Here is a 108,889-nt window from a genome sequence, read left to right as displayed (position 1 = left end):
ACTTGCCCACCGAGTCGGAACCGGAGACCTGCAGCGAGACCGTCGTACCGGCTGTCGTGGTCTGGTTGCCCGGGTTGGTGACCGTGACGGTCTCGGTGTCGCCGGGGCCGATCGTCCAGGTGAACGACGCCGAGCCCGACGCTCCGGTGCTGTCCGTGGCGGTGACGGTCACGTTCGAGGTCCCCGCCGTGGTCGGGGTGCCGGAGATCAGACCGGACGAGGAGACCGACAGACCCGCCGGAAGGCCCGTGGCGGAGTAGGTCAGGGCCGCGCCGCCCGAGTCCGTTGCGCTGATCTGCAGCGACGCCGCGAAGCCGACGGTGCCGTTCTGGTTTCCCGGGTTGGTGACCGTGACGGTGTTGCCACCCGTGGACGTGCCGACGGGAAGCCCGCCGGTGGGGGCGTACATCGCCATGTGGAAGGTGCTCCCGCTGGGAGCCTGGGCCACGGGGATGACCGTGACGGCGTTGCCTCCGGCGAGGACGGAGGTGGAGATGTAGTCGCCGAACATGCGGCCCTGGCTGGTGTTGGGCAGCCAGGCCAGCGTCATCGGACCGGCCAGCTGGACCTGCGGGGTCCAGGTGGTGCCGCCGTCGGTGGAGGAGACGTAGCCCGCGTCGAGCTGGCAGGTGGTGTCCGTGCAGTTCGCGTTCGGGTAGTAGTAGTACGTCAGCCCGATGCGCGCGGTGGCGCCCGAGCTGTTCGGGTCCACCCCGATGCCCGGTGTGAAGTGGTCCACGGTGCTGGTGGCCGCGTCGATCGGCACCCGCACCGGCGTGCTCCACGAAGTGCCGTTGGTGGACGTCGACATGATGATGTCGTTGCTCGGACAGCCGCTGCGGAAGCGGCAGTCGGACCAGACCGCGTAGACCTTGCCGGACGCGTCGATCTCGGCCGACGGCAGCGGGCTCTCGCGCAGCGTGTCGCGCGGGCTCGCCTGCTTGGTGATGTCGGTCGCGGCGTCGTCATCGTCCAGTCCGGCCACCGTGTGGTGGGAGACGGTGGCGATCTGCACGCTGGAGCCCCAACTGGTGCCGCCGTTGGTGGAGACGAAGGAGCGCTCGGCGTTGGAGCTGGCCGAGGAGAACGGCACGACGACGGTGCCGTTCGGCTGCACCACCGGCTGTCCTCCGAGGCCGCTCGGGCTGTCGGACGGACCCAGTTGGGAGCCCCACGTCTGTCCGCCGTCGGTCGAGGTGCGCATGTGCTCGATGTCGCCGGCGCCCGCGTCGTCGTACTCGGTGTAGCAGTGGCCGTAGTACGGGCTGGCCGCGTGGTCGTCGCAGACCGTCCAGTTCTTGTCGTAGGAAGCCCCAGTGGCTACCGCAACAGGGTTGCCCCAGGTGTGGCCGCCGTCGGTGGAGCGGCTCAGCTCCACGTCGACGTCGTTCCCGGAGGTGATGCCCAGCCAGGAGACCATCCAGACGCCGTCCTTGGCGTCGTAGGCCACCGAGGCGTCGCTGACCTGGCCGTACGGGCCGCCGGTGTTGGCCGTGGTGGCGGGCATGAACCCGTGCGTCCAGGTCTGGCCGCCGTCGGTCGAGGTGGCCCAGCCGACGTTGGACGCGCCGCCCCCGGTGACCCGGCCGACCTGGAAGGCGGAGACGATGGTGCTGCCGAAGCTGAACGTGTCCGGCTCGACCTCGGTGGCGTGCTGAGCCTGAGAGTCGGAGTACGGGTCGCTGCTCACCTGGGTGAGAGCCGGGGCGGTGGCCGGGGTCGTGCCGTGGCCGTGGGACGCAGCCGGGGCGAGGGCAGACGCGGGTGTGGCCAGCGCGGGTGCGGCCAGCGCCATCGCGGCGACCAGCGTGCCGGCGAGGGCTAAGGGTCCTTTTCGAGCCAGTCCGGACATGTCTCTCCTGACATGCAGAGCGGTACCGGTGGACGTCGGCCTGCCGCCGACGCGGGACAGGCGCATGCTCGTGCCACCACTGGCGGTGGGGGAAGTTGGCCGTACTGGCGGGAACATGCCAAGTCACATTCACGCCAGGGCCGACGCGTGAGCGGGCGCGACTGAGCCGCGCCCGCTCGGATACCCGTCGGTTCACGAACCCGACGTCGGCACCTCCGGCGCGAGGGAGTTGCCCGCGGCGATGCGGCCGCAGTCGGACGGGGCGGCGTGACCCGCGAAGCGGTCGTTCAGGTAGCCGATGGCGGCCACGGCCCAGGGCACGGCCGTGCCGATGTGGCTGAGCACGTCGAACTGCTGGTAGTCGATCGCGCTGTCGCCGGTGGCGCAGTACTGCCGCGCGAGCGCGCGCACGTCGCCGGCGACCATCACGCCGTCGCCGGTCCCGATGCCGGGGACGTTGCTGAACGTCCCCTCGAAGACGCCTCCGTCGCCCTGGCCGATGTAGCCGGGGATGGTCGGGGTGGCGGCCGAGCCGAGGTTGATCTTGTTCACCGCGTTGACGAAGGCCGGCACCGAGTCGGGGTTCGCATACTGCGGCTTCGCCATCTTCTTCCAGGTCAGCCCGGGGTACTCGCCGATCGCGTTCACGATCGAGCCCTGCTGCAGGCCGTTGTAGACCTTGAGGCCGTAGCTGCTCAGGTACGGCGTGAGGTCCAGGCCGTAGGAGCGGGCCACGCCGATCAGCGCCATGGGGATGACGCCGGACCAGGCCAGCGAGCCGTCCACGTACTTGAGGTTGTGCGCGGGGTCCACCAGCAGGCCGCCCTCGGCGAAGCCGACCAGCTTCCGGTTCACCTCCGGCGCGTACGCCGGGGCCAGGGCGGCCGCCCAGTTCGTGGCGATCGCGCCGCCGGAGTAGCCGATCAGGCCGAAGGCGGTGTCGCCGTCCAGCCCCGTGTCCGCGGCCCTGGTGGCAGCCCGGATCGAGTCCAGCGTGGCGGCCCCGTACTCCGGACCGGCCGCGAAGTCGGCGGACTGCCCCTCGGTGTCCGGGATGACCAGGTTGTAGCCCTGCGCCAGCAGCGGCGCCAGCAGGATGGACTCGGCGTTCGGGATCACGCCGCCCAGGCTGAGGTCGCCCGCGATGGCGCGGGAGGGGCCGTCCTCGGGGTTCAGCGAATCGTAGAACGACTGGTAGGACACGGCCTTGGCGCCGTCACCGCTCAGGCTGCGCACCACCGAGGTCACGTTGGCGACGGCGCGTCCCTGCGCGTCGACCGTGCGGTAGAGCAGCTGAACCACCTTCACCGGCGTCGGCACGCCGAGGATGTGGTACTGCAGCGTCCGCTCCTTCAGCACGTCTCCGGGCGCGAAGGAGTCGAGGGGCCGACTGCCGTCATAGCTGTAGAACGCGTCGCTCGCCGCGGCCGTTGTCGCGGCTCCGGCCTGTGCGGCGGTGGCGGCCTGCGCGGCGACGGCCGGGGTGACGGCGACGGTCGTCGCCGCGACGACGGCGGTGGCCAGGAGACGGGCGGCTCTTCTGGGCATAAGTCCCCCAGGGATCGTGAAACGGATCACACATGGACCTGACGCCCGAGTAAGTTACCGTGCGGTAAACGCAATGCCCAGAGGTACGACAGGAATTTCCCCTCACCGGGTGATAGGGATGGATCCCACGGGCGCGGCACGGCACCGAGCAGCGGGAGCACCGAGATGGCTACGCCGGATCCGAAGGATGCGGAGCGACCCTGGTGGGAGCAGGGCGAGGAGCCGGACTACCGCGCCACCCTCGCCAACGAGCGGACCTTCCTGGCCTGGACCCGCACCTCGCTCGCCCTGCTCGCGGGCTCGCTGGCCATCCTCCCCCTGGGCGGCGTCGCACCCTTCCGGCTCCGGCTCGCCCTCTCCGCCTACCTCATCACCCTCGCCATGGCCACCGCCGTCACCGGCTACGTCCAGTGGCGCCGCCGCCAACACCGCATGCGGCTCCGCCGCCCCCTCGGCCACTCCGTCTGGCAGGCCGCCCTCCTCCTCGCCTTCCTCCTCCTCGGCGCCCTCGTCTGCGCCGTCGTCGCCACCGGCTCAGGCTGAACACCGTCCCGCCACCCCCATGCCTACGCCATAGTGCTCACATGATCGGACGTCTGTTCTCTCTCGTCATCGACTGCCCCGATCCCTCCGAGCTCGCCTGCTTCTACGAGAGCCTGCTGTCGCTCTCACGAGTGGAGGACACGGCCGTTACGTCGTACTCCAGCCCATCGGCGATCGGGTGTACGCCGACCCGGTCGGGCACCCCTTCTGCCTCGTGACACGCGAAGGCGTGGTTCCCGGCGAGTGACATCGCACCCTGCGGGAAAGGCAGGATGGTCAGGAACGACTCGCTGAAGACGGCTCTCGCGGGAGGTACGGCACGGTGGCGGAGGAGACTCGGCAGGACGGGACCGGGATGCGCGCCGCGGTGCGGGAGGTGTACGGGCCCACGGATCTGAGTGCGCAGCCGATGTTCGCCGGAGGGTTCATCAACTTCGGCTACTGGCGGGGGGTCGACCTCGGGCTCCCGCTCGGTGAGGCGGAGCGGGTGCGGAGTCAGGAGGATCTCTACCGGCGGGTGCTGGACTCCGCCGGGCTGCCGCAGGAGCCGGTGGTGCTGGAGGTGGGCTGCGGTCTCGGGATGGGGTGCGCGGTGACGCTGCGGGAGTACGGACCCACGGCGGTGACGGGGCTGGACATCCATCCGGAGCAGCTGCGGCGGGCGCGCGAGACGCACGCCGAGCTGTTGCGTGCGGAGCGCGGCCGGCTGCGGTTCGTCCAGGGCGCGGCAGAGCGGATGCCGTTCGGGGACGGCGAGTTCGACGCCGTGCTGAGCGTCGAGGCCGCCCAGCACTTCCCCGACCTCGCCGCCTTCGCGGCGGAGACGGCGCGCGTGCTGCGGCCCGACGGCCGCGCGGCGGTCACCAGCTTCTTCACCGTGGACGACGTGCCCGGCCGGCCCGAGGAGCTGGCGACGCTGCTGCCCACCTTCGCCGACGGTCTCGACATCGCGCGGCCGGTTGCCGCTCTCGCGGACGCGTTCACCGCGGCCGGGCTCGCGGACGTGCGCGTCGAGTCGATCGGCGCGGACGTCTGGCCCGGCTGGGATCTCTGGCTCAGCCGCTGGTGGGCGGCGGACACCTGGCCGCGCAACTTCCGACGGGCCTACGAGGGGCGGGTCCTGGACTACTTCGTCGTCACCGCGCACCGACCGTAGACTCGTCCGATGACCGACCCGCTGCACGAGCCCGAGCACCCCGAGCGCCCTGAGGACGCCGAGGACGCGGCGCTCGCCGCGCTGGGAGCCCTCGGCGATCCGGTGCGGCGCAGGCTCTACCGGTTCGTCGCGGCCGCGCCCGACGCGGTCGGGCGGGACGCCGCGGCCGAGGCCGCCGGAATCTCGCGCTCGCTCGCCGCCTTCCACCTGGACCGGCTCGTCGAGACGGGGCTGCTGGAGACGGTCTTCCGGCGGCTCTCGGGCCGGTCCGGCCCGGGCGCCGGGCGTCCCGCCAAGCTGTACCGGCGGGCCGGGCGCGAGCACACACTGTCGCTGCCCCCTCGCGCCTACGACGCCGCCGGCCGCCTGCTGGCGGAGGCGGTGGAGCGCGCCGGGCTGGACCGCGAGCTGCAGGCGGTCGCCCGCGAGCGCGGGGCGGAGCAGGCGACGGGCGACGCCGTCGAGACGCTCCGGGCGCACGGCTACGAGCCGTTCCGGGAGGCGGGCGACGAGGACGTGGTGCGGCTGCGCAACTGTCCGTTCCACTCTCTCGCCGAGGAGTTCCCGGCGCTGGTCTGCGGGATGAACCTGGCACTGGTCGAGGGGCTGGTCGCCGGGCCGGACGGGGCGGCGGACCGGTGGTCGGCGGAGATGTCACCGGGTCCAGGACACTGCTGCGTCGCCCTTCGAAGGGTCTGACGAGTTTCTAAAAACAAATCTCATTGACGATAGAGCAAGGGTGCCGTCATCCTTGCTCCATGACTGGCTTTCATCTCGCGCAGGTCAACATCGGACGCATCGTCGGCCCGATCGACGGACCCGAGCTCGCGGGCTTCGTGGCGGAACTGCCCGCGATCAACAAACTCGCCGAGGAGTCGCCGGGCTTCGTCTGGCGCATGGTCGACGACGACGGCGCGGACGCCACCGCGCTGCGGCCGGACGGCGCCGACGACCTGCTGCTGGTCAACTGTTCGGTCTGGGAGTCGGTCGAGGCGCTGCGCGACTACGTCTACCGCAGCGACCACCTGCGGGTGCTCAGCCGGCGCCGCGAGTGGTTCACCCGGATGACCGAGGCGCACCAGGCCATGTGGTGGGTCCCGGCCGGCCACCGGCCGACCGTCGCCGAGGCCATGGAACGCATCGCCGTGCTGCGCGAACACGGCTCGGGGCCGGATGCGTTCACCTTCCGTGACCCGCATCCGGCCCCGACCGCCTGAGACAGGCTCGGCTCGGCCGCGTCAGAGCACGGCGAGCTGGTCCGTCAGGTCGTCCAGACCGAGGGAGCCCTGGCGGATGGCGGCCATGTGCCAGGCCTTGAGGTCGAAGGCGCTCCCCTGGCGGGTGCGGGCCGCCTCGCGGCCGGCGAGCCAGGCGCGTTCACCGAGCTTGTAGCCGATGGCCTGGCCGGGGCGGCCGAGGTAGCGGAGGATCTCGCTGTCCCGGGCCGCCGGCGGCATGCCGACGTAGTCGTCCATGAAGTCCGTGGCCAGCTCCGGGGTCCAGCGCTCACCAGGGCGGAACGGGGAGTGGGCCGGGATCGCCAGCTCCAGGTGCATGCCGATGTCGACGATCACCCGGACGATGCGCATCATCTGCTTGCCCAGGTAGCCGAGTCGGCGCGCCGGGTCGGTGAGGAAGCCCAACTCGTCCATCAGGCGCTCCGCGTACAGGGCCCAGCCCTCGACATTGGCGCTGATCTTGCCGAGCGTGACCTGGTAGCGCGAGAGCCGCTCCGCCTCCGCCGCCCAGGAGGCGATCTGCAGGTGATGGCCCGGGACCCCCTCGTGGTACCAGGTGCTGACCAGCCGCCAGGTGTGGAACCGCTCCTGCGCGTCGCCGTTGGCCAAGGGCAGGTAGGTGCGGCCCGGGCGGCTGAAGTCCAGGCTCGGGCCGCTGTAGTAGGGCGCGGCCGCGCTGCCGGCCGGTGCGATCCGGGTCTCCACGCGGCGCAGCGGTCCGGCGATGTCGAAGTGGGTCCCGTCGAGGGCCGCGATCGCGTCCTCCATGATCTGCTGGAGCCACGCCCGCATGGCTTCGGCCCCCTGCACGATGTGGCCGTGCCGGTTCAGGTGCTCCCGCGCCTCCCGCACCGTCGCGCCGGGCAGCACGCGCTCCGCCTCCGCGCGCAGCTCGGCCCAAACGCGGTGGAACTCCTCCCAGCCCCAGGCGTAGGTCTCGGCCGGATCGATGTCGGAACCGGTGAACTGACGGGCCCACACCAGGTAGCGCTCCCGGCCCACGGCGTCCGGGGTGCCCTGCGCGGCGGCCGCGTAGTCCGTGCGCAGCCAGTCCCGGAACCCGGCGACCGCCTCCGTGGCGGCACGGGCCGCGGCGTCGAGCTCCGGGCGGAGCGGCGCAGGGGCGGGCTCGACGAACTCGGCGAACCAGCCGGCGGTGCCGCTCTCCTCGCCGGTCCACTCGGTCAGCTGGGCGGCGAGCACCTCGGCCTGCCGGGGTGCGGCCAGCAGGCCGCGCTTGACGCCTTCGACCAGGGTGGCCCGGTGGCCCTCCAGTGCGGCGGGGAGCTTGCGCAGCCGCCCGAGCACGGGAATCCAGTCCTCCTCGGTGACGGTGGGCATCTGGGTGAGGATGCCGCGCAGCTGGTGCGCGGGGGCGTGGAGGTTGCGCACCGCGCGGAAGTGCTCGCCCGCGTCGTGCACCTGCAGCTCGGAGGTGAGCCGCTCGCGCAGCAGCCGGGTGCAGACCTGCTCGGCCGGGTCCGCGGCCGCGTCGCCGGGGAGTGCGTCCAGTCGCCGCAGCGCGTCACGGGCCAGGTCCGCGAGCGCGTCGCATCCCTGCGGCGAGAGGTCCGGCATCCGGTCGTCGGTCGGGTCCAGCCCCAACCAGGTGGTCACGCCGGGGTCCAGGGCGGCGACGCGGGCGACGTGGTCGTCGGCGACGCGGCGCGCAGTGGTCGCCGCCGCGTTCGTCGGTGTGCTGCTCATGGGCGTGGTCCCCCCGAGGTGCTGACATGTCCGGTGTCGATCATCCTGCTCGATGCGCGGCGGTTCGGGAATACCGCCCCCGGCTGGTGTAGACCCGACAGCGTCAGCGTTCCCGCACCGCGACCAGCTCCGGAGGTGGATCCCGATGGCCATCGCGACGTCCCGGCAGAAGATCACCACGTTCCTCATGTTCGAGGGCCGCGCCGAGGAGGCGATGGGCTTCTACACCTCGCTGTTCGACGACGGCGAGGTGGTGTCCGTGGACCGCTACGGCCCGGACCAGGACGGCCTGGAGGGGACCGTGCGGCATGCCCTCTTCTCCCTGGCCGGGCAGTCGTTCATGTGCATCGACAGTCCGGCCCGGCACGCCTTCGGCTTCACGCCCTCGGTCTCCCTGTACGTCCGGTGCGACAGCGGGGAGGAGATCGACCGGCTGTTCGGACAGCTTGCCGAGGGCGGGCAGGAGCTGATGCCGCTCGGCTCCTACGGGTTCAGCACCCGGTTCGGCTGGGTGAACGACCGGTTCGGCGTCTCCTGGCAGCTCAACCTCGGCTGAAAGCGGGCCGACGCTCAGCTCAGCCCGAAACCCAGTGCCGCCGCCCGACGCTGATCAGGCGCAGCTGGCGGCGGGCCGTCGCGGTGATCTGCCGTTCCGTCTCGGCGTCGGCCTGCTGCAGGGCCGCCGCCGTCAGCACCATGTGGTCCACGTACAGTTCGGCGACCATCCGGACGTCCGCCGCGCCCCAGCCGGCCGAGACCGGCTGGGCGGCCAGCGCCTGCGCCACCTCCTCGGTGAAGCGCTCCAGCTCGGCCGCGATCGCCTCGCGGACCGGGGCCACTCCGCCGAACCGCTCGCGCGCGACGAAGCGGACGTGCGCACGGTGCTCGCGGACGTGATCGGCGATCACCCTGACCGCGTGGTCTATCAGCTCCTCCGGCTCGCCCTGCTCCTTGAAGGCGGCGCGGACCATCTCGTGCAGGCTGGCGAGCGCCTCCTCGACGAGGGCGACCCCGAGATCGGCGAGGTCGCGGAAGTGCCGGTAGAAGCCCGCCGGTGACATCCCGGCCTCGCGGGTGACCTCGCGCATGCCGAGGCTGGAGAAGCTCTGGTGCTCCAGCAGGTGCAGGGCCGCGTCCATCAACGCGCGGCGCGACTGCTGCTTCTGGGCCTGCCGGACCCCTGTCGTGTGACTCACGCCATTGAGTAAACAACTGTTTGCTGAAATTCGCCACCCGGCGTAGACTGGCGAAGTCAGCGAACAGTTGTCATCACAAGTGTTCGCTGAAAGTTCACGCCGTCTGCACACTCCGCCAGAGACCAGAGAAGAGCCTCGCCGTGAGTCTCCTTTTCGCCCTCGCCGCCCTCAGCCTGCTGCCGGGCGCGGCCTTCCACACCGACACGTCCGTGCTCGCGACCGGAGCGGCCGCGATCGCCGCCTGGCTGCTCGCCTTCGGCGCCCGCGAGCGCCTCGCCCGCCGCAAGCAGCACTGACCAGCGACCCGGAGCAACCCGTGGACACCCTCACCCAACGTCAACGCACCTTCGACGCCGACCAGATGGCCGTCGCGTCGTTCATCCTCGGCCTGCTCGGCCTGCTCGTCTTCAACCTGGTGCTCGGCCCGTGCGCGATCGTGCTGGCCACGATCGCGCTGGTCCGCCGCACCGGCCGGCCGGTCCGCGCCGGCCTCGGCATCGCGCTGGGCCTGGCCGACCTCGCCGTGCTGGCCGCGTCGGTCGCGACCACCCCCGGCATGATCTGGCACGTCGCCTGACCCGAGCAGTCCGCTGACCCGAGCAGCCCCGTCGGGGCCCGGTGATCCTCCGATCACCGGGCCCCGACCGCGTTTCGGGCGGCTCCCCCGAACGGCCCCGTCCGGTCGCTCCGCGCCGGTCCCTCACGGAGGCTGACCCGAGACGACCTCGGGCGAGCTGCGAGGAGGCAGGCAGATGACCACACCGACTCCGACCCAGGGAAAGGGCGCGCACGAAGGCCGGCTGGCCGCCGGCGCCGTCGTGTTCGCGGCGGTGCTGCTGCTGGTCGGCGGGGTCCTGGGGGTGCTGGAGGGCGCCTCCGCGGTCTCCAAGGACAAGGTGTACGTCGCCACTCCGCACTACGTGTACCAGTTCAACCTGACCGGCTGGGGCTGGGTTCACATCGTGCTCGGCATCCTGGCGATCCTCGCCGGCGTCGGCCTGCTCGCGGACCGGACCTGGGCGCGCTGGGCGGGCATCGGCATCGCCGGGCTGAGCCTGATCGCCCAGTTCCTGTGGCTGCCGTACTACCCGTTCTGGTCGATCGTGATGATCGCGGTCGACGTCTTCGTCATCTGGGGCCTCACCAGCCACCGCCGGGTCAGCGACTTCTGACGCGGAGGCTTTGAGCCCCGGCCGAGCACGACGGCCGGGGCGGCCCCCGCCCACTGAGGCGCGGGCGGGCGTTCCGGGCCCCATCCTCGCCAAGCCGGTCGGTGGTCGGGTACCACCGGCCGGAGGGCCGCATCTCCGCCGATCGTCGGTTCCGAGGACGCCCGCGGCCCGGGCATGCTGGGCCGATCCGGCGGGTGGCCCGCCGATTGCTTCGCGGAATCTTCACGAGGGCCACCGGCCCCGGCAGACTCCGGACGGCTCCTCAGTTCGTCCGTATCTTCTTCGCGTTGGGTACACGTGTGCCCTTATCGGACACACCGCGCCCTCCGGGACATCACAGAACGAACGCAACAGCGCCACCTTGTTCGCATTCGTTCACGGCAGCCCCATCATTCCGCCGAATTCGCAAACGGGTCCGCCCACGAACCGACTCGAACGTTCACAATAAAACCCGGCCACCCCGAGTGGACATATACGAGCGCTGGCTGGTTGGATCATGCCAAGAAAGGGGCGGGCATATACCCGTTCCCGCTACTGGAAATGCTCAGAGCATTGAGAGGAAAAACACTCATGCGCAGCGACTTCACGCCGCAGGTCGAGACCCGTGAGATCGACGACACCGACCTGGACGGCGTGGCCGGTGGCCTCGGCCTCAGCGCCGGTGCCGGCGTGCACGGTGTCGGCGGCCTCGGCGTTCACGTGTCCGGCATCTCGGACGCGCTGAACGGCGTCGGCTCCGTCCTCCCGGTCGGCGGCCTGGTCTCCGAGGTCACCGGCCTGGCCGGCATGACCGGCACCGTCAGCAACCTGACCAACGTGGTCACGGGTATCTGATTTCTGGATATCCACGCCGAGCTGAACGGTTCGGGATCAGGCCCTGGGACTACGCGTTCCGGGGCCTGTATCGCGCCCTTTTTCATTCCGGCGCAATTCGGCGCCGCGGATTCAAGAGACTGAGCAGTCCGAGGAAAGAAACACCCTGTGCAGTTCCGGCAGCAGGCGCTGGCCAAACAGCAGACGCCCGACGAACTCGACGTGCCGGCACAGCTGGCCCGACCGCAGGGCCGTCTCGTGCTCCTGGTCACGGCGGTGGTGGTGGCGGCCGCCGCCGTCTGGGCGGTGACCGGAACGGTCTCCACGAAGGTGAGCGCGCCCGGCATCCTCTTCCACGCCGAGGGCAGCTACACCCTGCAGAGCCCCGTGGCCGGCCAGGTGGTCGCGGTCTACGCCAACGCGGGCGACACCCTCGCCGCCGGGGTCCCCCTGTTCGGCGTCCGCACGGGCACGAGCCAGAAGGTCCAGACCGTCAGAACGGTGTCGGCGGGCCGGATCACCGCGCTGGCCGCCCCGCTCGGCTCGGTCGTCGCGACCGGCTCCGAGCTCGCCACCGTCGAACGCGTCACCAGCCCCGACGAGCCGCTCGTCGCCGTCCTCTACGCCTCCGCGACCACCGCCGCGTCGATCCCCGTCGGCGCGGACGTGGACCTGACAGTCCAGTCGGTGCCCGTGCAGCAGTACGGGCTGCTGCGCGGGAGGGTCCTGTCGGTCGGCCGCAGCCCCGAGTCGCAGCAGCAGATCGCCGGCTTCCTCGGCAGCGCCCAGCTCGCGCAGGCGTTCACCGCGCAGGGCGAACCGGTGGCGGTGGTGGTCCAGTTGGAGCGGTTCGGCAGCAGCAGGTCCGGCTACGCCTGGTCCACCACCCAGGGCCCGCCGTACCAGCTTCAGTCCACCGAGCTGGTCAGCGCCGCCGTGCACCTGGCCGGACAGCACCCGATCGATTGGATCCTGCCGTGAGCGGACGACGCGCCGCCGCCCCCAACCCGCGTGCCGCGGACCGCCGCGCGGTGAACCCGCGTGCCGCGGGCCGCCCCACCGCGAACGGCCCGGCAACGAACCGCCGAGCGGCGAAGGGCCGGGGCCGAGCGCGCCCCGCGGCGGGCCCCGCCAAGCGGCAGAGGACCGTGCGCACCCCCACCGTGCTGCAGATGGAGGCGGTGGAGTGCGGCGCCGCCGCGCTCTCGATGGTGCTCGGGCACTACGGACGGCACGTGCCGCTCGAGGAGCTGCGGATCGCCTGCGGCGTCTCCCGGGACGGCTCCCGCGCCAGCAACGTGCTGAAGGCCGCGCGCGGTTACGGCCTGACGGCCAAGGGCATGCAGATGGAGCCCGCGGCCCTGGCCGCCGAGGTGCGCACGCCCGCCATCCTGTTCTGGGAGTTCAACCACTTCGTCGTCTACGAGGGCGCCGGCCGACGCCTGGGCAGGCGCGGCGTGCAGCTCAACGACCCCGCGCGCGGCCGCCGGTTCGTCGACGAGGAGGACTTCGACTCCAGCTTCACCGGTGTGGTGTTGACCTTCGAGCCGGGCCCGCAGTTCCGGCCGGGCGGCAAGCGGCCGGGCGTGCTGAGCGCCCTGCCCGCGCGGCTGCGCGGAACCAAGGGCACCACGCCCGCCGTCCTCGCGGCCAGCCTGCTGCTGGTCGCCGTCGGCGTGGCGATGCCCGCGCTGAGCCGCACCTACATCGACTCCTTCCTGATCGGCGGCCAGACCGCGCTGCTGCCGGTGCTGTTCGCGGCCATGGCGACGCTGGTGGTGCTGACCGGCGTGCTGACCGCCGTCCAACAGGCCAACCTGCTGCGCGGCCGGATGATCGCGTCCACGCTCAGCAGCGCCCGCTTCCTGCGTCACCTGCTCCGACTGCCGGTGGCCTTCTTCACCCAGCGCAACCCCGCGGACCTCGTCCAGCGCCTCCAGTCCAACGACTCCGTGGCCGAGACGCTGGCCAGGGACCTCTCCGCGGTCGGCGTGGACGCCGTCGTGGTCGTCCTGTACGCCGTACTGCTGTGGACGTACGACCCGCAGCTGACCGTGCTCGGCATCGGCATCGCGCTGCTCAACGTGGTGGCGCTGCGGGTGGTGGTCCGCATCCGCGGCACCGGCGTGCAGAAGCTGCGCGCCGACGGCGCGCGGCTGACGAACACCTCCTACAGCGGGCTCCAGCTGATCGAGACGATGAAGGCCACCGGCGGCGAGACCGGGTACTTCCGACGCTGGGCCGGCCTGCACGCGATCACGCTCGTCGGCGAGCAGCGTCTCGGCGTGCCGAGCGCCGCGCTGAGCATCGTCGCGCCCACCCTCTCCGCGCTCAACGCCGCGCTGATCCTGCTGATCGGCGGGCTGCGGGCGGTCGAGGGCCAGATCTCGATCGGCCTGCTGGTCGCCTTCCAGGCGCTCGTGGCCAGCTTCACGGCCCCGGTCACCCGGCTCAACGGGGTCGCCGGACGCGTCCAGGACTTCACCGCCGACATGGCCCGGCTCAAGGACGTCGAGAGCTTCCCCGCCGACGCGCGGCTGACGAGCTCGCGCTCGGTCGCAGGCGCGCGCCGGCTCAGCGGCCATGTGCGGCTGGAGGACGTCACCTTCGGCTACAGCGCGCTGGACCAGCCGCTGCTGAAGGGCCTGACCCTCGACGTCGGCCCCGGCCGTCAGGTCGCCCTGGTGGGCGGCTCGGGCAGCGGCAAGTCCACGGTGTCCCGGCTGATCTCCGGTCTCTACCAGCCGTGGGAGGGCGAGATCACCATTGACGGACGGCGGCTCACCGACATCCCGCGCAGCTCCCTGGCCGCCTCGGTCTCCTTCGTCGACCAGGACGTCTTCCTCTTCGAGGGCACGGTCCGCGACAACGTGGCGCTCTGGGACCCCTCCCTGTCCGACGAGGCCGTCACCGCCGCGCTGCGGGACGCGGCGGTCCTCGACGCCGTCTCCCGGCGTCCCGGCGGCATCCACAGCCGGGTCGAGCAGGACGGCCGCAACTTCTCCGGCGGCCAGCGCCAGCGGCTGGAGATCGCCCGCGCCCTGGTGCGCCAGCCCAGCGTGCTGGTCCTCGACGAGGTGACCAGCGCCCTGGACGCGGAGACCGAACAGACCGTCATGGACAATCTGCGCCGTCGCGGCTGCGCCTGCGTGGTGATCGCGCACCGGCTCAGCACGGTGCGGGACAGCGACGAGATCATCGTGCTGGACCGCGGCGTCGTCGTCGAGCGCGGGCGTCACGAGGAACTGGTGGCGGCCGCAGGGCCCTACGCCCAGCTGGTCAGGGAGCACTGACGTGTCGTTCGGCGAATCCCCGCAGTTTCCGCAGGAACCGCAGGATCCCCAGGCCGGGTGGTCCACCGGGCAGATCGCGCACGTCGCGCAGGAAGCGCACGGAGCGCAGGCGTACCCGCAGGGCTACGTCCAGGAGTCCGCACGGCCGCGGCCCGGCGACGACGGGGTGCTCGCCGCGCTCGGCGGCCTCGGCACGCCCGTCGACTGCACCGGCGTGCGGAGGCTGCCGCTGGAGGGCCCGCACGTGGTGTGGCTGGTCATCGCCGGAGCGATGGATCTGTTCGCCGTGGACGCGCTGTTCGAGGGCCGCTGGCACTTCCTCGGCCGCCTCGGCGCGGGCGCGCTGCTGCCCGGACCCGTCGACGGGCCGCGTCACACCGTGGTCGGCCGACCCCAGGCGGGCTGCGTGCTGCGCCGGATCCAGCTGCGGGAGCTGATGTTCGCGCCCCAGTACGCGCCGGACTGGGCGCACTACGGCGCACAGGGGATGCTCTCCCCGCTGGAGGACGCCTTCGCCCGCGGCATCGGACGCAGCCTGCGGCTGTTCTTCGAGGCCCGCGCGGGCGGCGGCTCGGCCGGTCCCGACGTGGTGATGGACGACCTGGGCGAGGACATGCAGTGGCTCTCGCTGCACCCGGGCAGTCTGGTGCACGGCGGCGTCTACAGTCAGGAGACGGCCGGGGACCTCTTCGTCGACCCGGCCGCCTGGCAGCAGCTGGTGGACCAGCAGAGCCGTCTGCTGTTCGCCCTGGACCGGTGGATCGACCAGCTGGAACGGGCCTTCGAGGACCGGGCCGAAGCCGGGGTGAAGGCCGGCGACGCGGCGCGCGCCCGCGCCGACCAGGCCCTGCTCACCTCCCTCCAGCGCGCAGGCCGGGACGGCTCGACACCGGCCGCCGCGGGCGGCGGCCCCGGTCTCGACGACGTGACCCTCGCCGCCTGCCGGATCGTGGGCGCGGCCGCCGGGATCACGATCACCACGCCCACAGGCGGCGGAACCGCGTCCGACCGGCTCTCGCCGATCGAGCGGATCGCGGTCGCCTCCCGCTTCCGCACCCGGCAGGTGCGGCTCCAGGGCCGCTGGTGGCGCCAGGACGCCGGGCCGCTGCTCGGCTTCCGGTCGGCGTCCGGCACGCCCGTCGCGCTGCTGTGGCGTCGCGGCGGATACGAGTCGGTGGACCCGCTGGGCGAGCGGCGCACCCGGATCCGCGAGGAGAACGCGGACCAGTTCGAGCCGTACGCCGTGCTGTGCTACCGGCCGCTGCCCGAAAAGCCGCTCTCCGCCTGGCGGTTGCTGCGCTTCAGCGTCCGCGGCACCCGCCCGGACCTGCATCGGCTGGTCGTCAGCGGGCTGGTCGCGGTGGTACTCGGCACCCTGGTGCCGATCGCGACGGGGCAGGTGCTCGGCGACTACGTGCCGAACGCCGAGACCGACCTGATCGTGCAGACCTCGCTGGCGATCGTCGCCACCACCGTGGTGTCGGCCGCGTTCATGCTGATGGAGAACCTCTCCATCCTGCGCCTGGAGGGCCGCGTCGAGGCCACCCTGCAACCGGCGATCTGGGACCGGCTGCTGCGGCTGCCCACCCGGTTCTTCGCCGGACGCTCGACGGGCGAGCTGGCCTCGGCCGCGATGGGGATCAGCGCCATCCGTCGCCTGCTGTCCGGGGTCAGCACGGTGGTCGTCCAGGCGGGCACGGTCGGTCTGGTCAACCTCGTGCTGCTGCTCTGCTACAGCGTCCCGCTCGCCCTGGCCGCCGTCGGGATGCTGGTCGTGATCGCGGCGGTCTTCCTGGCCCTCGGCCTGTGGCAGGTGCGCTGGCAGCGGCGGCTGACCGTGCTCAGCAACAAGCTCAACAACCAGGCCTTCCAGACCCTGCGCGGGCTGCCCAAGCTGCGCGTCGCCGCCGCCGGGGACTTCGCCTACGCGGCGTGGGCGGGCGAGTTCGCCCGCAGCCGCGAGATGCAGCGGCGGGTGGGCCGGATCAAGAACCTGATCACCGTCTGCAACGCCGTCTACCTGCCCGTCTGCATGCTCACGATGTTCATGCTGCTGGCCGGCCCGGCCCGGGGCAGCATCTCGGCGAGCAGCTTCCTCACCTTCAGCACCTCGGTGACGATGGTGCTGACCGCGGTCACCCAGCTCACCGGCTCGCTGCTGTCGGTGGTCTCCGCGCTGCCGCTGTTCGAACAGATCAAGCCGGTCCTGGAGGAGGTGCCCGAGGTGCGCGGCGGCAGCGCCGTGCCGGGCCCGCTGTCGGGCGGGATCGAGGCCCGCGACCTGTCCTTCCGCTACACCGAGAACGGGCCGCTGGTGCTTGACGACGTGTCCTTCCGGATCGAGCCCGGCGAGTTCGTCGCCGTGGTCGGGGCGAGCGGCAGCGGCAAGTCGACGCTGCTGCGGCTGCTGATCGGCTTCGATCGCCCTGGGTCGGGCGCGGTCCTCTTCGACGGCCAGGACCTCGCCTCGCTCGACCAGGCGGCGGTGCGCCGCCAGTGCGGTGTGGTGCTGCAGCACGCCCAGCCCTTCAACGGCTCGATCCTGGACTGCATCCGCGGCACCGAGCCGCACAGCATGGAGGAGGTCTGGGAGGCGGCGGCGATGGCCGGTCTCGCCGACGACATCAAGGCCATGCCGATGGGCTTGCACACGGTCCTCTCCGACGGCGGCGGCACCGTCTCCGGCGGCCAGCGGCAGCGCCTGATGATCGCTCAGGCGCTGGTCCGCCGCCCCCGCATCCTGCTCTTCGACGAGGCCACCAGCGCGCTGGACAACGAGACCCAGCGGATCGTGATCGAGAGCACCCGGCGGCTGCACGCCACCCGTGTCGTGATCGCCCACCGGCTGTCGACCGTGCTCGACGCCGACCGGGTCCTGGTCATGGCCGGCGGCCGCATCGTCCAGCAGGGACCGCCCGCAGCCCTCCTCGCCGACACCTCCGGCCCCTTCCACCAGCTGGCCCGCCGACAGATGCAATAGGGCCCGGATGCAGTAACCGCGGTGGTTCCGGTGACTGCCAAGGCGCTCTCATGAGACCGGGCGCTTCATGAGAAAGGCCTTCAAATCGACTCCTCCCACGCGTGACGTTCCCGCCCACCGGGCACGGATCTGTCAGGCAATGGAGGCGCGCCGAGCACGGAGGTGGCGCCATGAGGTGGAACGCAGCAGGAATGGCGGCCTGCGGGATAGCCGTGTCCCTGGGCGTCGCCGGATGCACGCTCGGGGCTTCCTCGACGGCGACGTCGCCCACGCGGTCGTCCTCACCGTGGACGGTTCCCTCGACGTCCCCGTCGTCGGGGTCGGGGTCGCTGGGGGCGGCGGGTTCGGGCACGACGACCCGGACGCTGGCGCAGGTCGCGGCGGGCAGCGTCGACCTGGTGAGCGAGCAGGGACTGCAGGGCACCGAGGCCGCGGGCACCGGCATCGTGCTGACCTCGGACGGCATGGTCCTCACCAACAACCACGTGATCAACGGCGCCACCTCGCTGACCGCTGTGGACATCGGCAACGGCCACAGCTACGGCGCGTCCGTGATCGGCTACGACCGCAGTCACGACCTGGCACTGGTCCAGCTGCACGGCGCCTCCGGCCTGCAGACCCTCAGCCTGGCCTCCGGCACCCAGGTCTCCGTCGGCGACGCGGTCACCGCTCTCGGCAACGCCGGCGGGCGCGGCGGGCAGCCCAGCCAGGCGGCCGGTTCGGTCACCGCGCTCGACCAGCGGATCACCGCCACGGACGAGGGCTCCGGCAGCTCCGAACAGCTCAGCGGCCTGATCCAGGTCGACGCGCAGATCGAGGCCGGGGACTCCGGCGGTCCACTGGTGAACGCCCAGGGCCAGGTGATCGGCATCGACACCGCCGCCTCGGTCGGCTACCAGTTCCAGAGCGCCCCGACCGAGGGCTTCGCCATACCGGCCACCCAGGCGGAGAGCACCGCCGAGGCGATCGCCGCGGGCCACGCCTCCTCGACCGTGCACATCGGCGCAACGGCCTGGCTGGGCGTCGGGGTCGGCACCGCGAACCAGTACTCGTCGACGAACGGCGCCGCCGTCGTCCAGGTCGTGCCCAACTCTCCCGCGGACCGCCTGGGACTGCTCGCGGGCGACGTGATCACCTCGGTCGACGGCGCCTCGGTCCCCGACCCGAACACCTTGACCGCGCTCCTGGGCCAGCACCACCCGGGCGACACCGTCACGCTCGGCTGGACCGACTCCGGGGGCCAGGCCCAGTCGGCCCGGGTCGTCCTCGGCAACGGCCCGGCCGGATGAGACGGCGGGGACGAACGGGGCCTTTGAGGACATAGGGGCTGCCGAAACGGTTGTGACTCGTGAGGCAGCAGAGACTGCCGGGACAACTGTGGTGAAGCCCCACCGATCGGGACATCCCGACCCCTCCGATGGTCAGTGCACGGCCGGTCCTTCGGGAGACCCGGCAAGGAGGCCGCCCCCGCCGTTCGGCGGGGGCGGCCTCCGGCCTTCCGAGGGGTCAACAACCCCACCAGTAACGCTGAGACGCAGGTCACGGGCCTGTTGTGGCGCGCCCCACTTACTAGCGGTAACCCTTGCTCCGTTTGTGAAGCCCGTGTGAGTGTTCACGAGGCAGGCGGTCAGAGAGCCTGCCGGGAGCGCGGCGACCGGTGCACAGAGCGCCGACCTGTCAAACGCCGAGCCGCTCCCCTGCTCGGTCGGGCGAAGCCCGATGTCGCCGTGTGCGGGACCCCACTCGTAGCGACGCCGTTCTCGGCGCTCGCCGGGGATTCGTGCGCCCTCGGCCTCGGGCAGTTCCGACGACATTGGAGTGACATGCGACCCCGCATCCGCCTGAACCTCGTGCAGCTCAACAAGCGTCTCGCCGCGACCCGCCTGAACCGGCGCGTCACCGCCGGCATCGGCGCCGCCCTGCTGGTCACCGGCGCCGCTACCGGCACCGCTGTGGCCCTCACGGGCAACGACTCCGGCTCCACCCACACCGCCGCCGCGGCCAGCACCGTCGCCGCCGCGCGTCCCACCACGGACAGCGCGAACCGCTCCGAGCAGCGCGCCCCGCTGGCCAGCCAGTCCGCGGACGCGGCCAAGGCCGCCGCCGCGGCGAAGGCCAAGGCGGACGCCGAGGCCAAGGCCAAGGCTCAGGCTGCCGCCCAGGCCGCCGCCAAGGCGAAGGCCGACCAGCAGGCCAAGGCCGCCGCCGCCGCGAAGGCGAAGGCCCAGCAGGAGGCCCAGGCCAAGGCTGCCGCCCAGGCGAAGGCCGCCGCGCAGGCGAAGGCCGCTGCCGCCGCCAAGGCCGCCGCCGCCGCTGCCGCCGCCAAGGCCGCGCAGCCGGTCTACGCGAACAACCTGAGCGGCTGGATCGCCGAGGCGCAGGCCATCCTGGCCGCCCACGGGGACCACGTCCCGCCGGCCGCCGCCATCCAGGCGCGTGCCATGACCGAGTCCTCCGGCAACCCCCTCGCCGTCAACAACTGGGACTCCAACGCCGCCGCGGGCACCCCGTCCGAGGGTCTGATGCAGACCATCGTGCCGACGTTCGACGCGTACGCGCTGCCGGGTCACACCGACATCTGGAACCCGGTCGACAACATCGTCGCCGCGGTCCGCTACGCGAACGCCACCTACGGCGCCTTCGAGAACATCGCCTACGGCACCCAGGGCTACTGATCCCGTAGCACTACCCCAGCGGCGGCTTTCATCCCTGTCCGCGCCGCTGGACCAAGGCCGCTCCCGCCTCGTGCGGGGGCGGCCTTCTCGCGTCCACGCGACCCTGGGATCCTTGAAACATACCCCCCAGGGGTATAGAACGGTGGTCGGCTCGCACCCACACCGTTCCGCGGAGATGATCACACCATGTCGGTCGTTCACGCCGTGCTCCACGCCCTGTCCATCGCTGGCTCGATGACCTGGGCGATCACCTGGGCCCTGATCCTCGGCTTCCTGCTGTCGGCGATCGTCCAGGCCGTGGTGCACAAGGAGACGGTGGCCCGGCTGATGGGCGACGACCGACCGCGGACGCTGGCCGTCTCCTCGCTGCTGGGCATGGCGTCCTCCTCCTGCTCCTACGCGGCCGTGGCGCTGGCCCGCTCGCTCTTCCGCAAAGGAGCGAACTTCACCGCGGCGATGGCCTTCGAGATCGCCTCGACCAACCTGGTGATCGAACTCGGGGTGATCCTCGCGCTGCTGATGGGCTGGCAGTTCACCCTCGCCGAGTTCACCGGCGGGCCGGTCATGATCGTGGTGCTGGCCCTGCTCTTCCGGCTCACCCTGCGCAGCCGCCTGCTGCGCGACGCCCGCGCGCAGGCCGACCGCGGGCTCGCCGGCTCGATGGAGGGTCACGCGGCGATGGACATGTCCGTGAGCGGCGAGGGCTCCTTCTGGAGGCGGCTCCGCTCGCCCCGCGGCGTGACCTCCGTCTCCCACGTCTTCGTGATGGAGTGGGCGGCGATCCTGCGCGACCTGGTACTGGGCCTGCTGATCGCCGGGGCCATCGCGGCCTGGGTGCCCGACTCCTTCTGGCAGCACTTCTTCTTCGCCGGGCACCCGCTGCTGTCCAAGATCTGGGGTCCGCTGGTCGGCCCGGTCGTGGCGCTGGCGTCCTTCGTCTGCTCGATCGGCAACGTGCCACTGGCGGTCGTGCTGTGGAAGGGCGGCATCAGCTTCGGCGGCGTGGTCGCCTTCATCTTCGCCGACCTGCTGATCCTGCCGATCCTCAACATCTACCGGAAGTACTACGGCCGACGGATGGCGCTGTACCTCGCGGCGACCTTCTACGCGGCCATGGTGGTCGCCGGCTACACCGTGGAGCTCATCTTCGGCGGACTGGGGCTGGTCCCGGACCAGGCCGAGGCGAAGATCCCGACGGACGGCGTGAGCTGGAACTACACCACGTACCTCAACATCGCCTTCCTGCTGGTCGCCGCCGCCCTGGTGATCCGCTTCCTGCGCACCGGCGGCCGCGCGATGCTCGGCATGATGGGCGGCTCGCCCGACGCCATGGACCACTCGGGGCTGCACGCGGGCCAGCACCGATCGGGCCAGCACCATTCGGGGCAGCACCATTCGGGGGACGCCGGACCCTACGACGGCCACGGGGCGTGAACCGGCAGCGGCAGACCCGGCGGAACGTCCTCCGCCGCCCGCGGATAGGCGTCCATCACCGCGATCATCTCCGCGAACCAGTCGGTGAGGGCCTGCCGGAGCCCGGGGGCGTCCGGCAGGTCCGCGTCGTCGAGCGCAGCGGTGAAGCACGCGAGCGCCCGGCCGTCGAGATCCTCGTGCTCGCCGCAGCCCGCGTGCAGACGCTGCACGTGGCTGTGGTCCGCGATGCGTTCGCTGTAGTCGCGCGGCCCGCCCAGCGCCTCGGTCCAGTACGCCGCCAGCCGCTCGACGTGCCGGGGGTGGATCGGGCGGGAGAACGGGTGACTCGCCACAGGGTCGGCCAGGCAGCGCCGGTGCCACGCGTCCGCGAGGCGGAGCACCGCCGCCCGTCCGCCGAGCGCGGCGTAGAGGCTGCTCTGCGTCATGCCTCCATCGTCCGCCCCCTCGCCCGGTCGCGCTCCCGGTTGACGGATCCGGGCGACCGATCCGCCGGCCGATCGCCGACGATGCGTCAGCAGACCCGTGCGGACGGTGATCGACGGCCCCCGTGAGGGCCGCACGAGGGGCCGCGTTCGTGTCGGCGGGGACGCGGCCGACGCTCCGCAGGCCGTTACCCCTATCGTGGGTGCCCACCGCCCACGTCACCGACTCAGCCAGGGACCTCCGCTTATGACCCTCGCTTCCGTCCACAGCACCAGCACCCTCCCGTCACCGCTCTTGTCGCCCGAAGCCCGGGAAGACCTGAACCGCTACGCGGAGGCCGGCGGGTTCACCCTCCGGGCCGAGACCCACCCCTGGTACGCCGCCTTCGCCTCCGTATCCCGTCTGGACGAGGCGCGTGCCGCGTCCACCGTCCTCGCCGAGCTGCGCGGCCACAACGTCCCCGACCTCCAGCAGGCCGCGGAACGTCTCGCCACGCTGCCCGACCTCGCCACGCCCACCACGGTCCGCGAGACGGCCACCGCCGTCGCCCTGCTGCTGCGGGTCCGCAGCACGCTGGAGGTCCTGCGCCCCGAGGCGTACGCGGCCGAGGCCGACACGCTCGACGCGCTGCTCGCCGCCACGGCCACCTCCGGGTGGCGCGCGGAGCGCGGGGTCAGCCAGTCCTGGTGGCAGCGCACCCGCCTCGCCCGTCGCGCCCGCTCCCTCACCGCGGCGCGCGGCGCCCGCCGCGGTGAGCTCCACGACGCGCTCGCGGAGACCGCGGCGACCCGCACCGAGTGGGCGGCCCTGACCGGCACCGACGCCCACCCCGCGCTCCCGGGCGACGCCACCTTCCTCGACGCCGCGGGCCCCGCGGCGGAGGCAGCCCTCACCGGCCTGGACCAGCTCACGGCGCTGGTGCGCGCCGAGTCCGAGACCGTCCTGGCGGATCTCCCCTTTGCCGAGCTGGTCTCCCTGCTCGACCAGCTCGCCAGCGACGAGGGCACCCTCTACCGCCTCCCCCGCCTCCGCGAGCTCCACGACTCGCTGACGGCCCAGGGCCTGGGCGAGCTCCTGTCCCAACTCACGGACCAGCAGGCCGATGTGACGGCCACCGCCGCCATCATCGCCCAGCGCACCGCCCTGGACCCGGACGCGGAAGCCGCCCTCGCGGCTCCCCCGGCGGCCACCCCGGAGGAGGACGCGGAGGTCTCGGCAGAGGCCGAGGCGGAACCGACCGTCGACGTCGAGCCGGAGCTCGCGGCGGACGCGGACGCCGACGCGGTCGAGCTGGACGCCGAGGCCATCACGGAGCCGGTGGTGGACACCGGGGTTGAGACCGAGTCGGCCACCGACATCGAGCCGGAGCTCGAGACCGAGCCCGTCGCGGACACCGCCGTGGAGCCGGAGGCGGAGGTCGAGGCAGAGCTGATCGCCGACACCGAGCCGGTGTCCGAGGCTGAGCCCGTCGCGGACGCCGATGCCGAGGCCGTCGCAGACGCCCCGGCAGGCACGGAGCCCGCGCCCAGCGTCGAGGTGGTCACGCCGACGGAGACGGAGCCGCAGGCTCTCATCGACGCCCAGCCCGATGCCGAGCCGGTCGCCGACGCCACCGTCGAGGTCGAGGCCACCGCCCAGGCGGAGCCGATCGCCGAGGCCGTCGTGAGCGCCGAGGCAGACGCGGAGCCGGCGCCCAGCGTCGAGGTGGTCACCCTGGCCGAGACGGAGCCGCAGGCTCTCGTCGACGCCCGGCCCGACGCCGACGCGGAAGCCGACACGACCGCCCAGCCCGACGCCGAGCCGATCGCCGAGGGCGGGGTCAACGTCGAGGCCACCGCCCAGGCGGAGCCGATCGCCGAGACGGAGCCGCAGGCTCTCGTCGACGCCCAGCCCGCCACCGACGCGGAAGCCGACACGACCGCCCTGCCCGACGCGGAGCCGATCGCCGAGGTCGAGGTCGAGGTCGCGGACCAGGCGGAGGTTGTCGCTGAGGCCGTGCCTCGGGTCGTTGTCGGGAAGCCGGACTTCACGCCCGGGAAGCCGGTGACGGCGTACTCCGCCGAGCAGCTGGAAGCTGTCGTGCGGTGGATCGACGGGGACGGCGTCGACCGCACCGACGACGAGCTGCTGCGGGCGGCGATGAAGGAGCTCGGGTTCTCGCGGCTCGGGCCGAGGATCAAGGAGGCCCTCGGCGTGGCCGTCGCCGCCGCGCGGGGCTGAGCAGGAGCAGGTCCGTCAGTGGGCGGCGGCGTAGCCGCCGTCCACGTGGACGGAGACGACGTGCTGGATGCAGCGCGTGCCGCAGTGGTCCTGCGGGACCACCAGCTGGGGGCCGTCCAGGTCCATCGCCACGCCGTCCACCGTCACCGCGAGCAGGACCGGGAACGCGGAGAACTCGGGGTCGATCTCGGCCCAGGAGAGCAGCGCGCGGTGGCCGTCCGCGCCGCGGACGCAGACGAGGAAGCGGGCCCGCTCCTTCCGCGCGGTCGGCCCGAAGCGGGGCTCGGCGTCGCGCAGGACGTCGTACAGCAGCGGGCCGGCGAAGGTGTGCCGCTGTGTGCCGTTGGTCGCACAGGCGAAGTCCGCGCTGGTGGTGTGCTCGGTCCACACACGCAGATCGGCGGCGGTCAGCTGTCTCGGACGTCCCAGGTCCCCGGTCATCGTGATCCGGCCGGGGACGATCGCCTGGGTGGGCAGCGAAGAGTGCAACGGTGGTCACCTCCAGTCGGCGGCCGCCCCGGCCGCCGACCGAACGTTGCCCCGGCGGGCCCCCACCGACACCAGGCCCTTGCACCTGCCAGGGCAACAGCCAGGAGCAGCCCGCATCTGCCAGCTGAAACCCGCTCTCGTCTTCCCATGTGAGATGGGATGGGTACGGCGTCAGCCGTCCAGCCGGGTCGCGCGTGCCACCGCCTCCATCGCGGCCGCCTCACGCGGCGTGCGCGGACGCGCGCCGAGACCGAAGAACCCGCCCTCGTTGTTGGACTCGGCGACCACCGCAGCGATCTCGTCGAGGAACGCGCGGAAGCCCGCCAGCTCGGCGGGGGCGACGCGGGCGACGATGCTCGTCGCCGTGTGGATGGCGTGCAGCGCGGGCTTCTCGTAGTCGGCGTACCGGGTGTCCGCCCGCAGACCGGTGTCGAAGGTGCAGGCGGCAGCCAACTCGCGGATGAGGCGCTGAGGGTGACTGACGCTCGCCTCCCGCAGCAGCTGGACCATGGCGACGATCTCGTCCGCGTCGACGTCGCCCTCCGCGAGGGCGGTCAGCACACCGGAGGCCGTCAAGGCCTGCTGCAGCGCCGCCCAGTCCGCCGGGAGGAAGTCCAACTCCCCTGCCCCGTCCGGCCCGACGCCGGTGCGCAGCACCTGGAAGCCGACGTCGGCCAGTACCGTCGGCAGGTAGCGGACGGCGTCGACGGCCTGTTCCCTGGCGCGGTCGGAGAGTCGGTCCCACGACGGGAGGCCGTCGAGCTGCCGGGCGTCCTGCTGTTCGCGCAGCCGGTGCTCGTGTTCCAGCCGGGCCAGCACCTGCGCCTCGTGCTCCTCGAAGGCGAGCAGCCCGGCGCCGTTCCCCTCGTCCAACGCCTGGGGTGCGGCCGTTTCCGGGGTGGGGAACATCAGGCAGCCGATCGCGGCCAGGCTCTCGCCGACCCTGCGCGCGTGGCGGCGGCCGGCCTCCCGGGACTCCTCCGGCAGTTCGTGCCAGGGGCGCAGCGACGGCCGGACCACCAGTTCCAGCGTCGCGTCGGCCCGCGCCTGCATCCGGCTCTGGTGCAGCGCCTGCGCGAGGTGCTCGGCGACCTGGGCGGAGGTGTAGTCGGACAGGCTGTCGATGACGCGGTCCTGAGCGACCAGCCGCGCCTTCATGCGGCGGCACTCGTGCAGGATGGCCTCCGCGTCGAGGAACGTCTGCTCCGAACGCCGGTCCCCAGCCAGGCTCAGCACCTTCTGCCCGACCATGATCACGATCATGAAGACCAGCTGGGCGAAGGTGGACAGGAAGCTCATGAACGCGAACGGGTAGGGATCGAAGTGCTGCAGGCCGAACTCGGCCAGGCCGATCCACACCACCTGGGTGCCGGCGGCGACGTAGAACGCCGCCATGCTGCCCAGTCGCTGGGTGAGCCAGGCCGCGATCCGCCCGTTGACGCCGACGACCTGGTCGATCGCCTGCGGCGGGGGCTGCACGCGGTGCCGGCGGATCCACGGGTGCGGGCTCGACTCCAGCAGGCTGGCGCCGCGGCCCAGCGCCCGGTCGTGCCGGTCGAGATGGGCCTGCAGGTCGGCGACCTGCGCGAAGATCGTCTCCGCGTGCTCGTAGGTCTGCACGGCACGGCGGTCGGCCGCCATGCCCAGCACCCGCTGGCCGACCAGGATCACCGCGCACAGCACGAGCTGCAGGACGTTGTTGACGAACAGCAGGAAGCCGAACGGGTAGGGGTCCACCCGGTGCAGCGGCCCCCAGGTCGCCAGGATCATCCAGCCGGAACAGAAGATCAGCGTGAGGTAGAGGGCGGGCATCGAGCCCACCCCCTGGGTCAGCGCGGCCGCGATGGCGCCGTTGACGCCCACCCGCTCGTCGGAGATCGTGACCGGCTGCCTGGACAGGCCGGTCTCCCTGCCGACTTCACTCACGCGCGCTCCCGAGGTAGTCCGAGGATCCGTCGCCTGCAATCTATCCGCAGGCAGCACGGCCCCGGCGGCCGCACCTCGGTGACGTATCGTCAGAACGAGTCGGCAGGTGGCGCGAAGCGGGTCAGGTCAGCCGCAGCCGGGTCTCGAACTCGTGCTCCCCGGACACCCAGCCGAGATCCTCGACGGTGAAGACGCCCGCCAACAGCGTCCGCGCCTGCTCCACGGCGTCCGCCGGTCCGAGGATGTCGACGTCGACCGGCTGGTTCAGGTGCGCGGGCACGCTGCGCAGCACGGCGGCGGCCTCGGGCATGGTCAGGAAGGAGCGGGCCCGGCACATGGTGCCCGAACCGGTCGACGGGCTCATGGACGGGCTCGTCGGCGTCGTGGTCATGGGCATCGGGGTCGGGGACATCTCGGCCGTGGCCTGGAACGCCTCCGCGAGGACGGCGAGAACCGCGTCTCCGTCGTGCGGGTCGTGCTCGACGACCTCGACGGTGATCTCAGCTGTGCTGGTCATCGGTACCTCCTGGGGCCTGCTGAGCCGCTCACCCCCAGTGAAACTCCGTTTCCGCCCCGGCGCACCTCCCGCGGGCAGGGAAGGGCCCCGGCCGGGAAGATCGGCCGGGGCTCTCCCGCGGGCGGTGCTCAGCGGCTCGTCAGGCGGGCTCAGGAGACGTTGAGCGCCGTGTCGTCGACCACGAAGGAGGTCTGGTACTCGGAGTCCTCCGCGCCGGTGAACTTGAGCGTGACCGTCTGGCCGATGTAGCTCGCCAGGCTGAAGGTGTGCTGCTGGTAGCCGCTCGCCGCGTTGAGGTTCGAGTAGGTCGCGAGCGTGCCGAGGACCGTGCCGGAGCTGTTCAGGACCTGGACCTTGAGCGTGTCGTAGGCGGTGGTCTTGCTGGTCTCCGCGGTGTCGACGTGCAGCCAGAACGAGAAGTTCGCGTTCGCGCAGCCCGCCGGGACGGAGACCGACTGGGCGAGGGTGTCGGTGGTCGTGGTGCCGTAGCCGTCGAGCCAGGCGTCGTAGCTGCCGGAGTGCGCCGGCTCGGAGGAGCTGTTGCTGATCACGCCGGAGCTCGCGGTCCACGGCGTGGCGGAACCGGTCTCGAAGCCGGGGTTGCCGAGCAGCTGCTGCGAGGTGCAGCCGCCGCTGCCTGCGCCGACCGTCCAGGTGAAGGACGCCGAACCGGTCGGGCCGGTGGAGTCGGTGGCGGTCACGGTCACGTTGGAGGTCCCGGCCGCGGTGGGCGTGCCGGAGATCAGGCCGGTCGAGGAGTTGATCGACAGGCCGGCCGGAAGGCCGGTGGCCGAGTAGCTCAGCGTGCCGGTCGCGGTGTCGCTCGCGCTGATCTGCAGGCTCGCAGCGGTGCCGACGGTGCCCGTCTGGTTGCCCGGGCTGGTCACGGTGACACTGCCGGTGGACGACGAGCCGCCCATGTCGCTGTCGAAAGCCTGCTCAAGGCCGCTCACCACGCCGGAGTCGCTGACGATCAGGCCCAGCTCGCGGTTGCTGTTCAGCGAGTTGGAGGAGAAGTTCTCCGAGCCGGCGAACGCCTTGGCGGTGGACGTGCCGTAGTCGGCGATGATGGCCTTGGCGTGGATGTAGTAGCCGGTCGAGCTGGTGTAGGTGGTGACCTGGCCGCCGGCCGCGGTGATCTGGTTCAGCTCGGTGGTGTAGCTGTTGCTCTCGTTCTCGGCGACGACGCGCACCTTCACGCCACGCTGCTCGTCGGCGACGATCGCGTTGACCAGCGTGGTGTCGCCGAACTCCTCCTCCTCGACGTCCAGGCTGTGCTGGGCCCCGTTGATCAGGCCGAGGATCTGGGTCTGCGAGTCGGTGGGCGACCACACGAGGTCGGCGCCGTCGGACGGCGTGATCGAGGTCTTCGCGTAGTCGGCGTTGAAGACCGCCTCGATCGCGCCGACGTCCGACGCGGTGCTGTCGAAGACGCCGTAGTCGCGCGAGGTCGAGTAGTAGGTGGTGTCGAAGTTGCCGGTGGAGATGTAGGACTTGGTCCCGTCGACGGTGATCGTCTTCTGGTGCGTGTAGACGAACGCCGTCGAGGACCAGGTCACGCCGACACCACCACTCGTGAGGGTGGTGTACGCGCCGTTGTTGACCGAGGTCTGCTTGCCGTCGAGGATCACCCGGACGGTGACGCCGGCCTTCTCCTTGGCGACCAGGTCGTTCTCGAGCGTGGTGTCGCGCAGCTCGTAGATCGTGATGTCGATCGACTTCGTGGCCGAGTTGACGAAGTTGTAGATCGCGCTCTCGCCCTGGTCGGGCAGTACCACCAGCGAGTAGTTACTCGCGGCGTGAGCGGTCGCGGCGCCCGGCAGGATCGCTGCCGTGGCGACCGCGGCGCAGGCCGCGAACGACTGGAGGGCACGACGGCGTACGGCTCTCAATTCTGGCTCCTGATGCAGAGAGGGGGTGTGGCACGGGAGCGGAACAAGGGTGTGCAACGCGCGTAGCACACTCACCGTAAGTGACTCGCGAGTACATGTCAGGGGGCGGTTCGTGAAGATGTGTTGAACGGGCGGCGGACGCCGTGCTCGCCTTCGAAGCGGCAGATCCCTAGCGCGGGACCCGCAGTTGATCCGCCAGCACCGCCGGGGCTTCACCCAATGACGGCCCGTACCAGGTGAGGTGACGACCACTCACCAAGGCTGCGGGTATCCCGGGGAAGGCCTCCGGGCCGTCCTCCGAGGTGAACGCGTAGGGCTCGTCCGGCAGCACCACGAGGTCGGCGCCGCAGCCGCGCAACTCGTCCAGCGGCACGGCCGGGTAGCGCTCGGCGTGCTCCGCGTAGAGCTGGTCCACACCGAGACGGCGCAACAGGTCCCCGGCGAAGGTCTCGCGGCCGAGGACCATCCAGGGGCGCCGCCAGATCGGCACGACCGCCCGCCGTCGCCCACCGAGCTCGTCCGCGGCCTCGTCCACGGCGGGCACCGCGGCCCACGCCTGCCGGGCCCGGTCCAGCCACGGCGGCCGGTGCAGGGCGCAGGCGACGGTGAGCAGCCGCTCCAGGGAGCGGAAGGCCTGGTCGAGGGTCCGCACCTCGGTGACCCAGACGGCGAGGCCCGCCTGCCGCAGCGCGTCCAGGTCGACGGCCCGGTTCTCCTCCTCGTTGGCGACCACCAGATCCGGCCGCAGCGCGGCGATCCGGGCCGTGTCGGGGTTCTTGGTCCCCCGGATCCGGACCACGTCCAGCCCGGCAGGGTGGGTGCACCAGTCCGTCGCCCCGACCAGCAGGCCGGGCGCGGTCACCGCGATTGCCTCGGTGAGCGACGGCACGAGGGACACCACCCGGTTGACGTCGCCGAGAACCAGCGCGGTGCCCTGGTCGTCGACGACGGTGCGGTGGCCTGGTCCTCGCGTCGGCGCCGTGGTCATGGCGCCACCGTACCCGTCGGCCGCGCGGCGGCCCGGCGGATGGGCGGCCCGGCGACGCTCAGTGTGCCGCGGCGGGCCGGCCCAGCTGGTCGAGCAGGGCCGCGACGCGGTCGTCGGCGAGGCGGTAGCGGACGATCCGGCCGTCCTTGTCGGCGGCGACCGTGCGGGACGCGCGCAGCAGGCGCAGAATCCGGGAGACCGTGGTGTCGTCGAGCCCGGTCGCGGTGGCCAGGTCGGTGACCGCGATCGGCCCGGCGTGGTGGACTGCGAGCAGCACGGACAGCCGGTGGGGCTCGCCGAGCAGCGCGAAGCGGTCGGCCCACTCGGCGAGGCGGTCGGCGTCGCCGATGCCCGCGATGGCGGCGCAGACGGTGTGGTCGTCGATGACCCTGCGGTGGGCGCGCTCGGCGGGAACGAGATGCATGTCGGCCATTGTGACCCGCCGTGCCAGGTGATCGGCAACGCCCTGGGACACGGTAAGGCCCCGCACGCGCCCCCTCCGCGGGAACCGAGCACCTGCGGGGCCTCTTCACGTCGGCCGTCACCGAGCCGCGCGGCCCCGACGGGCGTTGCCGGACGGCGGGTGCTACCAGCGCAGCGCGAGGCGTGCGGTGGACTGCCAGTAGGTCGTGCGGACGGAGTCGTCCACCCGGACGCCCGCCTTGGGCAGGGCCACGTGCGCGCCCGCGCCGACCGAACCGCGGTCGGCGGCGTTGGCGAAGAACACCTCCAGGGTGTGCACGCCGTGGTTGTGGTGCGCTCCGCTGCTCGAGGTGTGGACCAGCGCGTAGGCCGACTGGTGCGGGGCGAGGGTGACCACCGCCTGCGGGACGCTGGCGGCGATGTAGCCCGGCGCGGCCTGGGCGTCGCCGAAGCGAAGGTACGGGTAGCCGTAGGCGAAGCAGTTGCGCTTGCCGGCGTTGGTGGCCGTCAGCAGCAGGCGCTGCCCCGGCTCGGTCTTGGCGGTGACCTTCACGTCACTGCCGGTGCAGCTCGTGATCGCCGCGGCGGCCGCGGGCTTGGCCGTGCGGGCGGCGGTGGCGGCGGCGTCGGACGGGGCGGCCAGGGCGACCGTGGCGCCGAGGGACGCCACGAGGGCGGCGGTCGCGGCAGCGCCGCGGACGACGCCGCGAAGCGGCCGGCGGGTCAGGCGGGACAGGTGCATGGGTGGCTCTCCAGAAAGGGCAGAAGATCGGTGTCCGCGGCCCGGGCTCGGTCGGCTCGAACACGGTCGGCTCGGACCCGGTCGCCTCGGGGCTGCGGTGGCACCACCTTGCCGCCGATTTCGTCACCGGAGCCGCGTTTGCCACGCTTGGTGGAACGGCGGAACGTTCCAGGTCGTCCCACCTGGGGAGACGCGGGCACCGTGGAACGCGCTCGCGGAACGGGGGGACACCTGATGACGGGTGAGGTGGAGGAGTTCGCGGCGCTGCTGCGCATGCTGAAGGAGCGTTCGGGCAAGAGCTACGGCCAGCTGGCAACCCGGCTGCGGGTCAGCAACTCGACGCTGCACCGGTACTGCCACGGCACGACCGTGCCGCCCGCCTTCGCGCCCGCCGAGCGCCTCGCCCGGCTCTGCGGCGCGACCCCGGCCGAGCTGGTCGACCTGCACCGTCGCTGGCTGATCGCCGACGCCGCCCGGGACCAGCGCGTGCCGTCCCCCGCACCGGCGCGTCCGCAGCCCGAACCGGCGCCGGACCTGACCGCCCGTGACGTTCTCGTCCCGGCCGCCGCCTCCGGGCCGACCGTGCCCGACATCGCCACGACCGCCGACGACACGGCGGAGGAGGCAACGGCAGAAGACGCGGCCGCCGAGCGTACGGCCCGGTCGGCGGGCGGGCGCACCTCGTGGTGGCGCCGGCCCTGGTTCGTGATCGCCGCGGCGGTCGCGGTCGTCACCACGACCGCCGCCGTCGCCGTGCCCACGCTCCTGTCGGGCTCCCGCACCGCCGCCGACCCGGCCACCGGACGGCACTCGGCCGCGCCGCAGGGCCAGGGCGCGCGCCCGGGCACGCCCGCCGCGAGCCCGCTGCAGGTCAGCGTGCTGGACGACAACTGGGAAGACCCGTGCGGTCGCTGGTACCTGTCCGACCGGAAGCCCGGCTCGATGCCCGCGCCGCCGGATCAGGGCGGCACGGCCGCCTGGGCGGCGCGCCTCGGCGCGGTGCCTGCGGGGCACCGGCGTCTTGAGCTCACCCTGCAGACGACCGGCGACGAGCCGGTCGTGCTGCACGCCCTCTACGTCCACGCCCACAACGCAGGCGCCGCTCCGCACGGGTCCGCATTCAACCTGGGCTCGGGCTGCGGCGGCGGGATCACCCCCGGTTCCTTCGCGTTCGACCTGGACGCCGCGGCCCCGACCGTGAAGCCGATACCGGGCAGCCAGGGCGATGCCACGGTCCCGGCGCCCGTCTTCCCGCTCCAGGTGTCCCGCACCCAGCCGCAGGTCCTCGACATCGACGCGTCCACGACGGACCACGACGTCAGCTGGACCCTGGAGCTGCTGTGGAGCGTGGGGAGCGCCCAGGGCTCGCTCTTCGTCGACGACCACGGCAGCCCGTTCCGCACGGTGGGGGGCGACGGCGCGCCGCGCTACGTCTACCAGCCCGGCGACCCGACCGTCTGGCTCCCCGACACCGATCCCCACGACCTCCCGTCGCGCTTCTAGGCCCGGGCCCGGAGGTCGTCGGCGAAAGAGCTCACGCGGGGGAGAGCTCACTCGGCGGGAGAGGTGCGTGGTCGCCGGGCTCGGGCCAGGGCGGCCGGGAGAGCCGCGCGCTGGGCGTGGTCGAGCTGGCCGACACTGGTGGTCTCGTCGGCCCGGAGGTGGACCAGGATCTCGTGGGCGGTGATCGGGCCCATCCCCGGCAGCGCCCGAAGGAGGGCGCCGAGGGTCATCCCGGCCGCAACGGCGTCGCCGCCGTCCCAGGCGTCCAGACAGATGTGCGCGAGCCGTGCCGTGCCGCCCTCCGCCACCGCGGCCAGCAGCATCTCCTGCGCGCGGCGCAGGGCCGGACTGATCCGGTCCTCCGGCGCGGGCCGGGTCGAGGAACCACGGGATGTACGACCGAGCATGATCGCCGCCTTTCACTCCATGGCTTGCTGTTACCAACACTACCTCGCAGCAAGTCTTGACGCATGCAATACTTCTGCCATGGCGATTCCAGCGAGTCGAACTCCGCAGGCGACCCCGAGCGCGGACGAGATCCAGGCCTTCCAGCGCGCGACCCGCGACCTGATCGGCGTCGCACTCCACAGCCTGGAGGCGGCGGGCGGAGGCATATCCCTGCCCCAGATGCGGATGCTGCTCGCGCTCGACGACCTCGGGCGCTGCCCCTCCTCCAGCGTGGCCCGGACTCTCGGACTCGGCGCGTCGTCGGTCACCCGGCTGGCGGACCGGCTGGTCGCCTCGGGCCACGTGCTGCGCGGGTCGGACCCGCACCACCGCAGCGTCGTGACGCTGGAGCTCGCGCCGCTCGGGCAGACCCTGGTCGAGCAGGTGCTGCAGTGGCGGGAGCAGGAACTCGCGCGGATCCTCTCGCGGATCCACCCCGTGCTCCGCGCCACCACCGCCGACGGCCTGGACGCCTTCCACCAGGTGGTCGGCGAGGACTACGCGGCCGACCTGCACGGCCCCGTCCCGCTGTGACGCGTCGGGCCGACGACGCCCCGCGCCGGTCCACACCGCGCCTCCCGAACCGAACAGAACAGAACCGGAGCAACATGCGTACCGCGCACGCCTCCAGACACGTCCACCTCGGCGACTTCACCGTCCGGCCCCGGATGCTGGCCATCACCGGCCTCGCGCTGGTCGTCGGCGGCGCCGGCGCGCTCGCCGCGCTCGCGCTGCTGCGGCTGATCGGGCTGGTCACCAACCTCGTCTTCTACCAACGCGTCGACACCTCGCTGATCGCGCCCGGCGCGGTGCACCACCCCTGGTGGCTGGTGCTCGGCGCACCCGTCGTCGGCGGCCTGGTGATCGGCGTGATGGCCCGCTACGGTTCCGAGAAGATACGCGGCCACGGTATGCCGGAGGCCATCGAGGCGATACTCACCGGCGGCAGCCGGGTCCAGCCCAAGGTCGCGGTGCTCAAGCCGGTCTCCGCCGCGATCAGCATCGGCACCGGCGGCCCGTTCGGCGCCGAGGGCCCGATCATCATGACGGGCGGCGCGATCGGCTCGATCCTCGCCCAACTGCTGCACCTGACCGCGAACGAGCGCAAGACGCTGCTCGTCTCCGGCGCCGCCGCCGGCATGGCGGCGACCTTCAACTCGCCGCTGGCCGCCGTCCTGCTCGCGGTCGAGCTGCTGCTCTTCGAGTGGCGCCCGCGCAGCTTCGTGCCCGTCGTCGCGGCGGTGGCCGTGGCCACGGTCTGCCGCGGCTACCTGCTCGGCACCGCGCCCGTCTTCCCGGTCGACGCCACCGGGCTGCACCTGACCCCGACCCTCGACGGGCTCGCCGTCGTCGTCGGCCTGACCGGCGGGGCGCTTGCGGTGGCCGCGACCTGGCTGGTCTATCGCGCCGAGGACGCCTTCGGGCGGCTGCCGTTCCACTGGATGTGGTGGCCCGCGATCGGCGGCCTGGTCATCGGCCTGGGCGGCCTGATCGAGCCGCGTGCACTCGGCGTCGGCTACGACGTGATCGACCAGCTGCTGACCGGCCGCGCCACGCTCGGCCTGATCGTCGGCATCCTCACCGTCAAGACGCTGATCTGGTCGCTGTCGCTCGGCTCCGGCACCTCCGGCGGCGTGCTCGCGCCCGTCTTCATGATCGGCGGCGCCCTGGGCGCGTGGGAGGGCATGCTCTTCCCGCACGCGATTCCCGGCTTCTGGGGCATCCTCGGCCTCGCGGCCGTCGTCCGCGGCGTGATGCGCTCGCCGTTGACCGGCGTCGTGTTCACCCTCGAACTCACCCACGCCTGGGGCATGCTGCTCCCGCTGGTGGTCGCCGCCACGGCGGCCTACGCGCTCTCCGCGCTGGTGCTCAAGCGGTCCGTGCTCACCGAGAAGATCGCGCGGCGCGGCCTGCATCTGACCCGCGAGTACTCCACGGACCCGCTGGAGACCTTCTTCGCCCGCGAGGTCATGCTGCCGCTCACCCAGGACGAACCCCTGACCGAGCACGACGACGTCACACCCGAGCGACTGCGGGCCCTGTCCGGCCCGGACGACGCACTGCTGCCGGTCGTCGACACCCTCGACGGCACCCTCGTCGGCGTCACCACACTGCGCCGCCTCACCGGCGTCGTCTCCCCGCACACGGCGCCGAGCACCGTGCGGGAGGCCACCGTCCCGTGCGAGCTGGTCGTGCACCAGGACCAGACGCTGCGTCAGGTCGCCTACGGCTTCGCGGAGACGGGCCTCACCAGTGCGCCGGTGATCGATCCGGCCACGCACCGGCCCATCGGCGTCATCACGCTGCGGCACCTGCTCCACGCCCGCCTGCACGACCTCACCGAGGAACACCACCGCGAACGCGTCCTCCCCCGCCAGGCAGACGCCGAACGCACGCCGGCCGCGACCCCCACCGGGGCCGAGGCCGCCTGAGACCGGCGTCCGGCGGCGGCCCGAATCCGCCGCCGGACGCCACCCGCACGCCCCCAGCCCGAGGAGCTTCCCGTGAGGACCTACCCCGCCACGATCGCCGCCCGGCTCCGCACCGCCCTCCACGACGGCGACACGGCCGCGCTCGCGGCGCTCCTCCACCCCGACGTGCGCTTCGAGCCCCTCGACCCGGCGACCCCCACCGCGCACGGCTCCGCCGAAGCCCTCGCCTGGTACCGCGAACGCCGCGACCGCGGCGTCCGCACTCTCGTCGAGGAACAGTTCGCCTACCCGGGCAGCGTCGTCCTCGGGCTCCGGCTCTCCCACCCGCAGCCGAGCTCGGGCGCCCCCGCCGTGCTCTACCGCGTCTTCCGCCTCCAGGACGACCGCGTCGTCCACATCCGCGACTTCGCCGACCGCACCCACGCCCTGACCACGGCGGCGGCGCCCTGCCCGTGGACGGCCTGAGGCCCCTCGCGAAAAGCGATTGGGGAAATCGCGCCACCCTCTGTTAACCTGGTTTCACCGACGCGGGGTGGAGCAGCTCGGTAGCTCGCTGGGCTCATAACCCAGAGGTCGCAGGTTCAAATCCTGTCCCCGCTACCAGACCCGAAGGCCGGTTCCCCACCAGGAACCGGCCTTCGGCATTCTCTGTCAGTGGTCGCGGACGACCCAGGTGAAGGTGGTGCGGGCGCTCGCGCCGGTCTCGTCCTTGGCGAGGACGGTGACGCGGTAGGTGCCCAGGTGGGTGGGGCGGCCCGTGATCGTGCCCGTACGGGCGTCGATCCGCAGGCCCGCCGGGAGGCCGCTCGCCCCGTAGGTCAGGTGGGAGGTCGACGCGCTGTCGTGCGCCGACACCGCCAGGCGCACGCTACGCCCCACCACGCCGACCTGGTTCGCGATGTGACCGATCGTCACCTTGTGCGGGGCGGTGTTCCTGACGATCGGGTGCGACGCCTGGCAGCCGCCCGCGCCGTGGTTGGCGTCGTTGGACCAGGTCGTCTGGACCGGGAAGGAACCCGTCGCCAGGCTGAGGTCGAAACCCGCGCCGGGGCCGCTGTGGACCCACGCGCACTTGTCGCCGTCCTCACCGCCCGTGCTGTCGTTGTCGGTGATCCAGCCACCGCTGGTCAGCACCGGGGAGCTGGGGTTCGCGGAGTACGGGAACTGGTCGGTGACCGTCTCGGCGTACTCGTGGCTGCCGACGATGGTGACGCCGTCCAGCGCGCCCGCCGCACCGCTGTTGACCGCGCCCGCGCCGCAACTGCGGCCCGCGTCGGGGAGGTAGGGCATGTTCGTGAACGCGACCGGCCCGACCGGAGAGGTCACCGCACCGCCGCCGTCGAGCGAAGGGTCGCCGGTGAAGTCGTGCCAGGCGCAGAAGTCGCCGCCGGGCGTGTTGAACCCGTCCGGGGTCGTGCCGGTCGGCGAGGTGATGACGTACTGGACGTTGCGGTTGGCGGCGGCCGTCCCGTTGCCGAAGTGCTGCGCGGCCTTGACGGCCTCCTGCGCGAGCTGGTTGCCGCTCGCCGACGCGGGGGCCGCCGTCGAGCCGTCGTACCAGACGCCCGCGAGCGCGCCGCCGGTCGGGTAACCGATGTGGGCGCTGCCGGCCGGGCAGCTGGTGGCACCGCTCCTGACGCCCTGGCAGTACTGGGTCATCACGCCGGACCAGGTCTCGCCCTTGGTCCCGAGACCCTTGAAGAAGGCCTGCTGGCGCGGCGCCATGCCGGCGGTGTCGTGGGAGAGGGTGGTGTAGCCGTGGGCGTCCTTGGCGGCGCTGCCCCACTGGGAGCCCCAGTAGATGACGTAGACCTTCGGCGCCCCGGTGGTCACCCCGACGCCGCCGGTGCCGCCGTGGTAGGTCAGCGGCTTGGTCTCGTTGGCCGGCTTGCCCTGCCCGGTCTGGCCGTTCAGCCCGCCCCCGCCGTCCTGGTCGCCCGCGACGGCGCCCGCCGAGAGGTGCGGCTGCGCGCCCGCCCGGGGGTAGACGCCGTGGCGGTAGGCGTGGGCGGCGGAGCCGGCCACCGGGGCGGAGGCCGTCGACGCCGAGGCGAGCGCAGGCAGGGCCACCGCGGTGGCCGCGGCTATCGCGGCGGCGGCGGAGCCGGCGATCAGGGTCTTCCTACGGGAGAAGGCCATGCAGAGGTTCCTCTCACTTCGAGCGGTTCGCTTGAGCCGCGCGTCAGTGGAACACCCTCTCGAATTCCGCGGATCGCCCGCGCCCCCGCAGCGGCGGACCTTTGCCCCCCCTGACCGGCTGCGTCCCTCCCCCTGACAGGGGGTTCCCCGGGGTTCCCCGCACACGGAGCGGCTCAGGCCTCAGGGCAGCGGGTCTTCGTCGTGCTCGGTCACCGCGTCCAGATCCGCCCGCAGGCCGGCCACGAGGTCGCGCTGGGCCGCGTCGTAGCGCTCGGACCACGTGAGCGCCAACAGCGGGTAGGCCCAGTCGGGCTGGTCGGCCGCACGGGCGAGGTCGGCCGCCGCGCGGGCGCGGAGCCGTTCGGCCTCCGCCCGGTGGGTTTCGAGGGCGTCCCGCAGCCGGCCGGGTTCGGTGAGATGGCCGAGCCAGAAGGGCAGCAGCGGCGGGTGCTCGAACATCGGCCGGTCGACGGGCGCGTCCCGCGCCCAGCTGCTGACGCGCTCACCCACTGGATCGGCCGCATCGGCTGACCATGCGCCAGGTCCCGCGCCGTCACGGTGGGCCCGGCGCGGGACAGACGCTCAACGTACGGCGTCTCCGGCGAGGAGGCGGGTGCGGAAGTGGGCCAGGACCTGGTCCAGGGCGTCGCGGGTGGGTTGGCCCGGTTCGTCGACGAGGTGCTCGGTGAGCACCGAGTGCGGTGGCATCAGGCCGTCCGGGTTGGCCGCGGAGTCGTCGAGTTCGACGCCGACGAACGCCTCGCCCAGCTTCTCGCGCAGCAGCGCGAACCGTTCGGGCGGGGAGAGGCGGTCGCCGCGGAAGCGCACGCCGAGGACGGTCAGGCCGCCGTCCGCGCAACGCTGCTGGACGGTGCGCAGGTCGCCGGGCGAGATGTCGATCGAGCGGCGGTGCCGCGCGGTGACCGCGATCGGCAGCGACGGCTGCGCCAGCACCGGCGCGAGCAGGCGGTCGTCGGTGGCCATGGCCAGCGCGTAGCCGCCCGTGAAGCACATGCCGACCGCGCCGACGCCGGGGCCGCCGCAGCGCTCGTGCTCGCGGACCGCCAGCGCGCGCAGCCAGGTGACGACGGGTGAGGTGCGGCCGGCCGCGAACACGGTGAACTCGCGGCTGACGCAGACCTGCGCGAAGACGCGCAGGCCCGCCACGGCGGCGCCCGCCCGGCCGCGGCCCTGCGGCGCGGGATCGCGTCCGGCGACGCCGAACAGGTCGGGCAGGACGACGGTGCAGCCGAGGTCGCGGACCCGGCGCGCGAACGCGGCGACCTTCGGGGTGATACCCGGGAGCTCCGCCATGACGATCACCGCCGGTCCGTTGCCGGAGCGCAGCACCGGATGCGAACGGCCCTCGTGGGTGAACTGCTCGCGGGTGAAGTCGGTCAGCGCGTCGTCAGCCATGCCCGGGAGACTACTGCCCGGTAGCCGCACCCGACAGGAGGCTTCGCCGCGCGCCTGCTTGGGGGCCGGAGCGCGGCGGCCTTGAATCGGCGGATGGAGTGCTTGTTCTGCGCGGTGGCGGCCGGCGAGGTCGAGGTGCCCACGGTCTTCGCGGACGACGAGGCGGTCGCCTTCCTCGACCACCGGCCGCTCTTCCCCGGCCACGTCCTGGTGGTCCCGCGCCGGCACGTCCCCACCCTGACCGACCTGCGGCCGGAGGAGGTGGGGCCGTACTTCGAGCGGGTGCGGCGCCTGACGGCGGCGGTCGAGCGGGGCATGGCGGCCAAGGGAAGCTTCGTGGCGACCAACAGCCGGGTCAGCCAGTCGGTGCCGCATCTGCACGTCCACGTCGTGCCGCGCAATCCGAAGGACGGCCTGCGCGGGTTCTTCTGGCCGCGCACCCGGTACGCGAGCCCGGAGGAGGCGGCCGCGACGGCGGCGCGGATCCGCGAGGCGCTCGAACAGGACTGAGCCGCACCATTGACACACGGTCGGAAGGAGCCCAGACTACGCGACAAACATGAGTTAGTCTCACGTTAGTAGGAAAGCGGTGCGCATGACGACCCGGCCCAGCGATCCGACCACTCCGCTCCCCCTCTCCCGGTTCCCCGCCGACTTCGTCTGGGGCGCCTCGACCGCGGCCTACCAGATCGAGGGCGCGGCGGAGGAGGACGGCAAGGGCCCGTCGGTCTGGGACACCTTCGTGCGGCGGCCCGGCGCGGTCCGCGACGGCCACACCGGCGCGGTGGCCTGCGACCACTACCACCGCTTCGACGAGGACGTCGCGCTGATGCGGCGGCTCGGGCTGGACGCCTACCGCTTCTCGATCTCCTGGCCGCGCATCCTGCCGAGCGGCTCGGGCCGCGTCGAGCCGCGCGGCCTCGACTTCTACGACCGGCTGGTCGACGCCCTGCTGGCCGCGGGGATCGAGCCGACGCCGACGCTGTTCCACTGGGACCTGCCGCAGGCCCTGGAGGACGAGGGCGGCTGGCTCGCCCGGGACACCGCGTACCGGTTCGGCGAGTACGCGGCCGTCGTCGCCGAGCGGCTCGGCGACCGGGTCCGGCGCTGGATCACGCTCAACGAGCCGTTCGTGCACATGTCCTTCGGCTACGGATACGGCGTGCACGCCCCGGGCCGTGCGCTGCTGCTGGACGCGGTGCCCGTCGCGCACCACCAACTGCTGGGCCATGGGCTCGCGGTGGCCGCCATCCGGGCTGCCGCCGGAGCCGGCGCCGAGGTGCTGATCGCCAACAACTGCTCGCCGGTGCGGCTCCGGTCCGACGCCGACTCCGTGGCCGACCGCCTGGCGGCCGACGCCTACGACACGCTGCACAACCGGCTCTTCAACGACCCGCTGCTGACCGGCCGTTACCCGGACCTCTCGGCCTACGGCCTGACCGACCCCGGCTGGGGCGGGATCGTGCGCGACGAGGACCTGAAGGTGATCTCCGCCCCGCTCGACGGGCTGGGGATCAACTACTACAACCCGTCCTGGATCGCCACCTCCGCGGATCCGTCCTCGGGTCTTCCCTTCGACCTCGTCGAGCCCCAACAGGCCTACCGGCGCACCGCCTTCGACTGGCCGGTGGTCCCGGACGGGCTCACCGAACTGCTGTTGGGCCTCAGGGCCCGCTACGGGGAGGCGCTGCCGCCTATCTGGATCACCGAGAACGGCTGCAGCGAACCGGCCGGCCTGGACGACGCGGCCCGCGTCGACTACCTCGCCGGGCACATCCGGGCGGTGGCCGAAGCCCGGGCCCAAGGAGTCGACGTGCGCGGCTACTTCACCTGGTCGCTGCTCGACAACTTCGAATGGGCGGAGGGCTACCACCAGCGCTTCGGCCTGGTCGAGGTCGACTTCGCCACCCAGGCCCGCACCCCGCGGGCGAGCTTCGAGTGGTACCGCGCCCTGATCGCCTCCCAGAAGTCCCCGAAGCGGCAGTCGTAGTCGCCGGATCTTCGGCGCTCCCCCACCAGGCACCACCAGGCCCCCAGGTACGAAGGAGCCTTCATGCGCCAGGCCGTCCAGGACGACCAGGAGGACGCCAGAGACGGCGAAGCCGTCCTCACCGAACCCACCGTGCCGGTCCGGTCCGGCTGGACGGCGGACCTCTCGCTGGCCACGCTCGCCGTGTTCATGGCGTTCATGACACCGATTCAGATTCTCCTGCCGGTGCAACTGGAGCACATCGACCCGCACCACAAGAGCGCCGCGCTGTCGCTGGTCACCGGGCTCGGCGCGCTGGTCGCCGTGCTGGCCAACCCGCTTGCGGGTGCGCTGTCGGACCGGACCACGAGCCGTTTCGGCCGTCGCCGCCCCTGGATTCTCGGCGGTGCGCTGGCAGGGGCGGCGGGACTGGCACTCACCGCCGCCCAGCACACCGTGGCAGGGGTGGCCGTCGGCTGGTGCGTGGGGCAGGCCGGGCTCAACGCGATGCTGGCCGGGGTCACCACCCCGATCGCCGACCGGGTGCCGCTCGCCCAGCGCGCCCAGGTCTCCGGCTGGACCGGCATCATGCAGTCCTTCGGCCTGGTCCTCGGCGCCCTGATCACCACCCTGCTGGTCACCGGCGTCTGGTCCGGCTACGGCACCCTGGCCGTGGTCACCGTCGTGCTCGCGCTCCCGTTCGTGCTGCGCCGCAGCGAGCCCGCGCTGCCGCGCGCCCTGCGACCCGCCTTCGACGCGCGCGCCTTCGCCCGCTCGTTCTGGGTCAGCCCCCGGCAACACCCCGACTTCGGCTGGGCCTGGCTCACCCGGTTCCTGATCAACCTCGGCAATGCGCTCGGCACGCTCTACCTCTTCTACTTCCTCTCCGACGCCGTCCACTACGGCGATCCGGGCACCGGCGTGCTGATCCTCACCGTGGTCTACACGATCTTCGCCGCGCTCACCGCGATCCCCGTCGGCGCACTGTCCGACCGGGTCGGACGGCGCAAGGGCTTCGTCGTGCTGTGCTCACTGATCATGGCCGCCGCCGCGCTGCTGCTGGCGCTGCTGCACGCCTGGCCCGCCGCGCTCGCGGCCGCCGCCGTCCTCGGCGCCGGCTACGGCGTCTACCTCGCCGTCGACCAGGCCCTGGTCACCCAGGTGCTCCCGGAGGCGCGCGACCGCGCCAAGGACCTGGGCGTCATCAACATCGCCAACTCCGGCCCCCAGGTCCTCGCCCCGGCCGTCGCCGCGCCCGTCATCGCCCACCTCGGCGGCTACACCGGGCTCTACCTCGCGACCGCCGTGGTGACCGTCCTCGGCGGCGTCCTGGTCCGGCGGGTGCGCGGCGTGGCCTAGTGCGACCCCTGTGGTGTGATCCCTACAGTGGCCGGGATGTGGAACGACATGTTCATCGCGGGCATCTCCTACGGCGAGAAGGCCGCGCGCACGATCATCGTCTACCTGGCCCTGCTGATCATGCTCCGCATCGTCGGCAAGCGCGGGCTCGCGCAGCTCAACACCTTCGACCTGGTGGTGATGCTGCTGCTGTCCAACGTCGTCCAGAACGCCGTCATCGGCAACGACAACTCCGTCAGCGGCGGCCTGTTCGGCGCGGCGGTGCTGCTGCTGACGGACGCGGTGCTGGTGCGACAGGGCGCGCGCTGGCCGTGGTTCGCCCGGCTGCTGGAAGGTTCCCCCACGGTGCTGGCCGAGGACGGCGTGCTGAACCTGCCGGCGATGCGCCGACAGGGGATCTCGCGCGGCGACGTGGCACTGGCCGTGCACACCCAGGGCGGGGACGGCATCGAGGAGACGGAGCTCGTGCAGCTGGAGCCGAGCGGCTCGGTCCTGGTCCGGCTGCGCCTGGGCGACCAGTTCGCCGACAAGGACGACGTGGCCGCACTGCGCGTCGTACTGGAACGCATCGAGGCGAGTCTCGCCAAGTAACCAGTTGTTGACTTGTGCCCGGTCCGGCGTACTGTTGTAACTATCCAGTTAGATACAAGCGCGCACCCCAGGACGTGAGAACCATGACGACCACCCTCATCACCGGAGCCAACAAGGGCCTGGGCCGGGAGACGGCACGCCGCCTCCTCGCCGAGGGCCACACCGTCTACGTCGGCGCCCGCGACGCCGAGCGCGGACGACGGGCGGCCGAGGAACTCGGCGCCCGGTTCGTGCAACTGGACGTCACCGACGCACAGTCCGTGACGGCTGCCGCCAAAACGATCGAGGCCGCGGGCGGCCTCGATGTACTGGTCAACAACGCCGGCGTGGAGGGACGCCTGCCCGACGGCGGCATCGTCGGCGCGGCGGACGTGACCGCGGAGTCGATGCGGGCGCTGTTCGAGACCAACGTCTTCGGCCTGGTCCAGGTCACCCACGCGTTCCTGCCGCTGCTCCGGCGCTCGGCCGCGCCGGTCATGGTGAACATCAGCAGCGGCCTGTCGCGCACCTCCGCGCTCGCGGACCCGACGCACCCCACCGCCTTCTACCCCGGCGTCGCCTACCCGGCCTCCAAGGCGGCGGTCAACATGGTCACCGTGCAGTTCGCCAAGGCCTTCCCCGACATCCGGATCAACGCCGTCGAGCCCGGCTACACGCGCACCGACCTCAACCACAACACCGGCACCCAGACCGTCGAGGAAGGCGCGGAGATCATCGTCCGGATGGCCCTGATCGGCCCGGACGGGCCGACCGGCACCTTCCGCGACAGCAACGGCCCGCTGTCCTGGTGAGCCACCGGGCCCCGAACGCCTTGGGTAGGGTGCAGGCCATGTCCGACTCCCCCACGCCGCCCGCCGCGCCCGCGCCGTCGCGCAGCCCCCGTCCGCGCGACGCGGAGGCGACGAAGGCGCTGCTGCTGCGCGCCGCCACGGAGGAGTTCGCCGAACACGGCTTCGCCGGCGCCCGCATCGACCGGATCGCGGAGCGGGCGGGTGCGAACAAGCGCCTGCTGTACGTCTACTTCGGCGACAAGCAGGCGCTGTTCGACGCGGTCGTGGCCGACCAGGCGCAGGCGGTGTTCCGCGCCGCGCCGATGGACGACGGGGACCTGGTCGCCTTCGCCGCCGCGCGCTTCGACTACGTGCTGGCCAACCCGCAGGCCGGCCGGATCGCCGCCTGGCGCGCGGTCGAGCAGCTCGAGGCCACGGACGCGGAGATCGCGAACTTCCGCTCCCGCGTCGACGCCGTCGACGCCGCACAGCGCGCGGGCCGCGTCCGCGCGGACCTCCCCGCGCTCGACCTGTTCGCCATCGTCCTCCGGATGACCGACAGTTGGCCCTCCGCCCCACCCGCCCTGCGCGCGGTGAGCGCGGTTCCTCCCCTCTCACCGGACCGGCTGCGCGAACACCGCACGGCTCTGCTGGCCGCCGTGCACGGCGTCGTCCACGACTGACGCACACCGGAGAAGGGTCGCTTCGCGGATGCCCTCGAGGTCCGTGTGGGCCTGCTGCCGACCGCCATCGCCGTCACCGCGGCGCCGCCACGCCGGCGCCCGTCCACCGTCGCAGAGGCGGAGCAGGCGGCGGCCGGACATCGGCCGCCCTCCGGTGACGACGGGTCACCGCGCCTGGGCGAAGCTCCTGCGGTAGTCGGCCGGGGCGACGCCGACCGCGCGGCGGAAGTGGTGGCGCAGCATCGCCGCGGTGGCGAAGCCACTGGCCCGGGCGATCTCCTCGATGCCCATCGGGGTCTGCTCCAGCAACCGACGGGCGTGCAGGATGCGCTGGGCGGAGAGCCAGCGGTGCGGGGTGGTGCCGGTCTCGGCGACGAAGCGGCGGGCGAAGGTGCGCTCGGACATGTGGGCCTGGCGGGCCAGGTCGGCGACGCTGTGCTCGCGGTCCAGCCGCTCGGAGAGCCAGGCGAGCAGCGGGTCCAGGCTGTCCGCGCAGAACTCGGGCACCGGCTGGACGATGAACTGTCGCTGGCCGCCGTCGCGTTGGGGCGGCACGACCATGCGGCGGGCGATCGCGGTGGCGGCCTCGGAGCCGAGCTCCCGGCGGACCAGGTGCAACGCGGCGTCGATGCCGGCCGCGGTGCCGGCACTGGTGATGATGTCGCCGTCGTCGACGTAGAGCACGTCCGGGTCCAGGCGGGCCAGCGGAAAGCGGGCGGCGAACTCCTCGGCGTGACGCCAGTGCGTGGTGCAGGGGCGGCCGTCCAGCAGGCCCGCCGCGCCGAGCGCGAACGCGCCGCTGCAGACGGTCAGCAGCTGCGCGCCCCGCTCGTGGGCGGCGCGCAGCGCCTCCACCAGCTCGACCGGGTAGACGCCCCGGATCTGGTAGGCCGGGACGCCGACGAGGTCCGCTTCGAGCAGCGCGTCGAAGCCGTACTCGGTGGTCATGCCGGTGCCGACCGTGGTGCGGACGGCGGTGCCGGGTCGGGGCGAGCAGACCCGGAAGTCGAAGGGCGGCACCCCGTCCTCGGTGCGGTCGATGCCGAAGACCTCGGCCAGCACGCCGAACTCGAAGGGGGCGAAATCGTCGATCAGGGCGACGGCCACGGTGCGCAGCATGCGGCCATGGTACGTCGCCCATGGCAGGATATCGATGGGCAGGGGCATCCCTGCCACTGGTGGCAGGATCTGGACGAGCGAAGAATTCATGCCATGGGACTTCTGACTCTCGCGCTCGTCATCGCCCTTCTCGTCCTCGGCCTGGAGCGCAACGCGCGCCGCGCACGCCGCCGACCCCCCGTCACCCCCGGCGGGACGCAGCCGCACGAGAGGCGGGATCGCGACGCCGAACGCCTGCTCGACGAGCTGCGCTCGCGTGGGTAGCCAGGCGCTGATCACGGCGCAAACTCACCCATCCGGGGAAAAAGGCGTGGACTCCGTAGGCGGGCACACGGAAGACTGCTCTACCCGACTCCCTCCTCCGTACGCGCACGGACGCTCCGTCACCATCCCCTGGCCCGACGCAGCGTGGCTTCGCCGTGTGCGCGCCCAGTACCGACGAAACCACCCTTCGAGGACATGGGATGCCCACACCCCAGACATCCGAGGAACGACCGCAGCGCGGCGCGGTCCTCCTCGCCCTTCGTTACTACGGCCGGGAGATGATCCGGCTCAAACGCATCACACTGCCCGCCATGCTCGCGCCCGCCCTGGGCAATATCGGGATCTCCTACATCGCTCCGCTGATCGTCGCCAAACTCGTCGCCCGGATCGCCGACAACCCCGGCAAGGGGCTGAACACCGCGGCGCTCCTGCCGTACGTGCTCGGCTTCGCCGGAGTGCTGCTGGTCTCCGAGGCGTTCTGGCGGCTCGGCATCCACTGCCTCAACCGGGTGGACGGCCTCGGCATCGAACAGCTCTACGTCATCGGGATGGACGAGCTGTTCGCCAAGGACGCGGCGTTCTTCCACGACAACTTCGCCGGCTCGCTGACCAAACGGGTGCTGAGCTTCGCCTCCCGCTTCGAGGACTTCGTCGACACGCTCACCTTCAACGTGGTCGGCAGCCTGGTGCCGCTGGTCTTCGGCTCGGTGGTGCTGTGGACGTACCAGCCGTGGCTGGTCGTGGTGCTGGTGAGCATGATCGCGGTGACGGCGCTGATCGTGGCGCCGCTGATCCGGCGTCGCCAGGAGCTGGTGAACGCGCGCGAGGCGGCGATCGCCAGGGTGTCCGGCCACGTTGCCGACAGCCTGATGAACATGGACACCGTCCGCGCCTTCGCCGCCGAGGACCGCGAGGCGGCCGAGCACCGCTCCCGGGTCGCGGAGTCCAGGCGGCGCTCGGTGCGCTCCTGGGACTACGGCAACCTCCGCATCGACACCCTCGTCGCGCCGATGTCGGTGGTCACCAACGCGGCAGGCCTGCTGCTCGCGGTGCTGCTGGCCGGGCAGGGCAACGGGGTGGAGGCGGTCGTGGTCACCTTCACCTACTACTCCAACGCCACCCGGATCATGTTCGAGTTCAACCAGATCTACCGGCGTCTGGAGAGCTCGATGACGGAGGCCGCGCAGTTCACCGAGCTGCTGATGTCCCCGCCGACGGTGCTCGACGCGCCGGAGCCGGAGCCGCTGCGTCCGCGCGACGCGGGCGTCCGCTTCGACCGGGTGGTCTTCACCCACGGCGGCTCGGACGCCCCGCTCTTCGACGGCCTGGATCTGGGCGTGGCCAGCGGCGAGAAGATCGGCCTGGTCGGCCGGTCGGGCGGCGGCAAGACGACGCTCACCCGGTTGCTGCTTCGGATGACGGACATCGAGGGCGGCCGGATCCTCGTCGGCGGCCAGGACATCAGCCGGCTGCGCCAGGCCGACCTGCGCAGCCTGATCTCCTACGTGCCGCAGGACCCGGCGATGTTCCACCGCACCCTGCGGGACAACATCGCCTTCGCCCGGCCCGGGGCCACCGACGCGGAGATCCGCCGCGCGGCCGAGGCCGCGCACGTCACCGAGTTCGCGGACGGCCTGCCGGACGGCTTCGAAACCATGGTGGGCGAGCGCGGCGTCAAGCTCTCCGGCGGCCAGCGCCAGCGGGTCGCGCTCGCCCGCGCGATCCTGCGCGACGCGCCGATCCTGCTGCTCGACGAGGCGACCAGCGCGCTGGACTCGGAGAGCGAGGTGCTGGTCCAGGAGGCGCTGTGGCGCCTGATGGAGGGCCGCACGGCCCTGGTGGTCGCGCACCGCCTGAGCACCGTGGCCGGGATGGACCGCCTGGTCGTCCTGGACCGCGGCCGCATCCTGGAGCAGGGCAGCCACCAGCAGCTGCTGGCGGCGGAGGGCGCCTACGCCAAGCTGTGGCAGCACCAGTCCGGGGGCTTCCTGGACGAGCACAGCCTGGACGAGCAGGGCGTGGACGACGTCGAGGAGAGCCCGCAGCTCGCGTGAGACGGGACCGGCCCCGCACCCTCGGGGAGGGAGCGGGGCCGGTTCGCTGCGACGATCAGACCGCGGGGGCCGGGAAGGTCGGGTACTCGACACCGGAGATCGTCTGGACGACCCGGACGACCTGGCAGGAGTAGCCGAACTCGTTGTCGTACCACAGGTAGAGGATGGCGTTGTCGCCCTCGACCTTGGTGGCGCCGGCGTCGACGATCGACGCGTGGCGGGAGCCGACGAAGTCCATGGAGACCGCGTCGGGCGCCGTCGTGAAGTCGATCTGGCGGCGCAGCGGCGACGTCAGCGACACCTCGCGCAGGTAGTCCAGGACCTCCTCGCGGGTGGTCTCCTGGGCCAGCTGCAGGTTGAGGATGGCGATCGAGACGTCCGGCACGGGGACGCGGATCGAGCTGCCGGTGATCTTCGCCTTGAGGTCCGGCAGGGCCTTCGCCACGGCGGAGGCGGCGCCGGTCTCGGTGATCACCATGTTGAGCGGGGCGGAACGACCGCGACGCTCGGCCTTGTGGAAGTTGTCCAGCAGGTTCTGGTCGTTGGTGAACGAGTGGACGGTCTCCACGTGGCCGCGGAGCACGCCGAACTTGTCCTCCATCGCCTTCAGCGGCGGGACGATCGCGTTCGTGGTGCAGGAGGCGCAGGAGATGATCTGCTCGTCCGGCTTGATGGTGTCGTGGTTGACGCCGTGGACGATGTTCGGGACGTCGCCCTTGCCCGGCGCGGTCAGCACGACCTTGGCGATGCCCGGCTGCAGGTGCTTCGACAGGCCCTCGCGGTCACGCCAGCGACCGGTGTTGTCGATCAGGATGGCGTCGTTGATGCCGTACTGCGTGTAGTCGACCGAGGCCGGGTCGTCCGAGTAGATGACCTTGATCTCGTTGCCGTTGGCGATGATGGTGCTGTTCGCCTCGTCGACCGTGATCGAGCCGTTGAACTGGCCGTGGATCGAGTCGCGACGCAGCAGGGAGGCGCGCTTGACGAGGTCGTCGGCCGCACCCTTGCGGACCACGATCGCCCGCAGGCGCAGACCGTTGCCGGAGCCGGCCTTCTCCACCAGGAGACGGGCCAGCAGGCGGCCGATGCGGCCGAAGCCGTACAGCACGACGTCGCGGGCCTCGCGACGCTCCAGCTTGTTGGCGCCGGTGGCACCCTCGACGGCCTCGGCGGTGAACGCCTCGACCGTGAGGCCGCGGTCGTCGGCCTTGTACTGCTCAGCCAGGATGCCGAGGTCGATCTGGGACGGGCCGAGGTCGAGCGTGGTGAGCGCCTGGAGGAAGGGCATCGTCTCGGTGACCGAGAGCTCCTCGCCGGCGATCTGGCGCGCGAAGCGGTGGGTCTTGAGGATGCTGACCACCGACTTGTTCACCAGGGAGCGGCTGTGCAGCAGGACGTTGACGTCCTTCTCCCGGTGCAGTCGGCCGATGATCGGAATCATCGACTCCGCGATCTCCTCGCGGTTCATCCAGTCCGTGAACACGTCGTCGTTGACAGTCACAAATTCATCTTTCGCGGTATTCGAGCCGGGCGACGCCCCTCATGCTATCTTCCGCCCGCACAGCTCAGCCCCTCGGCCCGACGTGAGCTATGCCGCAGTGCTGCAGCGGCAAGGGGCGCGAGGAACTGCGCGACAAGCCACCCACGGTGGTGTGTCCCCGAACGAGCAGGGCCATCCGCACACCGTGGTTGCCCGCGCAGTTCCTCGCGCCCCTGGGGGGGTGCAACTGACTCAGCGGTGCGACACGTACTGAACGACCTGCTGGTAGGTGGGTCGGTTCTGCCAGTTGCTGTTGGGGTCGGTGATCCCGCCCAGTGCGCGCTGGACGATGGAGTCCGCGCACCACTGGTCGCCCGCCGAGCAGGTGTCGTCGGCCGGGTAGACCTGGGCGGCGGTCTCCGCCGCGGCCTGCTGGAGGGTGGTGAGCAGGATCTGCCGGCAGGCGGAGAGGCTGCCGCCGCCGCAGTAGGACTGGGCCAGGGCGTCGGTCGGGTGCTGGCCGAGCACCGCCCGCAGGTCCAGGTTCACGTAGGACCACCAGCCGAACTGGAACGAGGACCCCTTGTGCGGGATGGACTCGTTCGCGTCGACCGGGCCGGTGCTCGGACCGGTCTGGCCGCCGGAGGGGGACTCGTTGATCTGCAGCGCGCCGACCATCGCGTTGAAAAGGTCCGAACCCATGCCGGGCTGGAACTCGCCCTGGACGAGCAGCGGCCACCAGGCGTCGAAGGTCTGGATCGCGGACGCGTCGGCGTAGGTGTGGCTGCCGGCCGAGGTCTCCCTGCGCTGGGTGCCGTCGGAGAGCCAGCCCTGGAGCTGCTTGACCAGGGCCGCCTGGGTCGGGTCGGTCACCGGGGAGCTGTTGATCACGGCGAGCAGCTGCGGCAGCACGTCCTCACCGCGCAGGTCGGTGAGGCCGGCCGACTCCATCGCCTGCACCAGCGTCGCCCGCGTCACCTTCGGCCCGGTCGAGGCGGCAGCCGTGACCAGCGCCTTGACCCGGCTGTCGAGCATGTTGGCGCGGTGCACGGGGCCGTCGCCGAAGTTGGCCGAGGCGAAGCCGGGGGCCTGCTTGTTGTTCCAGGAGACGTAGTAGTCCTGGTCGACGCCCTGCGGGTGCTGGGCCGGCGGGGTGTAGTCGGCGGTCCAGGTGGTCGGGTTCCAGTTCTGCCAGGCGTACGCCGGGTCGGCCCACTCGGGCAGGTCGGCCGCGACGTCGGCCGGGCGCACCGGGTTGCGGCCGGAGTTGTAGTACGCGGTGTGCGCGTCGTCGACGTAGAACCAGTTGAAGGTCAGGTCGATGTGCTGCGCGGCCTGCTGGAAGGTCTGCGGCGAGTTCACCGCGGTCGGGTCGTTCAGCATCTGGAAGCCGATGATCGAGTCGGCCTCGTGCATGTACGTCGAGCGCAGCGAGGTGTAGGCGACGGGCAGGCCGCCGACCGTGGCCCGCGCGGTCACCAGTCCGTACGCGGTGCGGTACATGATCAGCTTGTAGGAGCCGGCGGGTGTGCTGTCGGCCGTCGTCGGGCTCCAGGAGTCGTCGCGCTCCAGCGCCGTCATCGGCGTGCAGACGCCGTCCAGCAGGTACGCCATGGAGTCCTTGGTCGCCGTGCTGCCGTCGGTGTTGCACAGCTTGACAGCGTAGACGTCGTCGATGTCCTGGCCGGCGCTGGTGGCGCTCCAGGAGTAGTCCGGGCCGCGACCGAGCTCGACGTAGAAGCTCAGGCCCGCGAAGGCCGCGCCCCGCGCGCTGATGCCCGGCCCCTGGATCTCCTCCAGCATCAGCAGCTGCGGGGCGAAGTAGCCGGTCTGCGGGCCGAAGACGGCGACGGGGTGGCCGTCGTCGGTGTACTTGCCGGAGACGACCAGGGCGTTGGACATGCCGTGCTTGGCGGTCAGCAGGTTGCCCGGCAGCACGCCTTTGTCGAACACGCCGACCAGCGGCCGGAGTTTGGCCGGGGCCTTCTTGGCCACGGCCGCGTCGGTGGTGCGGGTCGCCGTCTTCGCCGTGCGGGCGGCGGCCGTCGTGGCGGACGCCGCCGAGCCGGTCGGGTCGAAGATCAGCTGCTGCTGGGTGAGCGAGCCCGGGTCGGGCATGGCGAGGCCCTGCGGCGAGGCCGGGTCCTGCCCGTAGGAGAAGCTCTGGCCGTCGTGCACGGTGGTCACCGCGCTCTGGGCCTCGCTCTCGCGGAACGAGTTCCACACCTGGTCGCCCAGCGTGGTCCCGTACTTGGCGTCGGCGGCTTCCTTGACGAGCGCCGACTGCACCTGGTTGCCGCCGCCGCTGCCGAACAGCGCGCCGATGACGGAGGACAGCGCGACGAGGTCGGTCAGCTTGAACGGCTGGATCGAGCCGGCGTTGGTGATCGCGTTGATCTGCCCCGTCAGGTCGTACTCCCCGGGGAACGTACGGGAGTTGTACGCCGAGGTGATGTAGGCGTTGATGCCGTCGATGTACGCCTGGGCGTCGGCGAGCGCCTGCTGCCCGCGCGGGCCCTCGTTGGCCACGGAGTCGATCTGCTGCTGCAGTTCCGCCTCGGTGTAGGGGGCGGCCTGCCAGAAGCTCTGCTCCAGCTGGCGGTTGGCGGCGGCGCCGCCCGCGAAGCTGCTCAGCTCGCCGCGCCCGACGTGCCGGAACAGGTCCATCACCCAGAGCCGGTCCTGCGCGGCGGCGTATCCGGCGCCGAACTCGGTGCCGTAGCGGGTCGTCCCGGTGATGTGCGGGGTACCGGTCGCCTTGTCGCGCACGATGGTGACGTCGCTGCGCGGGCTGATGCTGCTCTCCACTTGACCGGCGGGGACTCCGAACGAGGAGTTGTCGAAGTAGCCGGCGAGCGAGGAGTCGGTCAGCCCGGTGTAGCCGTCCACGAGCGAGCTGTACGGCCCGAGTTGGTCGGCGGTGTGAGCCGGTCGGGTGCCGAAGACCTTGTTTCCGAGGATGTCGGCGAGGGTGGCGTTGCCGTTCTCCCCCGGCGGCAGGATGTCGTTGCACTGGCCACCGCAGTAGTCCTGTACCGCCGCGGCGGCGCGTGGCGGAGCGGCGGCGGCCGGCAGCGCGAGGCTGGTCACTGTGACGAGAGCGGCGGCGCCCGCCACCGCTCTCAGCCACGGAGTGAGTCGACGCATGGTGGTACGCCTTCCTGGCAGAGGGATCGTCAGCTGACGATAAGTTAGTTACCCTCGCGTTAGGAAGATGTACGCGCCATGCCATCTCAGGTGACGGCGCTGTTCGTTCACAGCCCCACGTCGCGGCTCCGGACGTCCGCCAGCGACTCACGACGGACCAGCAGCCTCGCCGTTCCGCCCGTCACGGCCACCACCGGCGGACGGCCGACGAGGTTGTAGCCCGACGCCATCGACACGTGGTACGCGCCCGACGCCGGGACGGCGAGCAGGTCGCCGGGGCGGATGTCGGCGGGGAGTTCGACACCGGAGGCGAGTACGTCCCCGGCCTCGCAGTGGCGGCCGACGACGTCGACCGGGCGCAGCTCCGCGCTCGCGGCTCGACCGACCAGGCGCGGGGCGTAGCGCACGCCGTAGAGGGCTGGGCGCGGATTGTCGCTCATGCCGCCGTCGAAGGCGACGAAGGTGTGCCGGCCGCTGTGCTTGACCGTCAGGACCCGGTAGACCGCGACCCCGGCCGGGCCCGCGATCGCCCGGCCGGGCTCGATCAGCAGCCTGGGCTCCGGCAGGTCCACCGTCGCGCAGGCGGACCGCAGTTCGGCGCGGACGCGGGTGGCGAGCGCGCGCACGTCCAGGCCGTCCTCGCCGGGCCGGTAGGCGATGGCGTGGCCGCCGCCGAGGTCCAGCTCGGGCAGGACCACGCCGTGGGTCTGCCGGGTCACGTGCATCAGCGCGACCATGCGCCGCACGGCCTGCAGGTACGGCTTGGCGCTGTCGATCTGCGAGCCGAGGTGGCAGTGCAGACCGGCCAGCTCCAGCCGGGGCTGCTCCAGCACCCGGGCGATCGCCAGCTGCGCGGTGCCGTCGGTGCTGGAGAGGCCGAACTTCTGGTCCGCGGTGCCGGTGCGCACCGCCGGATGCGCGCCGGCGGCGATGCCGGGCGCGATCCGCAGCAGCACCCGCTGCCGCGCCCCGTGCGGCACCAGCGCCGCGATCCGGGCGATCTCCGTAGTGGAGTCGATCACGATGCGCCCGACGCCGAGCCGCAGCGCGGCCTCCAGTTCGTCCGGGCTCTTGGCGTTGCCGTGCAGCACCATGTGCTCGGCGGGGAACCCGGTGGTGACCGCGAGCTCCAGTTCGCCGCGCGAGCAGACGTCGAGCCCCAGGCCCTCCTCCTCGACCCAGTGCGCCATGGCCCGGCACAGGAACGCCTTCGCGGCGTAGTGGATCTCCGCCTCCGGGAAGGCCTCCCGGTAGAGCCGGCAGCGCGCTCGCACCTCGTCCTCGTCGACGAGGTAGACGGGGGTGCCGAAACGCTCGGCGGCCTCGGCGAGGGAGACTCCGCCCACGGTCAGGCCGCCGTCCGGAGCGGGCCGCGTGGAAGCGGGCCAGACCGGGAGCCAGGGCGCGCCCGCCTCGGGGAGACGCGGGCGAAGCAGCGTGGTCGTCATCGCGCTCTCCTCCTCAGCGTCCCGTACCGGCCGCGACGGGCCCGGCGGCCGGCGCGCCGTGCGCCCGCCACGGGTGCCAGCTGTCGGGGCCGTGCAGCGCCGCTGCGGGAGTGGCGGCCAGCTGCGGGTCCACGGTGAGCGAGGTGACGCCGAGGGCGTCGGCCATCGCACGGAGCGCGGCCTCCGCGAGCTCCACGGCGGCCTGCTCGGGACCGAGCACGCCGACGAGCAGCCGCCTGCTGGTGAAGCCGACCGCCGTGCGCGCGCCCAGCGGCGTGCGGAACAGGCGCAGCACCTCCCCCGCGGGGCCCGACCGGACCGGGACCAGCAACAGTCCGGCCGGAACGCGCTCTGCGGGCTCCGGGTCGTCCCCGTCCAGGTGGCGAGTCATCTGCGGCATCCTTCCGACGCGCGTGAGCGTGACCAGTCGTCAACCACCGGTCCGCTGCGGCGGATGCCGCGGAACCGGTGCGCCTTCGACGCTAATCCGGTCGTTCCCGCTGCTCACAGGCCGAGAGCCGGTCCTGACGCGTTCCTGACGCCGGGGGGTCCGATGTTGACGCGACGGAGGCGTCAGCGGGTCTGCAGCGCCGCGATGTGCGCGGGCAGGGCGATGCCCTCGGCCAGGTCGGGGGCCGGAACGGGGGCGCCGAAGACCGGGCGGACCGGCACGTTGCCCGCCCACAGGCCCAGCTCGGCGTCCGGGCTGTCGCCGTCCTCCGGCGGCCCTGCGGCGATCTTGACGGACGCCTCGGCGAGGTCGAGCGCGAGCAGCGCGGTGGCGGCCAGCTCCTTGCGGTTCGGCTGCCGCGCGTACTCCCACTGGCCGGGCGCGCACTGCTCGGTCAGCACACGCAGGCCCTCCAGCTTCTCGTCGTCCCCGACCAGCCGCGGCGCGCCGTAGATCATCACGCAGCGGTAGTTGATCCCGTGCTCGAACACCGAGCGGGCCAGGCTCAGACCGTCGACGTGGGTGACCGTGACGCAGACCTCCGCGCCGGGGTCCTGCCGCAGGCTGCGGCTGGCGACGGAACCGTGGAAGTACAGCGTGTCCTCGGTGGCGCCGTAACAGGTGGGCACGACCATCGGGGCGCCGTCGACGACCACGCCCAGGTGGCAGACGAAGCCGGCCGCCAGCACAGCGTCCAGATCCTCCTTACGGGTGCTGCCGTTCTCCCGCATGCGCCGATGGCGCGTCCGGTCCGTGACTGCGATTTCTGACATGCCCAGGCCTCTCAGGCAACCGTTTTCGTCCCGATCTGGCATCTGCGAAACTGAATCCGCACTACCTCATGGCAACCGTAGACGAATGCCGAAGCTCGGGGCAACGGTCCGGGGCCGCTTCTTCGCAGGTCGCGCACGCGCCCCGGGCCATGCCCTACGGCCGGTCGGCGGCCAGCAGGCCGTAGAGCAGGTCGTCGGTCCACTCGCCCTTCATCCAGGTGGCCTGGCGGCGCATGCCCTCGCGGGTGAAGCCGACACGTTCCAGGAGCGCGGCCGAACGCAGGTTGCGGGCGTCGCACTCCGCCGCGACGCGGTGGAGGCCGCGGGTCTCGAAGAGGTCGGCCAGGACGGCGCGCACCGCCTCCGTGGCGTAGCCGTGGCCCTGCCAGGCCGTGGCCAGGGTGTAGCCGATGTCGGCCTGGCGGAGGTTGTCGTGCAGGCGGACGCCTACGTCCCCGATCAGGCGGCCCTCCGCCGTCAGTTCCACCGCGTACTGGAACCAGCCCGGTTCCGTCGGCGAGCCGGCGGCGAAGGCGTGCACCCAGGCCAGCGCGGCCTCGGCCGTGACCGGCGCGGTCCAGCCCTGGTAGTGGGCGACGTCCGGATCGGAGCGGTAGGCCGCGAGCTCGGGCGCGTCCGCCTCGCGGAACCGGCGCAGGGTGAGCCTGGATGTGGCCAGCAGCATCGGGCGCCTCCTCGGGAGTCTCAAGGCTTCCTTGACGATCTCCTGGACACGCTAGGCGATGCTCCGGGCCGCCGTCTCAGGCTTTGTAGCCGAGACGACGGGCGGCCAGCCCCGTCAGGATCTCGTCGGCGCCGCCACCGATCGCCAGGATGCGCACGTCGCGGTAGTGCCGCTCGATCTCCGACTCGCGCATGTAGCCCATGCCGCCGTGGAGTTGCAGGGACTCGTGGACGACCCACTCGGCGGTCTCCACCGCGGTGTTCTTGGCGAAGCAGGCCTCGGTGACGACGTCCTCGCCCGCGATGTGCCGGGCGGCGACGTGATGGGTGTAGACGCGGGCGAGGTCGATCCGGCGGGCCATCTCCGTCAGCGTGTGCTGGACCAGCTGACGCGAGATCAGCGGGCGTCCGAAGGTGTGGCGCTGCCGCGCCCAGTCGACGGCCAGGTCGAGCGCCCGCTGCGCGGTCGCGTGCGCCTGCGCGGCGAGCGCCAGCCGCTCGGTGACGAACTGGGTGGCGATCTGGAGGAATCCGCTGTTCTCCGGTCCGACCAGGTTCGCCGCCGGTACGCGCGCGTCGGTGAACGACAGTTCGGCGGTGTCGGAGCAGTGCCAGCCCAGTTTCTCCAGCCGCCGGGTGACGGTGAAGCCCGGTGTGCCGCGTTCGACGACCAGCAGCGAGATGCCGTGGGCCCCCGCGCCGCCGGTGCGCACGGCCGTGGTGACGAAGTCGGCGCGCCAGCCGGAGGTGATGAAGGTCTTGGCGCCGTTGACGACGTAGTGGTCGCCGTCCCGGCGGGCGGTGGTGCGGATCGCGGCCACGTCCGAGCCCGCGTCGGGTTCGGTGATGCCGAGCGCGCCGATCGACTCGCCCGCGACGACGGGGCGCACGAAGCGGTCCAGCTGCCCCGGATCGCCCGCGGCGACGAGATGCGGGAGGGCGATGCCGCCCGTCAGCAGCGAGGCGACCAGGCCGCCGGAGCCGCCCGCGTGCAGGATCTCCTCGGTGACGGCGAGCGCGTCCATCAGGTCGCCTCCCCCGCCGCCGACCGCGACCGGCAGGGCGACGCCGAGCAGACCCAACGCGGCCGCGGCGCGGTGCAGTTCGCGCGGAAGCTCACCCGCCCGCTCCCAGCCGTCGAGCCGGGGCAGCACCTCCGACTTCACGAAGCGCCGGACGGTGTCCCGCAGTTGCGCGCGCTCGGGCGGCTCGTTCACGCCGTCTTCCCGGGCGTCGTGGTCGCGTCGTCCCCGCGCCCCCTGCCGGGAGGTCCGGCGAAGGCCTGGGCGATGCGCAGCCAGGCGTCGGCGTCCGGGCCGACGGCGAGCAGGGAGGTGTCGCCGCGGTCGCGGCGCTGGGTGACGACGAGGCAGAACTCGAGGGCGTCCCCGCTCACCCGCTGCTCGGCATCCTCGGGGCCGAAGGCCCAGAGCTCGCCGGCGGGCCCGCGCAGCTCGACGCGGAACTCGGCGGCGGGCGGCGTCAGTCCGTGCACGCCGAAGGCGAAGTCCCGGGTGCGGACCCCGAGCCGGGCGATGTGGCGCAGCCGCTCGCTGGGCTCGGGGGCCAGTCCGAACGCTTCGCGGACGTCGAGCCCGTGCGCCCAGGTCTCCATCAGCCGGGCGGTGGCCATCGACGCGACGCTCATCGGCGGTCCGTACCACGGGAACTTGGCGCGCGGCTCGGCCTTCGCCAGGGCGTCGGCGAGCGCCGCGCGTCCCGTACGCCACTCGGCCAGCAGCTGCGCGGCGGGCTTGCGGGCCTGCTCGCACGCGGCGGCGTCGACGTAGTCCGCGCCGCCCGCGAGGGCGTGCCGCAGTTCCTCGCCGAACTCCTGCGGCGCCCGGACGGAGACCAGCGCCTTTCCGTCCGTCCAGGCCAGATGGCCGATCTGGTGCGCCACCGTCCAACCGGCGGCGGGGGTCGGGGCGGCCCAGTCGAGCCCGTCCCGGCCCACCAGGTCGTCGAGCGCTTGCGATTCGGCGTGCAGGTCCGCGAGGACCTGCACGGCGGCGTCCACCACCTCGTCGCCTCCCTTCGGCGTCGAAGCGACGATGGCACCGCCGCGAGAAAAAATCAATGGTGCTTGATTCTTTCGGGCGACCCCACACCGTGCGTCACGCCCCGGCGAAGCGCTCGCGCAGCACCCGCTTGAGGATCTTGCCGGTCGGGTTGCGCGGCAGCTCGTCCAGGAAGAGCACGATGCGCGGCTTCTTGTACGAGGCGATCCGCTCCCGGGCGAAGGCGATCAGCTCCGCCGGGCTCACCGCCTCCGCGCCCGGACGCAGCACCACCGCGGCGGTGACCGCCTCGCCCCAGCGCTCGTCGGGCGTGCCGAACACGGCCACGTCCAGGACCGCCGGGTGCTCGGCGAGGGCGGCCTCCACCTCGACCGGGTAGACGTTCTCGCCGCCCGTGATCACCATGTCCTTGATCCGGTCGGTGATGAAGAGATAGCCCTCCTCGTCGAGGTAGCCCGCGTCGCCGGTGCGGAGCCAGCCGTCCTCGGTGAACAGACGGGCGTTCTCCTCCGGGCGGCGCCAGTAGCCGGGGGTGACGTAGTGGGAGCGGGTGCAGATCTCGCCCACCGCGCCGGTCGGCAGCGGCTCGCCGGTCGCCGGGTCGGCGACGCGGACCTCGACGTCGGGGCGGGTGTTCCCGGCCGAGCGCAGCAGACGGGCCCTGGGGCCGTCGGGGTCGTGGTCCTCGGGCAGCAGCCGGGTGGCGCTGCCTGCCGTCTCCGTCTGGCCGTAGATCTGCAGGAAGCCGCAGCCGAACACCTGGATCGAGCGCCGCAGCAGCACGGGCGTGATCGGCGAGGCGCCGTAGGCGATCAGGCGCAGCGCGGAGAAGTCGCGCGCGGCGATGTCCGGCAGCGAGGTGAGCATGTGCAACACGGCCGGGACGAAGAAGGTGTGACTGATTCGCCGCTGCTCGATCAGCTCGACGACGCGCTGCGGGACCAGGTCCGGCACGGCGACCGTGTGCGCGCCCGCGACCAGGGCCTGGACCAGCCATCCGGCCCCGGCGATATGGAAGAACGGCATCGCGTTCATGCTCACCGAGTGCTGGTCCCAGCCCAGTTCACGCACGAGGTGGTCACCGGCGTCGAGGTTGCCGAGCGTGAGCCGGACGCCCTTGGGCTGCCCGGTCGTGCCGGAGGTGTAGAGCTGGAGGCAGACGGTCTCCCCCTCTCCGTCGCCGCCACCGCCCGGGTCCGTGTCGGACGCGGCGGCCAGCAGGGTCTCGTAGTCGAGTTCGTCCGGGCCCGGCGTGCCGTCCACGACGAGGGGCGCCTTGGGCAGCACGGCCCGTATCGCCCGTGCACCGGGCAGGAACTCCTCCTGCGTGAGCACGGCCGCGAACTCGGCGTCCCGCGCGACCGCCGCCAACTCGGGCTCCGCCAGCCGCCAGTTGAGCGGCACCGCCACCAGGCCGGCCTTCGCGCAGGCGAGCAGGAGCTCGGCCGTGAGCACCCCGGGCCGTGCCAGGCAGCCGACACGCGCACCCGCCTGCAGGCCGCCCTCGCGGAGCAGCGCCTGCGCGAGGCGGTTGGCGCGCGCGTCCAACTCGCGGTAGCTGACGGTTCGTTCGTCCTCGGTCACGGCAGGCGCGCCGGGGCGTCGGGCGGCGTGTTGGCGTACGGCGTCGGGCAGGTACGGGCCCATGCGGGTCCCCCCTCGTCGTCGGCGGTGCACAGTGGGGCTGGATCGCTGCGGAGCGCTGGGGCGGAGCGGAGCTAGGAGCGTCGCACGCGCGGCGCCACGCGTGGAACCCACCGGACGGATCAATCCGTGCCGCGGGTGGCACAGGGCGCGGGACGGCATCGGCGATGATGGACAGGCACCCGTCCAGCCTGCGAAGGAAGCCGTCCGTGGCCCAGATCGTCCTCTTCCACTCCACCTACGGCCTGCGCCCGGCCGTCCACGCCGCGGCTGAACGGCTGAGCGCCGCCGGACACGTCGTGCACACCCCGGACCTCTTCGACGGCCGGACCTTCGACGACGTCGAGTCGGGCCTGGCCTACGCGGACGAGATCACCCGCGACGAACTGCTGCGCCGCGCGGTCACGGCGGTCGCCCCGCTGCTGGCCTCGGACGGTCCGGGCCTGGTCTACGCCGGCTTCTCGCTCGGCGGGGCGATCGCCCAGAACCTCGCCCTCGCCGACGAGCGCGCCCGGGGCCTGCTGCTCCTCCACGGCACCTCCGACATCCCGGAGGACGCGGCCACCTCGATCCCGGTGCAGCTCCACGTCGCCGAGCCCGACGTCTACGAGACGGAGGACTGGCTGAACGCCTGGTACCTGCTGATGACCCGCGCGGGCGCGGACACCGAGATCCACCGCTACCGCGGCGCGGGCCACCTCTACACCGACCCCGATCTCCCGGACTACGACGCGGACGCCGCGGAGCGGACCTGGGCGATCGCCCTCGACCTCCTCGCGGAGCTGGACGAGCAGGACTGAGCTCCCCGCACGGAGGGGCACGTCCTCGGGTGGGTGATCGTTGTGCCTACGATGCCTGGCGGCGGTGCGGTCCGTGCCCGCCTCGGAGCCGAAGGGACCTGCTCGTGCCGCTGAGAGCCCCCATGCCGCGGCGGTGGGCCGCCGCGGTCGTGGCCGCGCTGATCGTCGTGGGCGGCGGGACGGCCGTCGCCGCCGGTGACGGCGGCGCGCCTGCCGTCCGGGAGCAGGACCGGGTGTTCTCGATGCCCGAGACGCCCGGGAGCGGCAGCACCGTACGGATCGACACCGCGTACTTCACCACCGGCGACGCCACCCCGCGGCCCGCGGTGCTGCTCGCCCACGGGTTCGGTGGCAGCAAGGACGACATGGCCGGGGAGGCGCGGTACCTCGCGCAGCACGGCTACCGGGTGATGACGTGGTCCGCCCGCGGCTTCGGGAAGTCGACCGGGGCCATCGGCCTGGACGCGCCCGACCGCGAGGTCGCGGACGTGCAGCGGCTGGTCGACTGGCTCGGGCACCGCCCGGACGTGCTGCAGGACGGACCCGACGACCCGCGCGTGGGGATCGCGGGCGGCTCATACGGCGGGGCGATCGCGTTGCTGACCGCCGGTCACGACAAGCGGGTCGACGCCATCGCGCCGCAGATCACCTGGTGGGACCTCGGGCAGGCGCTCTTCCCGAACGGCGTCTTCAAGAAGCTCTGGTCCGGCGTCTTCTTCACCAGCGGCGGCGGCAGCGACTGCCGGTTCACCGCGCAGCTGTGCCAGTTCTACCAGCGCGCCGCGCTGTCCGGGACGGCCGATCCCGCCGGGCTGGCGCTGCTGAAGCAGTCCAGCCCCGACTCCGTCGCCGGCAGCATCCGGGTGCCCACGCTGATCACGCAGGGTCAGAACGACTCGCTCTTCCCGCTCAGCCAGGGCGACGCGATGGCGCGGGCCATCGCCGCGAACGGCGCGCCCGTCGCCGTGGACTGGTTCTCCGGTGGTCACGACGGCGGCGACCAGGAGAGCGCCCGGACCCAGGCGCGCACGCTGGCCTGGTTCGACCGCTACCTGAAGCACGACAAGGCGGTGGACACCGGCCCCGCGTTCCGGGTCACCCGGACCGGCGGCGTCTCGGTCTCGGCCGGGCAGGTGGTCCAGTTCGGGGCGAGCGCGAACAGCTACCCGACCCTGGCGGGCACCTCACGCCGCAGCGTGATCCTTGACGGGCGTCCGCAGGCGGTCGCCAACCCGGCGGGCGGGATGCCGCCGGCCGTCTCGTCCGTGCCCGGGCTCGGGGGCGCGCTGTCGCAGCTCAGCGGGCTGGTCGGGGGGAGTCTGCCGATCAGCTCGGACCTGCCGGGCCAGTACGCCGCGTTCGAGTCCGCGCCGCTGGACAGCGCGTTGCAGCTGACCGGCGCGCCCAGCGTCAAGGTCACCGTCGACACCGGCGGCACCGCCCCGGCGGTCCTCTTCGCCAAGCTCTACGACGTCTCGCCGGACGGCAGCAGCGTGCTGCCGCACCAGCTGGTCACCCCGCTGCGGGTCACCTCCTCCGGCACGGTGGACGTGCAGCTCCCGGCCGTGGACCACGACTTCGCCGCCGGTCACCGGCTGCGTCTCGTCCTGGCCTCGACCGACCTCGGCTACTCCTCGCCCGCCGCGCCGGCGACGTACCAGGTCTCGCTGCCCGCCGCCGACCCGCTCACGCTGCCCATGGACACCGCGCTGCGCAACGACCGGACGCCGCTGCCCGCCTGGGTGTGGCTGCTGCCGCTCAGCGCGGCCGCGGTCGCGGCCGCGCTGGTGCTGACGGGCGTGGGCGCGCGCCGTCGCCGCCGGGCCGGGCAGGCCACGGACCCGGAGCTCGCGGCGTCGCCGCTGGTCGTGGCCGGGCTGTCCAAGCGCTACCACGGCTCGGCCGACCGCTACGCCGTCAAGGACCTGTCGTTCCGGGTCGAACGCGGCCAGGTGCTGGGTCTGCTCGGCCCGAACGGCGCGGGCAAGACCACGACGATGCGGATGCTGATGGGCCTGATCCGCCCGGACGCGGGCAGTGTCCACCTCTTCGGGCAGTCGGTCGCGGCGGGCGCGCCGGTGCTGTCACGGGTGGGCGCGTTCGTCGAGGGCGCGGGCTTCCTGCCGCACCTGAGCGGCCGGGCCAACCTGGACCTGTACTGGCAGGCCACCGGCCGCCCCGCCGAGGACGCGCACGTCGCGCGGGCGCTGGAGATCGCCGACCTCGGCGAGGCGCTGGAACGCCCGGTGCGGACGTACTCGCAGGGCATGCGGCAGCGCCTGGCCATCGCCCAGGCCATGCTCGGCCTGCCGGACCTGCTGATCCTGGACGAGCCGACCAACGGTCTGGACCCGCAGCAGATCCGCGAGATGCGCGCGGTGATCACCCGCTACGCGTCCGGCGGCCGCACGGTGATCGTCTCCAGCCACCTGCTCTCCGAGGTCGAGCAGACCTGCACCCACCTGGTCGTGATGACCCAGGGCCGGCTGCTCGCGGCCGGCCCGGTCGCCGAGATCACCGGGAACGACGACGAACTGCTGGTCGGCACGGGCGAGATGAGCGCCGGGGCGCGGGACGGTGTGATCGCCAAGCTGACGTCGCTCGACGGCGTCGCCTCCGTCACCGCCGCGACCGACGAGCCGGGCCTGCTGGTCCGCCTGGACGGCCTCGCCGTCCCCGAGCTCCTCGCCGAACTGCTGCGCCTCGATGTGCCGGTGGAGCGGGTCGGCCCGCACCGCCGGCTCGAGGACGCCTTCCTGACCCTCACCGGAGAGCGCGCATGAGCACCGAGACCGACACCGGGACCGTTCACGCCGAGGCCGACGCGCGGGCCGCTTCCGGCTCGTCCGGCGCCGCCGCGGGCTACCGGCCCTCGCGCACGCTGCCGCTGCGCGTCGAGGCGCGCCGCCAGCTGTCGCGCCGCCGCACCTCGATCGTGTTCGGCGTGATGGTCGCACTGCCGGTGATCGTCTGGGCCGCGCTCGCCGTCGGCGGCACGCCCTCCGGCCGGGACGGCAGCCCCTCGCTGATCCAGGCGGCCACCTCCTCGGGCGTCAACTTCGCCTTCGCGGTGCTCTTCATGGCCAGCGGCTTCCTGCTGAGCGTGCCGGTGGCGCTGTTCTTCGGCGACACGATCGCCTCCGAGGCGAGCTGGTCCTCGCTGCGCTACCTGCTGGCCGCCCCCGTGCCGCGGGCGCGGCTGCTGCTCGCCAAGCTCGCGGTGGCCCTGGGCTTCAGCGCCGTCGCGGTGCTGGTGCTGCCGCTGGTCGCGCTCGGCGTCGGCACGGCCGCGTACGGCTGGGGCGACCTGCACCTGAGCCTGGCCGGCTCGTTGCCGGCGGGCACGGCGACGGGGCGGCTGGCCCTGGTCGCCGTCTACCTGTTCGTCTGCGAGCTCTCCATCGCCGGCTTCGCGCTGTGGATGTCGACGCTGACGGACGCCCCGCTGGGCGCCGTCGGCGGCGCGGTGGGCCTGGCCATCCTGTCCGGGATCCTGGACAACATCACCGCGCTCGGCTCCCTGCGCAGCTTCCTGCCCACGCACGGCATGTACGCCTGGGTCGACGTCCTCCAGCCGAACCCGGACTGGACCGGCATGATCGAGGGCGTCTCGATCGCGCTCTCGCTGGCCCTGGTCTTCGGCGCGCTGGCGTTCCGCCACCTCCGGGCGAAGGACATCGTGTCCTGACGGGAGCAGGAGCGGAGCGAAGAGGCAGGCACATCGGGGCCGGGACTCCGCCCCTCCGCCCCCGCCTGTCGACCCTGCCGGGCGCCACCACCAGGTGGCGCCGGTCCCACGCGCTACGGCCCGAACCGCCGCAGTCGGGGCGGCGCGAGGAGCCGGGCCTGGGCCGGGCTTCGGCCCTCCGCCTCGCCCCCACCGCGTGGCATCAACCAGGTGGCGTCCACCAGACCGAACCGCCGCCGATCGGGAGCAGCGCGAGGAGCCGAGCCTGGGGGCCGGACTTCCGCCGCTCCGCGCCGCGGGCCGGGCCTCAGGCGTGGAGTCCGCAGCGTGGTGCCGCCAGGCGAGCGCCGCGATCGGAGGGCGCGGCCGCCGGTCCGGTTACTCCGCCGACTTGCGGGGCTGCGCGCGGACGTGGATGCGTTCGCCCTGGGGGCCGAAGAGGCTGAGCACCTCGACGGGCGCGACGCCCGTGCTGCCGAACCAGTGCGGGAGGCGGGTGTCGAACTCCGCGGCCTCGCCCGCCTTCATCACCAGGTCGTGGTCGGCCAGGACCAGCCGCAGTTCGCCCGCGAGGACGTAGAGCCACTCGTAGCCCTCGTGGGTGCGCAGGTCGGGCTCGCAGCGCTCGGGCGGGACGATCATCTTGAAGGCCTGGACGCCGCCCGGGTTGTGCGTCAACGCCATGATCGTCGCGCCGTGCCGCTGCACCGGCTTCAGCCGCACACGCGGGTCGCCGACCTCGGGCGCACCCACGAGCTCGTCCAGCGGCACCTGGTGCGCCCGGGCCAGCGGCAGCAGCAGCTCCAGCGTCGGCTTGCGCTCGCCGGACTCCAGCCGGGACAACGTGCTGACGGAGATGCCGGTGGCGTCCGCGAGCCGCGCGAGCGTCGTGCCGCGCTTGCGGCGCAGCTCCCGCAGCCGCGGGCCGACCAGGGCCAGCACCTCGGCGTCGTCGTTTGCCATATCGGCAAGTTTACTTTGCCGATCGGCACGGCCCGGCGCACGGTGGACGCCACAACCGCAGGGGCGAGAGGAGATCCCGGTGAACGAGGCGTACGACGTGGTCGTGGTGGGCGGCGGCGCGGCCGGACTGAGCGGGGCGGTGACACTCGCGCGGGCGCGCCGCTCGGTGCTGGTGGTCGACGCCCGGCGGCCGCGCAACGCGCCCGCCGGGCACGTCCACGGCTACCTGGGCCGCGAGGGCACGCCGCCCGGCGAGCTGCTGGCCACGGCCCGCGCCGAACTGGCGGGCTACGGAGGTGAGTTCGCCGTCGGCACGGTCACCTCCGCGGCGAAGGACGGCGAGGGGTTCGTCGTCGTCGTCGAGACGGCGGACGGCGGCGCGCGCGAGCTGCGGACGCGGCGCCTGCTGGTGACGACGGGCCTGGTCGACGAGCTGCCCGAGGTGCCGGGACTGGCCGAACGCTTCGGCAAGGACGTGCTGCACTGCCCCTACTGCCACGGCTGGGAGGTCCGCGGCCGACGCGTCGGCGTCCTCGCGACCGGCCCGGTCGCCTGGCACCACGCGGAGCTGTGGCGGCAGTGGAGCGACCACGTGATCGTGCTGCGGCACGGCGTCGAGGTCCCTGACGCGGTGCAGGCCGAGCGGCTCGCCGCGCGCGGCATCCACGTCACGGACGGCCCCGTCGCGTCGGTCGAGGCGGACGCGGATCACCTGACCGGAGTCCGGCTGGCCTCAGGCGAGTTCGTCCCGCTCGACGCGCTCGTCGTGGCGACGCGCATGACGGCACGGGCAGGGCTGTTGGACTCCCTCGACCTGCGGCCGGTCCCGGTCGAGTTCGGCGGCGAGGTCGTCGGAAGCCGGGTCCCGGCCGACCCGACCGGCGCCACCGAGGTGCCGGGCGTCTGGGTGGCAGGCAACGTCGCCGACGTCAGCGCCCAGGTCGTCGTCTCCGCGGCGGCGGGACTGCGGGCCGGTGCAATGATCAACGCGGACCTGGTCGCGGCGGACACCCGTGACGCGGTCGAGGCCTACCGGGAGCTGCAGCGCACCCACTTCGAGCAGGACGCCTGGGAGGACCGCTACCGCTCCCGCCCCACCCTGTGGAGCGGCAACCCCAACCCGCAACTCGTCGCCGAGGCGGCTTCCCTGGCACCGGGCCGCGCGCTCGACGTCGGCAGCGGCGAGGGCGCGGACGCGATCTGGCTCGCTGCACGCGGCTGGCAGGTCACGGGCACGGACATCTCCACGGTCGCCCTCGCCCGGGCCGCCGAGCACGCGCGGGCGGCAGGCGGGCAGATCGCGGACCGCATCACCTGGTCCCACGCCGACCTGCGCGACGCCCCGCCGGCGAACGGCGGGTACGAGCTGGTCACGGCGCAGTTCATGCACCTGCCGACCGGGCCGCGTCGCGCCGTCTTCGCCGCGCTCGCAGACGCCGTGGCTCCCGGCGGCACCCTGCTGATCGTCGGTCACCACCCCAAGGACAAGCGCGACGGCGGCGGCCCGGGGGTCTACCTCGACATGATGTACACCCCGGAGCAGGTGGCGGCCGACCTGGACCCGGCCCGCTGGGAGATCCGCGCCGAGACCCGCGCCCGGCAGGCGGTGGACCCGGACGGCAAGGAGATCACCGTGCACGACGCGGTCGTGGCGGCCCGGCGACGGTGAAGCCGCATCGTGCCGGGCCGGAAAACAGACGGACGGTCCGGGGGCGGTCCTCGTAGCATCCACCGCATGCGTACCGTCCTGTCTCCGCTGCCCAAGCTCTCGCCCGGCGACGCCGTCGCCGTCGTCTCGCCCTCTGCCGGACTGCCCGGGCTCTTCCCCGCGCCGTACGAGCTGGGTCTGCGGAGGCTGGCGGAGGACTTCGGGCTGGCGCCGGTCGAGTACGAGGCGACGCGGAGGATGGGCGCGACGCCGCAGGAGCGGGCCGCGGACCTGCACGCCGCCTTCGCGGACCCGCGGATCAAGGCGGTCTTCGCCAGCATCGGCGGGGACGACCAGATCCGGGTGCTGCCGCACCTCGACAAGGAGTTGCTGCGCGCGAACCCCAAGCCGTTCTTCGGCTACAGCGACAACACCAACCTGCTCGCGCTGCTGTGGAACCTCGGCGTGCCCGGCTACCACGGCGGTTCGGTGATGACGCAGTTGGGCCGCCCGTCCGCGATGCACCCGCAGACCGCCGACACGCTGCGGGCCGCGCTCTTCGAGCCCGGCCCGCGCGTGCTGACCCCGCCCGAGCGGGTCGACACCGTCCTCGGGGACTGGGCCGACCCCGGCACCTTCGAGCGGGAGGCTTCGAGCGAGCCGGCCGGACCGTGGCTCTGGCACCGCGCCGACCGGCGCGTCCAGGGCCGGACCTGGGGCGGCAACCTGGAGATCCTCTCCTGGCTGCTGATGGCGGACCGCGAGATCCTGCCGCCGGACGCCTACGAGGGCTGTGTACTGCTGCTGGAGACCTCCGAGGAGATGCCGGCCGCCGCCGAGGTCTACCGGGTCCTGCGCAGCATGGGCGAGCGCGGGCTGCTGCGCCGCTTCCCCGCGCTGCTGATGGGCCGGGCGAAGGCGTGGAACTTCGACCGGCGGCTCGACGCCGGGCAGCGCGCGGCCTACCGCAGGGAGCAGCGCGAGGCGGTGCTGCGCGCGCTCGCGGAGTACGCCCCCGACACGATGGCCGTCCTCGACGTCGACTTCGGGCACACCGACCCGCAGCTGGTGCTCCCCTACGGCGGTCTGCTCACCGTGGACGGCCCGGCTCGGGAGATCACCGCCCACTACTGAACCCCGGACGGTGTCTCGAAATCCGTTCGAGGCGAGGGAAATCGACGTGACGCGGGCCGCGGGCCCGTGTCACCCTCCGCCGGTGAAACGAGAACTGCTCTCCCTCATCGCCCACACCGACCATCCGATCGCGGCGCCGCTGACGGACGAGTCCGTCTCCGCGCTGCTGGACCGCGCCGTCCCCCGCGAGGACGCCCGCGTCCTCGACCTCGGCTGCGGCAGCGGCGAGTGGCTGCTGCGCGCGCTGGCCCGCTTCCCGCGGCTGCGCGCCGTCGGGGTGGACCTCTCGGCGGCCGCCCTCGCCGAGGCCCGCGAGCGGGCCGGGAAGCTCGGCGTCGCCGACCGGCTCACCCTGCACGAGCAGGACGCCAACGACTTCACCGACCCGGACGGCTTCGACCTGGTCCTGTGCGTCGGTACGGCCCACGCCTTCGACGGCCTCCCCGGCACACTCGCCGCCACGGCGCGCCACCTCACCCCCGGCGGCCGCCTCCTCGTCGGCGACGGCTACTTCGAGCGAGAGCCCACCGCGGAGGCCAAGGAGATGCTCGGCGACTCCGGCGACCTCAAGACGGTCATGCGGCAGGTCACCGCCGCCGGCCTGGTCCCCGTCCACGCCCACCTCAGCACGCGCCACGAACTCGACGCCTACGAGTGGGCCTGGACCGGCTCCCTGGCCGCCTGGGCGTTGGACCACCCGGACGACCCGGACCGCGCCCGGGCGCTGGAGGTGTCGGCCGTCCACCGCGACGAATGGCTCACCGTCTACCGCGACACCTGGGGGTTCGTCACCCTGGTGCTGCGGCCACTCGGCTGAGCCGACGCGGGGCGTACGTTCCCTCGACCGCGCGCGGCTGACGCACCGACAACTCGCGTGCCGCACACGGGTCGAGAGAACGCTCTCGGGCCTTGACATGGACTGCGCGGCTCCTCACACTGCTCGTGCGAGAGAGCGCTCTCTCAGACGCCCCCCTCACTCTCGCTGCGCGTTCCACCCACCCCGCACGCGCGCCTGAGGAGCCGCCGCATGTCCGGATCGTCTTCGCCAACCCTCGCCCGCGGGAGAGCGCTTCGCGCGCTTCTCGCCGTCTCCGCCCTGCTCGCCGGCCTGTTGCTGGCACTCAGCCAGGCGCCGCCCGCCCACGCCGCGGCGACGCTGCTCTCGCAGGGCAAGGCCGCCACCGCCTCGTCCACCGAGAACGCCGGGACACCGGCCACGGCGGCCTTCGACGGCAACGCCGGCACCCGCTGGTCCAGCCAGTTCAGCGACCCCCAGTGGCTCCAGGTCGACCTCGGCGCGAGCGCGAGCATCAGCCAGGTCGTCCTCCAGTGGGAGACCGCCTACGCGACCGCCTTCCAGATCCAGGTGTCCGACGACGCCGCGAACTGGACCACGGTCTACTCCACCACCACCGGCACCGGCGGCACGCAGACCCTGAACGTCACCGGCACCGGCCGCTACGTCCGGATGTACGGCACCGCCCGGGCCACCCAGTACGGCTACTCCCTGTGGGAGTTCCAGGTCTACGGCGCACCGTCCGCCACCGGCGGCTGCGGCACCACGAACGCGGCGCTGAACCGGCCCGCCACCGCCTCGTCCACCGAGAACGCCGGGACGCCTGCCTCGGCGGCCGTCGACGGCAACGCAGGCACCCGCTGGTCCAGCCAGTTCAGCGATCCGCAGTGGCTCCAGGTCGACCTCGGCACCAGCCAGACCGTGTGCCAGGTGGTGCTCCAGTGGGAGACCGCCGCCGGAAAGGCGTACCAGGTCCAGGTCTCCGACGACGCGACGAACTGGACCACGATCTACTCCACCACCACCGGCGCGGGCGGCACCGAGAGCCTGAGCGTGAACGGCACCGGCCGCTACGTCCGCGTGTACGGCACCGCCCGCACCACCCAGTACGGCTACTCCCTGTGGGAGTTCCAGGTCTTCACCACCGGCTCCAGCGGCTCCGGTGGCGGGACGGGCGATCCGTTCTGGGGCGACACCAGCACGATCCCGCCCGCGCAGAACGTGCTGATGGTCAAGGTGCTGAACCGCACCGACGGCGCCTACCCGGACAGCCAGGTGTACTGGAGCTTCGACGGGCAGACGCACTCCGTCGCCGAGCAGCCGTACCTCGACATGCCCGCCAACTCCTCGGGCCGGATGTACTTCTACCTCGGCTCGCCGAACAGCAAGTACTTCGACTTCATCGAGTTCACCGTCGGCGCCGGGGTGTTCAACGGCAACACCACCCGGGTCGACGCCTGGGGCCTGCCGATCGCGATGCGGCTGCACGCCTCCGACGGCTACGACGTCCAGGTCGGCGACACGCAGCAGGTCTTCGACGAGAGCCGCACCCAGGTGTTCTCGGACTTCCAGAGCGCCGTGCCGCAGGAGTTCAAGGTGCTGGCGCAGACGCAGGCGCCCTACCGGATCATCGCGCCCGGCAGCGACCCGAGTTTCCAGACGGGCGGCGTGAACGCGAACTACTTCACCGCGTACGCCAATTCGGTCGGCGTCAACGAGACCACCTCGAACATCTTCGGCTGCGCCGGAACGCTGGCGAGCAACGCCGCCGAGTGCGCGGCGCTCAACCGCCATGTGGCGACGCTGCCGCAGGCCCAGTGGTCCGACCCGAGCCAGTACTACCAGGGGGCTCCGGCCAACTACTACGCCAAGTTCTGGCACGACCACGCGATCAACGGGCTGGCCTACGGCTTCCCGTACGACGACTACGCGGGGCAGTCCTCGTACATCTCGCACGCGAACCCGCAGTGGCTCGAAGTGGCCGTCGGCTACTGAGCACCCCGACAGAGCGAGGAATGCCATGAACGCACGCTCCCCGGGGTTCACCCCGGTCACCAAAGGCGCCGTCAGATCGATGTGGACGGCGACCCTCACCGTCCTGGCCCTGCTCACCGCCCTGTTCACCGCCGCAGCGCCGGCCGCGCACGCGGCCGGGGCGCTGCTGTCGCAGGGCAGGACCGCCACCGCCTCGTCGGTCAACGCCGGCAACGCCGCCGCCAACGCGGTGGACGGCAACACCGGCACGCGCTGGGAAAGCGCCTGGAGCGACCCGCAGTGGCTCCAGGTGGACCTCGGCGCCAGCTCCACCATCAGCCAGGTCGTGCTCCAGTGGGAGACGGCGTCGGCCAAGGCCTACCAGATCCAGGTCTCGGACGACGGGTCGAACTGGACGTCCATCTACTCCACCACCACCGGCACCGGCGGCACCGAGACGCTGAACGTCACCGGCACCGGTCGCTACGTGCGCATGTACGGCACCGCACGCACCACCCAGTACGGCTACTCCCTCTGGGAGTTCCAGGTGTACGGCACGTCGGGCACGGGCGGCGGTTCTTCCTGCGGGACCCAGAACGCCGCTCTGGACCAGCCCGCCACCGCCTCGTCCACCGAGAACGCCGGCACCCCGGCCTCGGCTGCCGTCGACGGCGACGCCGGGACCCGCTGGTCGAGCGCGTTCAGCGACCCGCAGTGGCTGGAGGTCGATCTGGGCACGACCCTGACGATCTGCCAGGTCGTGCTGAACTGGGAGACCGCCTACGCGAGCGCCTTCCAGATCCAGACCTCGACCGACAACACCAACTGGACCAGCATCTACTCCACCACCACCGGCACCGGCGGCACCCAGACCCTGAACGTCACCGGCACCGGCCGCTACCTCCGCATGTACGGCACCGCCCGTGCCACCGGTTACGGCTACTCCCTGTGGGAGATGCAGGCCTTCACCGGCGGGAGCGGCAACTCGGGTGGCGGCGCGGGCAACTGCGGAACCACCAACGCCGCCCTGGGGCACCCCGCCACCGCCTCCTCGATCCAGGACGGCAATCCGGCGTACGACCCCTTCTACGCCACCGACGGCAGCACCCTGACCCGCTGGTCGAGCGCGTCCTCGGACCCGCAGTGGATCGAGGTCGACCTCGGCGGGAGTCTGCCGATCTGCCAGGTGGTGCTCCAGTGGGAGAACGCCTACGCCTCGGGGTTCCAGCTCCAGACCTCGACCGACAACACCAACTGGACCAGCATCTACTCCACCACCACCGGCACCGGCGGCACCCAGACCCTGAACGTCACCGGCACCGGCCGCTACGTCCGCATGTACGGGACGGCACGCGGCACGGGCTACGGCGACTCGCTCTGGGAGTTCTCCGTCTACACGGTCGGGAACCAGACCGTCACCATCCCGCCACCCCCGCCGCAGCCGGCACCGGGCACCTGCCCGTGGATCAACGAACCGAACGTCGCCGTCCCGACCCGCGTCGCCCAGCTCATGGGCGCGATGACGCAGGACCAGAAGGACGCGATGCTCTACGGCGACGGCTCGAACGTCTACATCGGGCAGATCGCCGCCCAGCCCTCGCTGTGCATCCCGAGCGTCAACCTCGAGGACGGGCCCAGCGGCGTGGGCGACGGCCTCGGCGGGGTCACCCAGTTCCCCGACGGTGAGGTGTCCGCGGCCACCTTCGACACCGACTACGAGCACAGCTTCGGCGTGGCGGCCGGCCAGGAGTTCGCGGGCAAGGGTGTGAACGTCTCCCTCGGGCCGACGATCAACATGGTGCGGGACCCGCGCTGGGGCCGCGCGTACGAGACCTTCGGCGAGGACCCGTACCTCACCGGCGAGATCGTGAGCGCCGACGTCCAGGGCATGCAGAGCCAGGACGTGATGGCCGAGGTCAAGCACGCGGCCGCGTACAACATCGAGCAGCCGTCCGCGCCCGGCAACGAGATCATCGACCAGCGCACGCTCCAGGAGATCTACCTGCCGGGCTTCCAGACCGCCATCGAGAAGGGCGGCGCGGCGGCGCTCATGTGCGGGTACAGCATGGTGAACGGCAACTACTCCTGCCAGAACCCGGCCGTCGAGAACGTCCCGATGTACCAGCAGGCGGGCTTCCAGGGTTTCATCACCTCGGACTGGGGCGGCATCCACTCCACCGTGCCGTCGGCCAACGCCGGCGAGACCGTCGAGATGCCCTTCGGCGGCTTCTTCGCCTCGTCGCTGGAGCAGGCCGTCGCGGCGGGCCAGGTCACCCAGGCCACCTTCGACTCGATGGTGTCCCGGGTGCTGACCCAGATGTTCCGCTTCGGCATGTTCGACAAGGCGCCGAGCGGCTCGACCACCGCGATCGTCGCCACGCCCGCCCACCGCGCGGTGGCGCTGCGCGGGGACGAGGAAGGGACGGTGCTGCTGAAGAACAACGGCGTCCTGCCGCTCAACCCCGGCGGCAGCGAGTCCATCGCGGTCATCGGCACCGACGCGAGCTCGGGGGCGATCACCGGCGGCGCCGGCAGCGGCAGCGCCACCAGCACCGGCACCTACGACCCGCTGTACAGCATCCAGCAGCGCACCGCCGGGACGAACATCAAGGTTGGCTACGACGACGGCTCGAACCAGGCCTCCGCGGTCGCGCTCGCGCAGTCCTCGAACGTGGCGATCGTCTTCGCGGCGGACAACTACGGACACGAGGAGTCCGACAACACCTCGCTCAACCTGCCGAACAACCAGGACGCGCTGATCTCCGCGGTCGCCGCGGCCAACCCGAACACGATCGTCGTGCTCAACGACAACTCGGCGATCCTGATGCCGTGGCTGAACCAGGTCGCGGGGGTCTTCGAGGGCTTCTACCAGGGCCAGGAGTTCGGCCAGGCCATCGCGGCGCTGCTCTTCGGCGACGTGAACCCCTCGGGGCACCTGCCGATCACCTTCCCGACCTCGCTGTCGCAGGTGCCGGCGAACACGGCCGCGCAGTGGCCGGGCGTCAACGGCACGGTGCAGTACTCCGAGGGGCTCGACATCGGGTACCGGTGGTACGACGCGAACAACGTGACGCCGCTGTTCCCGTTCGGCTTCGGCCTGTCGTACACCAGCTTCGCGTTCAGCAACCTGCAGGTGGGGGCGGTGACCAACGGCCAGGCGACGGTGACGGCCACGGTCACGAACACCGGGAGCAGGGCCGGGACGGAGGTGGCGCAGCTGTACGTCGGCGATCCGGCCCCGGCCGGTGAACCGCCGCACCAGCTCAAGGGGTTCTCGCGGATCACGCTGAACCCCGGCGCGTCCGGCACGGTCACGTTCACGGTGACGGCCCACGATCTGGCCTCGTGGGACACCGGGAGCGGGCACTGGGTCGCCGGGGCGGGGAACTACCAGATCCTCGTCGGTGACTCGTCACGCAACCTGCCGCTGTCGGGCGGCCTGACGCTCGGCTCGGCGATCACGGCCGACGCGATGGACTAGCGGAGTCGGAGCCGTCCCTGCCGAGTCGGAGAAATCCCTTGGCGGGGGCGGCGCTTCGCCTGCCGGCTTCCTCTTGATCGTGACAGCGACCGTGGAGGCGGGACCCGTGAACGCGGTTTCCGTGTGGGTGGTCCCTCCGTCGGTCACGGTCGGGCGAGCGAGGCCGACAGCGCGGTCCGGTTCTTCCCCCGCCACCTCGGGACGTTGATCCGTCCGGCTTGAGGGCCTCAACGGCCCGGTCCGGCCGGCTCTGGTCAGGCGCTCTCGCGCCGGACGAGGGTCGGCTGGAAGACCCGGGACTGCAGGGTCCGCTCCGGCGCGGCGATCTGCTCCAGCAGCAGCTCCGCCATCTGCGCCGCCATCGACTCGACCGGCTGCCGGACGGTCGTCAGCGGCGGGTCGCAGTTGACGGCCGCGCTGCTGTCGTCGAAGCCGACGAGCGCCATCCGTTCGGGGATCGCGATCCCCGCGCGGTGCAGCACCGCGACCGCGCCGAGCGCCATCAGGTCGGAGGCGACGAAGACCGCGTCCGCGTCGGGCGCGCAGGCCAGCAGTTCGCGCATCGCGGTCGCGCCGCCCGCCTGGGTGAAGTCGCCCTCGACGCAGCCCTCCTCGGTGAGGCCGTGGTGGGCGAGGCGCTCGCGGAACGCGTCGAGGCGCTCCCGGCCGGCCGGGGTGTCCAGCGGGCCGGACGCCGTCGCGATCCGGCGGCGCCCGAGCCCGACGAGGTGGTCGACGGCCAGGAAGACGCCGGCGCGCTGGTCGAGCTCCACGAAGCTGATCGGCAGCGGCTCGCTGGGCCGGGCGAACAGGACCGCCGGGACCTTGGCGTCGGCCAGCGCCGCCGGGAGCGGGTCGTCGGTGTGGGTGGAGACGAGCACGACGCCGTCGACGTGGCCCTGCCGCAGGAAGTTGATCAGCTGCCGCCGGGAGGGTTCGTCGTCGACGATCGCCAGCACCAGCTGCACGCCGCGCGGCCGGACCGCCTGGGTGACGCCGCTGACCACCCGCCCGAAGAAGGGGTCCGCGAAGATCTGTCCGGCGCTCATGTCGGAGACGGCGAGCGCGATGGACCCGGTGGTGCGGGTCACCAGGGAGCGGGCTGCGAGGTTGGGGGTGTAGCCGGTCGCGGCGACGGCCTTCTCGACCGCCGTGCGCAGCGCCGGCGCGACGGAGGCGTTGCCGTTGACCACCCGCGAGACCGTCGCGCGCGACACACCGGCGACCTTCGCGACGTCGACGAGTGTGACCACGTCCGTGGCGGGCTTCTTCGGCATGCATGAGTTATACACGCCGCCCCTGGGGGGCGGCGTGCCCAACGCGGCACGAGCTGCGCGCAGCGGCGCCGCCGGGACGCTCCGTCCGGCGGCGCCGCTGCGCGTGCGCGGTCGGCCTCAGCCGGCCGTCCGCCACCGCAGGGCGGAGCCGGTGTCCTGCCGCCCGGCGGCCGCCGCGGTGAAGGTGAGCGTCTGCGCGGAGACGGGACGGGTGTCCCCGGCCGTCCCGCTGTTGTTCCAGCCGCGCTGCGGGGCCGTCGCCACGGCGGCGCTGCCGCCGGTCAGGCTGAGGGCGAGGCCGCTGTAGCGGTTGACCAGTCGGTAGCCGCCGGTGGGCGTCGAGGCCCCGCTCGTGGCCGGGGACTGCATCACCGTCTGGATCGACCACTGCTGACCGACCGTCGGTCCCTCGGCTCCCGGCCTGCCGAGCTTCGCGGCCGTGTCCCAGGCGCGGCCCGCGTTCTTCGTCGGGTCCACGCCGAGCAGTTGGCCGCTGGAGGCGTTGGCGACGGTGAAGAAGCCGTCACCGGTGGGCGTGAACGTCCACTGCGCGGAGGAGCCCGACGGGGCGGTGGTCGTGGTGAGGCTGTTGCCGCTCTGCGTCAGGTACCGGCCGTCGCCCGCGCCGACCCGGTACGAGCCGCCTGCGCCGACCGGTGAGGACGGCAGCCCGGCAAGGGACGTCGGAGCGACGGTGAACTGGGTGTACTCGGAGTCGTCCGGGGTGCAGGAGTACTCGCAGTACGAGCGGAAGCTGCGGCCGACGATCGCGCCGGAGGTCAGGTTGGCCGGATCCAGGAACCAGCGGTACCAGGAGCTCTGGGCGGGACCCGCGGAGCCGATGTCGGTCCACTTCTCGGTGGCCAGGTCGTCGGTCACGTAGAAGTGCTGCGGCTGGTCGCTGCCGGCCTCGTTCTCGGGGGTGCCGATGTACTTGCCGAGGTAGGCGTCCCAGGCGATGTTCAGCACCGACAGCTGCGAGGTGACGGGTGTGGTCCCGGCCGCGATCTGGCTGGCGACGCTGCCGGCCGTGCTGGGCGAGTAGCCCCGCGCGGACGGGATCCAGCCGGAGCCGACGCCGTCGGAGGGGATGACGTCGCTCTCCGCGCCTCCGACACCGGGTTGCGACCACGAACCGTCGTACCACTTGCTCCACGAACTGGAGCTCATCTTCTTCGAGATGGGCGCGCGGGCCACGTGCTCCTGGAAGCCGCCCCAGCCGCCGGTCTTGTCGACCAGGCGGGACATGTAGAAGACGTAGAAGTAGCCCGAGCGCTGGTCGACGAACAGCCGCGGGTCGCCGTCGCCGTAGTAGTACGTGGAGTTGGGGAACGCCGCGGTGTCCCCGCGCTTGGTGGAGTACGGCGAGGTGACGGCGTGGCCCTGGATGGTCCAGGTGGCGCCCCGGTCGGTCGAGGAGGCGTAGTCGATCGCGTCGTAGTGCAGCCCGTCGCCGAAGGGCTGCGGGGTGAACTCGTTGTGCACCAGCCCGTACCAGGTGCCGGTGTCCGGGTCGACCCAGACGCCCACCAGGTCGCAGTAGTTGCGCTGGGCGTATCCGGAACCGGAGGGCGCGTCGGTGGCGTTCACGCCGGTCGGGCTGTTGTCGCAGAACGCGGTGGTGTCCTTGTTGGTACCGGACTTGCTGATCGACGCCGTCGACGCGGTGTCGAAGTCCTTACCGGTGTAGAAGTCCCAGGACCGGCTGTCGGTCGCGCCGTAGAGCGAGTGCGCGGACTGGTAGTAGAACTGCCCGTTCTTGTCCAGATACGGGAACGCGGGGGTGTCGTCCCCGTTCCCGCCGGAGACGGACGTACCGGCGGAGAGGGTGTAGCCGGACGCGGGCGCGGTCGCGGCGGTGAAGTCCTGCAGGGCCTGCGAGGGGTTGCACGGCTCCAGCCCGACGGCTGCGCCGGGAGCCGCCGAACTCCCCTGCACCTGGAGGCACTTGCCTGACGCGGCGCTGAGCACGGTGGCGTCCGGCTGGAACGCGAAGTGCTCTTCCGGCGCGGCGCCGGAGCAGGCGGCCAGCTGCAGGGCCGCGCCGTCGGCCTCGGAACCGCCCGCGACGGCGAGGCACGTGCCGAGGACGCCGACGGTGCCGTCGGCGTTCCAGGCGAAGCTCTGCGCGGGGGTTCCGTCGCAGGCGGCGAGCTGGATCGGACTGCCGTCGGCGGTGGCGGCGTTCACGTCGTCCAGGCACTGGCCGCCGACGGTGATCGTGCCGCCGGACGCCGCATGCGCGGCCGCGGCGGGGAACAGCGGCAGCCCTGCGGCGACGACCGCGAACGCGGTCGCGGCCACCAGGCGCGGTCGGAGGGAACTGCTCATCGGGGTCCTTCCACGGGGGTGGGAGAGGAGCGAGAGAAATAGTTCCGCTAGGATCCGAACTAATCAGCCCCGCGTCAAGACCGCGGCCCGCCCGGAGGGCGTCAGCGGCGGGTGGCGAGGCGGGCGTGCGGGCGCGGTGGGGCGCCGACGCGCGCACGCACGGGGCGCTGCTCCAACGCCAGCAGGCCCGCGCCGACACAGCCCGCGTCGCGGCCCAGCCCCGCAGGGAGGATCTCCGGCGTGGTCTGGAAGGCGAGGCGCTTCTCCAGCGCCGTGCGGAGCGGGTCGAAGCAGGAGCGTCCGACCTGTGCCGGACCGCCGCCCACCACGATGCGGCGCGGGTCGAACAGCGCGACCGCCGCGGCCAGCCCGTCGGCCAGGGCGGGCACCGTGCGGTCCCACAGCCACTCGGCGACGTCGTCGCCGGCCTGGGCGCGGCGCCACAGCTCCTCCGCGCCGACCTGCTCGCCGGTCGCCCTGCTGTACGCGCCGGCCAGCGCCGCGTCGGAGGCCACCGTTTCCAGGCAGCCGCGCTTGCCGCAGGCGCAGAGCCGTCCGCGCGGGCGGACGGTCAGGTGGCCGATCTCCCCGGCCGACCCGTGACCGCCGACCAGGATGCGCCCGTCCAGCACCAGCGCCGCCGCGACGCCGGCCCCCATCTGCACGAACAGGAAGGACCGGCAGCCGCGCCCCGCGCCGAGCCGCGCCTCGGCCAGGGCGGCCGCCCGCACGTCGTGGCCCAGTACGACGGGGATGCCGAGCTCCTCGGCCGCCCACTGCCTGATCGGCACGTCGCGCCAGCCGAGGTTGGCCGCGAAGGTGCAGATCCCGGCCGCCTGGTCGATGATGCCGGGCACGGCGATGCCCGCCGCGACCGGACGGTGCTCGGCAGCCAGCTCCCCGGCGAGGTCGAGCAGAGTCTCCACCACGGCGTCGGGGCCGCGCTCGACACCCGTCTCCGCGCTCGCGCGGTGCAGCACGGTGGCGTCGGGCGCGAGCACGGCGCCCCTGATCCGGCTGCCGCCGGCGTCGAGAGCCAGGACGACCCCGTCCGCCGCCGCTGCGGTTCGTGTCACGGCCGTTCCTCCCCCGGTGGTGCAGCGCTCGAAGTTGTGTCCTTTATATGGAGAGTGCTCAGGACTGTGCAACGGGCGGCACCACCGGAGGTCGGCCGGACCGACGCGCGGGCTACTGCGGCAGCGACCAGGTCTGGTTGAACTGGTTCTGCCCGCAGGGCCAGACGTCGAGCCTGGTGCCGTTGGCGGAGCCGCCCCCGTAGACGTCCAGGCAGTCGCCGGAGTTCGGGTTCACCAGGTTGCCCGCCTGGTCGTAGCTCCACTGCTGCCCCGCGGAGCCGTTGCAGCCGCGCAGGTCGACGTAGGTTCCGGCGGTGGTCGCCGCTCCCGGCACGTCCAGGCACTTGCCCAGGGTGCGCACGGTGCCGTCCCCGGGGAGCGTCCACTGCTGGTTGGGGTTGCCGGTGCAGCCGTAGACGATGACCGGGTTCCCGTCGGCGGTGCCGGAACCGGAGTCGTCCAGGCACTGGCCGGCGATGCCGGTCACCTGGCCGCTCTGGACGGTCCCGCCGCAGCCCGCGCCCGGGGTGATCCGCAGCATCGCGGTCCCGTGCGCCGGCACGGAGGCGCTGATCGCGCCGCTCGTGGTCGAGGTCGTGCCGGACCACAGGTCCTTGACCGCGAACGTGCAGCCACTGCCCCCGGTGAACCCGGCCGCCGCGGTGGTGGTGTTCGCGGTGACCGTTGCGGCGGAGCGGTTGAGGATCGCGACGGCGCGGTCGCCGTTCGCCAGCGGGCGGGTCAGCACGTCGAGCGTCCCGTTCTGGGAGACGACGTAGCCGGGGTGGCCGAGGGAGTCCTGGTCGACGGCGATGACGCCGCTGTTGCCGAGGTCGGCGACGGAGGCCGCGCTGAGCTGCGTCACGTCGTCGCTGAGGATCATCGGCGCACCCATCTCCGCCCAGAGCGAGAGCTGGCTGCGCGACTCGGCGGCGGTCATGCCCCCGTCGCCGGCGATGACGAAGTCCGGGTCGTTCCAGTTGCCGGGACTCTCGTAGCGGTGGATCGGATTGTTGTAGCCGTAGTTGCCCAGCACACTGCTCCACCGGCTGGTGTTCGGCTTGCTCGCGTCGTACGTCGCGATGTCGTAGCCCTCGCGCCAGAGTTGGCCGTACTGGCCGACCCAGCCCAGCACGGTGTTCCAGTCGGTGGTGCCCTGGAAGTAGGCGGGGGCCGACTCGGAGAAGACGATCGGACGCCCGGTCGCCTTCAGCGCCTGGCTCATCTGCTGGTAGGCGCTCTGGTAGGCCTGCTCGGAGCTCTGCCCGGCCACGGAGGGCACGTTGCAGCCGTCGAGCTTGAGGTAGTCCACTCCCCAGGAGGCGAAGAGGTTCGCGTCCTGCTGCCAGTGGCCCCAACTTCCTGCGTAACCACCGCAGGTGGACGTGCCGGCGTCCTCGTAGATGCCGAACTTGAGGCCCAGGGCGTGCAGCTGCTGTCCGACGTAGGCCATGCCGTCGGGGAAGCGGCTCGGGTCGGCCTGCAGGTTTCCGCCTGCGTCGCGGCCGGCCTGCATCCAGCAGTCGTCGGTGGTGACGGTGTCGTAGCCCTTGGCGGCGAGCCCGGTGGAAACCAGCGCGCGGGCGTTGGCCAGGATCGTCGACTCGGTGTAGCCGCACTGGAAGTGGGCCCAGTCGTTCCAGCCCATGGGCGGTGTCGGCGCGAGCGGGGTGCCGGAGGTCGCGGTCGGCGAGGCGGTCGCCTGCGGGGCTGCGGCCAGACTCAGCGTTAACGCGGCGCCGACGGCGGCCAGCGTGGCGACGAGGCCGCGCATGGTCTTCGTTCCGGAGCGGGGCACGGTTGTCCCTTCGGGAGAAGTGGATGACGCCGCGTCACGCGCGTGGGGGCGCGCATGAGGGGAGGCGCACTCGCAGGGGTGCGACGTCGGCTCAGATGCTAGGGAAGGACTGCGCGAATGGATAGACATCTGTGCGCACTTCTGCACGCTGATTCCGCAATTGATCAGAACTGCGCAACACTCTCGCCAGTGGGCACCCCGGCGTCGATTCGTACCTTTCGGCACTGGACACTCTTCCTGACGGATGTGGAATATCGGCTGCACGGGGACGGTCCCCGGTGGCTGGAGAGGCGAACTGCGGAGGGCTTGGGCTCGTGAACGACGCGATCTTGATGCGTGCCGACGGGGTGGCGCTGGATCTCGCCCACGAGGTGAGGCGGCGGGTCGGCGATCTGGTCAGCGGGACGGACTCGCTGGTCGAGGCGCTGCGGGTGCGGCTGAGCCGCACCCACGACGAGGAGACGGAACAGACGCTGTGTCAGGTGGACGCGGAGGTCGACGGACGCCGCGTGCGCGTTCAGCGCCTGGCCGCGGACGCCCGCCTGGCCGGCGACCGCCTGGTCGAGGGCCTGCGGCAGCGGATCGCCGAGGTCTCCCTCGAATGGCGCCCCCGCCCGTGGACCGAGCGCGCCGACGCCCCCGAGGAGCTCCCGGCCGCGACCAGGGAGGACCCCCGACCGGCCGCCGCGGGCTGGGCGGAGCGCGCGGGCCGCGCGATGATGCCGGCCATCGCCCGCATCAAGGAGCCGCTGCTCGTATGGTGCGCCCCCGAGGTCGCGGTCCGGACGCTGGACGCGATGGACTACCAGGCCCACCTGTTCACCGACCCGTCCACCGAGCAGGACTCCGTCGTCTACCGCGCGGGCCCCACCGGCTACCGCCTCGCCTCCACCGCGCCGGAGAGCGCTCCGCGCTACAACCCGTCCCTGCTGACCCTCTGCCCCCGCCCCGCGCCGCGCCTGACGGACCACGAGGCGGTCGAGCGCTGCGAGCAGTCCGAGCTCTCCGCGCTGTTCTACGCCGACCCGGACTCCGGCCGCGGCCGCCTCCTCTACCGCCGCTTCGACGGCCGCTTCGGCCTCGTCCGCGGCGAGTAGCCGCTCCGCGCGGGCGCGACCATCCCCCCGCCTCCGGCGTGGGTACCCCCGCTTCGGCCGGGAGGTATCCCCAACCCAGCCTGGGCCCGGAGGTACCCCCACCCCAGCCACCTACGGCCGGGAGGTTTCCCCGCCCAGCCGCCTACGGCCGGGAGGTACCCCAATCCAGCCTGGGCCCGGAGATACCCCCACCCCACGCGGGTAGAGCTCGGCAAGCGCACGGTCGGCCTCGCACGGCCTTCGGCCGTGGGTGTCCCCACGTCGGTGGTTGCTCGCGCCCCGCGGCGGAGCCGCACATCGGCAGAGCCCAGCGCCCCGGCGCTGCGACGGCCCCTTCGGGCCCGGCCTACCGACGCAGTGTCACGGTGAAGCACGCTCCGGATTCCGGGCCGTGGCCGGTTGCGGTGATCGTGCCGGCGAGACGGGTGGTGAGGCGGTGGGCGATGGCGAGGCCGAGGCCGGTGCCGACCGGGCGGGTGGTGCGGTAGCGGTCGCGCAGGGCGCCCGGGTCGAAGGCGACGGCGACGTCGTCCTCGCTGAGCCCCGGGCCGCCGTCGCGGACCTCGATCTGCACCGCGCCGCCGTCCCCGGCGCGGGCCGCCAGCACCATGGGCGCGCCGGCGGGGGTGACCCGCAGGGCGTTCTGGACCAGGCCGTCGAGGAGCTGACGGACCCGGAACGGGTCCGTCAGCACCACCAGCGGAGCGTCCGGCTGTTCCAACCGCAGGTCCACGCCCTGGCGTTCGCACGGACCGGACCAGAACGCCGCCGCCTCGGCGAGCAGCGCGCCGAGCTCGGTCTCGGCGAGTTCGAGGCGGAAGTCGTCCGCCTCCAGGCGCGCCAGGTCGAGCAGGTCGGCGAGGAACCGGTCCAGACGGCTGGTCTCCTCGGCGAGGGTCCGGCCGACGTCCGGCACCTGCTCGGGTTCGATCAGGCCGTCGGCCAGCGCCTCGGCGTAACCCTGAACCGCGGTCAGCGGTGTGCGCAGCTCGTGGGAGACGGAGAGGAGGAACTCCCGCTGGCGGTTCTCACTGCGGGCCAGGGCCTGGTCGAGGCCGGTGAGGGCGCGGCCGATCTCCGCCGCCTCGCGCGGTCCGGTCAGGGGTGCGACGAGGCCGCGCTCGCCCTCGGCCAGGCGGTGGGCGACCGCCGCCGACGCGGTGAGCGGCCGGGCGATCCGCCGGGCCAGCAGTCCGCCCGCGAGCGCCGCGCCCAACAGGCCGACCAGCAGCGGCAGCAGGATGTCCCGGCGGACCTGACCGGCCTCCCGGTCGACGGTCGCGTACGGCTCGGTCAGCACCACCGCGCCGCCGCGGGCGGTCGGGTCGCCCACCAGCAGCACGTCCTGGCCGGCCAGGATGCCGCGGGTCGAGACGGTCCGCCCGGCCAGCAGCGCCGATTTGGAGGCGAGGTCGACGGCCGGCGCCGCGCCGCCCGTGACGCCGCCGCCCGGCGTGACGACGGCGAGCTGCTCGCCGTTCGGCCCCGCCAGCCGCTCGGCGCCGGTGAAGACCACCGGGGAGATCACGGGCAACCGGCTCAGCAGCGTGGCCTGCCGGGTCAGCGTGTCCCGTTCGCGCTGCTCGGCGGCGTGCGCGGCGGACTGCCAGGCGACGAGCCCGGTCAGCAGCGCCGCCACGGCCGCGACGACCGTGGTGAGCAGCACGAGGTTGCCCGCCAGCGTCCGGCGGGCGCCGGGCGCGCGCACCGCGCTCACCGGCCGGAGCCCGTCGAGGCGTTAGCGCCGTTCGCGCCTCCCGTGCCGGGGTCGGCGGCGCTGTAGCCCACGCCGCGCACGGTTCGCAGCGGGCTGGCGTCGCCGAGCTTGGCGCGCAGCTGGGAGACGAAGACGTCGACCATGCGGGTGTCCCGGTAGCCGGGGTAGCCCCAGACCTGGGCCAGCAGCTGGTCGCGGGTGAAGACCCGGCCGGGGTGCCGGACCAGGTGGGCCAGCAGGCCGAACTCCGTGGCCGTCAGCTCCACCGGCTCGTCGTCGCGGTGCGCGCGGTGCGCCGCGAGGTCGAGGCTGAGCCGCCCGAGACGGACCACCGTCTCGACGCCGCGGCCCGGCCCGCGCCGGAGCACGGTCTTGACCCGGGCGACCAGCTCGCGCGGGGAGAAGGGCTTGACCAGGTAGTCGTCGGCGCCGAGTTCGAGGCCGAGGATCCGGTCGGCCTCCTCGCCGCGGGCGGTGACCAGCAGGATCGGCGTCCAGTCGCCGGCGTCGCGCAGCGTGCGGCAGAAGGTGATGCCGTCCACGCCGGGGAGGCCGATGTCGAGCACGATGGCGACCGGATGCATCCGGCGCGCGGCGGCCAGCCCGGCCGCGCCGTCCGCCTCGACGTGCACGCCGAAGCCCTCGCGCGCGAGGTAGAGCCGCTGGATGTCGGCGATGTGCTTCTCGTCCTCCACGACCAGCACCAGGCCGTTGGACCGGGCGCCGTCGGACGGCGCAGCGCCGGAGGCGCCGTCAGGGCCGGAAGCAGGGGGCGGGAGGTTCATGCGCAGGGGCCTCTCGGGATCGCGGACAGGCCCGATGCTAACCGGGCGACCCGACCACGCCCGGTCCGCGCACCCGCCCGTACACTCCCCGAACATTCCGCCAACACAGCGCTCACCGCGCCACGCCACAGTGGGGCCCATGATCACCGAAGCGGGCGCTGAGCCCGGACTGCTGCACCGGACCGGGCGCTGGTGCGCCCGCCACGCCTGGCGCGTCATCGCCGCGTGGCTGGTCCTCCTGGTCGGACTCGGCCTCGCGAACCACCGCTGGGGCGGCACCTACGCGGACAGCTTCTCGCTGCCCGGCACGGCCGCGCAGACCGGCACCGACCTGCTCAAGGCCCACGGCGACGACACCTCCTCCGGCGTCTCCGCACCCCTGGTGCTCGACGCCGGGCACGGCATGCTGGCGAGCCACCAGGCCGCGATCGAGACCGCCGTCGGCGAGCTGCGCCACCTGCCGAAGGTGCTCTCGGTCACCGACCCGCTGAGCAGCCCCGGCGGCGTCGCCCACGACGGCGCGATCGCCACCGTCACGGTGCGCTTCTCCGGCAACCCGGCCGGCTTCGACCGCTCCTACCTGAACGGGGTCGACGCGGCGGTGCGGCCGCTGCGCGCCGACGGCGTCACCGTCGAGTACGGCGATCCGCTCGGACAGCTGGCCGAGCCCAAGTCGGCCGACGCCGTCTCGGAGGCGATAGGCATCGGCGTGGCGCTGCTGGTACTGCTGATCGGCTTCGGCAGCGTCGCCGCGACCGGACTGCCGCTGCTCACCGCGGTCCTCGGTCTTGGCGTCGGCCTGAGCGGGCTCGGCCTGATCGCCGCGCACACGAGCTTCGCCCAGGCGGCCCCGACGCTCGCCGCGATGATGGGGCTCGGCGTCGGCGTCGACTACGCGCTCTTCCTGACCACCCGGTTCCGTGCGCTGCTGCGCGCCGAGGACGACCTCGACCCGTCCGAGGCGGCGGGGCGGACCGTCGCCACCAGCGGCCGCGCGGTGCTCGTCGCGGCCGCGACGGTGGCGATGGCGCTGGGCGGCCTGTACGCGTCCGGGATCGGCTTCATCGGCGCGCTCGGCGCCGCCGCCGGGATCACCGTGGTCGTCGCCGCCGGCGCGTCGCTGACCTTCACGCCGGCGCTGCTGGGCCTGCTCGGCCGCCGGATCGACAAGCTCCACGTCCGCGAGCCCGTCGCCGAGCCCACCGGTGACGGCGACGTCTGGCACCGGTGGGCCGCCCGGGTGGGGCGGCGGCCGTCGCTGTTCCTGGCCGGCGGCGTGGCGCTGCTCGCCGTGCTCGCCGCACCCGTCGCCTCGATGCACCTCGGCCATGTCGACGCGGGCGCACAGCCCACCTCGCGGACCGACCGGCGCGCCTACGACCTGATCGCGCAGGGCTTCGGCGTCGGGGCCAACGGCCCGCTGACCGTCGTGGTGCAGCTCGACGGCGACCAGGTCGCCGACGGGACCGCGCGGCAGCAGCTCGCCACGACGCTCCACGCCGACCTGGCCGCCGTGCCCGGCGTCGCCTCGGTGACGCCTGCGGTGGCGAGCAGCGACCACGTCCTGCTGATCAGCACCGTCACTCCGACGACCGGCCCTCAGGACCGCGCCACCACCGACCTGTTCCACACAATCCAGAACACCGCCCTCCCGCACGCGTTGGACGGCAGCGGCGCGACCGGCTACGTGACCGGCGTGACGGCGTCCGGGCTCACCTTCACCGACCAACTGGTCGCCAAGCTGCCGCTGATCGTCGGCGTGGTCGTCGCGGCGGCGTTCCTGCTGCTGCTCTGCGTCTTCCGCAGCCTGCTCGTCGCCGTCAAGGCGGCGCTGCTGAACCTGCTCTCCATCGGCGCAGCCTGGGGCGTGGTGGTCGCGGTGTTCCAGTGGGGTTGGGGCGGTTCGCTGTTCGGGGTGACGGAGAAGGTCCCGGTCGAGTCCTACGTGCCGATGATGATGTTCGCCATCGTCTTCGGGCTCTCCATGGACTACGAGGTCTTCCTCCTCTCGCGGATCCGCGAGACCTGGCTGCTGCACGCCGACAACCGCCGGGCCGTCGCCACCGGCCTGGCCGCGACGGCGCGCGTGATCACCTGCGCGGCGCTCATCATGACCAGTGTTTTCCTCGCCTTCCTGCTCTCGGTCAACGTCGTGGTCAAGATGCTGGCCCTGGGTCTCGGCGTCAGCGTGGTCATCGACGCCACCGTGGTCCGGCTGGTGCTCGTCCCGGCGACGATGTACCTGTTCGGGCGCGCCAACTGGTGGCTGCCCGGCTGGCTCGACCGGCTGCTGCCGCACCTCGACCCGGAGGGGGACGGTCAGTGATGCTCCGGCCCTCCCGTGTCCTGCGCCGCCGCCGAAGGGTCACCGCCGTCGTGGCCGTCCTCGCCGTGACCGCGCTCACCACCGCCGGAACGGGCGAGTGGGCGGCGGACCGCCTGATCCGGGACCGGATCGCCGCGGCCGCCCCCGGTCTGGGCGCCGACCTGACGGTCAGCGCCGAGGGCTCGGCCCTGTGGGACCTGGCCCGGCAGCAGATCCCGCGGCTCGACCTGTCCAGCGACGACGCGACGTTGGGACGCCTCGGCCCGGTGGACGTCCGGATCCGCCTGGACGACGTCCGGTTCGGCGGCCGGGCGACGACCGTCGACGGGGCGACGGCCGAGGTGACCGTCCCGCTCGGGGCCGTCGCGGACGCCGTGCAGGCCGCCGCGCCGTCGGTCACGGTCGACGGCGCCACCGCCGACCCGCAGGCCGGAACGGTCACGGTCGCTCTGGGATTCGGCGGCGCCGCCCAGCTGACGCTCCGCCCGACCGTGACGGACGGGCAGGTCGTGGTGACGGCGGTCTCGGCTCAGGTCCTCGGCCAGGCCCTGGCGCCCGAACGCCTCGCGGCCCTGACCAAGGGCATGGACCAGGGAGCGGGGCACGCCTACCCGTTGGGCCTGCACGCCACCTCGGTCCAGGTCGAGGTCGACGGCCTGCGGATCGAACTGACGGCAGGACCAGGCACGTTGAAGCGAGCCTGAACCACTCGGCCCAGGAGGCGGATCAGTAGCCGGCCGGCCGCACCAGGCCCGTCTCGTAGGCGAAGACGGCAGCCTGGGTGCGGTCGCGCAGGCCCAGCTTGACCAGGATGCGGCTGACGTGGGTCTTCACCGTCTGCTCCGCGACGACGAGCTTGGCGGCGATCTCCGCGTTGGACAGGCCGTGCGCGATCAGCGAGAGGACCTCCGTCTCCCGCTCCGTCAGGTCCCCCACCCGGTCCTTCAGCGGCATACGCGCCGCGCCCGGAAGGCGGGTGAACTCGGCGATCAGCCGCTTGGTCACCGTCGGCGCGAGCAGCGCCTCGCCCGCCGCCACCACCCGGACCGCCTGCGCGAGCTCGGCCGCCGAGGCGTCCTTGAGCAGGAAGCCGCTGGCGCCCGCGCGCAGCGCCTCGTAGACGTACTCGTCCAGGTCGAAGGTTGTCAGCACCAGCACCTTGACGGCGCTGTCCGTCGGGCCGGTGATGCGGCGGGTCGCCTCGATGCCGCCCAGGCGCGGCATCCGGACGTCCATCAGCACCACGTCCGGCCCCAGTTCGGCGACCTTCTCCAACGCGTCGAGCCCGTCGACCGCCTGGCCGACGACCTCGATGTCCGGCTCCAGGTTGAGCAGCACCGTGAAGCCCTGACGGACCATCATCTGGTCGTCGGCGATCATCACCTTGATGGTCATGCGCGGTCCTCCACGGCGGGCACGTCGGTGGGCAGGACGGCGAGCACCTCGAAGCCGCCGTCCGGGGTCGGGCCGGTGGCCAGTTCGCCGCCGAGCATCGTGGTGCGCTCCCGCATGCCGAGCAGCCCGTGCCCGGCGCCGGGCGAGGGCGCGGGCGGGCGCCCGGGCGCGGAGTTGGTGACGCGGACGCCGAGCCCGGCGGGCCGGTAGTCCAGCTGCACGTGCACGGCCGCGCCGGGCGCGTGCCGCATGGCGTTGCTCAGCGCCTCCTGGACGATCCGGTAGCCGGAGAGCTCCACGCCCGGCGGCAGCGGCCGCCGCTCCCCCGCCGCGACCAGCTCCACCGCCAGGCCTGCGGCCCGCACGTTCTCCAGCAGCTCGCCCAGGCGGTCCAGCGTCGGCTGCGGCGCGTCCGAGGTCCCGTCCGCGGCGGGCTCCTCCGAGCGCAGCACGCCCAGCACGCGGCGCAGCTCGGTGAGCGCCTCGACCGCATTGGCGCGGATCCCGGCGAGGTTCTCGACCAGCTCCTCCGGCGGGTTCTCCACGAGGTGCGGCGCGACCTGCGCCTGGATGGAGATCACCGACATGTGGTGCGCGACCACGTCGTGCAGCTCCCTGGCGATCCGGTTGCGCTCCTCCAGCAGGGTGCGACGGGCCCGCTCCTCCGCCGTCAGCTCCTCCTGCTCGACCAGCTTCGACCGCGCCTCGCGCCCGGCCCGAACCGAGACGCCGAGCAGGGTGACGGTGGCGAACAGGATCACCGCGAAACCGATCGCGGACGCCTGCCCCTGCGGCTTGTACAGCGTCGCGAGGAACCCCGCGAAGACGCTCAGCCCGAACGCCTCGATCGCGACCCTGGCCCGCACCTGCAACGCCAGCAGGAACAGCACGGCCGCGTGCATCGAGATCGTCGCCGGCGTCCACCCCGCCTGCACGAACCGCGACGGGTCGGTGAACGGGAACACGATCCCGTGCCCCGGGTTGAGGGCGGTGGCGGTCCACGCCCCCAGCAGCATCGCCAGCACCGACGCCCACCAGGCCCGCAGGGGCCGCCACAGCACGCCGACCAGTGCGGTCGACTGCGTGCCCGCGAAGGCGATCCCGAGGGGCACCCCGAGGCTGTAGGAGAAGGCGTACTGGTTGACGTTGAGGAAGAACAACCCGACCGCCACGACCGTCAGCGGCACGAGCAGCCACCGCGACACCCTCTTCGCCCGCGCCTGCTCACGCAAGGCCCCGCCGACCAGGTCCTCCCGCACACTGCGCGCGGCAGCGCGCAGGGCTGCGCCTGGACGCATCATGCTCGGACCCCCGTCGTCGCTCATCGGGACCACCTTATGTGTTGGGGGCGCGGGGAACTGCGCGAGCAACCACCGTGTGCGGGCGGCCCTGCGCGGTGAGGACCATCCGCTCGTCAGATGGGGTACCTCCCGGCCGAAGTCTGGGGGATTGCCGCGCCCGTGCGGCGGAGCCGCAGATCGGCAGAGCCCCGCGCCCCGAGGGAGTGCAACTACCGCACCGGCTGGAGGCGTTCCGCGCCCGGGGAGCCCGCGACGCGGATCGTGGGGCCGTGGGAGCGGCGGCGACCCTGTTCGTGGTGGCGGAAAGCCAGCCAGCAGAAGGTGAGCGCGGTGGCGAAGACCGGGAGCCAGGCGAGGCGGGCGAGCATCCAGGACGCGGTGTCCGGCGTGGTGTGGAGGCCCAGGAGCGGGTGGCCGGCCAGCAGGCCCAGCGCGGTGACCGCGATCATCGAGGTCTGGTGCCAGAGGAAGATCGTCATCGCGGAGAGGTTGACCAGCGCCACCGCCGCCCACGCCGCCGGCCGGGCGAGAACCCGGCGCAGCGGGCCCAGCAGGAGAAGTGCGAGGCCGCACTGGGCGAGGCCGAAGGTGACCGCGGCGAGCGTCGGCGGGTTGAGGTTGGAGATCCTGCCGCCGGGGACGCCGACCATGGAGGCGGGGTACCCGGCCTGGGTGACCAGTAGGACGGTCGCGGCGACGCCGCCGACCAGCAGGACCCAGCCGGTCATCCTGCCGCGCAGGCCCTCGCGGGCCCACATCGCGCCGAGGCAGTAGGGGACGAGCCAGCCCGCGGGCAGGTTGAGCCAGCCCAGCCAGGAGGGTCCGCCGAAGGCGAAGCGGACCAGGTCGACGTGCAGGACGACGGCCAGCGGCCACAGCGGGTGCAGCCGGGAGACCAGCGGGGTCGCGGCCGTCAGCGCGGCGAAGACCAGCAGGAACCACATCGGTGAGAGGACCAGCTTGACCAGCGCCTCGACCGTCCCGAAGTCGACCCCGGCGAGCAGCAGCGTGGACGCGGTGACCGTCCACACCGCGAGCACCGCGAGGACGGGCCGGAACAGGCGCGTCAGGCGGGCCCGCAGCCACGCGGGGTAGCTCGTGCCGTTGGTCTTGGCGGAGGCGTAGCTCTTGGTGGCCACCTGGCCGCCGACGAGGAAGAAGACGGCGAGGGTCTGGAAGACCCAGGAGACCGGCGTGAACGCCGGCATGTGCTGGAGCGGGCTGACGACGTGGATGCTGCCACTGTCGACGACGATGGCGGTGACGAGCCAGTGGCCGAGCACCACGCCGAGGATGGCGAAGGCGCGCAGGGCGTCGACGGCGCGGTCGCGCTCCGGTGGTGTCGCGGCGTCGATGCGCGCCGTGAGGCGGCGCAGGGGGGTGGTGGAACGCACGGGATTCTCCTTGGAAGCGGCGTGTCAGATCGAGGGCGCGCGGTCCGCGGCGCCGGAGACGATCGCGGCGATGCTGCGCAGCGGCACCGAGCCGGGCTTCAGGTAGTCGCTGTGGCCGCCGGTGCCGGCGGCGAAGAGGTGGGCGCCGAAGCCCGGCGTGACCGGGTCGGTGCCGAGGCCGAGCGTGGTGAACAGGATCGGGACGCGGACGTGCGGGACGCCCGCGATCCAGTCGCCGCTCGCGCGTCCGGCCCAGACGGTGGCCTTGGTGTGCAGGCCGGAGACGTTCGGGAGGTCGCTGCCCACGCCAGGGCTGCCGTACAGGACGATGTCGGCGACGTCGAGGCCGGCCGCCGCGCGGGCGCAGACGGTGGAGCCGTAGGAGTGGCAGATGACCGAGGTCCGCGCCTCGGGCACGAAGGCCGCCAACCGCCGGACGAAGTCCTGCAGTTGCGGTGCCGCCCGGTCGGCGCGGCCGTCGGTCAAGACGACGGGGCTGACGGTGTCCGGCGTGGCGTAGCCGAGCCAGGCGACCACGGCCGCGTGCGCCGCGTCACCGCCGAGCTGCTGCTCCAGCGCCTGCGCGCCGGTGGCGAAGCGGTCGTAGGTGCCGAGGTTGGTGTCCGAGCCGGGGACGTAGACGGCGACGGTGCGGGCGGTGGCGAGGTCCCCGAAGACCTCGACGGTGCGGCCGCCGTCGCGTCCGTCGAACGAGAGGAACTGCCGGTCGGTTCGAGCGAGTTCGGCCAGTTCGGTGGCGCGCTGCGGGTCTCCGTACCGGGTGGCCAGTCGCTGGGCGGCCAGGATGTCGGCGCGGTTGGCGGTGTAACGCTGCGTCAGCTCGGCTTGGCCGCCACCTGCCGTGAGCGGCCCCAGCGCGGCGGGCGCGGGGGCCGGCACGGCCGTCGGCCGGGCCGCGCCGGCCAGCGGCACGGCGACGCAGGCGGCGACGGCGGCCGCGAGCAGCCCTCGACGGAGCCGCCGCACCACGTTCGGGCGGGATGCCATGACCCAACTCCTTCTCGATACCGGGTCGGTGTGTGTCTCGGTACCGAAGCTAGGAATCGGGGCCCGTGGTCGGCGTCCCGCCCGGGGACGCACCTGCGGCGTAGCTCCCTGGTACTACGGGGTTGCAGGGCGAGACCCTTCCGGGACGAGGGGGCTCACACGCCTTGCGCAAGATCGAGAATCTTCTTGCAGGCTGCTTCTGCGACTGTTTGACTCTCCCTCACTCGCGCCGCGCGGGCGCGAAACCGCAGTTGAGGAGGGTGCGATGAGCCCCGAGACCGACGTGCTGGTGCTGGGCGGGGCCGGGGTGGACACCGTCGTCCACGTCCCCGAGCTCCCCCTGCCGCTCGCCGACAGCTACATGATCCGCCCCGGCATACGGACCAGGGCCGGACAGACCGGCGACTTCCTCGCCCTCGGGCTACATGCCCTGGGACTACGCGTGCACCACCTCGACCTGCTGGGGGACGACCCCGAGGGCGCCCTGGTCCGAGCCCTGCACGCGGACTTCGGGGTGCCGCTCACCGCGATCCCCCAACCCGCGGGCACCAAACGGGCGGTGAACCTCGTCGACCCGCTGGGGCGCCGCCTCTCGCTGTACGACGACACCCGCTCCGCGCCGGAGGACCGTCTGCCGGAGCCCGTCGTCCGCGAACTCGCCACCGCGAGCCGTCACGCACACGTCTCCCTCACCCATCCGTGCGCGTTCGCCCTGCCCCTGCTGCGGGAGTGCGGGGTCACGCTCTCGACCGACCTCCACGACTGGGACGGGGTCAACCCGTACCACGAGCCCTTCGCCTACACGAGCGATGTCGTGTTCCTCTCCTCGGCCCGGCTGCCGGACCCGGAGGCCGTGCTGCGCCGCATCGCGGAGCGGGGCCGTGCGTCCGTCGTCGTCGCGACCGCCGGCGCGGACGGCGCCCACCTGTTGGCGGACGGCTCCCTCCACCACGTCGAGGCGGTCGCCCCGCCCGCCCCGGTCGTCGACTCCAACGGCGCGGGCGACGCCTTCGCCGCGGGGTTCCTGTACGCGTGGCTGTCCGGCGAGCCGGCCCTGCGCGCCGCGCACCACGGTGCCGTCGCAGGGGCGCACGCCTGTACCGTGCCGTCGACGACCCACGCCCCGATCACCCGCGAGCAACTGCTCCAGCGGGTGGGGCGGATGGAGGCATGAAAAAAGAGGAGTAGGTCGACGCCCACTCCCCGCCACTTACAACCTATAGCGCATGGGGGGCCTTGCGGCAAGGCCCTGGTGGTGCCGCACAATCGACGGCCCAGGCCAGAAAACCTGCCGAAACGGGAGACATGGAACCCCTCAGCACCAGCGCTTTCGCCCTCTCCGACCGCCTCTCCCCCAAGGCCGACCCGGCGCTGATCGGCGCCGACGAAAAGCACTTCACCGCGATCGCGGAGAGTCTCGAACTGGCGACTGCCGATGTGTCCGACCGTCTCGACGCCGCGCTGAAGGCACCCGGCGGCGCCGGCCGGGCGGCCATGGACCGGGACGCGGAGGTCCACCGGCTGACCGGCCGCCTGCGCGCGCTGCGCCGCTTCGGCCTGGACCTCTGCCTCGGACACGTCGTCAGCGCCGAGGACGGCGAGCCCGTCTACATCGGGCGGCTCGGACTCACCGACGCGGGCGGCCGCCGCCTGCTGCTCGACTGGCGCTCCCCGGCCGCCGAGCCGTTCTTCGCCGCGACCCACGCCAACCCGATGGGGCTGACCAGCCGCCGCCGCTACCGCTGGGCCCGGGGCCGGATCACCGACTACTGGGACGAGGTGTTCACCGCCGAGGGCCTGGAGGGACGCGCCGCACTCGACGACCAGTCCGCCTTCATCGCCAGCCTGGGCGGCAACCGCTCGCCGAAGATGCGCGACGTGCTCGCGACCATCCAGGCCGACCAGGACGCGATCATCCGGGCGGGCTCCCGCGGCGCGCTCGTCGTCGACGGCGGGCCGGGCACCGGCAAGACCGTCGTCGCCCTGCACCGCTCCGCCTACCTCCTCTACTCCGACCCGCGCCTCGGCCACCGTCGCGGCGGCGTGCTGTTCGTCGGTCCGCACCAGCCCTACCTGAACTACGTCTCCGACGTGCTCCCCAGCCTGGGCGAGGAGGGCGTGCAGACCTGCACCGTGCGCGACCTCGTCGCCGAGGGCGCCGCCGCCCGGCCCGAGGCCGACCCCGAGGTGGCCCGTCTCAAGTCCTCCGTCGGCATGGTGCAGGCGGTCGACAGGGCCGTCGGCATCTACGAGGAGCCGCCGACCAAGGGCATGACCGTCTCCACCGACTGGGCCGACGTCCGGCTGACCGCCGACGACTGGGCCGACGCCTTCGCCGCGCCGAGCCCCGGCACGCCCCACAACGAGGCGCGCGAGCAGATCTGGGAGGAGCTGGTCGCGATCCTGATGGACCGGCTCGGCCTGGACGAGGACGGCGGGATCACCCCCGAGATGTTCCGCCGCTCGCTGCAGCTGGACGAGGAGCTGGTCACCGCCCTCCACCGCGCCTGGCCGCTGCTGGAGCCGACCGACCTGGTCGGCGACCTGTGGACGGTGCCCGCCTATCTGCGACACTGCGCGTCCTGGCTCGGCCGCGACGAGGTCCGGCTGCTCCAGCGCGAGGACGCCCAGGCCTGGACGGTGTCCGACCTGCCGTTGCTGGACGCGGCCCGGCGACGGCTCGGCGACCCGGAGGCGGAGCGGCGCAAGCGCCGTCACGACGCGGCCGTCGGCGCCGAGCGCGCGCGGATGTCCGACGTCATCAAGGACGTGCTCGCCGCCGACGACGGCGAGGGCGCGGTGACCATGCTGCACGGCCGCGACCTCCAGGACAGTCTGATCGACGGGAACGCCCTGCCGACCGCCGGCCCGGACCGGCTGGAGGGCCCGTTCGCGCACATCGTCGTCGACGAGGCCCAGGAGCTGACGGACGCCGAGTGGCAGATGCTGCTGCAGCGCTGCCCGTCCCGCAGCCTCACCGTCGTCGGCGACCGCGCGCAGGCCCGTCACGGGTTCACCGAGTCGTGGCGGGAGCGGCTCGAGCGGATCGGTCTGGACCGGATCGAGATCGCCTCACTGAGCGTCAACTACCGTACTCCGGAGGAGGTCATGGCCGAGGCGGAGCCGGTGGTCCGGGCGGCGCTGCCGGACGCGAACGTGCCCGTCTCGATCCGCAGCAGTGGCCTCCCGGTGGTGCACGGGTCCGCCACCGAGCGGGACACGATCCTCGACGCGTGGCTCGCGGCGCACGGCGAGGGCGTCGCCTGCGTCATCGGCGATCCGGGGTTCCGCGAGACCGACCGGGTGCGGTCGCTCACCCCGGAACTGTCGAAGGGGCTGGAGTTCGACCTGGTCGTGCTCGTCGACCCGGACGCGTTCGGCGAGGGCGTCGAGGGGGCGGTGGACCGCTACGTGGCGATGACCCGCGCAACCCGGCAGCTCGTGGTGCTGACCAGCGCCTGAGCCGCCCGGAAGGGGCGCGCCGTCCCTGGCCGGACGGCGCGCCCTGTGCCGCAGGTCACGCCTGACCTGCACCTTTAGTCCGTTTTGTTCCTCAAACTGTGCTCTCGGCCACTTTCGGGTCCGATTTCCTTGCCCGTCCGTTCCGCGCCGTGTTTCCGTGTTTGAGGTCGAACCACGGCGAACCACTCGCCAGGGACGACGCCCGCAGCCTCCCGGCCGCGGACCGGGGCCGGACGCCCCGACGGCGGGAAGACACCGCCACGCAGACCGATCGCGCTCCTCGCGGTTGTGCAGCCGCACGCACGGTCACGCCTGTCTGCGCCTCGATCGAACGGCACGAGAACACGGCCTCCCACGCCGTGGCTGCCGTTCCCTGTCCCTGGAGTGACATGAACCGCAAGGCTCGTCTGGCCACCCGTCTCGCCGTCGCCGGCGCCATCGCCGGTGGGGCCGTCCTCGGCTCCGTCGCCACCGCGAACGCCGCGACCCCCACGTACGGCAACGACCTGAGCGGCTGGGTCGCGCAGGCCCAGTCGATCCTGGCCGCCCACGGCGACCACGTCCCGCCGGCCGCCGCCATCGAGGCCCGCGCCATGACCGAGTCCTCCGGCAACCCGCTCGCCGTGAACAACTGGGACTCCAACGCCCTCGCGGGCACCCCGTCCGAGGGCCTGATGCAGACCATCGTGCCGACCTTCGACACCTACGCACTGCCGGGCCACACCGACATCTGGAACCCGGTCGACAACATCGTCGCCGCGGTCCGCTACGCGAACGCCACCTACGGCGCCTTCGAGAACATCGCCTACGGCACCAACGGCTACTGATCCCAAGCCGGTTCAGCCGACCGGGCCGGGATCTCGGCCCGGCGTCGCAAAGGCGACCAGCCCTCCGTCCATGGTGGTTCCTCCCAGGACGGAGGGCTGTTCACGTGATCGGGACGATCACGCCAGCAGCTTGAGCGCTCCCGGCAGCAGCCTGATCCGGGCCGGGAGGGTGGTGACCTCGTCGCCGTCCGCGCAGACCGGCACCGGCCGGTCCGCGTCGACGGTGATCGCGGTGCCGGTGAGCAGGGTGACCTCGGGGCGGTCGACGTGCGTGCCCTTCTTGGCCTGGCCCATGAAGCTCACCACCTGACGGCGCGGCCCGTCACCCACCACCATCACGTCCAGCCTGCCGTCGTCGAGCTCCGCCGGCGGGACGATCCGCAGACCGTGCCCGTACGCGCCGGAGTTGGCGACGACGACGGTGTGCGCGCGGACCTCGCGGCGCTCGCCGTCCAGGTCGAGCGTGTAGGCCGCCGGACGCCAGCGCAGGATCGCCCGGACCGGCGCGAGCCGGTAGACCAGCAGGGCGGGCAGCCGCCGGTTGGCGTTGATGATCTGCGTGGCCAGCGAGTCGATGCCGATGTAGACGTTGCCGGGCGCGATGACGCCGTTGACGTCCAGGACGTCGAGCGCGCGCGGCTTCCCCTCCAGCAGCAGGTGGGCCAGGCCCACCGGATCGCCCGGCAGGCCGAGCCGCCGGGCGAGGTCGTTGCCGCGGCCGGCCGGGACCATGCCCATGGTCCCGTCGGCGCGCACCACGCCGTCGGCGACGTCGCGCACCATGCCGTCGCCGCCGACCGCCACCACGACGTCGCCGCGTTCGGCGGCCTGCCCGGCCACGGCGATCGCGTGCTCCCGGCTCTGCGTCGGGACCGTGAGGACCGTGGCCCCGGCGGTGCGCAGCAGGTCGCTGACCGGCTGCCACTCCTCGAAGCCGTGCCCGCCGCCGGAGATGGGGTTGACGACGGCGGTGAAGGACCTGGCGGCCGTCACTCGGTCACCGCCGCGTCGGCACGCAGCGGGAGGTTCTCGATGAGCACGCCGGGGTTGAGCACCCCGGCCGGGTCCAGCGCGCGCTTGACGGCGCGCAGCGCGTCGACGGCCAGCGGCCCGATCTCGTCGGCGTAGGTCGCCGCGTGGTCGGTGCCGACGCCGTGGTGGTGGCTGATCGCCGCGCCGCTCGCGCGGATCGCCGCGTTGGCGGCCGACTTGGCGAGGTGCCACTGGGCGACCGGGTCGTCGGTCTGCGCGCAGGCCACGGTGAAGTAGAGCGAGGCGCCGGTCTCGTACAGGTGCGAGATGTGGCACAGGACCAGCGGCGGGGTGCCCTGCGCGGTGAGCGCGTCGGTGAGGGCCGTGGTGACGGCGGCGCGCAGCGCGTGCAGGTTCGACCAGAAGGTGACCGTCTCCAGCGTCTCGATCAGCACGCCCTCGTCGAGCAGCGGGTCGCGCAGGTAGGGGGCGCGGTAGCGGCCCTGGCGCCAGGCCTCGCCGCCCTCGGGGCCGAGCAGCTCGCCGCCCGCCTCCCGCAGCACGGCGGTGGCGTCGGCGCGACGCGCCTCGACGTCGGCGGCGCTGCCCTCGTAGCCGGTGACGGCGAGGCAGCCGCCGGGGCCGCCGCCGAACATGGCGGACGGGTCGGCGAGGTTGATGCCGGTCTCGGCCTCGTCGGACAGCCGCAGCACGGTCGGCTCCGGGCCGTCCTGGACCAGGCGGCGCAGCGCGGCGGCGCCGGTCTCGAAGTCGGGGAAGCGCCAGGACTCGAAGATCCGGACCTCGGGCCTGGGCCGGACCCGGACCGTCACCGAGGTGATCACGCCGAGGGTTCCCTCGGAGCCGAGGACCAGCTGCCGCAGGTCCGGCCCGGCGGCCGACTTGGGCGCGGTGCCGAGGACGACGGTGCCGCGCGGGGTGGCCAGGGTGAGGCCGACGACCATCTCGTCGAAGCGCCCGTACCCGGCCGAGGACTGCCCGGCGGAGCGGGCGGCCGCGTAGCCGCCGATGCTCGCGCCCTCGTAGGACTGCGGGAAGTGGCCGAGCGTGAAGCCCTCGGCGCCGAGCGCGGCCTCGACGGCCGGTCCGCGCATGCCCGCCTGGAGCGTGGCCGTGCGGGAGACCGCGTCGACCGACACGACCGCGTCCAAGCGCTTCAGGTCGAGCGCGACGACGCCCGCGAAGCCCTCGCGGGCGGGGGCCAGACCACCGACGACGGAGGTGCCGCCGGAGTACGGCACGACGGCCACGCCGAGGCGGCCGCACAGCTGAAGCAACGTCACCACCTCGTCGTGCGAGGCCGGGTACAGGACCGCGTCGGGCGCGTCGGAGGCGTCGCCCGAGCGGAGCTTCAGCAGGTCCGGGGTGGACCAGCCGCGGGTGTGCGCGAGCCGGGCCTCGTGCGCCGAGCTGACGTGCTCCTCGCCGACGACCGCGGCGAACTCGGCCAGCGTCGCCGCGTCGAGGGCGACGTCCGGGAGCGTCACCGCGCCCGGCTCCAGGGCGGGGGCGGGCTGCTTGACGCCGAACGCGGCGAGCGTCTCCTTCGCGGCGGTGGGCAGGTGCGTCGCGTGCGCGGGGTCGCCCCAGCGGAAGGGGTGGAACGCCACGACGGGCAGGTCGTTCTCGGACGCGGTCATGGAGCTGTCCTCGGCTGGGTCGGAACTGGTCGGATGCGCGCACAGGGCTCGCTGATACACTTCTACATGTGATGTCGCAGCGAATCAACAGCACGGGCGAGCTGAAGGCCGCGAACGCCATTCCCGAGGAGCAGATCCTCGACGCGGCGTACCGCCTGCTGCTCACCATCGGCCCGCAGCGGATGACCATGGCCGACCTGGCCCGCCAGGCGGGCGTGTCGCGCGCCACCCTCTACCGGCGCTGGGGCTCGGTACGCGAGGTGCTGGCCACGCTCACCATCCGCGCCTGGACCGAGCTCGCCGAGGGGGCCTTCCCCCACGGCGCGCGCACCGAGGTCACCCGCGCCCGCATCGTCGAGGGCGTGGTGACGCTCGCACGCGGCATCCGCACGCACGAGCTGCTGCGCACGATCATCGCGACCGACCCCGAGTTCCTCACGCCCTACCTGCTCAAGCGCCGCGGCACCAACACCGACCACCAGCTGGCGCTGCTGGAGCTGGCGCTCGCCGCGGGCATCGACGACGGCTCGGTGCGCCAGGAGGACCCGGCGCTGCTGGCCCGCTCGGTGCTGCTCACCACCTGGTCCTTCACTCTCACCGGCCCCGTCCTGACCGGCTCCGCCGACGGCACCGGACCGGAGATGGACCGGCTCGACGCGGAGCTGACGCGCATGCTCGACCGCTACCTCGCCCCCTGACCCTCACCCAGCGGCCTCCTCCCCCTCCCGGCCCGGCAGACAGGATCCTCGCGTGAACGTGCAGTACAGCCACTCCGCCTCCCTGACCGCCGCCCGCCGGGCGCGCGAGCTCGCCGCGCTCCGCGAGGCCGTGGGCCGACCGGAACCCACCGTCGACCTGCTGGTCGTCGGCGGCGGCGTCACCGGCGCGGGCGTCGCCCTGGACGCGGCCTCGCGCGGACTGTCCGTGGTGCTCGCCGAGAAGCACGACCTCGGCTTCGGCACCAGCCGCTGGAGCTCCAAGCTGGTCCACGGCGGCCTGCGCTACCTCGCCTCCGGCTCGGTGGGCATCGCGCACGAGAGCGCCGTCGAGCGCGGCGTGCTGATGGAGCGGACCGCCCCCCACCTGGTCCGCGCCCTGCCGCAGATCGTCCCGCTGCTGCCCGGCACGGGCGCCTCCGGCGCGTCCCTGGTCCGCGTCGGCTTCCTCGCCGGCGACGCGCTGCGGCTCGCCGCGCGCACCCCCTCCGCGACCCTGCCGCGCTCCCGCCGTCTCTCCCGAGCCGAGGTGCTGCGCTACGCGCCGACCGTCGACGCGGCCGGGCTGCGCGGCGGCCTGGTCTTCTGGGACGGCCAACTCACCGACGACGCCCGCCTGGTGGCGGCCATCGCGCGCACCGCCGCCGCACACGGGGCGAAGGTGCTCACCCGGTGCTCCGTCAGCGACGCCACCGGCAGCAGCGCGACGCTCACCGACGAGCTGACGGGCGAGAGCTTCCTGCTGCGCGCCTCCATGGTCGTCAACGCGGCCGGCGTCTGGGCCGGCGAGGTCGCCGACGGCATCACGCTGCGCCCCAGCCGTGGCACGCACCTGGTGTTCCGTCAGGAGTCCTTCAGCGGACTGACGGCCGGGCTGACCATCCCCATCCCCGGCGAGACCAACCGCTTCGTGCTCGCCCTCCCCGCCCCCGACGACCGCGTCTACGTCGGCCTTACGGACGAGGACGCCCCCGGCGCGATCCCGGACGAGCCCCAGCCGACCGACGCCGAGGTCGACTTCCTGCTGCGCACCCTCAACACCGCGCTGCGCGCGCCGCTTTCGCGCGAGGACATGATCGGCTCGTTCGCGGGCCTGCGCCCGCTGCTGGACACCGGTTCCGGCCGCACCGCCGACGTCTCCCGCAAGCACGCGGTGCTGACCGCGCCCGACGGCCTGGTCACCGTCGTCGGCGGCAAGCTCACCACCTACCGCCGCATGGCCGAGGACGCCCTCGACGCGGTCCTCACCGCCAACGGCCGCAGCGCGGGCCCCTGCCGCACCCGCTCCCTCCCCCTCGTCGGCGCCGCCGACCGCGCCACGCTCGCCCACGTCAAGGCGCCGCTGCGGCTCGTCCAGCGCTACGGCACCGAGGCCGTCGACGTCCTCGCCGAGGCGGGCGGCGACCCGGAGCTGCTCCGCCCGATCGCCCCCGGCACGCAGACCACCGCGGCCGAACTCCGCTACGCCGTCCGCCACGAGGGCGCGCTCGACACCTCCGACCTCCTCGACCGCCGTACCCGCATCGGCCTCGCCCCCACCACCCGCGACGCCGCCCTCCACGCCGCGGAGTCCGCCCTGGCGGACTAGGGCCTCTCTTATGGATCAGGTCGGATCAGCGCGCGGCGTTGGAGTGCGTGCATCGCAAGGCGGAGGAGGGAGTCCATGCGGAGCATAGGCAACCGACGACAACGCAGCGAGGTGCGTGCTCCGGCGGCGCGCGCCCGACATGATCCATAAGAGAGGCCCTAGGGCCGGCGGACGCGGGCGCCGCGGCGGTGGGCGCCCGGGGTGTCGTTGAAGACGAGGGTGAGGGGTACGCCGTCGCGGACGGCGTGGATGTGGAGGTGCGGTTCGGTGGAGTTGCCCGAGGAGCCGACGAGGCCGAGCCGTTGTCCCGCGCGGACGTGGTCGCCCGGCGCCGCCTCGATCGAGCCCGGCGTCAGGTGGGCGAGGAGGATGCGTTCCCGGCCGGTGTCGATGACGACGTGGTTGCCCGCCGGATGGGTCCCGGCGGTGGGATGGTCGGGCGCGCCGTCGCGGGCGACGACCACCCTGCCCGCGGCGGGGGCCAGCACGGGGACGCGGTAGATCGGGTAGTCGCTGAGACGACCGGGGAACACCGGGCGGCTGGAACGTCCGCCCCTGGCGCGGCCGACGATGTCGAGTGCGCCGCGCTGCGCGGGGACGCTCCAGTGGTGGTTGAGCAGACGGCCGTCGCCCTCGACGACCTGCCAGTCCCCTTCTCCCAGCGGCCAGCTGAGGGGGCTGCTGCGGGCGGCCGGACGGTCGTGCCGGTCGGCGACGGCCACCACCGCGAGCACCAGGGCCAGCAGCGGTGCGACGGCGTCGGTCGGTGACAGGTCGTCGCGCAGGCCGGGCGCGCGCACGACGACATCGGCGACGACCGCGGTCGCGGCCACCGCGGCGATCCAGCGCTCCCAGCGCGGGACCGTGGCGGGAACGGGCACGCCGAGGCCGAAGTAGGCGACGCCGGCCAGGGCCACGAACGCGAGTGCGTCCACCGCCGAGCTCCAGGAGTCGCCGGCCAGGCACCGCGCGAACGGGCCCGTCAGCACGACGGGCCAGAGGCCGATACCGACGGCCGCGCGGTGGACCGCCCCGCGTCGGAGCGCGGGGCGCAGAGTGGTGTCGGGGTCGGTCGGCATGTCAGGGCTCACGGACGGAGACGCACTGGGACTGCTTGTCGGTCGTCGTCAGACAGGCCCGCAGCGGCGGCCCGCCGCTGACGACCGGGACCATGGGCGTGTAGAAGAACGTCTGCGCGGTGTAGGGGTCGGGCACGACGGAGGACCGGGTGTCGGAGCCGACGGCGATCGACAGCCGGTCGCCGACCTGGCTCGACCAGACCCGGGCCCAGGCGGCCTTGCACTGGGAGTTCCAGCGGATCTCGAGCTCCGCCCCGTTCCGCAGTTCGGAGATTCCCAGGCTCAGCGGGTAGATCCCGCAGTTCATGGCCGTCGGATCGCCGCCGTCGCACGCCTTGCCGACGCAGCCGATCGGATGCGCGGAGGCCCCCGTGCCGCCCGTGGCGGCCGCCGCGGCGGGCGCACGGTGCGCGGCGACGCCGTTCCAGACGAGGCCGCCGAGGCCGACGAGCAGCACGACCACGCCCAGCAGGGCCGACAAGGAGCGGGGTGGGATCCGCCGCTGCGGGCTCACTTCCGACACGCCGGTCGCTGCGGCCGACGGGGCCGGAGCAGACGGTGACTCAGCGGCCGACGGCTCGAAATCCGCGGACTGCCGAGGCTCCGAAGGCCGCTGCGACGGCCGCTCCGACGCGGGGACGGAGACGACGTCGCGCCGGTTCCAGGCGGCCTCCGCAACGTTCCACAACGCCCGGAAGCGCTCTTCGGGTTCGTCCACCAGCGCGCACAGGTGCTGGACGGCCTGCCACGGCGGCAGTGCCTTGCCGCCCAGGTAGCGGCCCCAGGACGACTTGCTGAACGGGGTGCGCTCGGCCAGCGCCGCCAGGCTCAGGTCGTGACGAGCCCGGAGGCGCTGGAGCTCCGCGGCCAGGACGGTGCACGCGGCCGGCGTGCCGCTCATCCGCGCAGGGCCGCCCAGGTCTGCGGACCAACCTGGCCGTCGACGTCGATGTGATGGGCCAACTGCTCCTGGATGACGGCGTGCAGGGTCATCGGCCCGAACGCGCCGTCGATGCCCCCCGGAGAGATGCCCGCGCGCTGCAGCAGGCACTGGACCTCGGCGACCTCGGGACCCGCGTCGCCGTCCATCACCAGGTCGGTGCTGGTCGTGCTGGCGCCCGCGTACCACTTCCCACCGGACTGCTGGTACGTGCAGTGGTAGGCCACAGGGGACTTCGCCGGAGGCTTGACGGTGGCCGCCGCGGGGGCGGCCGAGGCCGTGGTGGCGCTCCACGGCTGGGTGACCGCCAGCGTGACGACGGCTCCGACCAGGGCGGAGAGCAGGGACGTCAGAACCGTCCGCGCGTCAGGAACCAGGCGGCGCACCGGCTGCGGGCCCGACGACACCGGCCCCGGCACCGGTGCCCCGGACGGCTCCGACGCGAACTCCGGCGACGACGTGGGCAGGGCGGGCGTCTCGGGTTCCCCGGCCTGCGCGTCGAGTTCGGCCTCGTCCGACGCCTCGTCCGACGCCTCGTCCGACGCCTCGTCCGACGCCTCGTCCGACCCGACGGCGGAGCCGGTCGCCCTCCAGGCCTCCTGGGCGGCATCCTGGAGGGCGGAGACGGTCGCGGCTTCGGCCCCGGCCAACTCCACCAGTTTGTCGACGGCCTCACGCGGCGCCAGCATCCGGCCCCCGAAGTAGCGCTGCCAGGACGCCTCGCTGTATCCGGTGCGCTCGGCGACCTGAACCACGCTCAGACCGGTCTCGTCCTTCAACCGCCGCAGCTCCGCGACGAAACGGACGACTGCGGGATCGAGCCCCTCCGGCAGGGCCTTCCACCGAGCCACAACCACCCCCTGGTCGAACAGGCGCCTCGCGCCCGACAAATGCACCGAAGACGGCTCCCCCAGCCGCCGAAATGAACTGTACACGCTGATTCAGAGTGCCGGACGACTGTCAGCGCCGGACGACGTCCCCGCTGGTCAGAGCGATTGCGTCCCAGAGAACCGCCAGTCGGCCGGAAAGACTGGACCAACCCGCTCCGCTATCGAAGGATCGGAGTCCGGCGGTGGGCCCGTACAGGGGTCGGGCCCACCGGCTCGCCGTGGGGGAAGGAACGTCAGGTGCGGGGAGGCAGCTCGATCCAGAGGGCCTCGGCCTCGCCCAGCAGTCGGCCGTCACGGCCGTACAGAGCGGTGCAGGTGGTGTGCTTGCGGCCGTCCTGGGCGATCAGCCGGGCCGTGACGACGCACGGCTCCCCCACGGACGGCACCCCGAGCACGCGCGCGGTGATGCGGCCGAGGACGACGTCGCGGGTCTCCAGGTCGATCGTCCAGGCGCCGGGGCAGTCCAGGGCCGCCCAGACGAACTCCGGCCGGACGGACGCGCCGTCGGCCTCCGGGCGGTCCGGGCGCCGGAGGTCCCCGTCCGCGAGGTCCGCGTCCGCGACGTCGGCGAGCGCGGCGTCGGGGGTCCAGGTGCAGGCGTGCAGGCCGTCGTGGCCGGACGCCTCTCCCGCGAACAGGTGCAGGCCCGCTGCTCCGCCGCGCTGCGTGCCGCAGACGAAGCAACCGGGAAACGGATGCCGGGCCAGGCCCCGGTACGACTGCTCGGCGGCCTTGGCCGTCTCGAAGGGGACGGGTTCCGGTGTACCGAAGCCCGCCAGGGCGGCGGGCGCGGCCTCGCCGACGAGGACGTCCCCGTGGTGGAGCGTCACGCCGCCCGCGTCCGTGACGGTCGCGTGCAGCGGGATGCCGAGCGGCGGCGGCTTGCGCAGCGTCACCACGGCGGAGGCCGGGGCCCCGGGCAGCAGCGCGGCGAGCGCGCCCGAGAAGTACCCGCCGTTGGCCGAACCGGGCGGGCCGTTGAAGAGCGGCGGAACGATCAGTGCGGCAACGGCGGGCTGGGTCATCCCCGGGTCACGCCTCCTTGGCGGCGCGACGCGCGGCGTCGGCGACGTGCTTCTCCTTGATCCGCACATTCTCCTTGCGGACCGCTGCCTGGGTGTCGCGCTCCACCTGCAGCCAGCGCGGGTTCTCGGCCTTGATGGCCTCGATCTCGTCGGTGGTCAGCGGCTCGGTCAGGCCGTTGCGCACCAGGCCGGAGACGGAGACGCCCAGCTTGTCGGCGACCACCGGGCGCGGGTGCGGGCCGTTGCGGCGCAGGTCCGCGAGCCACTGCGGCGGGTTCGCCTGCATGGCGTTGAGCTCGTCCCGGGAGACGACGCCCTCCTGGAACTCGGCCGGGGTGGCCCCGAGGTACACGCCGAGCTTCTTCGCCGCCGTGGCGGGCTTCATGGTCTGGGTCGTCCTGGGCTTGCTCGAAGTCATGGCTCAAGGGTAGCGAGCGCGCGACCTGCCTGGTCACCGTCGGTGCTGCGGGCGCCGGTGCCGCGCACCGGTCGTGCGCACACCGGTACTGTGGCCGGGTGACCGAGACGCCCGCTCCCTCCTCCTTCCGCCTCGCCTACGTGCCCGGCGTGACGCCGTCCAAGTGGGCCCGGGTCTGGGGTGAGCGGCTCCCGGACACGCGGCTGGAGCTCGTCCTGGTCCAGGCCGGCGCGGGCGAGCCGGCGCTGCGCGCGGGTGACGCGGACGCGGGCCTGGTCCGGCTCCCGGTCGACAAGGACCACCTGCACGCGATCCCGCTCTACACCGAGACCACGGTCGTGGTGATGCCCAAGGACCACCGGCTGGCCGAGTCGGCTGAGGTGCCCGTCGCCGAGCTGGCCGACGAGCTCGTGCTGCACCCGCAGGACGACGTCCTCGGCTGGCCGGAGCAGCCGCCCGGCCAGGCCGCGAAGGAGCGGCCGCTGACGACGAAGGACGCCGTCGAGCTGGTCGCGGCCGGTGTCGGCGTGGTGCTGATGCCGCAGTCGCTCGCCCGGCTGCACCATCGGCGCGACCTGACCTACCGGCCGGTCCCCGAGGCCGAGGCGCCGCAGTCACAGGTGGCCCTCGCCTGGCTGCGCGATCGCGACTCCGAGCTGGTCGAGGAGATGATCGGCATCGTGCGCGGCCGCACGGTCAACAGCTCGCGCGGCAGCACGGCGACGGCCGCCGCCAACCAGGCGCCGAAGAGGCAGCAGCCCGCGGCGCGCAAGCAGGGACAGCAGCAGCCGCAGAAGCAGCCACGCCACCAGAAGCCCGCCGCCCGCGGCGGCAAGCCTGCCTCCCGCCGCGGCAAGCCGGGCCGCCGCGGCTGACAATGCTCCCCGGAGGCCTCCTGCGGCCGACCGGAGAGCTCCGAGGGCACCGCACGCCGAAGGGCTCTCTCCCGCCGAGTGACCACGCCGTGCCCGCGGCGTCGCCCACCCCGGACCGACGGAAGTCGCAGGCCCGAACAGCACGGCAGGGCCCGGGCCGGAGCCGAACGACGTGACGCCCACGGGGCGGTGGCGCACGCTCCAGGACCGATCCGAGGCCCGGAGCCGCGACTCGCGCCGCCTCGCAGAGCCCCGGCGCGCGGGTCGTGCCGCGGCGCTCGCGCGGCGCGGGTCCGCTAGCGTGGCGAGGGTCCGCGCCCGGACGGACGCGGCACGGCGAGGGGAGCGGACGGGATGACGCAGGAGCTCACGGTCGGTTTCGTCGGGCTGGGTGCGATGGGCCGCGCCATGGCGGGAAACCTGGTGCGGGCGGGGCATCGCGTCCGTGTCTGGAACCGTTCGCCCGATCCCGTGGCCGAGCTCGTCGGGCAGGGCGCCGACGCCGCACCCGACCTGCCCGGAGCCTTCGACGCGGACGTGGTGGTGTCGATGCTCGCGGACGACCGCGCGGTCGAGCCGCTGCTCGACCCGGCGCTGCTGGCCGGGGCCAGAGCGGGCCTGGTCCACGTCAACATGGCCACCGTCTCCGTCGACCTCGCCAAGCGCGCGGCCGCGGCCCACGCCGACCACGGCCTGGGCTACGTCGCCGCGCCGGTGCTGGGACGGCCACCGGTCGCCGAGTCCGGCCTGCTGACGATCCTCGCGGCGGGGCAGCCCGACGTGCTGGACCGGGTCGACCCGCTGCTCGCGGTCCTGGGCCGCCGAACCTGGCGGCTGGGCGACGAACCTTATGTGGCCAACGCGCACAAGCTCGCCGCCAACTACCTCATCGCCTGCGCGATCGGGGCCATGGCGGAGGCGTCCGCCCTCGTCGACGCCGTCGGCGGCCGACCGGACGACCTGATCGGCGTGATCACCGACAGCATCCTGCCGGGGCCGGTCCACTCGGGCTACGGCGCGATGATCGCCGAACGTCGCTACGAGCCCGCCGGCTTCCGCGCCGTGCTCGGCCTCAAGGACGTCGACCTCGCGCTGGCGGCCGGGGCCGGGGTCAACGTCCCGCTCCCCCTCGGCGGCGTGCTGCGCGACGCGCTCCTCGACGCGGTCGCCCACGGCGACGGCGACCGCGACTGGGCCGTCCTGGCCGAGGTCGCCCGCCGCCACGCCGGGCTGGCCTGAGGCCGGGCCGGGCGGGACACAGCCGGAGATTGGACCGGACGGCCCGGCCCGCATTGGATCTTCCCGCCCGGACCGGCGGAGGACAGACTGTCGGCGAACGACCGATCGTCACGCCGAAGGAGCCTGAGATGTCCTACCCTCCCGCGCGCTACCTCGACGAGTCCGGCCAGGTCAGCGCCACGCTGCGCACCGCCGACGCGGGGCCTGACCTGCTGATCGGCGAGCGGACGCGGGTCCACCACCTCGCCACCGGCGCCTCGACGGACGGTCAGTTCGGGCTCTACCGCTGGGACATGGCGGCGCTGCCGAAGGGCGGGCCGAGCGGACACTTCCACCGGACCATGTCCGAGTCGTTCTTCGTGCTGGACGGCACCGTCTCCCTCTACAACGGCGACAGGTGGGTCGACGCCACCACCGGCGACTTCCTCCACGTCCCGCCGGGCGGCGTCCACGCCTTCAGCAACAACTCCGGCGCCCCGGCGTCGATGCTCATCCTCTTCGCCCCCGGGGCCCCGCGTGAGGCGTACTTCGAGTCGCTGGCCGAGATCGCCGCGTCGGGTCGGCAGCTCTCGGACGAGGAGTGGCTCGAACTGTGGGCCCGCCACGACCAGTACCCCGCGTCGATCTGATCCTCCGGCGATCGGAGCAAGCAGGACGATCGGAGCCGCACGACCGCGGGCCCGGCCTACCTCCCACGGCTCCCACGGCGGGCGACGTCGAGGAGGAGGCGGGCGGTGGTCGGCAGTTCGGTGTCGGCACGCCACACGGCCCGCAGGACGCGGGTGAGCGCGACCTCCTGGGCGACCGGCACCTCGACCAGGCGCCCCGCCGCCAGGTCGTCCGCGACCGCGAGCAGCGAGAGCACGGCCGGGGCGGCGCCCTGCGCGGCCGCGCTGCGCAGGGGGCCGGTCGCGCCGAGCTCCAGCGCGGGCACCGAGGGCCCGACCCAGGGGCGCAGCGCACGCTCCAGCGTCTCGCGGGTGCCGGAACCCGGCTCGCGCAGCAGCAGCGGCGTCTCGGCGAGTTCCGCGCCGGAGACGGGCGTGCCGCGCCGCGCCCACGGGTGGTCCGGCGCGGTCACGACAGCCAGCCGGTCGCGACCGACCGCGAGCGAGCGCAGGTCGCGCGGGACGAACGGGCCCTCGATGAAGCCGAGATCGGCCTCGCCGTGGCGCAACGCCTCGATCACCTGGTGACTGTTGGTGACCCGCAGGCCGACGTGCGTCGCGGGGCTCACCTGACGCAAGCTCACCAGCCAGCCCGGCAGCAGCTGTTCGGCAAGGGTCAGGCTGGCGGCGAGACGCAGCTCGCCGCGCTGCTGAGCCTGGAGCGCGGCGAGCGCCTCGGCCAGCACGTGCGCCTGGTCCAGCACCCCGCGCGCCCAGTCGGTGACGACCAGCCCGGCGGCGGTGAGCCGTGACCCCCGCCGGGACCGGTCGAGCAGCTGCAACGCGAGCTTGCGCTCCAGTGTGCGCAGACGGGCGCTGGCCGCCGGCTGCGTGATCTGCTGCTGCGCGGCCGCCCGCCCGATGCTCCCGGTGTCGGCGACCGCGACGAGCAGTTCCAACGTCTCCAGATCCGGCAACC

At 72.9% G+C, this 108,889-nt stretch carries 92 protein-coding genes and 1 tRNA gene; 48 read left to right on the top strand and 45 right to left on the bottom strand.

Annotation, left to right across the window (positions count from 1 at the left end; genetic code table 11):
- Both TR49_RS20605 and TR49_RS20600 read right to left on the bottom strand, forming a co-directional pair.
- A partial coding sequence (locus tag TR49_RS20605; RefSeq protein ID WP_084725142.1) for a putative Ig domain-containing protein occupies nucleotides 1–1,852 on the bottom strand: 1,852 nt, incomplete at its 3' end.
- 192 nt (nucleotides 1,853–2,044) lie between these two features.
- Nucleotides 2,045–3,400 carry a lipase family protein gene (locus TR49_RS20600; protein ID WP_042383569.1) on the bottom strand — a complete coding sequence of 452 codons (1,356 nt, stop codon included), beginning with the start codon at nucleotides 3,398–3,400 and terminating at the stop codon, nucleotides 2,045–2,047.
- A gap of 165 nt (nucleotides 3,401–3,565) precedes the next feature.
- Between TR49_RS20600 and TR49_RS20595 the strand changes: the two genes are divergently transcribed.
- The 4 genes from TR49_RS20595 (at nucleotide 3,566) to TR49_RS20580 (ending at nucleotide 6,316) form a co-directional block, all read left to right on the top strand.
- Nucleotides 3,566–3,943 (top strand): YidH family protein, encoded by a 378-nt coding sequence (locus tag TR49_RS20595; RefSeq protein ID WP_042383565.1) that lies wholly within the window; start codon nucleotides 3,566–3,568, stop codon nucleotides 3,941–3,943.
- A 322-nt stretch (nucleotides 3,944–4,265) separates the two neighbouring features.
- Nucleotides 4,266–5,099 (top strand): class I SAM-dependent methyltransferase, encoded by an 834-nt coding sequence (locus tag TR49_RS20590; protein WP_369405329.1) that lies wholly within the window; start codon nucleotides 4,266–4,268, stop codon nucleotides 5,097–5,099.
- Between the two features lie 9 nt (nucleotides 5,100–5,108).
- Nucleotides 5,109–5,798, top strand: a complete 690-nt coding sequence (locus TR49_RS20585; protein WP_042383561.1) for a helix-turn-helix transcriptional regulator — start codon at nucleotides 5,109–5,111, stop codon at nucleotides 5,796–5,798.
- A 59-nt stretch (nucleotides 5,799–5,857) separates the two neighbouring features.
- Nucleotides 5,858–6,316 carry a DUF3291 domain-containing protein gene (locus TR49_RS20580; RefSeq protein ID WP_042383560.1) on the top strand — a complete coding sequence of 153 codons (459 nt, stop codon included), beginning with the start codon at nucleotides 5,858–5,860 and terminating at the stop codon, nucleotides 6,314–6,316.
- 21 nt (nucleotides 6,317–6,337) lie between these two features.
- Here the strand turns inward: TR49_RS20580 and TR49_RS20575 are convergent, their stop codons facing one another.
- Nucleotides 6,338–8,044: a DUF885 domain-containing protein gene (locus tag TR49_RS20575; RefSeq protein ID WP_042383559.1), complete on the bottom strand. Its 1,707-nt coding sequence runs from the start codon at nucleotides 8,042–8,044 to the stop codon at nucleotides 6,338–6,340.
- Nucleotides 8,045–8,189: 145 nt separating this feature from the next.
- Between TR49_RS20575 and TR49_RS20570 the strand changes: the two genes are divergently transcribed.
- Nucleotides 8,190–8,600 carry a VOC family protein gene (locus TR49_RS20570; RefSeq protein WP_042383558.1) on the top strand — a complete coding sequence of 137 codons (411 nt, stop codon included), beginning with the start codon at nucleotides 8,190–8,192 and terminating at the stop codon, nucleotides 8,598–8,600.
- 19 nt (nucleotides 8,601–8,619) lie between these two features.
- Here the strand turns inward: TR49_RS20570 and TR49_RS20565 are convergent, their stop codons facing one another.
- Nucleotides 8,620–9,240, bottom strand: a complete 621-nt coding sequence (locus tag TR49_RS20565; protein WP_042383557.1) for a TetR family transcriptional regulator — start codon at nucleotides 9,238–9,240, stop codon at nucleotides 8,620–8,622.
- 140 nt (nucleotides 9,241–9,380) lie between these two features.
- Between TR49_RS20565 and TR49_RS44560 the strand changes: the two genes are divergently transcribed.
- The 10 genes from TR49_RS44560 (at nucleotide 9,381) to TR49_RS20520 (ending at nucleotide 21,607) form a co-directional block, all read left to right on the top strand.
- Nucleotides 9,381–9,536, top strand: a complete 156-nt coding sequence (locus TR49_RS44560; RefSeq protein WP_169789998.1) for a hypothetical protein — start codon at nucleotides 9,381–9,383, stop codon at nucleotides 9,534–9,536.
- Nucleotides 9,537–9,556: 20 nt separating this feature from the next.
- Nucleotides 9,557–9,817: a DUF4190 domain-containing protein gene (locus tag TR49_RS20560; RefSeq protein WP_152627372.1), complete on the top strand. Its 261-nt coding sequence runs from the start codon at nucleotides 9,557–9,559 to the stop codon at nucleotides 9,815–9,817.
- A gap of 175 nt (nucleotides 9,818–9,992) precedes the next feature.
- Entirely contained in the window at nucleotides 9,993–10,412 is a 420-nt protein-coding gene (locus TR49_RS20555; RefSeq protein WP_042383556.1) for a DUF7144 family membrane protein, read from the top strand.
- Nucleotides 10,413–10,982: 570 nt separating this feature from the next.
- Nucleotides 10,983–11,246, top strand: a complete 264-nt coding sequence (locus tag TR49_RS20550) for a hypothetical protein (RefSeq protein ID WP_042383555.1) — start codon at nucleotides 10,983–10,985, stop codon at nucleotides 11,244–11,246.
- A 147-nt stretch (nucleotides 11,247–11,393) separates the two neighbouring features.
- Nucleotides 11,394–12,206 (top strand): HlyD family efflux transporter periplasmic adaptor subunit, encoded by an 813-nt coding sequence (locus TR49_RS20545; protein ID WP_042383554.1) that lies wholly within the window; start codon nucleotides 11,394–11,396, stop codon nucleotides 12,204–12,206.
- 50 nt (nucleotides 12,207–12,256) lie between these two features.
- Nucleotides 12,257–14,518 carry an NHLP family bacteriocin export ABC transporter peptidase/permease/ATPase subunit gene (locus TR49_RS20540; protein WP_042383628.1) on the top strand — a complete coding sequence of 754 codons (2,262 nt, stop codon included), beginning with the start codon at nucleotides 12,257–12,259 and terminating at the stop codon, nucleotides 14,516–14,518.
- Nucleotides 14,519–14,684: 166 nt separating this feature from the next.
- On the top strand, nucleotides 14,685–17,498 hold the full coding sequence (locus TR49_RS20535) for an NHLP bacteriocin export ABC transporter permease/ATPase subunit (protein ID WP_042383626.1): 2,814 nt from the start codon (nucleotides 14,685–14,687) through the stop codon (nucleotides 17,496–17,498).
- A gap of 398 nt (nucleotides 17,499–17,896) precedes the next feature.
- A complete protein-coding gene (locus tag TR49_RS20530; protein ID WP_160311622.1) occupies nucleotides 17,897–18,787 on the top strand; it encodes a S1C family serine protease in 891 nt (296 codons plus the stop codon).
- A 534-nt stretch (nucleotides 18,788–19,321) separates the two neighbouring features.
- Nucleotides 19,322–20,173 carry a lytic transglycosylase domain-containing protein gene (locus TR49_RS20525; protein WP_042383553.1) on the top strand — a complete coding sequence of 284 codons (852 nt, stop codon included), beginning with the start codon at nucleotides 19,322–19,324 and terminating at the stop codon, nucleotides 20,171–20,173.
- 186 nt (nucleotides 20,174–20,359) lie between these two features.
- Nucleotides 20,360–21,607, top strand: coding sequence for a permease (locus TR49_RS20520; protein ID WP_042383552.1), 1,248 nt, complete (start codon nucleotides 20,360–20,362; stop codon nucleotides 21,605–21,607).
- Here TR49_RS20520 and TR49_RS20515 read toward each other — a convergent pair.
- Nucleotides 21,586–22,032 carry a globin domain-containing protein gene (locus TR49_RS20515; protein ID WP_042383551.1) on the bottom strand — a complete coding sequence of 149 codons (447 nt, stop codon included), beginning with the start codon at nucleotides 22,030–22,032 and terminating at the stop codon, nucleotides 21,586–21,588. The two genes, TR49_RS20520 and TR49_RS20515, sit on opposite strands and share 22 nt — an antisense overlap.
- A 244-nt stretch (nucleotides 22,033–22,276) precedes the next feature.
- On the opposite strand from TR49_RS20515, the gene TR49_RS20510 reads away from it, so the two are divergent.
- Nucleotides 22,277–24,250 carry a hypothetical protein gene (locus tag TR49_RS20510; protein ID WP_042383550.1) on the top strand — a complete coding sequence of 658 codons (1,974 nt, stop codon included), beginning with the start codon at nucleotides 22,277–22,279 and terminating at the stop codon, nucleotides 24,248–24,250.
- A 15-nt stretch (nucleotides 24,251–24,265) separates the two neighbouring features.
- Here the strand turns inward: TR49_RS20510 and TR49_RS20505 are convergent, their stop codons facing one another.
- From TR49_RS20505 to TR49_RS20470, 7 genes are all read right to left on the bottom strand, one after another.
- Nucleotides 24,266–24,739 (bottom strand): molybdopterin-dependent oxidoreductase, encoded by a 474-nt coding sequence (locus TR49_RS20505; protein WP_236653458.1) that lies wholly within the window; start codon nucleotides 24,737–24,739, stop codon nucleotides 24,266–24,268.
- Between the two features lie 171 nt (nucleotides 24,740–24,910).
- The gene (locus TR49_RS20500; RefSeq protein ID WP_042383549.1) at nucleotides 24,911–26,665 is read right to left on the bottom strand and encodes a DUF1003 domain-containing protein; all 1,755 of its coding nucleotides are present in this window, start codon (nucleotides 26,663–26,665) and stop codon (nucleotides 24,911–24,913) included.
- 121 nt (nucleotides 26,666–26,786) lie between these two features.
- Nucleotides 26,787–27,182: a hypothetical protein gene (locus tag TR49_RS20495; RefSeq protein WP_042383548.1), complete on the bottom strand. Its 396-nt coding sequence runs from the start codon at nucleotides 27,180–27,182 to the stop codon at nucleotides 26,787–26,789.
- 149 nt (nucleotides 27,183–27,331) lie between these two features.
- Nucleotides 27,332–29,074, bottom strand: coding sequence for a phospholipase D-like domain-containing protein (locus TR49_RS41625; RefSeq protein WP_052434472.1), 1,743 nt, complete (start codon nucleotides 29,072–29,074; stop codon nucleotides 27,332–27,334).
- 169 nt (nucleotides 29,075–29,243) lie between these two features.
- Nucleotides 29,244–30,062 (bottom strand): helical backbone metal receptor, encoded by an 819-nt coding sequence (locus TR49_RS20480; RefSeq protein ID WP_152627371.1) that lies wholly within the window; start codon nucleotides 30,060–30,062, stop codon nucleotides 29,244–29,246.
- Nucleotides 30,063–30,120: 58 nt separating this feature from the next.
- Complete coding sequence (locus TR49_RS20475; protein ID WP_042383616.1) at nucleotides 30,121–30,486, bottom strand: ArsR/SmtB family transcription factor; 366 nt, start codon at nucleotides 30,484–30,486, stop codon at nucleotides 30,121–30,123.
- A 162-nt stretch (nucleotides 30,487–30,648) separates the two neighbouring features.
- A complete protein-coding gene (locus TR49_RS20470) occupies nucleotides 30,649–31,227 on the bottom strand; it encodes a DUF4232 domain-containing protein (protein ID WP_084725128.1) in 579 nt (192 codons plus the stop codon).
- A gap of 234 nt (nucleotides 31,228–31,461) precedes the next feature.
- Between TR49_RS20470 and TR49_RS20465 the strand changes: the two genes are divergently transcribed.
- Complete coding sequence (locus TR49_RS20465) at nucleotides 31,462–32,730, top strand: helix-turn-helix domain-containing protein (protein WP_052434471.1); 1,269 nt, start codon at nucleotides 31,462–31,464, stop codon at nucleotides 32,728–32,730.
- A gap of 47 nt (nucleotides 32,731–32,777) precedes the next feature.
- Here TR49_RS20465 and TR49_RS20460 read toward each other — a convergent pair whose 3' ends face one another.
- Entirely contained in the window at nucleotides 32,778–33,137 is a 360-nt protein-coding gene (locus TR49_RS20460) for a hypothetical protein (RefSeq protein ID WP_042383547.1), read from the bottom strand.
- Nucleotides 33,138–33,216: 79 nt separating this feature from the next.
- On the opposite strand from TR49_RS20460, the gene TR49_RS20455 reads away from it, so the two are divergent.
- From TR49_RS20455 to TR49_RS20440, 4 genes are all read left to right on the top strand, one after another.
- Entirely contained in the window at nucleotides 33,217–33,711 is a 495-nt protein-coding gene (locus tag TR49_RS20455) for a MarR family winged helix-turn-helix transcriptional regulator (RefSeq protein ID WP_042383546.1), read from the top strand.
- Between the two features lie 74 nt (nucleotides 33,712–33,785).
- The gene (locus tag TR49_RS20450; protein WP_042383545.1) at nucleotides 33,786–35,609 is read left to right on the top strand and encodes a chloride channel protein; all 1,824 of its coding nucleotides are present in this window, start codon (nucleotides 33,786–33,788) and stop codon (nucleotides 35,607–35,609) included.
- Nucleotides 35,610–35,681: 72 nt separating this feature from the next.
- A complete protein-coding gene (locus tag TR49_RS20445; protein WP_042383544.1) occupies nucleotides 35,682–36,074 on the top strand; it encodes a nuclear transport factor 2 family protein in 393 nt (130 codons plus the stop codon).
- Between the two features lie 61 nt (nucleotides 36,075–36,135).
- A tRNA-Met gene (locus tag TR49_RS20440) sits at nucleotides 36,136–36,212 on the top strand.
- Nucleotides 36,213–36,260: 48 nt separating this feature from the next.
- On the opposite strand, the gene TR49_RS20435 is transcribed toward TR49_RS20440, so the two are convergent.
- The 3 genes from TR49_RS20435 to TR49_RS20425 form a co-directional block, all read right to left on the bottom strand.
- Nucleotides 36,261–37,748: an Ig domain-containing protein gene (locus tag TR49_RS20435; protein WP_052434470.1), complete on the bottom strand. Its 1,488-nt coding sequence runs from the start codon at nucleotides 37,746–37,748 to the stop codon at nucleotides 36,261–36,263.
- Between the two features lie 180 nt (nucleotides 37,749–37,928).
- Nucleotides 37,929–38,258 (bottom strand): hypothetical protein, encoded by a 330-nt coding sequence (locus TR49_RS20430; RefSeq protein WP_052434469.1) that lies wholly within the window; start codon nucleotides 38,256–38,258, stop codon nucleotides 37,929–37,931.
- Between the two features lie 72 nt (nucleotides 38,259–38,330).
- The gene (locus tag TR49_RS20425; protein ID WP_042383543.1) at nucleotides 38,331–39,164 is read right to left on the bottom strand and encodes a dienelactone hydrolase family protein; all 834 of its coding nucleotides are present in this window, start codon (nucleotides 39,162–39,164) and stop codon (nucleotides 38,331–38,333) included.
- Nucleotides 39,165–39,257: 93 nt separating this feature from the next.
- On the opposite strand from TR49_RS20425, the gene TR49_RS20420 reads away from it, so the two are divergent.
- The 6 genes from TR49_RS20420 to TR49_RS20395 all read left to right on the top strand — a co-directional run bounded on the left by TR49_RS20420 (nucleotide 39,258) and on the right by TR49_RS20395 (nucleotide 44,536).
- The gene (locus TR49_RS20420) at nucleotides 39,258–39,674 is read left to right on the top strand and encodes an HIT family protein (RefSeq protein WP_042383542.1); all 417 of its coding nucleotides are present in this window, start codon (nucleotides 39,258–39,260) and stop codon (nucleotides 39,672–39,674) included.
- Between the two features lie 85 nt (nucleotides 39,675–39,759).
- Nucleotides 39,760–41,154 carry a GH1 family beta-glucosidase gene (locus TR49_RS20415; protein ID WP_042383541.1) on the top strand — a complete coding sequence of 465 codons (1,395 nt, stop codon included), beginning with the start codon at nucleotides 39,760–39,762 and terminating at the stop codon, nucleotides 41,152–41,154.
- Between the two features lie 63 nt (nucleotides 41,155–41,217).
- Nucleotides 41,218–42,492: an MFS transporter gene (locus TR49_RS20410; RefSeq protein WP_042383540.1), complete on the top strand. Its 1,275-nt coding sequence runs from the start codon at nucleotides 41,218–41,220 to the stop codon at nucleotides 42,490–42,492.
- Between the two features lie 36 nt (nucleotides 42,493–42,528).
- Nucleotides 42,529–43,083: a DUF421 domain-containing protein gene (locus TR49_RS20405; protein WP_042383539.1), complete on the top strand. Its 555-nt coding sequence runs from the start codon at nucleotides 42,529–42,531 to the stop codon at nucleotides 43,081–43,083.
- An 83-nt stretch (nucleotides 43,084–43,166) separates the two neighbouring features.
- Nucleotides 43,167–43,874 carry an SDR family NAD(P)-dependent oxidoreductase gene (locus tag TR49_RS20400; RefSeq protein WP_042383538.1) on the top strand — a complete coding sequence of 236 codons (708 nt, stop codon included), beginning with the start codon at nucleotides 43,167–43,169 and terminating at the stop codon, nucleotides 43,872–43,874.
- A 38-nt stretch (nucleotides 43,875–43,912) separates the two neighbouring features.
- The gene (locus TR49_RS20395; protein ID WP_042383537.1) at nucleotides 43,913–44,536 is read left to right on the top strand and encodes a TetR/AcrR family transcriptional regulator; all 624 of its coding nucleotides are present in this window, start codon (nucleotides 43,913–43,915) and stop codon (nucleotides 44,534–44,536) included.
- A gap of 165 nt (nucleotides 44,537–44,701) precedes the next feature.
- On the opposite strand, the gene TR49_RS20390 is transcribed toward TR49_RS20395, so the two are convergent.
- Nucleotides 44,702–45,655 carry a GlxA family transcriptional regulator gene (locus TR49_RS20390; RefSeq protein ID WP_042383536.1) on the bottom strand — a complete coding sequence of 318 codons (954 nt, stop codon included), beginning with the start codon at nucleotides 45,653–45,655 and terminating at the stop codon, nucleotides 44,702–44,704.
- A gap of 93 nt (nucleotides 45,656–45,748) precedes the next feature.
- Between TR49_RS20390 and TR49_RS43955 the strand changes: the two genes are divergently transcribed.
- Together TR49_RS43955 and TR49_RS20385 are read left to right on the top strand one after the other, a co-directional pair.
- Nucleotides 45,749–45,919, top strand: a complete 171-nt coding sequence (locus TR49_RS43955; protein ID WP_160311621.1) for a hypothetical protein — start codon at nucleotides 45,749–45,751, stop codon at nucleotides 45,917–45,919.
- A gap of 200 nt (nucleotides 45,920–46,119) precedes the next feature.
- On the top strand, nucleotides 46,120–47,973 hold the full coding sequence (locus TR49_RS20385; protein ID WP_042383535.1) for an ABC transporter ATP-binding protein: 1,854 nt from the start codon (nucleotides 46,120–46,122) through the stop codon (nucleotides 47,971–47,973).
- Nucleotides 47,974–48,028: 55 nt separating this feature from the next.
- On the opposite strand, the gene TR49_RS20380 is transcribed toward TR49_RS20385, so the two are convergent.
- From TR49_RS20380 to TR49_RS20340, 9 genes are all read right to left on the bottom strand, one after another.
- Nucleotides 48,029–49,474 carry a glyceraldehyde-3-phosphate dehydrogenase gene (locus tag TR49_RS20380; protein WP_042383534.1) on the bottom strand — a complete coding sequence of 482 codons (1,446 nt, stop codon included), beginning with the start codon at nucleotides 49,472–49,474 and terminating at the stop codon, nucleotides 48,029–48,031.
- Nucleotides 49,475–49,705: 231 nt separating this feature from the next.
- Nucleotides 49,706–52,600, bottom strand: coding sequence for a penicillin acylase family protein (locus tag TR49_RS20375; protein WP_042383533.1), 2,895 nt, complete (start codon nucleotides 52,598–52,600; stop codon nucleotides 49,706–49,708).
- A gap of 107 nt (nucleotides 52,601–52,707) precedes the next feature.
- The gene (lysA, locus tag TR49_RS20370; RefSeq protein ID WP_042383532.1) at nucleotides 52,708–54,048 is read right to left on the bottom strand and encodes a diaminopimelate decarboxylase; all 1,341 of its coding nucleotides are present in this window, start codon (nucleotides 54,046–54,048) and stop codon (nucleotides 52,708–52,710) included.
- Nucleotides 54,049–54,061: 13 nt separating this feature from the next.
- On the bottom strand, nucleotides 54,062–54,439 hold the full coding sequence (locus tag TR49_RS20365; protein WP_063770138.1) for an SAV_915 family protein: 378 nt from the start codon (nucleotides 54,437–54,439) through the stop codon (nucleotides 54,062–54,064).
- Between the two features lie 182 nt (nucleotides 54,440–54,621).
- Nucleotides 54,622–55,230 (bottom strand): pyridoxamine 5'-phosphate oxidase family protein, encoded by a 609-nt coding sequence (locus tag TR49_RS20360; protein WP_236653457.1) that lies wholly within the window; start codon nucleotides 55,228–55,230, stop codon nucleotides 54,622–54,624.
- Nucleotides 55,231–55,426: 196 nt separating this feature from the next.
- Entirely contained in the window at nucleotides 55,427–55,957 is a 531-nt protein-coding gene (locus tag TR49_RS20355) for a GNAT family N-acetyltransferase (protein ID WP_042383529.1), read from the bottom strand.
- Nucleotides 55,958–56,033: 76 nt separating this feature from the next.
- On the bottom strand, nucleotides 56,034–57,173 hold the full coding sequence (locus TR49_RS20350; protein WP_042383526.1) for an acyl-CoA dehydrogenase family protein: 1,140 nt from the start codon (nucleotides 57,171–57,173) through the stop codon (nucleotides 56,034–56,036).
- A complete protein-coding gene (locus TR49_RS20345; RefSeq protein ID WP_042383605.1) occupies nucleotides 57,170–57,976 on the bottom strand; it encodes a TIGR03084 family metal-binding protein in 807 nt (268 codons plus the stop codon). The genes TR49_RS20350 and TR49_RS20345 overlap by 4 nt, the downstream gene beginning before the upstream one ends.
- 97 nt (nucleotides 57,977–58,073) lie before the next feature.
- On the bottom strand, nucleotides 58,074–59,624 hold the full coding sequence (locus TR49_RS20340; protein WP_042383524.1) for a long-chain-fatty-acid--CoA ligase: 1,551 nt from the start codon (nucleotides 59,622–59,624) through the stop codon (nucleotides 58,074–58,076).
- A 167-nt stretch (nucleotides 59,625–59,791) separates the two neighbouring features.
- Between TR49_RS20340 and TR49_RS20335 the strand changes: the two genes are divergently transcribed.
- The 3 genes from TR49_RS20335 (at nucleotide 59,792) to TR49_RS20325 (ending at nucleotide 64,109) form a co-directional block, all read left to right on the top strand.
- Complete coding sequence (locus TR49_RS20335) at nucleotides 59,792–60,421, top strand: dienelactone hydrolase family protein (RefSeq protein ID WP_042383603.1); 630 nt, start codon at nucleotides 59,792–59,794, stop codon at nucleotides 60,419–60,421.
- Between the two features lie 122 nt (nucleotides 60,422–60,543).
- On the top strand, nucleotides 60,544–63,204 hold the full coding sequence (locus tag TR49_RS20330) for an alpha/beta fold hydrolase (RefSeq protein ID WP_042383523.1): 2,661 nt from the start codon (nucleotides 60,544–60,546) through the stop codon (nucleotides 63,202–63,204).
- Nucleotides 63,201–64,109 (top strand): DUF2705 family protein, encoded by a 909-nt coding sequence (locus TR49_RS20325; RefSeq protein ID WP_084725122.1) that lies wholly within the window; start codon nucleotides 63,201–63,203, stop codon nucleotides 64,107–64,109. Before TR49_RS20330 ends, TR49_RS20325 begins: the two co-directional genes overlap by 4 nt.
- Nucleotides 64,110–64,487: 378 nt before the next feature.
- Here the strand turns inward: TR49_RS20325 and TR49_RS20320 are convergent, their stop codons facing one another.
- Nucleotides 64,488–65,072 carry a helix-turn-helix domain-containing protein gene (locus tag TR49_RS20320; RefSeq protein WP_042383521.1) on the bottom strand — a complete coding sequence of 195 codons (585 nt, stop codon included), beginning with the start codon at nucleotides 65,070–65,072 and terminating at the stop codon, nucleotides 64,488–64,490.
- A gap of 79 nt (nucleotides 65,073–65,151) precedes the next feature.
- On the opposite strand from TR49_RS20320, the gene TR49_RS20315 reads away from it, so the two are divergent.
- The 5 genes from TR49_RS20315 to TR49_RS46765 all read left to right on the top strand — a co-directional run bounded on the left by TR49_RS20315 (nucleotide 65,152) and on the right by TR49_RS46765 (nucleotide 74,105).
- The gene (locus TR49_RS20315; protein ID WP_042383519.1) at nucleotides 65,152–66,741 is read left to right on the top strand and encodes an FAD-dependent oxidoreductase; all 1,590 of its coding nucleotides are present in this window, start codon (nucleotides 65,152–65,154) and stop codon (nucleotides 66,739–66,741) included.
- 66 nt (nucleotides 66,742–66,807) lie between these two features.
- Nucleotides 66,808–67,854 carry a S66 family peptidase gene (locus TR49_RS20310; RefSeq protein WP_042383518.1) on the top strand — a complete coding sequence of 349 codons (1,047 nt, stop codon included), beginning with the start codon at nucleotides 66,808–66,810 and terminating at the stop codon, nucleotides 67,852–67,854.
- Nucleotides 67,855–67,936: 82 nt separating this feature from the next.
- Nucleotides 67,937–68,671, top strand: a complete 735-nt coding sequence (locus TR49_RS20305) for an SAM-dependent methyltransferase (RefSeq protein ID WP_042383517.1) — start codon at nucleotides 67,937–67,939, stop codon at nucleotides 68,669–68,671.
- Nucleotides 68,672–68,881: 210 nt separating this feature from the next.
- Nucleotides 68,882–70,645, top strand: a complete 1,764-nt coding sequence (locus TR49_RS20300) for a discoidin domain-containing protein (RefSeq protein ID WP_063770137.1) — start codon at nucleotides 68,882–68,884, stop codon at nucleotides 70,643–70,645.
- Nucleotides 70,646–70,670: 25 nt separating this feature from the next.
- Complete coding sequence (locus tag TR49_RS46765) at nucleotides 70,671–74,105, top strand: discoidin domain-containing protein (protein WP_084725120.1); 3,435 nt, start codon at nucleotides 70,671–70,673, stop codon at nucleotides 74,103–74,105.
- A gap of 254 nt (nucleotides 74,106–74,359) precedes the next feature.
- Here TR49_RS46765 and TR49_RS20290 read toward each other — a convergent pair whose 3' ends face one another.
- The 4 genes from TR49_RS20290 to TR49_RS20275 all read right to left on the bottom strand — a co-directional run bounded on the left by TR49_RS20290 (nucleotide 74,360) and on the right by TR49_RS20275 (nucleotide 80,587).
- The gene (locus TR49_RS20290) at nucleotides 74,360–75,382 is read right to left on the bottom strand and encodes a LacI family DNA-binding transcriptional regulator (RefSeq protein ID WP_042383515.1); all 1,023 of its coding nucleotides are present in this window, start codon (nucleotides 75,380–75,382) and stop codon (nucleotides 74,360–74,362) included.
- Nucleotides 75,383–75,499: 117 nt separating this feature from the next.
- Nucleotides 75,500–77,713 (bottom strand): RICIN domain-containing protein, encoded by a 2,214-nt coding sequence (locus TR49_RS20285; protein ID WP_052434468.1) that lies wholly within the window; start codon nucleotides 77,711–77,713, stop codon nucleotides 75,500–75,502.
- A gap of 101 nt (nucleotides 77,714–77,814) precedes the next feature.
- Nucleotides 77,815–78,789: an ROK family protein gene (locus tag TR49_RS20280; protein WP_063770136.1), complete on the bottom strand. Its 975-nt coding sequence runs from the start codon at nucleotides 78,787–78,789 to the stop codon at nucleotides 77,815–77,817.
- A gap of 112 nt (nucleotides 78,790–78,901) precedes the next feature.
- Complete coding sequence (locus tag TR49_RS20275; protein WP_236653455.1) at nucleotides 78,902–80,587, bottom strand: glycoside hydrolase family 27 protein; 1,686 nt, start codon at nucleotides 80,585–80,587, stop codon at nucleotides 78,902–78,904.
- Nucleotides 80,588–80,901: 314 nt separating this feature from the next.
- Here TR49_RS20275 and TR49_RS20270 point away from each other — a divergent pair, with 314 nt between their 5' ends.
- Nucleotides 80,902–81,684, top strand: a complete 783-nt coding sequence (locus tag TR49_RS20270) for a sigma 54 modulation/S30EA ribosomal C-terminal domain-containing protein (protein WP_042383512.1) — start codon at nucleotides 80,902–80,904, stop codon at nucleotides 81,682–81,684.
- A 346-nt stretch (nucleotides 81,685–82,030) separates the two neighbouring features.
- Here TR49_RS20270 and TR49_RS20265 read toward each other — a convergent pair whose 3' ends face one another.
- Nucleotides 82,031–83,401, bottom strand: a complete 1,371-nt coding sequence (locus TR49_RS20265) for a sensor histidine kinase (RefSeq protein WP_042383511.1) — start codon at nucleotides 83,399–83,401, stop codon at nucleotides 82,031–82,033.
- Nucleotides 83,398–84,186: a response regulator transcription factor gene (locus TR49_RS20260; RefSeq protein ID WP_042383509.1), complete on the bottom strand. Its 789-nt coding sequence runs from the start codon at nucleotides 84,184–84,186 to the stop codon at nucleotides 83,398–83,400. Before TR49_RS20260 ends, TR49_RS20265 begins: the two co-directional genes overlap by 4 nt.
- A gap of 139 nt (nucleotides 84,187–84,325) precedes the next feature.
- Between TR49_RS20260 and TR49_RS20255 the strand changes: the two genes are divergently transcribed.
- Together TR49_RS20255 and TR49_RS20250 are read left to right on the top strand one after the other, a co-directional pair.
- Complete coding sequence (locus TR49_RS20255; RefSeq protein ID WP_042383507.1) at nucleotides 84,326–86,512, top strand: MMPL family transporter; 2,187 nt, start codon at nucleotides 84,326–84,328, stop codon at nucleotides 86,510–86,512.
- Nucleotides 86,512–87,216 carry an LmeA family phospholipid-binding protein gene (locus TR49_RS20250; RefSeq protein ID WP_152627370.1) on the top strand — a complete coding sequence of 235 codons (705 nt, stop codon included), beginning with the start codon at nucleotides 86,512–86,514 and terminating at the stop codon, nucleotides 87,214–87,216. The genes TR49_RS20255 and TR49_RS20250 overlap by 1 nt, the downstream gene beginning before the upstream one ends.
- A gap of 22 nt (nucleotides 87,217–87,238) precedes the next feature.
- On the opposite strand, the gene TR49_RS20245 is transcribed toward TR49_RS20250, so the two are convergent.
- From TR49_RS20245 to TR49_RS20230, 4 genes are all read right to left on the bottom strand, one after another.
- A complete protein-coding gene (locus tag TR49_RS20245) occupies nucleotides 87,239–87,907 on the bottom strand; it encodes a response regulator (RefSeq protein WP_042383504.1) in 669 nt (222 codons plus the stop codon).
- A complete protein-coding gene (locus TR49_RS20240) occupies nucleotides 87,904–89,232 on the bottom strand; it encodes a sensor histidine kinase (protein ID WP_152627369.1) in 1,329 nt (442 codons plus the stop codon). The genes TR49_RS20245 and TR49_RS20240 overlap by 4 nt, the downstream gene beginning before the upstream one ends.
- Before the next feature lie 185 nt (nucleotides 89,233–89,417).
- Complete coding sequence (locus TR49_RS20235) at nucleotides 89,418–90,602, bottom strand: acyltransferase family protein (RefSeq protein WP_042383502.1); 1,185 nt, start codon at nucleotides 90,600–90,602, stop codon at nucleotides 89,418–89,420.
- Between the two features lie 24 nt (nucleotides 90,603–90,626).
- Entirely contained in the window at nucleotides 90,627–91,610 is a 984-nt protein-coding gene (locus TR49_RS20230; protein ID WP_042383500.1) for an alpha/beta hydrolase, read from the bottom strand.
- Nucleotides 91,611–91,875: 265 nt separating this feature from the next.
- On the opposite strand from TR49_RS20230, the gene TR49_RS20225 reads away from it, so the two are divergent.
- From TR49_RS20225 to TR49_RS20215, 3 genes are all read left to right on the top strand, one after another.
- Nucleotides 91,876–92,784: a PfkB family carbohydrate kinase gene (locus TR49_RS20225; protein WP_042383499.1), complete on the top strand. Its 909-nt coding sequence runs from the start codon at nucleotides 91,876–91,878 to the stop codon at nucleotides 92,782–92,784.
- A 131-nt stretch (nucleotides 92,785–92,915) separates the two neighbouring features.
- The gene (helR, locus tag TR49_RS20220) at nucleotides 92,916–95,072 is read left to right on the top strand and encodes an RNA polymerase recycling motor ATPase HelR (protein ID WP_042383498.1); all 2,157 of its coding nucleotides are present in this window, start codon (nucleotides 92,916–92,918) and stop codon (nucleotides 95,070–95,072) included.
- Nucleotides 95,073–95,461: 389 nt separating this feature from the next.
- Nucleotides 95,462–95,899, top strand: a complete 438-nt coding sequence (locus TR49_RS20215) for a lytic transglycosylase domain-containing protein (RefSeq protein WP_042364758.1) — start codon at nucleotides 95,462–95,464, stop codon at nucleotides 95,897–95,899.
- A gap of 117 nt (nucleotides 95,900–96,016) precedes the next feature.
- Here TR49_RS20215 and TR49_RS20210 read toward each other — a convergent pair whose 3' ends face one another.
- Both TR49_RS20210 and TR49_RS20205 read right to left on the bottom strand, forming a co-directional pair.
- Entirely contained in the window at nucleotides 96,017–96,892 is an 876-nt protein-coding gene (locus tag TR49_RS20210; protein ID WP_042383495.1) for a diacylglycerol/lipid kinase family protein, read from the bottom strand.
- On the bottom strand, nucleotides 96,889–98,532 hold the full coding sequence (locus TR49_RS20205) for an FAD-binding oxidoreductase (RefSeq protein ID WP_042383494.1): 1,644 nt from the start codon (nucleotides 98,530–98,532) through the stop codon (nucleotides 96,889–96,891). Before TR49_RS20205 ends, TR49_RS20210 begins: the two co-directional genes overlap by 4 nt.
- A gap of 71 nt (nucleotides 98,533–98,603) precedes the next feature.
- Here TR49_RS20205 and TR49_RS20200 point away from each other — a divergent pair, with 71 nt between their 5' ends.
- Both TR49_RS20200 and TR49_RS20195 read left to right on the top strand, forming a co-directional pair.
- Nucleotides 98,604–99,230: a TetR/AcrR family transcriptional regulator gene (locus TR49_RS20200; RefSeq protein ID WP_152627368.1), complete on the top strand. Its 627-nt coding sequence runs from the start codon at nucleotides 98,604–98,606 to the stop codon at nucleotides 99,228–99,230.
- 52 nt (nucleotides 99,231–99,282) lie between these two features.
- Nucleotides 99,283–100,836 carry a glycerol-3-phosphate dehydrogenase/oxidase gene (locus TR49_RS20195; protein WP_042383490.1) on the top strand — a complete coding sequence of 518 codons (1,554 nt, stop codon included), beginning with the start codon at nucleotides 99,283–99,285 and terminating at the stop codon, nucleotides 100,834–100,836.
- Nucleotides 100,837–100,994: 158 nt separating this feature from the next.
- Here the strand turns inward: TR49_RS20195 and TR49_RS40160 are convergent, their stop codons facing one another.
- The 5 genes from TR49_RS40160 to TR49_RS20170 all read right to left on the bottom strand — a co-directional run bounded on the left by TR49_RS40160 (nucleotide 100,995) and on the right by TR49_RS20170 (nucleotide 105,188).
- Nucleotides 100,995–101,915, bottom strand: coding sequence for a M23 family metallopeptidase (locus TR49_RS40160; protein WP_052434466.1), 921 nt, complete (start codon nucleotides 101,913–101,915; stop codon nucleotides 100,995–100,997).
- Between the two features lies 1 nt (nucleotide 101,916).
- Nucleotides 101,917–102,816, bottom strand: coding sequence for a helix-turn-helix domain-containing protein (locus TR49_RS20185; protein WP_042383484.1), 900 nt, complete (start codon nucleotides 102,814–102,816; stop codon nucleotides 101,917–101,919).
- Nucleotides 102,813–103,706 (bottom strand): peptidoglycan-binding protein, encoded by an 894-nt coding sequence (locus tag TR49_RS20180; protein ID WP_042383482.1) that lies wholly within the window; start codon nucleotides 103,704–103,706, stop codon nucleotides 102,813–102,815. Before TR49_RS20180 ends, TR49_RS20185 begins: the two co-directional genes overlap by 4 nt.
- Nucleotides 103,707–103,978: 272 nt before the next feature.
- Complete coding sequence (locus tag TR49_RS20175) at nucleotides 103,979–104,770, bottom strand: hypothetical protein (protein ID WP_042383480.1); 792 nt, start codon at nucleotides 104,768–104,770, stop codon at nucleotides 103,979–103,981.
- A 7-nt stretch (nucleotides 104,771–104,777) separates the two neighbouring features.
- Entirely contained in the window at nucleotides 104,778–105,188 is a 411-nt protein-coding gene (locus TR49_RS20170; protein ID WP_042383478.1) for a DUF5997 family protein, read from the bottom strand.
- Nucleotides 105,189–105,286: 98 nt separating this feature from the next.
- Here TR49_RS20170 and TR49_RS20165 point away from each other — a divergent pair, with 98 nt between their 5' ends.
- From TR49_RS20165 to TR49_RS20155, 3 genes are all read left to right on the top strand, one after another.
- Nucleotides 105,287–106,063 carry a LysR family substrate-binding domain-containing protein gene (locus tag TR49_RS20165; protein ID WP_042383477.1) on the top strand — a complete coding sequence of 259 codons (777 nt, stop codon included), beginning with the start codon at nucleotides 105,287–105,289 and terminating at the stop codon, nucleotides 106,061–106,063.
- A gap of 354 nt (nucleotides 106,064–106,417) precedes the next feature.
- Entirely contained in the window at nucleotides 106,418–107,302 is an 885-nt protein-coding gene (locus tag TR49_RS20160; RefSeq protein WP_042383475.1) for an NAD(P)-dependent oxidoreductase, read from the top strand.
- Nucleotides 107,303–107,430: 128 nt separating this feature from the next.
- Entirely contained in the window at nucleotides 107,431–107,931 is a 501-nt protein-coding gene (locus TR49_RS20155; RefSeq protein ID WP_042383472.1) for a cupin domain-containing protein, read from the top strand.
- Nucleotides 107,932–107,987: 56 nt separating this feature from the next.
- Here TR49_RS20155 and TR49_RS20150 read toward each other — a convergent pair whose 3' ends face one another.
- Nucleotides 107,988–108,887 (bottom strand): LysR substrate-binding domain-containing protein, encoded by a 900-nt coding sequence (locus TR49_RS20150; RefSeq protein ID WP_042383470.1) that lies wholly within the window; start codon nucleotides 108,885–108,887, stop codon nucleotides 107,988–107,990.
- Between the last annotated feature and the right edge of the window lie 2 nt (nucleotides 108,888–108,889).

It is taken from the genome of Streptacidiphilus melanogenes (assembly GCF_000787835.1).
GTDB classification, from domain to species: domain Bacteria; phylum Actinomycetota; class Actinomycetes; order Streptomycetales; family Streptomycetaceae; genus Streptacidiphilus; species Streptacidiphilus melanogenes.
The sequence above is the reverse complement of the archived record's forward strand: the minus strand, read 5'-3'. Positions and strand labels throughout refer to the sequence as shown.

Bases quoted from the DNA above. Each gene is read 5' to 3' on its own strand.
- TR49_RS20375 (WP_042383533.1), bottom strand. From the start codon at position 52,600: ATGCGTCGACTCACTCCGTGGCTGAGAGCGGTGGCGGGCGCCGCCGCT.
- TR49_RS20245 (WP_042383504.1), bottom strand. From the start codon at position 87,907: ATGACCATCAAGGTGATGATCGCCGACGACCAGATGATGGTCCGTCAG.
- TR49_RS20495 (WP_042383548.1), bottom strand. From the start codon at position 27,182: ATGACCAGCACAGCTGAGATCACCGTCGAGGTCGTCGAGCACGACCCG.
- TR49_RS20585 (WP_042383561.1), top strand. From the start codon at position 5,109: ATGACCGACCCGCTGCACGAGCCCGAGCACCCCGAGCGCCCTGAGGAC.
- helR (WP_042383498.1), top strand. From the start codon at position 92,916: ATGGAACCCCTCAGCACCAGCGCTTTCGCCCTCTCCGACCGCCTCTCC.
- TR49_RS20300 (WP_063770137.1), top strand. From the start codon at position 68,882: ATGTCCGGATCGTCTTCGCCAACCCTCGCCCGCGGGAGAGCGCTTCGC.
- TR49_RS20435 (WP_052434470.1), bottom strand. From the start codon at position 37,748: ATGGCCTTCTCCCGTAGGAAGACCCTGATCGCCGGCTCCGCCGCCGCC.
- TR49_RS20290 (WP_042383515.1), bottom strand. From the start codon at position 75,382: ATGCCGAAGAAGCCCGCCACGGACGTGGTCACACTCGTCGACGTCGCG.
- TR49_RS20255 (WP_042383507.1), top strand. From the start codon at position 84,326: ATGATCACCGAAGCGGGCGCTGAGCCCGGACTGCTGCACCGGACCGGG.
- TR49_RS20595 (WP_042383565.1), top strand. From the start codon at position 3,566: ATGGCTACGCCGGATCCGAAGGATGCGGAGCGACCCTGGTGGGAGCAG.
- TR49_RS20170 (WP_042383478.1), bottom strand. From the start codon at position 105,188: ATGACTTCGAGCAAGCCCAGGACGACCCAGACCATGAAGCCCGCCACG.
- TR49_RS20460 (WP_042383547.1), bottom strand. From the start codon at position 33,137: ATGCTCGGTCGTACATCCCGTGGTTCCTCGACCCGGCCCGCGCCGGAG.
- TR49_RS20575 (WP_042383559.1), bottom strand. From the start codon at position 8,044: ATGAGCAGCACACCGACGAACGCGGCGGCGACCACTGCGCGCCGCGTC.
- TR49_RS20525 (WP_042383553.1), top strand. From the start codon at position 19,322: ATGCGACCCCGCATCCGCCTGAACCTCGTGCAGCTCAACAAGCGTCTC.
- TR49_RS20555 (WP_042383556.1), top strand. From the start codon at position 9,993: ATGACCACACCGACTCCGACCCAGGGAAAGGGCGCGCACGAAGGCCGG.
- lysA (WP_042383532.1), bottom strand. From the start codon at position 54,048: ATGACGACCACGCTGCTTCGCCCGCGTCTCCCCGAGGCGGGCGCGCCC.
- TR49_RS20550 (WP_042383555.1), top strand. From the start codon at position 10,983: ATGCGCAGCGACTTCACGCCGCAGGTCGAGACCCGTGAGATCGACGAC.
- TR49_RS20310 (WP_042383518.1), top strand. From the start codon at position 66,808: ATGCGTACCGTCCTGTCTCCGCTGCCCAAGCTCTCGCCCGGCGACGCC.
- TR49_RS20185 (WP_042383484.1), bottom strand. From the start codon at position 102,816: ATGAGCGGCACGCCGGCCGCGTGCACCGTCCTGGCCGCGGAGCTCCAG.
- TR49_RS20395 (WP_042383537.1), top strand. From the start codon at position 43,913: ATGTCCGACTCCCCCACGCCGCCCGCCGCGCCCGCGCCGTCGCGCAGC.
- TR49_RS46765 (WP_084725120.1), top strand. From the start codon at position 70,671: ATGAACGCACGCTCCCCGGGGTTCACCCCGGTCACCAAAGGCGCCGTC.
- TR49_RS20225 (WP_042383499.1), top strand. From the start codon at position 91,876: ATGAGCCCCGAGACCGACGTGCTGGTGCTGGGCGGGGCCGGGGTGGAC.
- TR49_RS20250 (WP_152627370.1), top strand. From the start codon at position 86,512: ATGCTCCGGCCCTCCCGTGTCCTGCGCCGCCGCCGAAGGGTCACCGCC.
- TR49_RS20425 (WP_042383543.1), bottom strand. From the start codon at position 39,164: ATGGCTGACGACGCGCTGACCGACTTCACCCGCGAGCAGTTCACCCAC.
- TR49_RS43955 (WP_160311621.1), top strand. From the start codon at position 45,749: ATGGGACTTCTGACTCTCGCGCTCGTCATCGCCCTTCTCGTCCTCGGC.
- TR49_RS20410 (WP_042383540.1), top strand. From the start codon at position 41,218: ATGCGCCAGGCCGTCCAGGACGACCAGGAGGACGCCAGAGACGGCGAA.
- TR49_RS20230 (WP_042383500.1), bottom strand. From the start codon at position 91,610: ATGGCATCCCGCCCGAACGTGGTGCGGCGGCTCCGTCGAGGGCTGCTC.
- TR49_RS20455 (WP_042383546.1), top strand. From the start codon at position 33,217: ATGGCGATTCCAGCGAGTCGAACTCCGCAGGCGACCCCGAGCGCGGAC.
- TR49_RS20215 (WP_042364758.1), top strand. From the start codon at position 95,462: ATGAACCGCAAGGCTCGTCTGGCCACCCGTCTCGCCGTCGCCGGCGCC.
- TR49_RS20420 (WP_042383542.1), top strand. From the start codon at position 39,258: ATGGAGTGCTTGTTCTGCGCGGTGGCGGCCGGCGAGGTCGAGGTGCCC.
- TR49_RS20580 (WP_042383560.1), top strand. From the start codon at position 5,858: ATGACTGGCTTTCATCTCGCGCAGGTCAACATCGGACGCATCGTCGGC.
- TR49_RS20320 (WP_042383521.1), bottom strand. From the start codon at position 65,072: ATGGCAAACGACGACGCCGAGGTGCTGGCCCTGGTCGGCCCGCGGCTG.
- TR49_RS20175 (WP_042383480.1), bottom strand. From the start codon at position 104,770: ATGACCCAGCCCGCCGTTGCCGCACTGATCGTTCCGCCGCTCTTCAAC.
- TR49_RS20155 (WP_042383472.1), top strand. From the start codon at position 107,431: ATGTCCTACCCTCCCGCGCGCTACCTCGACGAGTCCGGCCAGGTCAGC.
- TR49_RS20205 (WP_042383494.1), bottom strand. From the start codon at position 98,532: ATGACCGCGTCCGAGAACGACCTGCCCGTCGTGGCGTTCCACCCCTTC.
- TR49_RS20470 (WP_084725128.1), bottom strand. From the start codon at position 31,227: ATGCACCTGTCCCGCCTGACCCGCCGGCCGCTTCGCGGCGTCGTCCGC.
- TR49_RS20450 (WP_042383545.1), top strand. From the start codon at position 33,786: ATGCGTACCGCGCACGCCTCCAGACACGTCCACCTCGGCGACTTCACC.
- TR49_RS20520 (WP_042383552.1), top strand. From the start codon at position 20,360: ATGTCGGTCGTTCACGCCGTGCTCCACGCCCTGTCCATCGCTGGCTCG.
- TR49_RS20160 (WP_042383475.1), top strand. From the start codon at position 106,418: ATGACGCAGGAGCTCACGGTCGGTTTCGTCGGGCTGGGTGCGATGGGC.
- TR49_RS20480 (WP_152627371.1), bottom strand. From the start codon at position 30,062: ATGACCACGGCGCCGACGCGAGGACCAGGCCACCGCACCGTCGTCGAC.
- TR49_RS20415 (WP_042383541.1), top strand. From the start codon at position 39,760: ATGACGACCCGGCCCAGCGATCCGACCACTCCGCTCCCCCTCTCCCGG.
- TR49_RS20340 (WP_042383524.1), bottom strand. From the start codon at position 59,624: ATGGGCCCGTACCTGCCCGACGCCGTACGCCAACACGCCGCCCGACGC.
- TR49_RS20360 (WP_236653457.1), bottom strand. From the start codon at position 55,230: ATGCGGGAGAACGGCAGCACCCGTAAGGAGGATCTGGACGCTGTGCTG.
- TR49_RS20355 (WP_042383529.1), bottom strand. From the start codon at position 55,957: ATGCTGCTGGCCACATCCAGGCTCACCCTGCGCCGGTTCCGCGAGGCG.
- TR49_RS20285 (WP_052434468.1), bottom strand. From the start codon at position 77,713: ATGAGCAGTTCCCTCCGACCGCGCCTGGTGGCCGCGACCGCGTTCGCG.
- TR49_RS20260 (WP_042383509.1), bottom strand. From the start codon at position 84,186: ATGAACCTCCCGCCCCCTGCTTCCGGCCCTGACGGCGCCTCCGGCGCT.
- TR49_RS20600 (WP_042383569.1), bottom strand. From the start codon at position 3,400: ATGCCCAGAAGAGCCGCCCGTCTCCTGGCCACCGCCGTCGTCGCGGCG.
- TR49_RS20570 (WP_042383558.1), top strand. From the start codon at position 8,190: ATGGCCATCGCGACGTCCCGGCAGAAGATCACCACGTTCCTCATGTTC.
- TR49_RS20405 (WP_042383539.1), top strand. From the start codon at position 42,529: ATGTGGAACGACATGTTCATCGCGGGCATCTCCTACGGCGAGAAGGCC.
- TR49_RS20390 (WP_042383536.1), bottom strand. From the start codon at position 45,655: ATGCTGCGCACCGTGGCCGTCGCCCTGATCGACGATTTCGCCCCCTTC.
- TR49_RS20510 (WP_042383550.1), top strand. From the start codon at position 22,277: ATGACCCTCGCTTCCGTCCACAGCACCAGCACCCTCCCGTCACCGCTC.
- TR49_RS20200 (WP_152627368.1), top strand. From the start codon at position 98,604: ATGTCGCAGCGAATCAACAGCACGGGCGAGCTGAAGGCCGCGAACGCC.
- TR49_RS20515 (WP_042383551.1), bottom strand. From the start codon at position 22,032: ATGACGCAGAGCAGCCTCTACGCCGCGCTCGGCGGACGGGCGGCGGTG.
- TR49_RS20400 (WP_042383538.1), top strand. From the start codon at position 43,167: ATGACGACCACCCTCATCACCGGAGCCAACAAGGGCCTGGGCCGGGAG.
- TR49_RS20465 (WP_052434471.1), top strand. From the start codon at position 31,462: ATGACGGGTGAGGTGGAGGAGTTCGCGGCGCTGCTGCGCATGCTGAAG.
- TR49_RS20385 (WP_042383535.1), top strand. From the start codon at position 46,120: ATGCCCACACCCCAGACATCCGAGGAACGACCGCAGCGCGGCGCGGTC.
- TR49_RS20335 (WP_042383603.1), top strand. From the start codon at position 59,792: ATGGACAGGCACCCGTCCAGCCTGCGAAGGAAGCCGTCCGTGGCCCAG.
- TR49_RS20325 (WP_084725122.1), top strand. From the start codon at position 63,201: ATGAGCACCGAGACCGACACCGGGACCGTTCACGCCGAGGCCGACGCG.
- TR49_RS20330 (WP_042383523.1), top strand. From the start codon at position 60,544: ATGCCGCGGCGGTGGGCCGCCGCGGTCGTGGCCGCGCTGATCGTCGTG.
- TR49_RS40160 (WP_052434466.1), bottom strand. From the start codon at position 101,915: ATGCCGACCGACCCCGACACCACTCTGCGCCCCGCGCTCCGACGCGGG.
- TR49_RS20365 (WP_063770138.1), bottom strand. From the start codon at position 54,439: ATGACTCGCCACCTGGACGGGGACGACCCGGAGCCCGCAGAGCGCGTT.
- TR49_RS20475 (WP_042383616.1), bottom strand. From the start codon at position 30,486: ATGCATCTCGTTCCCGCCGAGCGCGCCCACCGCAGGGTCATCGACGAC.
- TR49_RS20240 (WP_152627369.1), bottom strand. From the start codon at position 89,232: ATGAGCGACGACGGGGGTCCGAGCATGATGCGTCCAGGCGCAGCCCTG.